This window comes from Sphingobacterium alkalisoli, assembly GCF_005049105.1.
Lineage (GTDB): Bacteria > Bacteroidota > Bacteroidia > Sphingobacteriales > Sphingobacteriaceae > Sphingobacterium > Sphingobacterium alkalisoli.
On record NZ_SUKA01000011.1, the window covers coordinates 1 to 115343 of the forward strand.

At 39.6% G+C, this 115343-nt stretch carries 92 protein-coding genes and 1 pseudogene (1 of these 93 running past the window's edge); 28 read left to right on the forward strand and 65 right to left on the reverse strand.

The annotated features are described in order from the left end of the window. Window positions 1-386: 386 nt before the first annotated feature. The 27 genes and pseudogenes from FAZ19_RS22405 to porD all read right to left on the reverse strand — a co-directional run bounded on the left by FAZ19_RS22405 (window position 387) and on the right by porD (window position 35439). Window positions 387-872: a hypothetical protein gene (locus FAZ19_RS22405; protein ID WP_136823012.1), complete on the reverse strand. Its 486-nt coding sequence runs from the start codon at window positions 870-872 to the stop codon at window positions 387-389. Next, window positions 865-1605, reverse strand: coding sequence for a hypothetical protein (locus FAZ19_RS22410; protein WP_136823013.1), 741 nt, complete (start codon window positions 1603-1605; stop codon window positions 865-867). Before FAZ19_RS22410 ends, FAZ19_RS22405 begins: the two co-directional genes overlap by 8 nt. A gap of 229 nt (window positions 1606-1834) precedes the next feature. Then, a complete protein-coding gene (locus tag FAZ19_RS22415) occupies window positions 1835-2440 on the reverse strand; it encodes a DUF416 family protein (protein WP_136823014.1) in 606 nt (201 codons plus the stop codon). Window positions 2441-2630: 190 nt separating this feature from the next. Next, window positions 2631-2915, reverse strand: coding sequence for a hypothetical protein (locus FAZ19_RS22420; RefSeq protein ID WP_136823015.1), 285 nt, complete (start codon window positions 2913-2915; stop codon window positions 2631-2633). Window positions 2916-3219: 304 nt separating this feature from the next. Then, window positions 3220-3471 (reverse strand): hypothetical protein, encoded by a 252-nt coding sequence (locus FAZ19_RS22425; RefSeq protein WP_136823016.1) that lies wholly within the window; start codon window positions 3469-3471, stop codon window positions 3220-3222. Between the two features lie 1388 nt (window positions 3472-4859). Beyond that, window positions 4860-5003, reverse strand: a pseudogene (locus FAZ19_RS24550) (RHS repeat-associated core domain-containing protein); the annotation flags it as partial. 16 nt (window positions 5004-5019) lie between these two features. Continuing rightward, a complete protein-coding gene (locus tag FAZ19_RS22435; RefSeq protein ID WP_136823017.1) occupies window positions 5020-5616 on the reverse strand; it encodes a hypothetical protein in 597 nt (198 codons plus the stop codon). Window positions 5617-5620: 4 nt separating this feature from the next. Beyond that, entirely contained in the window at window positions 5621-9070 is a 3450-nt protein-coding gene (locus FAZ19_RS22440) for a DUF6443 domain-containing protein (protein WP_136823018.1), read from the reverse strand. 3 nt (window positions 9071-9073) lie between these two features. Continuing rightward, the gene (locus FAZ19_RS22445) at window positions 9074-12154 is read right to left on the reverse strand and encodes a hypothetical protein (protein ID WP_136823019.1); all 3081 of its coding nucleotides are present in this window, start codon (window positions 12152-12154) and stop codon (window positions 9074-9076) included. 163 nt (window positions 12155-12317) lie between these two features. After that, window positions 12318-12728 (reverse strand): hypothetical protein, encoded by a 411-nt coding sequence (locus FAZ19_RS22450; protein ID WP_136823020.1) that lies wholly within the window; start codon window positions 12726-12728, stop codon window positions 12318-12320. Next, complete coding sequence (locus FAZ19_RS24160) at window positions 12721-13458, reverse strand: hypothetical protein (RefSeq protein WP_188876188.1); 738 nt, start codon at window positions 13456-13458, stop codon at window positions 12721-12723. The genes FAZ19_RS22450 and FAZ19_RS24160 overlap by 8 nt, the downstream gene beginning before the upstream one ends. Before the next feature lie 203 nt (window positions 13459-13661). Continuing rightward, a complete protein-coding gene (locus tag FAZ19_RS22460) occupies window positions 13662-14468 on the reverse strand; it encodes a hypothetical protein (RefSeq protein WP_136823021.1) in 807 nt (268 codons plus the stop codon). A gap of 4 nt (window positions 14469-14472) precedes the next feature. Next, on the reverse strand, window positions 14473-15546 hold the full coding sequence (locus FAZ19_RS22465; RefSeq protein ID WP_229707678.1) for a hypothetical protein: 1074 nt from the start codon (window positions 15544-15546) through the stop codon (window positions 14473-14475). A 1204-nt stretch (window positions 15547-16750) separates the two neighbouring features. After that, on the reverse strand, window positions 16751-17491 hold the full coding sequence (locus FAZ19_RS22470) for a hypothetical protein (protein ID WP_136823022.1): 741 nt from the start codon (window positions 17489-17491) through the stop codon (window positions 16751-16753). Between the two features lie 260 nt (window positions 17492-17751). Next, on the reverse strand, window positions 17752-18258 hold the full coding sequence (locus tag FAZ19_RS22475) for a hypothetical protein (protein WP_136823023.1): 507 nt from the start codon (window positions 18256-18258) through the stop codon (window positions 17752-17754). Window positions 18259-18396: 138 nt separating this feature from the next. Continuing rightward, on the reverse strand, window positions 18397-18783 hold the full coding sequence (locus tag FAZ19_RS22480) for a hypothetical protein (RefSeq protein WP_136823024.1): 387 nt from the start codon (window positions 18781-18783) through the stop codon (window positions 18397-18399). A gap of 1 nt (window position 18784) precedes the next feature. Next, entirely contained in the window at window positions 18785-20893 is a 2109-nt protein-coding gene (locus tag FAZ19_RS22485; protein WP_136823025.1) for an RHS repeat domain-containing protein, read from the reverse strand. A gap of 253 nt (window positions 20894-21146) precedes the next feature. Next, a complete protein-coding gene (locus FAZ19_RS22490; RefSeq protein ID WP_136823026.1) occupies window positions 21147-21371 on the reverse strand; it encodes a hypothetical protein in 225 nt (74 codons plus the stop codon). A gap of 128 nt (window positions 21372-21499) precedes the next feature. After that, the gene (locus FAZ19_RS22495) at window positions 21500-22006 is read right to left on the reverse strand and encodes a hypothetical protein (protein ID WP_136823027.1); all 507 of its coding nucleotides are present in this window, start codon (window positions 22004-22006) and stop codon (window positions 21500-21502) included. Further along, complete coding sequence (locus FAZ19_RS24295; RefSeq protein ID WP_136823028.1) at window positions 22003-25374, reverse strand: DUF6443 domain-containing protein; 3372 nt, start codon at window positions 25372-25374, stop codon at window positions 22003-22005. The genes FAZ19_RS22495 and FAZ19_RS24295 overlap by 4 nt, the downstream gene beginning before the upstream one ends. A gap of 3 nt (window positions 25375-25377) precedes the next feature. After that, window positions 25378-28623 (reverse strand): hypothetical protein, encoded by a 3246-nt coding sequence (locus FAZ19_RS22505; RefSeq protein ID WP_136823029.1) that lies wholly within the window; start codon window positions 28621-28623, stop codon window positions 25378-25380. A gap of 313 nt (window positions 28624-28936) precedes the next feature. Next, a complete protein-coding gene (locus tag FAZ19_RS22510; protein ID WP_136823030.1) occupies window positions 28937-29815 on the reverse strand; it encodes a hypothetical protein in 879 nt (292 codons plus the stop codon). 116 nt (window positions 29816-29931) lie between these two features. Beyond that, entirely contained in the window at window positions 29932-30873 is a 942-nt protein-coding gene (locus FAZ19_RS24170; protein ID WP_188876190.1) for a hypothetical protein, read from the reverse strand. Window positions 30874-30916: 43 nt separating this feature from the next. Continuing rightward, the gene (locus FAZ19_RS22520) at window positions 30917-31780 is read right to left on the reverse strand and encodes a hypothetical protein (RefSeq protein ID WP_136823031.1); all 864 of its coding nucleotides are present in this window, start codon (window positions 31778-31780) and stop codon (window positions 30917-30919) included. Between the two features lie 14 nt (window positions 31781-31794). Further along, complete coding sequence (locus FAZ19_RS22525) at window positions 31795-32508, reverse strand: hypothetical protein (protein ID WP_136823032.1); 714 nt, start codon at window positions 32506-32508, stop codon at window positions 31795-31797. 372 nt (window positions 32509-32880) lie between these two features. Further along, window positions 32881-34539 carry a DNA repair protein RecN gene (gene recN / locus FAZ19_RS22530; protein ID WP_136823033.1) on the reverse strand — a complete coding sequence of 553 codons (1659 nt, stop codon included), beginning with the start codon at window positions 34537-34539 and terminating at the stop codon, window positions 32881-32883. Between the two features lie 6 nt (window positions 34540-34545). Then, complete coding sequence (gene porD / locus FAZ19_RS22535) at window positions 34546-35439, reverse strand: type IX secretion system protein PorD (protein WP_136823034.1); 894 nt, start codon at window positions 35437-35439, stop codon at window positions 34546-34548. A 79-nt stretch (window positions 35440-35518) separates the two neighbouring features. Between porD and FAZ19_RS22540 the strand changes: the two genes are divergently transcribed. Genes FAZ19_RS22540 through FAZ19_RS22550 form a run of 3 tightly spaced genes read left to right on the forward strand, consistent with a single transcriptional unit; the run spans window position 35519 to window position 38297 of the window. Beyond that, window positions 35519-36139, forward strand: a complete 621-nt coding sequence (locus FAZ19_RS22540; protein WP_136823035.1) for a SprT-like domain-containing protein — start codon at window positions 35519-35521, stop codon at window positions 36137-36139. A gap of 24 nt (window positions 36140-36163) precedes the next feature. After that, the gene (locus tag FAZ19_RS22545; RefSeq protein ID WP_136823036.1) at window positions 36164-37828 is read left to right on the forward strand and encodes a M28 family metallopeptidase; all 1665 of its coding nucleotides are present in this window, start codon (window positions 36164-36166) and stop codon (window positions 37826-37828) included. 52 nt (window positions 37829-37880) lie between these two features. After that, on the forward strand, window positions 37881-38297 hold the full coding sequence (locus FAZ19_RS22550) for a hypothetical protein (RefSeq protein WP_136823037.1): 417 nt from the start codon (window positions 37881-37883) through the stop codon (window positions 38295-38297). Between the two features lie 51 nt (window positions 38298-38348). On the opposite strand, the gene FAZ19_RS22555 is transcribed toward FAZ19_RS22550, so the two are convergent. After that, the gene (locus tag FAZ19_RS22555; protein ID WP_136823038.1) at window positions 38349-39740 is read right to left on the reverse strand and encodes a pectate lyase family protein; all 1392 of its coding nucleotides are present in this window, start codon (window positions 39738-39740) and stop codon (window positions 38349-38351) included. Between the two features lie 252 nt (window positions 39741-39992). On the opposite strand from FAZ19_RS22555, the gene FAZ19_RS22560 reads away from it, so the two are divergent. From FAZ19_RS22560 to FAZ19_RS22595, 8 genes are all read left to right on the forward strand, one after another. After that, window positions 39993-40841: a transketolase gene (locus tag FAZ19_RS22560; RefSeq protein ID WP_136823039.1), complete on the forward strand. Its 849-nt coding sequence runs from the start codon at window positions 39993-39995 to the stop codon at window positions 40839-40841. A 74-nt stretch (window positions 40842-40915) separates the two neighbouring features. Beyond that, on the forward strand, window positions 40916-41869 hold the full coding sequence (locus tag FAZ19_RS22565) for a transketolase family protein (RefSeq protein ID WP_136823040.1): 954 nt from the start codon (window positions 40916-40918) through the stop codon (window positions 41867-41869). A 5-nt stretch (window positions 41870-41874) separates the two neighbouring features. Then, window positions 41875-42420: an RNA polymerase sigma factor gene (locus FAZ19_RS22570; RefSeq protein ID WP_136823041.1), complete on the forward strand. Its 546-nt coding sequence runs from the start codon at window positions 41875-41877 to the stop codon at window positions 42418-42420. A gap of 34 nt (window positions 42421-42454) precedes the next feature. After that, window positions 42455-43327 carry a hypothetical protein gene (locus FAZ19_RS22575; RefSeq protein WP_136823042.1) on the forward strand — a complete coding sequence of 291 codons (873 nt, stop codon included), beginning with the start codon at window positions 42455-42457 and terminating at the stop codon, window positions 43325-43327. Beyond that, on the forward strand, window positions 43327-43752 hold the full coding sequence (locus FAZ19_RS22580) for a hypothetical protein (protein WP_229707679.1): 426 nt from the start codon (window positions 43327-43329) through the stop codon (window positions 43750-43752). Before FAZ19_RS22575 ends, FAZ19_RS22580 begins: the two co-directional genes overlap by 1 nt. A gap of 55 nt (window positions 43753-43807) precedes the next feature. After that, window positions 43808-44995: an aspartate aminotransferase family protein gene (locus FAZ19_RS22585; protein WP_136823044.1), complete on the forward strand. Its 1188-nt coding sequence runs from the start codon at window positions 43808-43810 to the stop codon at window positions 44993-44995. Window positions 44996-45031: 36 nt separating this feature from the next. Continuing rightward, window positions 45032-45787, forward strand: a complete 756-nt coding sequence (locus FAZ19_RS22590) for an SGNH/GDSL hydrolase family protein (RefSeq protein ID WP_136823045.1) — start codon at window positions 45032-45034, stop codon at window positions 45785-45787. Window positions 45788-45861: 74 nt separating this feature from the next. After that, the gene (locus tag FAZ19_RS22595; protein WP_136823046.1) at window positions 45862-48123 is read left to right on the forward strand and encodes an inorganic phosphate transporter; all 2262 of its coding nucleotides are present in this window, start codon (window positions 45862-45864) and stop codon (window positions 48121-48123) included. A gap of 171 nt (window positions 48124-48294) precedes the next feature. Here the strand turns inward: FAZ19_RS22595 and mtaB are convergent, their stop codons facing one another. Continuing rightward, window positions 48295-49614 carry a tRNA (N(6)-L-threonylcarbamoyladenosine(37)-C(2))-methylthiotransferase MtaB gene (gene mtaB, locus FAZ19_RS22600; RefSeq protein WP_136823047.1) on the reverse strand — a complete coding sequence of 440 codons (1320 nt, stop codon included), beginning with the start codon at window positions 49612-49614 and terminating at the stop codon, window positions 48295-48297. 193 nt (window positions 49615-49807) lie between these two features. Between mtaB and FAZ19_RS22605 the strand changes: the two genes are divergently transcribed. Both FAZ19_RS22605 and FAZ19_RS22610 read left to right on the forward strand, forming a co-directional pair. Continuing rightward, window positions 49808-50629, forward strand: a complete 822-nt coding sequence (locus FAZ19_RS22605) for a thymidylate synthase (protein WP_136823048.1) — start codon at window positions 49808-49810, stop codon at window positions 50627-50629. Between the two features lie 39 nt (window positions 50630-50668). Then, window positions 50669-51166, forward strand: coding sequence for a dihydrofolate reductase (locus tag FAZ19_RS22610; protein ID WP_136823049.1), 498 nt, complete (start codon window positions 50669-50671; stop codon window positions 51164-51166). A gap of 12 nt (window positions 51167-51178) precedes the next feature. On the opposite strand, the gene FAZ19_RS22615 is transcribed toward FAZ19_RS22610, so the two are convergent. Beyond that, entirely contained in the window at window positions 51179-52180 is a 1002-nt protein-coding gene (locus FAZ19_RS22615; RefSeq protein WP_136823050.1) for a D-alanine--D-alanine ligase, read from the reverse strand. Between the two features lie 237 nt (window positions 52181-52417). Between FAZ19_RS22615 and FAZ19_RS22620 the strand changes: the two genes are divergently transcribed. From FAZ19_RS22620 to rpsA, 5 genes are all read left to right on the forward strand, one after another. Further along, the gene (locus FAZ19_RS22620) at window positions 52418-53170 is read left to right on the forward strand and encodes a PASTA domain-containing protein (protein ID WP_136823051.1); all 753 of its coding nucleotides are present in this window, start codon (window positions 52418-52420) and stop codon (window positions 53168-53170) included. Window positions 53171-53176: 6 nt separating this feature from the next. Then, a complete protein-coding gene (gene mltG, locus FAZ19_RS22625) occupies window positions 53177-54217 on the forward strand; it encodes an endolytic transglycosylase MltG (protein WP_136823052.1) in 1041 nt (346 codons plus the stop codon). 88 nt (window positions 54218-54305) lie between these two features. After that, window positions 54306-54713, forward strand: coding sequence for an acyl-CoA thioesterase (locus tag FAZ19_RS22630; protein WP_136823053.1), 408 nt, complete (start codon window positions 54306-54308; stop codon window positions 54711-54713). Continuing rightward, entirely contained in the window at window positions 54714-55682 is a 969-nt protein-coding gene (locus tag FAZ19_RS22635) for a YihY/virulence factor BrkB family protein (protein ID WP_136823054.1), read from the forward strand. 112 nt (window positions 55683-55794) lie between these two features. After that, window positions 55795-57729 carry a 30S ribosomal protein S1 gene (rpsA, locus tag FAZ19_RS22640; RefSeq protein ID WP_136823055.1) on the forward strand — a complete coding sequence of 645 codons (1935 nt, stop codon included), beginning with the start codon at window positions 55795-55797 and terminating at the stop codon, window positions 57727-57729. Window positions 57730-57993: 264 nt separating this feature from the next. On the opposite strand, the gene hutG is transcribed toward rpsA, so the two are convergent. The 4 genes from hutG to hutH are packed head-to-tail and all read right to left on the reverse strand — an operon-like array spanning window position 57994 to window position 63811. Next, window positions 57994-58971, reverse strand: coding sequence for a formimidoylglutamase (gene hutG, locus FAZ19_RS22645; protein WP_136823056.1), 978 nt, complete (start codon window positions 58969-58971; stop codon window positions 57994-57996). Continuing rightward, window positions 58971-60983, reverse strand: coding sequence for a urocanate hydratase (locus FAZ19_RS22650; protein ID WP_136823057.1), 2013 nt, complete (start codon window positions 60981-60983; stop codon window positions 58971-58973). Before FAZ19_RS22650 ends, hutG begins: the two co-directional genes overlap by 1 nt. A gap of 6 nt (window positions 60984-60989) precedes the next feature. Beyond that, window positions 60990-62240: an imidazolonepropionase gene (hutI, locus tag FAZ19_RS22655; RefSeq protein WP_136823058.1), complete on the reverse strand. Its 1251-nt coding sequence runs from the start codon at window positions 62238-62240 to the stop codon at window positions 60990-60992. Window positions 62241-62242: 2 nt separating this feature from the next. After that, entirely contained in the window at window positions 62243-63811 is a 1569-nt protein-coding gene (gene hutH / locus FAZ19_RS22660; protein WP_136823059.1) for a histidine ammonia-lyase, read from the reverse strand. 77 nt (window positions 63812-63888) lie between these two features. Between hutH and FAZ19_RS22665 the strand changes: the two genes are divergently transcribed. Further along, window positions 63889-64770, forward strand: coding sequence for a LysR family transcriptional regulator (locus FAZ19_RS22665; protein WP_136823060.1), 882 nt, complete (start codon window positions 63889-63891; stop codon window positions 64768-64770). Between the two features lie 124 nt (window positions 64771-64894). On the opposite strand, the gene FAZ19_RS22670 is transcribed toward FAZ19_RS22665, so the two are convergent. The 6 genes from FAZ19_RS22670 to gyrB all read right to left on the reverse strand — a co-directional run bounded on the left by FAZ19_RS22670 (window position 64895) and on the right by gyrB (window position 76157). Beyond that, a complete protein-coding gene (locus FAZ19_RS22670) occupies window positions 64895-67123 on the reverse strand; it encodes a sodium-translocating pyrophosphatase (protein ID WP_136823061.1) in 2229 nt (742 codons plus the stop codon). Window positions 67124-67216: 93 nt separating this feature from the next. Beyond that, a complete protein-coding gene (locus tag FAZ19_RS22675) occupies window positions 67217-69115 on the reverse strand; it encodes a RecQ family ATP-dependent DNA helicase (RefSeq protein WP_136823062.1) in 1899 nt (632 codons plus the stop codon). Between the two features lie 3 nt (window positions 69116-69118). Then, entirely contained in the window at window positions 69119-71218 is a 2100-nt protein-coding gene (locus tag FAZ19_RS22680) for a ComEC/Rec2 family competence protein (RefSeq protein WP_136823063.1), read from the reverse strand. Then, entirely contained in the window at window positions 71206-73251 is a 2046-nt protein-coding gene (locus FAZ19_RS22685; RefSeq protein WP_136823064.1) for a helix-hairpin-helix domain-containing protein, read from the reverse strand. Before FAZ19_RS22685 ends, FAZ19_RS22680 begins: the two co-directional genes overlap by 13 nt. After that, entirely contained in the window at window positions 73241-74041 is an 801-nt protein-coding gene (locus FAZ19_RS22690; protein WP_136823065.1) for a PorV/PorQ family protein, read from the reverse strand. Before FAZ19_RS22690 ends, FAZ19_RS22685 begins: the two co-directional genes overlap by 11 nt. A 157-nt stretch (window positions 74042-74198) precedes the next feature. Continuing rightward, window positions 74199-76157, reverse strand: coding sequence for a DNA topoisomerase (ATP-hydrolyzing) subunit B (gene gyrB / locus FAZ19_RS22695; protein ID WP_136823066.1), 1959 nt, complete (start codon window positions 76155-76157; stop codon window positions 74199-74201). Between the two features lie 184 nt (window positions 76158-76341). Here gyrB and FAZ19_RS22700 point away from each other — a divergent pair, with 184 nt between their 5' ends. Continuing rightward, window positions 76342-76959 (forward strand): OmpH family outer membrane protein, encoded by a 618-nt coding sequence (locus tag FAZ19_RS22700; protein WP_136823067.1) that lies wholly within the window; start codon window positions 76342-76344, stop codon window positions 76957-76959. Window positions 76960-77067: 108 nt separating this feature from the next. Beyond that, complete coding sequence (locus FAZ19_RS22705) at window positions 77068-77973, forward strand: CorA family divalent cation transporter (RefSeq protein ID WP_136823068.1); 906 nt, start codon at window positions 77068-77070, stop codon at window positions 77971-77973. On the opposite strand, the gene tsaB is transcribed toward FAZ19_RS22705, so the two are convergent. The 5 genes from tsaB to mscL all read right to left on the reverse strand — a co-directional run bounded on the left by tsaB (window position 77970) and on the right by mscL (window position 80070). Further along, the gene (gene tsaB / locus FAZ19_RS22710; protein WP_136823069.1) at window positions 77970-78662 is read right to left on the reverse strand and encodes a tRNA (adenosine(37)-N6)-threonylcarbamoyltransferase complex dimerization subunit type 1 TsaB; all 693 of its coding nucleotides are present in this window, start codon (window positions 78660-78662) and stop codon (window positions 77970-77972) included. The genes FAZ19_RS22705 and tsaB overlap by 4 nt on opposite strands. 5 nt (window positions 78663-78667) lie before the next feature. Continuing rightward, the gene (gene yidD / locus FAZ19_RS22715) at window positions 78668-78919 is read right to left on the reverse strand and encodes a membrane protein insertion efficiency factor YidD (protein WP_136823070.1); all 252 of its coding nucleotides are present in this window, start codon (window positions 78917-78919) and stop codon (window positions 78668-78670) included. Continuing rightward, window positions 78903-79292 carry a ribonuclease P protein component gene (locus tag FAZ19_RS22720; protein ID WP_136823071.1) on the reverse strand — a complete coding sequence of 130 codons (390 nt, stop codon included), beginning with the start codon at window positions 79290-79292 and terminating at the stop codon, window positions 78903-78905. Before FAZ19_RS22720 ends, yidD begins: the two co-directional genes overlap by 17 nt. Before the next feature lie 65 nt (window positions 79293-79357). After that, window positions 79358-79516, reverse strand: coding sequence for a 50S ribosomal protein L34 (gene rpmH / locus FAZ19_RS22725; RefSeq protein ID WP_136823072.1), 159 nt, complete (start codon window positions 79514-79516; stop codon window positions 79358-79360). Window positions 79517-79662: 146 nt separating this feature from the next. Then, on the reverse strand, window positions 79663-80070 hold the full coding sequence (gene mscL / locus FAZ19_RS22730) for a large-conductance mechanosensitive channel protein MscL (protein WP_136823073.1): 408 nt from the start codon (window positions 80068-80070) through the stop codon (window positions 79663-79665). Between the two features lie 133 nt (window positions 80071-80203). Here mscL and FAZ19_RS22735 point away from each other — a divergent pair, with 133 nt between their 5' ends. After that, window positions 80204-80848, forward strand: coding sequence for a response regulator (locus FAZ19_RS22735; protein ID WP_136823074.1), 645 nt, complete (start codon window positions 80204-80206; stop codon window positions 80846-80848). 169 nt (window positions 80849-81017) lie between these two features. On the opposite strand, the gene ftsZ is transcribed toward FAZ19_RS22735, so the two are convergent. From ftsZ to mraZ, 13 genes are all read right to left on the reverse strand, one after another. After that, entirely contained in the window at window positions 81018-82718 is a 1701-nt protein-coding gene (gene ftsZ / locus FAZ19_RS22740; protein WP_136823075.1) for a cell division protein FtsZ, read from the reverse strand. A gap of 136 nt (window positions 82719-82854) precedes the next feature. Continuing rightward, complete coding sequence (gene ftsA / locus FAZ19_RS22745; RefSeq protein ID WP_136823076.1) at window positions 82855-84219, reverse strand: cell division protein FtsA; 1365 nt, start codon at window positions 84217-84219, stop codon at window positions 82855-82857. A gap of 23 nt (window positions 84220-84242) precedes the next feature. After that, window positions 84243-85070 carry a cell division protein FtsQ gene (locus FAZ19_RS22750; RefSeq protein WP_136823077.1) on the reverse strand — a complete coding sequence of 276 codons (828 nt, stop codon included), beginning with the start codon at window positions 85068-85070 and terminating at the stop codon, window positions 84243-84245. Continuing rightward, window positions 85063-86418: a UDP-N-acetylmuramate--L-alanine ligase gene (gene murC / locus FAZ19_RS22755; protein WP_136823078.1), complete on the reverse strand. Its 1356-nt coding sequence runs from the start codon at window positions 86416-86418 to the stop codon at window positions 85063-85065. Before murC ends, FAZ19_RS22750 begins: the two co-directional genes overlap by 8 nt. A gap of 3 nt (window positions 86419-86421) precedes the next feature. Continuing rightward, window positions 86422-87519: an undecaprenyldiphospho-muramoylpentapeptide beta-N-acetylglucosaminyltransferase gene (gene murG, locus FAZ19_RS22760; protein ID WP_136823079.1), complete on the reverse strand. Its 1098-nt coding sequence runs from the start codon at window positions 87517-87519 to the stop codon at window positions 86422-86424. Window positions 87520-87525: 6 nt separating this feature from the next. Beyond that, window positions 87526-88716 (reverse strand): FtsW/RodA/SpoVE family cell cycle protein, encoded by a 1191-nt coding sequence (locus FAZ19_RS22765; protein ID WP_136823080.1) that lies wholly within the window; start codon window positions 88714-88716, stop codon window positions 87526-87528. 10 nt (window positions 88717-88726) lie between these two features. After that, window positions 88727-90100 carry a UDP-N-acetylmuramoyl-L-alanine--D-glutamate ligase gene (murD, locus tag FAZ19_RS22770; RefSeq protein ID WP_136823081.1) on the reverse strand — a complete coding sequence of 458 codons (1374 nt, stop codon included), beginning with the start codon at window positions 90098-90100 and terminating at the stop codon, window positions 88727-88729. A 1-nt stretch (window position 90101) separates the two neighbouring features. Further along, complete coding sequence (gene mraY / locus FAZ19_RS22775) at window positions 90102-91346, reverse strand: phospho-N-acetylmuramoyl-pentapeptide-transferase (protein ID WP_136823082.1); 1245 nt, start codon at window positions 91344-91346, stop codon at window positions 90102-90104. Between the two features lie 4 nt (window positions 91347-91350). Next, the gene (locus tag FAZ19_RS22780) at window positions 91351-92808 is read right to left on the reverse strand and encodes a UDP-N-acetylmuramoyl-L-alanyl-D-glutamate--2,6-diaminopimelate ligase (RefSeq protein WP_136823083.1); all 1458 of its coding nucleotides are present in this window, start codon (window positions 92806-92808) and stop codon (window positions 91351-91353) included. Window position 92809: 1 nt separating this feature from the next. Then, on the reverse strand, window positions 92810-94936 hold the full coding sequence (locus tag FAZ19_RS22785) for a penicillin-binding protein (protein ID WP_136823084.1): 2127 nt from the start codon (window positions 94934-94936) through the stop codon (window positions 92810-92812). Window positions 94937-94960: 24 nt separating this feature from the next. Continuing rightward, window positions 94961-95371, reverse strand: a complete 411-nt coding sequence (locus tag FAZ19_RS22790; protein WP_136823085.1) for an FtsL-like putative cell division protein — start codon at window positions 95369-95371, stop codon at window positions 94961-94963. 8 nt (window positions 95372-95379) lie between these two features. Then, a complete protein-coding gene (gene rsmH, locus FAZ19_RS22795) occupies window positions 95380-96300 on the reverse strand; it encodes a 16S rRNA (cytosine(1402)-N(4))-methyltransferase RsmH (protein ID WP_136823086.1) in 921 nt (306 codons plus the stop codon). After that, entirely contained in the window at window positions 96293-96766 is a 474-nt protein-coding gene (gene mraZ / locus FAZ19_RS22800; RefSeq protein WP_136823087.1) for a division/cell wall cluster transcriptional repressor MraZ, read from the reverse strand. Before mraZ ends, rsmH begins: the two co-directional genes overlap by 8 nt. Window positions 96767-97210: 444 nt before the next feature. Between mraZ and aspS the strand changes: the two genes are divergently transcribed. Then, the gene (gene aspS, locus FAZ19_RS22805; protein ID WP_136823088.1) at window positions 97211-98965 is read left to right on the forward strand and encodes an aspartate--tRNA ligase; all 1755 of its coding nucleotides are present in this window, start codon (window positions 97211-97213) and stop codon (window positions 98963-98965) included. A 96-nt stretch (window positions 98966-99061) separates the two neighbouring features. After that, on the forward strand, window positions 99062-100453 hold the full coding sequence (locus FAZ19_RS22810) for a LutB/LldF family L-lactate oxidation iron-sulfur protein (RefSeq protein WP_136823089.1): 1392 nt from the start codon (window positions 99062-99064) through the stop codon (window positions 100451-100453). Here FAZ19_RS22810 and FAZ19_RS24020 read toward each other — a convergent pair. Continuing rightward, window positions 100442-100600, reverse strand: coding sequence for a hypothetical protein (locus tag FAZ19_RS24020; protein ID WP_169305753.1), 159 nt, complete (start codon window positions 100598-100600; stop codon window positions 100442-100444). The genes FAZ19_RS22810 and FAZ19_RS24020 overlap by 12 nt on opposite strands. Window positions 100601-100716: 116 nt before the next feature. Then, window positions 100717-102630, reverse strand: coding sequence for a vWA domain-containing protein (locus FAZ19_RS22815; protein ID WP_136823090.1), 1914 nt, complete (start codon window positions 102628-102630; stop codon window positions 100717-100719). Between the two features lie 80 nt (window positions 102631-102710). On the opposite strand from FAZ19_RS22815, the gene FAZ19_RS22820 reads away from it, so the two are divergent. Continuing rightward, window positions 102711-103289 (forward strand): RNA polymerase sigma factor, encoded by a 579-nt coding sequence (locus FAZ19_RS22820; RefSeq protein ID WP_136823091.1) that lies wholly within the window; start codon window positions 102711-102713, stop codon window positions 103287-103289. Beyond that, window positions 103276-104634, forward strand: coding sequence for a carboxypeptidase-like regulatory domain-containing protein (locus tag FAZ19_RS22825; protein WP_136823092.1), 1359 nt, complete (start codon window positions 103276-103278; stop codon window positions 104632-104634). Before FAZ19_RS22820 ends, FAZ19_RS22825 begins: the two co-directional genes overlap by 14 nt. A 64-nt stretch (window positions 104635-104698) precedes the next feature. On the opposite strand, the gene FAZ19_RS22830 is transcribed toward FAZ19_RS22825, so the two are convergent. Together FAZ19_RS22830 and tsaD are read right to left on the reverse strand one after the other, a co-directional pair. Next, on the reverse strand, window positions 104699-105586 hold the full coding sequence (locus FAZ19_RS22830) for an energy transducer TonB (protein WP_136823093.1): 888 nt from the start codon (window positions 105584-105586) through the stop codon (window positions 104699-104701). A 117-nt stretch (window positions 105587-105703) separates the two neighbouring features. Beyond that, window positions 105704-106705, reverse strand: coding sequence for a tRNA (adenosine(37)-N6)-threonylcarbamoyltransferase complex transferase subunit TsaD (gene tsaD, locus FAZ19_RS22835; RefSeq protein ID WP_136823094.1), 1002 nt, complete (start codon window positions 106703-106705; stop codon window positions 105704-105706). Window positions 106706-106737: 32 nt separating this feature from the next. On the opposite strand from tsaD, the gene FAZ19_RS22840 reads away from it, so the two are divergent. After that, window positions 106738-111111, forward strand: coding sequence for a translocation/assembly module TamB domain-containing protein (locus FAZ19_RS22840; protein ID WP_444544626.1), 4374 nt, complete (start codon window positions 106738-106740; stop codon window positions 111109-111111). A 31-nt stretch (window positions 111112-111142) separates the two neighbouring features. On the opposite strand, the gene FAZ19_RS22845 is transcribed toward FAZ19_RS22840, so the two are convergent. The 3 genes from FAZ19_RS22845 to FAZ19_RS24405 all read right to left on the reverse strand — a co-directional run bounded on the left by FAZ19_RS22845 (window position 111143) and on the right by FAZ19_RS24405 (window position 114310). Further along, window positions 111143-111430, reverse strand: coding sequence for a hypothetical protein (locus FAZ19_RS22845; RefSeq protein ID WP_136823096.1), 288 nt, complete (start codon window positions 111428-111430; stop codon window positions 111143-111145). Between the two features lie 47 nt (window positions 111431-111477). Continuing rightward, window positions 111478-113709: a Tex family protein gene (locus FAZ19_RS22850; protein WP_136823097.1), complete on the reverse strand. Its 2232-nt coding sequence runs from the start codon at window positions 113707-113709 to the stop codon at window positions 111478-111480. Between the two features lie 88 nt (window positions 113710-113797). Next, window positions 113798-114310, reverse strand: coding sequence for a Sec-independent protein translocase subunit TatA/TatB (locus tag FAZ19_RS24405; RefSeq protein WP_136823098.1), 513 nt, complete (start codon window positions 114308-114310; stop codon window positions 113798-113800). A gap of 151 nt (window positions 114311-114461) precedes the next feature. On the opposite strand from FAZ19_RS24405, the gene FAZ19_RS22860 reads away from it, so the two are divergent. Next, window positions 114462-115343: the 5' portion of an MATE family efflux transporter gene (locus FAZ19_RS22860; protein WP_136823099.1), read on the forward strand. Its footprint extends 474 nt past the window's final position; only the first 882 of its 1356 coding nucleotides appear in the window; the start codon lies at window positions 114462-114464; its stop codon lies off the right edge, out of view.

Genomic DNA, 115343 nt, shown 5'->3' on the forward strand with positions numbered 1-115343 from the left:
AGGTGAATCGATGAGAAAGGGAATATTGAAACAGGAATAACGATAACTTTTTTATATAATTGTATGATCTTTTAAGTGGCACGGTTTGACCGAAATCAATGGCACCATTACTCCGAAATACCCAATCTTCTGGTGTTATAAAAAAATTCAGTTGTTTTGATTTCATAATTATTGCTCTCGCTTTACTAAAATTTCAAGGATCCAATCTTCTTCTTTTTAATTTCTGTAGACGAATGTTCGAATACAGCATTAAAGACCATTTTTTCAAGTTGATCTTCGTCAAGTAAAGATGCAAAAATCATAGATTATTTCTTCACATGGATCTTCAAGAGGACAGCTAATAGCTTTATTACAACGCAAAAAACTGATTATCAAAACAATTGACTCTACTTATTTGTCATTGCTGCTATATAATTCTCGATTTCTCGTAAATCACAATTTATATCCTTTAGCGAAATTTTGATCGTCTTTTCTATGGGATCTGTATTTTCCACGTAACCTTCTTTCGAGTCACCTTTTATTCTTATATATAAATAATGCCATTTTCTTTCTTTCTCCACTTCCGCTGAAAACACATGACCCCAAGGCACTAATAACCTTCCCCAAATATATCGCTGATCCAGTATTCCTCTTTCATTAAAAACCAACACATACCTTCTACGAATAAGAAAAAATATATAGATGGTGAACAAGACAAACGGAACAAAAGTTAACAAAGTTTTAAAAAATGTCCAAGACTGAAAATACCCCGAACCATATAATACGGATTCTTTATAAATACCGGGTACCCCAGAAGCTACAAAAATGATAGAAAAAACAAAGAATAGGATTAACGAAAACCTATTTCTACGGGCATAAGCAATCTCATTCATATTTCAGCGTTTTTTTAACAAGCGAAGCAAATTCATTTTCAGTCATCTCTTCAATATTACTGTTCATTTTATGAATCAGAAATAAATACATAAAATCATGTTGCTTTTTTAATACAATTAACATGTTAGTAGATAATTTATCACCAGCTGGTTTCTCAAAAATACTCGAAGGTTTTACTTCAGCAGAAATGTCAGAATGCTGATTTCTATTAAATTTTATTTTGAATCCGTAACTATTTTCTATAAAATATGCATAAGTACTGTCATTTTCTATTAAAGCTTTAGAAAGACTTGATTTAGGAAGATGAATTCCTATTGACTCGATTTTAAGTGAGGAATAACTTGGCCTATAATAAAATTTTATCAATTGGTTATCTATACCAGAATAGACAACCCCTCCATCTATACCTAGATCTGTCAAATCGTTATAACGATCGACAGCCTTATATAAAGGTTTTGACGGCGACAGATTAAGCTTAATCGCAGTTATATTGACCTTACTCTGATATTCAAATGATGAAATTATAGATTCTTCATTTATAAATATTGTTTCGGAATGTCCTATATAACTGGAATCAAGATCTAATACAGTGAGGTATTCTTTCGGTATTTCTGACTTTAAGTAAGATACTTTTTCGTCCAAATATTCTTCGATCCACCCCGCCCCTTTGAAGAGTACTATGAAAACCATAATTACCGATAATATTAGAGCTAATATTTTAAATATTTTCATAACATATTTTTAAATATTTTAAAATGCATATTTCAAAGCAACCTAACGGGACAGGACTGGTCATCTTGCGGATCACTTCACTTCTTCTATGCATGGTAGATACTATCCAGTTTTGTTGTAACTCTCTAAACGATCCATCGCTGCTCGTTATAACAGGAGCTGGTTTTGGTGTGTAAAAATAATATATCCGCGTAATTGTCCTATTGTTCTTTTTAACAATCTGCAGATATTATTTCTCAAATATTTCCAATTCTATGATAGGTGTCTTATCTCGCAACGAGTTGATAAAGTCATCTGTAATAATTTCCATTTCAATGTTTCTAAGTCGATCCAATAATTTCTTCTGGCGTTCTTTCTCTTTAATCATTAGAGGATCGTTAGCTATCTTGGCTTCCATTAAACTATCAGATGGAATAATATCATACTTTTCTTGAATAAACATATCAACAGTATCTCTTGCAAAAATTGCAACGTCGACAATATGCTCCGTATTCTTCTCAAGTAGATAACTCAAAATACTAGAGATCGATGTACAAGCATCCAATGCAAAGGAAGTTGTTATATCGGGGAACTCTTCCGTATCTGGAGTTACGATTTCCAAATTCGCTATCGCGAATTCAATTTCCGAAGAATTAAATAAATCGTCCTTTATCAAGGATTGATAGATTATCGAAAGACCTTCTCCGAGAGATTCCAATTTGCCCCACCTATTTATTCTTTGGAAAAACATGTAGTTGGGATACAATCTTTCTGCTGTCAATGCAGCAAAAAGAATCTTTCCTCTATCGGGAATACCTAAAATAAGTTGTTCAATTTCTTCTCTATACTTATCCATCTCTAATTTATTCCTTAAATATCAAAGGCCCATAAGGTTTTACAGGTGTTTTTGGCACCACGCCGAACTGTTGCAATACTGATTGTATTTCAGCATCATAGAACCTAGCCCCGTAGTCAAGCTGGTCAAGGCCCATCTCAGTCTGCTTCTCCTTTCCGTTGTACTCGATAAAGAAAAGTTATTAAACATATCAGCTAAGTCTAATGTTGGGTATATCAAAAAATACACGCTGCACTTCGAGAATAAATAACTTTTCATCTTTAATTATCTTGTCAGCTCTTGAATCAAAAGCTACGTCTTCTCCTACTTCCGAAACACCTACGTTATCTATATCAAATTGGAATACATAAAATTTATTTTTATACCATATATCTAAAACAATCGCCCCAGAATCAAACTTTGTAAAGTCATATCTTATCTGACTATTATCTAAAAACTGAACAGTACGATCAAATAAATCAAAAAAATTTCCCATAGTTATTTCTTAAAAAAAATCTCCAGTGCCTCTCGAAAAATACTAAATCCTCCATCGGATTGAATCTCTATTCGATGACCTTTCGTCAACGCTGTAACTTTTTCTTTATCAATTTATCAAGTTGCTGCATAATTTTTTTCTTTTGGCTATCCCATTCCCCCTGGCTCAAGGAAGCCGAAACTGTTTAGAACCAAAGTTTCCTATCTCAAGTTATTAGCATTGGCTCGCAGTGCCTTATATTCCGCTATACTAAAATCCCTAAAAACAGTCGTTGTTCCCCCTTAGCGACAACTTCTAATTAGTATTATAAATAATTTTTGAAAATATTTTCACCTCCTTTATTAATCACATATCGCGTGTTTAATGAATCCCAAATTTGTACATAAATTGTTCCATCCTCATTTTTACCAATATTGATAGAAATATTATCTTCAACTTCATTTGTCTCGATTTCGATTTCGTCACTATTAGCAATAAAAACTTCTACAGCTTCCGGTTCCTTTGTAATGGACATTGTATCCTCGCTACAGTTTTTTACTTTTATTTTTACTTTCATATTGCTATTTGAATCTCCGCATCGTAAAACCTCGCGCCGTAATCGTACTGTCTACCACGATTTTCCGTAGTCCGCCCGATTTTGTAGCAGTCCCAAACAGGTTTTCTTAAAGAACGTTAATTACTTCAAAGATAGTAGTTTGTCCGTATTGTGCAAACGGCGTTTTAGGGTTGGATTGATCGTCTGTTACAGCAAATGTATCCTCCGAAGAATTCGTCCTGTAAAGGGCTTGATGAAGAGAACTGAGCGCATGTGTTCGCTACCATCGATGCATTTATCAAGGCTGCAAAGCTGAAGAACATTGGCCATGTAGATATAAAAGCCCGACCTTGAACGGATCGGGCCTTTATCTTAGTTTCTTAGAAACTATTTCCTGAATTTTATTCCGTATACTCTTCTCAAAGACTTAGTAACCAGTACAACAAGAAGTTGAAGATAAAATAAAACTGGCATGACACCAAGCAACCACTTTAGGGCATTATATTTTAGTTTTACGCGTACCAATTCCTGAACTGGGTATACAAAATTCATATTCAATGGTACACTTGAAAACCGTCCATTATAGATTTCATCATATAATCCATACAAACAAATTATAAATAGACCAAACCAACTTATTTTGTTGTTTGATAAGAGAAACAATATAATTATCAACAATAATAAAATACCACCATTTCTAAAGGGTATGTCATAAAATACACATATGAGTGAATTAACAACAAGCAATACAAATAGTACAATTGAAACGGTCTTGCGATATTGAACAAACATTACTTATAATTGAAATATTTAACTTTTTTATCATACTCCTTTTTAAGATCACCAACACTTATCACTTTAGGGGTATAAAAATATCCATTCTTGCTCCACGTATACTCTGTCCCATTCTTGGACGTACCTAAATATACCGCTCCATGTTTTGTATCCGAAACCATTCCAAAATCAAACAAACTAAACTTTTCACCACCAAAAGACAAAACAGTTTTCCCAAATTTATATTTTTCAGAACTGCCTGTCACATTTTCCATCACCTTTGTTGTTTTATCAAATTTGTCTGTGCTCATACCTGAAGAAAAATCAGGAGTTACACCTTGAGATACCGAAACAGCACACTCAAAACAGTTATAATTTTCTGCAGTAGTTAATTTTGCAAAAAAAACATCACTATAATTATCAGGATTATTCTTAACATCTTGAAGGGACGCATTTATATCCTTAACACCAGCAATATTATCTGACAACTTCAATAGTCCATATTTACTGGTATTTGAATATTCAGCATTTGCGGTTTTTTGATCTACCCCTAGGAATTTAGCCAAGGTTTGAGCATTATCTCCTGCCTCCTTCTCTAACACCAAAGTATTATTATAAACACGTGGTTTCCATTCAGGAGCCATCCCATCGGGATCAATAAACCTTATCGGATTATTAAAAGCATAGTTGTAAGGACTGTGTCTGCGCATCTGCTCCGCCAGCGGATCAATCACGTTCCATCTTCCGATTTCAGCATCGTAAAAACGCGTTCCGTAGTCAGTCCGCTAGTATATTTTAATGGTCTGCTTTATTGCCTTTTGAAACTAACCACCCCCTATAATATAACATATTCTCATCATCAGAGATTTTAGAAGGAATCGTATCTAAATTAAATAATCTTGCCTCTTTGAATACTTCTCGCCTCTTATCCAAGGGATATCTTTCATATACACCCATCACCTTTTTTAATTGAAAAGCCAAGGTGTCATCCTTAATAAAATCTCTTCCGTTAATAGAGAAGTAATTATCGCCATTTAGAACAACAATTCTTTTTACCGTGTCACGATCGATAAATTTTAATTGATAATAAACATTAAAAAAGTTACTGTTCTTGTTACTGTTCTTATCTCTAAAGCTGCAAAGTCTATTGATAATATTTTCAAACGTAAGCGAATCAATTATCTTTAAACCTTCATTGACCGACTGCCCTGCATATTCCCTCCAAAAATCAGGCTCAAACAATTTTTCATCATTATGATTAGCGTAAAAATCTGTGTAAAAATATTCTATGCGCCTTCCATCAGCAATATCACTTTTTGGAAGTATCTTTTTATTGTTTCCGACACAAGAAGAAATCAAATAAATAATTGTTAATAAAAAAAATCTAGACATATTTTTATCTATTAGTTTCCCATGGAAATTGCGGTTTACGATTCTGTATAGGGCTATTTACAGGAATAAATGCACCTCCTTTATGATTTGTCCTATATTCTCCTTCTTTTAAATCTCCCAATGCCTGACCCGTTCGTTTTTCCGAGCCTGTTATAACCCTTCTTTCCTCTTTATTATCATATTGCCCATCTTTAGCAGAACCATTGGATTTATATTCTTCCCTATTTTCACTTCCAAATTTCGCATGGTCTGCTTCATGTTCTAACAATGTTGCTGGCGACAACACCGCATTTCCTTTATTTGTTTCAACTTCTTTGGCTAGATTTGGATTCCAATCGATTACAGGGTCGCCTGTTTTGATATTTACACCACCCTTATTTTGTTCAAAATCGGTAATTCTCAAATGAGCAGTAACACTTTTATCGTTTGCCAAAGAACCTATGTTCGTATTTCCAACGTTATCCTCCAGATATTTAATAGTAGAGACAACCGCTCTGACCTGAGGGTTATCATGTTTACCTTTTATATCATCATAATTATTGCCTGAAAATCTAAATTGTCCCATTGGTTTATTTTCACCTCTGTTATAGTAAATGATGATATCCCTTCCATCAGGATCAATAAATCTAATTGGATTATTAATGGCATAATTATATGGAGACCATCTTCGGTGTTTCTCCGCCAGCGGATCAATCACGTTCCATCTTCCGATTTCAGCATCGTAGAATCTTGCCCCGTAGTCAAGCTGATCAAGGCCCATCTCTGTCTGCTTCTCCTTGCAGTTGTACTTGTACTGGTTAACAGCCGAGTTCAGACCTGCGCCCGTGTTCATTTCCATGCCAAAGGCATAGTAGTCCTGAATCTGTTTAACCGCGCCCGTATGGTCTATGATGGCACGCGTGTTGCCCAGATGGTCCTTGAGGAAGTACTCATAAATAAAAGAACTGCCATTGGGAAGGATACGGCCCTCCTCCGTCTGGATAAACTCGATCGCTCCGTTCCTGTACTGGATCCCGTCCGCATACTGGGTCGTACCTGTACTGTGCTGCTTGCTCAGTTTCCTGCCCGTGGCGTCATAGCTGTACGTCAGGGTCTCCGCCCCCTTCGTAAACTTTCTAGGTAAATTTAACGAATTATATTCGATATCCGTAATACCCAGCCGGCTATTTGTGACCGCATTGCCATTGGCATCATAGGTAAATGTATTACTCCTTGCTGCAGTCCCGGCATCGGCCACGCCGTTCAGCCTGTTGCCGGTGTAGCTGTACTTGAAATGGTTGTACCAGCCGGCACTGCCGCTGCTGCGCCGCAGTGTGTCGATATTGCCCATATTGTCATAGGCAAGCTCTTCGTTGAAGAAATTGTTCTTGCCCGTGGCGCTGTAGGCAGCTTTCTTTAGCCTGTTGAGCGGATCGTACGTATAGATATAGCTCTGCAGCGGGGTCTGCGTCTGCCCCGTTGTTACCTTGGTATTCCACACGATGGAACCGATGTTACCGTTGTAAGCCTGTGGATTGTTCGCATAGTTGAACTGCATCGCAAAGCGGCGTTTGTCCGTAAGCACATTCGGATCGTTGATCCCCGTGGTCCAGCCCCGCTCATTGTAGGTATAATATATTTCCTGCTGGTTGGTGGTCCCGTTTACATGCAGGTTCTTCTGCTTCAGCTGTCCGATCTCGTTGTACACCAGCTGGCTCTGCACGATCTCCGTCTGCGTGTTCACCTTCTTTCTGGTCTCCTTCAATCTGCCTACGTGGTCGTAGCTATTGGTCGTGACGATGGTCGTCGCAGTTCCAGATGCCGAGGGTCTGTGTACGCGTGTGCTGGTCAGCAGTTCTCCGGGAAAACTGTAGGTATTGGTGACGTAATCCGTACCTCCGGTAAACTGGTTCTCGCCGGCCGACTGGATAAGCCGCCCACGCTTGTCGTAGTAGTTTACGCTCAGCAGCGGAAGGGTACCGTTATCCCTGTAGACCAGGCTCCCCGTCTGAAGCCCTTTTACAAGATTGGTCGAATCCAGCCCGGCAGTGGCGGCAAGTACGCCGGATGTCTTGAACCCATAGTCGTCGTAATAGTTTACCTGAAGGACCGTCTTTGCCAGCGGGTCACGCGGGTAGCTCCTGTTGTCATAGGACGTAGCATTGTATGCCCGGCTGTCCCAGAATGCCGTCGTGCTGCTCACCTGTTCGGCGTTCAGGATATCCTGAAGGGCACTCCGTAGCAGGTTGCTGCGGAAGATACCGCTCTCCGTAACCCTGCCGAAGGCATCGTATTTTGTATACAGCCATTCCTTGGTGGTCTTTCCACGCTGCAGGGCATCCTGTGTCAGTACAGGCTGATCGTTCCTGTTGTATACGATATGCTCCCAGCCCTTGCCTGGGATCTTCTTTTCGATCAGCCTTCTTCTGCCATCATACCTGTACGCGTAGACCTTCTCGTTGAAATCGGTGTTGTTATCGGTTACCGTAGTGGTCGTATAGCCGGGCGGGATCACATAGCGCAGGTCGCCGAAGTCATCGTACACATAGTAGGTGTTAAGCGCCTCGGTATTGCTCTTCCATACCCGTTTCAGTACCACACGGTCTTCAAAGTCCTTATATTCCTCTACTGTGCCGCCCTTTCCGTTGGCCGTTATCCAGTTCTCGTCCTTTGTAACGGTCCTGTACAGTTTACCCGCTGCGTAATAGGGTGTGCCGCTGGCTCCCAGGTTATTGGAATTGACGGTCCACAGGCGGACATCGCTCGCTACGTTCGTACCGTAATCCATGGCAACCGTATGACCCGTAGCCGATGCCGCAGTGACGGCGCCTCGGTCTGCCGAAGGCTGCCAGATCTGCCCCGGAGCGCCCTGTTCCAGTACGCGGTTCAGCGGACTGTTCTCGAATACCGTCTCCGCATAGGGTTTCGGGGTGCGTACGATACCGGATATATCATCTCCGGTGGTCCTGGTGTAGAAGGTGGTTACGTTACCGCTCCCTCCGGTCTTGTAAGCGCCGTTACCGTCTGCGTGAACATACGGCAGGTATTTCCTGCTCTCACGACCAAATCCGTCGTATTCGATATGCTGGACGATATCCTTATGCCCCGGACTGGCCATAAGATCGACCGTCTGAAGGGGACGGCCAAGGCCATCGAAATACTGGACGGTCTGGTTCTCGTCGGCGATCGAACGCGGATCGTCCATGTTGGCCGCGGTCACACCCGGCTGCCTGAACGTACGGCTCAGGATATAGTTCTGGTTACTGCTCGGCGTACTGGTCAGTAAAGGTGCACTCAGCAGGTAAAGCCGTACATTGCTCCCCGAAGGGATATGGAAACCGTTGGTCAGCGTAATACTCTTCAGCGCAGTGATCTCTGCCTCACCGCCATAGCTGGAAAGGCTGATGGCCTGCTGCCCACGTACTCCAAGGGACAGGAACAGCGCCGATACCGTATACATGATTGTCTTTCTCATTGCTTATGGTCTGTAGTGGTAGCGGTAATTTTTCAATACGTTGTCCTCGAAATCAAGCACATCCTTCAATCGCTGGAAGCCGTCGTACTCATAATACTCAGTGATACCACGCGGATCTGTCATGCTCGTCATGCCCACAAGCGGCCTGTACGTATAGCTGCTTATCTGCGCTTTTTGCATGTTCACATTGTTGCGTAGCGAGTCCAGTATAGTTTTTATCGTTGCGTCGGATACGGTTGGTGAATTAAGGGCATTAATTTTATTGTTGGCAATGGTGCCGCCTCCGAGTGCAAGCAGCACCTCAGCATACGTCGCATTCTCGATCTTCGCTACAGGATATTGACCGCCATAACCCCATAGGTAAATTGTTGTAGCGCCCGCATTGACTTTTACTTCTCTTGGGTTTAGAAAGTCATCATATGATAAATAATTTTTGAAGAGTCTATAACGGCTATCTATACCATACTGCTGGTTTTGAGCCGAGGGTGGGGTAAGGCCCTGGGTTAGATTTCCAAATTTAAAGCTCGTCAAATTTGTAGGACTTTCTTGGCTCAAATGAAATACATTTTTTAGTATCCCTTTCCCATTTCGGTAATACTCTAAGTATTTACCTGAGGTCACAAGTTCTCTGTTATTGCTTTTATTAACAGTTACTGTCTCAATAGGCAAACTCAAATTATTGCTGTTAATAAGATCAGCAACCCATCCTTCATTAAGCAATTTATAATCAGCCGGATAGGTAAAATAATTAATCACTTCATCTGATTTACTGTTTGTAGATCGAATTTTTCTAATTTGATTGTCATCACTATTACCATAGAGGAACTCTTTAGTAGAAATTAACGGCTCACTGTTATTATTAAAGTATTCAGATGTGGTTGTCTTTGTCAAAACAACGAATCTACTTTGATAAGCAGATTTCTGTAAAATCAAAAAATCAACTTCAATGTTGGCTGGCAAAAGGTCTTGAGGGTCAGAATACAATGAAGTCAAATTTTTATAGAACAAGCTTTTAAGATCTAAAAAGACAACAGTTTCTGACCAATCTGGAAGCTCCGAATAATCATTATTTACAGATCTTATTTTACGTCCCAAAGCATCAAAATACTCAACTTTCCTCACTTTTCCTCTTGATTGGGCATTGGAAATATTAGCTAAGAGCTTTTCGTCTATATCGTCCAACGGACTAGCGGTTTGGTCCGAGGCTTCTGAAAAATTAGAGTAATGATAAACTATCTTCGAGTTATCGTCCATAATCTCTTCTACCCTTGAATAACCTACAGGAAGCGCATCCTGTCGTTCATTCAAACGGGCGGAACTCATGACAAACCCGCTCGCGCCTACTCCTCCCGTAAACCCTGCATAATAGATTGGTTTGCTATCAAGTTGACCACTGGATTTATTAGTGCCCTGTAACCTATAAAAATACTGCTTTGTCGAAATCTGCCCATCATAATCCCATTTAATTCTTTTTATTCGTAGCCCAGGGCCTATCATACGATCTTTTTTTATTCTTTTTGTAAATGAAATCTTACCACTTGCTGTTTGAATGTCAGAATTGCCTGGATTAAATAATTGATTTGTTTGAAAAATTTGTTGCAACGTATAGTCACCTGCTGACAAGAATAAATTCGAGGTCTGGCTGACAGCCCCCGATAACCAACTCCTATTGGGACCGATTGGTATAATTTCTTTTCTGATTTCGACATTTGTACCAACATCCAGATTAAAACTAATTGTTGATGGATCTGTATCAAATACTCCTTCCTCATAAAAAAAACTATATTCATTATAAACACTCTCATATCCCTCTTCTATATCTCCAGGATCATAGTCGTTGGACTCATGCTCAAAACTGACTGTTCCGCCAGTCCCATATTCAATCTTTTCCAATATACAAGCTTTGACTTTACTCGGTATAATGGATCTGTCTGCACCATATAAATAACGATTATTAAAAAAACTAAAAACTGTTGGAATCCGTGTAATACCATTATTGATACCGTTATAATATCCCCAGTCATCAATGGAATTGGATGCATATGGATTCCCATTAAACATACCATAACTGGTAAACCTTTCAGAGTTATACGAAAAGCGAAACATCAACTGTTCCGTTTGATCCTGAACACTTTGCTGATAGATATCAGAGAGCATCAAGCGCGATTCACTGGGGCGATACTGAAATCGTACTTTTTTTAGGATATTTTCGTTCAAATCATACAACTGAATTTCGTCAAGTTTTTGTTCCTTAGCCCCTAAATTTGAATAACGTGGGGGATGATAAACGATATCATCCCTATCCGAAAAGATAAACCTGATTTCATGAAGTTTGGTCGTAATCCTATTGAGGTATATCACTTGATCTCTACTGTAAATTCCATCTGTTTTAAATAGATCAAAATCATTTACATTTCCCCCCCGTCTAAAATGAACTTGTCTAGTAACAGCTGTCTCCTTAAAGCGATAACGATTAGTCTCAGCCGTATAATGATAGTTGATCTCCTCATTATTTAAATCTATAATTTTGGTAAGATACCATGATGATATATAAGACTCTTCAGGAATGCTTTTCCCAAAATATGATTTCTCTACTGTCGAAAACACGTACTTTATTCCGTTATCATTTGTAAGCGTAAAAGAGGTAATTTGATAATTTCTTGAATATTCCAACTTAATCTTTTCCCCATTTAAAAAGCAGATATTTCCTTGGTAATCAAAAACGAATTTCGCAGATAGGCCCGGCGCACTAACGTAAAATAGATCAGGATGGCAATCAACTTCGCTTTTAGTCACTTGCTTCACTATCGCATCAGAAGGGTACACTTTATTATACTCAGTAAGCATTTCTTGGCCGATATTCAAAATACCTAAGCCCGAATCATCGGGAATCCCTTTAATTATTCTCGAAATTACTCCTCCTACTTTTAGATTAAAACTAAGCCCTACCCACCCCGGTATTTCATTTACTTTAACGCCTCCAAAATTATATTTTATAGAAATCGTTTCCGATAAGTTTCCTTGTTTCACCTCCATCAATTTTTCTTCAAAATCAACGAGACCATTGTAAAGTTGTGTACTCATTTCATTAGATTTCATAAAAGAGTATGCTGTAGGTGATGGAAGGAAAAAATCATCGTCTCTTCCAGATTGGGCATATAAATAGTTACTAATGCAAACCAATAAAAATTTTAAAAAAAATTGCTTCATATGAGATTATCTAGTCAAATAAAAATATACGTCTGTACTAATGTGGAAGCGAATTGATATTAGCAGCATCATACGTCTCAACGAAAGCCCGAATAGTATACATATTGGTATGGTTGGTTTTTACTTTCACGATATTATCCTCTATTACCAATATGGGATGATTCGAAACTTGTCCTGCGGAAGAAACCATGCGTAAGGTCCAGACGCTGTTTAAGCTATTGTACCAAGTTAGATACTCTGCTCCGGTTCGTGTGCCGGTGGATAACACAGATAATTTAATGCGGTAAAGGGCTTCTTTTTTCAACGCCTGACCTGAGGCATCGGTCAACTCAACAAGCGTCGTGTTGTTAGCTTGGATATTTTTAATAAATGTTGTCGTTTGTGCAGTACCATATTGGCAGATTAACAATCCAATTAACGACATGCTAAATCTGATAAACCTAATCATTTTTTTCAATCCAGTTTTTTACTTGTTTAATACTATCTTTCATTTCAGTGATTTCTTTTCCCTGATATTCTATTTCCCGGTTCTTCTCTATCAGGAGCAGTGTCAGCTCTTCGATTTTTTTCAGCAGCAGTTTGTTCATTTCCCCAAGTGATATCCCCTCTTTTTCTACTTCTGATGCACTTGGTATTTCAGGAAGATGGCCATTCTGCTTTATAAACTGCTCGATCTCCGGTAAAGACATTGCTTCATATTCATCCTGAAATACGTAATCCGGCCAGTTGGCGGTTTCTACTTTGATTTCCTTAGCACGGATATTGCCGTTGACGGACAGCTTTGTAGTAGGGCTAGTAGTACCTATTCCTACATTTCCATTTCCTGCTATATAAAATCTTGTCTGAAATTCCCCATTTACCTTTCCGGTCTGGAAAAATAGATGTCTATCTGTCGCATTATCGCCCGTTGGGGCAACCCTGATAAATAAATTCTTATGATTCGTACCGGGGTCATCCGAGGTAATAAAACTTCCGTTTGAAGCACCAGATATTAAGACATAGTTATTTCCACCACTTAGCCTCTCAAACATGACATCTCCTTTGACCTGAAGACGGGCTAGAGGATTTGTGGTACCGATTCCGACATTCCCTGAAGTAGGGAATACATTGCTTTGTCCATTTGCAGTTAAAGCCAATAGCATACATAAGCAAGATAAAATTCGATTTATTTCTTTCATTAATTATTTTTTTTAATCTATTGCAGATAGTTTCTTTAACGGGAGTCTGTTCATCTCTCCCAAAGACACACCGTCTTTCTCTGCTTCCTCTACCTTAGGTATATCAGGTAAATGCTAATTATATATCTTTACTATTTCTATGCACTATTTATATTTTTTTTATTGAGATCTGCTTTCAACTATTCAAAAAATTATTAACGCTATTATTTTTTTTCCAGTTCCTTGATACGTTTATCTTGTTGCAGGATATAAAGTGTTAATTCCTCATTCTTTTTAAGCAGCATATTAACCATTTCTCCAACCTGCACGCCATTCAGTTCGACCTCCTTCGCCGTCGGTATGTCTGGTAGATGTCCGTTTTTGTTTATAAAACTTCCCAAACTATCCAGAGACATCAACTTGTGGTCTTTCTCGAAAACATAATCTGGCCAGTTGGCCGTTTCTACTTTGATTTCCTTAGCACGGATATTGCCGTTGACGGCTAGTTTGTCGGTAGGATTAGTAGTACCAATTCCTACATTTCCATTATAAGCAACCATAAGTTTATCTTCAATATTGATCCTTCCCATCTGTGCTTGCGCACGTACGGTACCGCCACCGTCAGGTAAGGCGCCAGAATATAACTTCGCCACGTTCCAGCCGTAGTTATCTGAAATCAATTGTAAGCTTGTTATAGAAGTCGTGAAATTGACTTCTATAAATGTAGTATCGCTGCTATACGTCACTCGCGCTGCAGACCAGTAACCTCCTTTTGCATTGCTGCTAAGTGAAATGCCACCTACAACCGACCAGTCCTTGAACCACTCGATATCGGCTTGGTAGGGTGTATTATTGCCCCCACTTGTGTATAATGATATCTTCCCGAAACCCCGCCCCGATGTGCCATTGCAGTATGCAACTCGCTTCCATCCAACACCGTTTACGGAAGCTGTCGAATTCGTCTGACTATAGGCATTGACAGACAGCATGACGCTCCATAAAAGCAAGGATATTAATGTAGTTTTTCTCATGATATTACTTATTACCGTTTTCCTTAATAGCGGAAAGCTCCTTTTCAACTCGTTCTAATCTTTTGTCTTTTTCGATCAGGTGCAGTGTCAGTTCTTCGATTTTCTTTAACAGGATTTTATTCATTTCGCCCAACGATATACCGTCTCGTTCTGCATCCTTCGCTTTCGGTAGCTCTGGTAGATGTCCATTGCTTTTGATAAACTGTTCTATTTCAGCAAGGGTTTTTAGATCATACGCTTCCTCGAATACATAATCCGGCCAGTTAGCCGTTTCAACTTTGATCTCCTTACTCCTGATCGGACCATTCACCGCCAGATCGTACTCACGCGGAGTCTGGGTCTTTATGCCTACTTTACCCGGGAAATATGCCAGGCTACTTTGTGTACTGCTGACGCCTAACAGTGATTCAACAGAGGGTTCGTTGCCATTGACCATTTCAAGCCTTGGAGCGTAGAAAAACTGCTGGTCATTGATATTTGGATCATAATATAGATACGCTCTGTGAACCGTGGAAGTGGCTGAAGCAGTAAATTTAAAGTCTGTCATCGATAAAACCTTCTGTCCTGTTGAGCCATCGTATATACCGCCGAGATGAACGGTCGAGGCATCTGTATGGGCATGTATGTATCCTACCAGCAGGTACCATTGATCCAGCTTGGGAAGTACACCGTTCCAGAAGTAGGGGTTTCCGTTTGCAACACCATCTAAATTTGAAACAGACCTGCACCCAAAATAGGTTCTACCGCTGGTCGAGTTCGACTTTTTTATCCAAACGGTCATACGGTACATTTTGGAAGGATCGATCGTGATATCCGTTGTATTCCAGCCGCCATCAGCCTGTGCATCTCCCCCCGGAATCGATTTCCAAATGATACCGCGATGTCCATGTGGAGTTTCTCCCCATTCCCGGATATTTTCAGAGGGAAGCCCACTGAGGGAAAACATACCCGCACTTCCGGATCCGATGTTCCATGCATTGACATCTAAAAGGTTCTGGGCATGACTTACGGTACACCAAAAACCGATCAGCATAGTAAAGACAATTCTTGCTCTCAAGAGAGGTTTGTTCAATTTCATAGGGTAACTTCTAAGGTTTTTATTTTATTTTCGATAGGTATCTGCTGGACGGTTGACTACATTTTTTTTCTATTGATATTCGCTTCGATATGGTCAGCCTAAAAAATAGATCGTGATTGTGTTATTAATAAATACAGTTTGGTACAACAACCAACAGGACATCATATCCCAGTGTGTTACTTTCCTGTAAAAGTGAAAATTATTATTTAAATGTATGTTCCGTCAATATTATTATGCTGTTAAAATATTTCTGTTAATTACTGGTCTCTTATATTATATGCTTCTCAACAATTGATTTCCAATAAAATTATAAAAGGTTTATGAGAAAAACAAGAAAACACAATATATTTTGAAATTTTATTTTCTTAAGGTTAGGAAAAACAGTATACAAGCATAGAGCCGTACAGGATTCTGTACGGCTCTATGCTTGTGTGCAACGCCTAGTAAAAAGTCTCTACTTTTTGGCTGGGATTCCAGCGCTATCATACTTATCTGATCTTTTGTATTTTATTGCTTCCTTTTCTAAAAACTTAGTACTTGGATTTCAAACGGTAATGATGAGTCTTTACACTTAGTTGTAAATGCCCTTTTTCATGTGAAATAGCATTACAAGTATTCATCCCATCCGCATCGATCAAGAGCCTAAGATTTTGTTGTTAGCAGACATAGAAAGAATATCTTTTTTATTTGCTCCACCAGCTGGCCTATAATATTCTGCCCCTATCTCCTCGTTGTTGAACCTTGCCCAGTAGTAGTATCTATAATCAACTAAAAAGGTCTTACGAAATAATTGATAGGTTCTTAATCAAAACAGACATCTGAAATATAGAAATAAGTATATATATGATATAATCTCCAAAAAAAGTTACTCCTTTTATAAGAAACCTATTAGAGGGGTGCTCTCCCCGTCTTATTATCATAAATACAAGCACACGTACTATACCACGAAATATAAAAATTCCAAAACTGAATAAAAATAAAATAGCAACTAATTTAGTAGACAAAAAATACTGATCAAATAGATACTGAAAAGTTAGTATTCCCGCAACCACTAGAACTGAAATACAACCAATAACTAGCCACTGCATTTCGTTTTCCTTCTTTACAAAAAAAGTGTGAATAGAAAAGTTTAACAGCAAAAAACAAAGCATTAAAATCAAAATAATCATAGTTATTTTTTCTATGTAATCGTTCGCAGATTCGCTTAAAACTCGTTGGACTTTACACCAATTTGGCGCTCCAGCTCCTCAATTTTTTTAGTTTGGGAACGTAGGGCTTTATTCGCTTCGATCATATAAAGGGTCAATTCTTCGTTCTTCTTGAGTAATTTGGTGATCATTTCCCCAAGTTGTACGCCATTCGATTCGGCATCTTTTGCTGTCGGTATTTCCGGTAAATGCCCATGTTCGCCAATAAAACGCTCCACACTGTCCAGTGACATAAGTTTGTAATCCGGATGAAAGACATAATCTGGCCAATTACTGGTTGTCACTTCCACTTCAAAAGCAGAAAACTTTCCGTTTACCGACATTTTACTACCTGGCTTTAACCCAGATCCAACAGCTAATGTTTTAGTAACTCGAAGATCCCCCGCTTTAGTTAGGGTCATGGAATAACTTGAAAGCCCTCCCCAATGCATCGTTCCGTTACTGTGGAAACCAAACATCAACTGAGTTTCCTGTCCTGGATTATATAATATTGCTGCATGGCTCGGATTAACAAATTGCAGTAAATTTCTATAATTATTAATACCCCCCACAGCATTGTAACCATTAATTGATACGCCTCCCATTACCTGCAATCTACTCTCCGGTGTTATTGTTCCAATTCCCACATTTCCTGAAACTGGAAAGGTATTGGTTTGCGCATGTGCCAAGTAAAAAGAACCAAGGCAAGCGAAAAGAATTGTTATCTCCTTCATTTTAACTGTTATTTCTTTATTCATTTTTAATCGCTTTTATTCAATATCGCTGAATATTTTTCCAAACGTTGTAAACGCTTTTCGAACTCCTTTATCTTTTTGTCTTTTTCTATCAGGTGCAGCGTAAGCTCCTCTATCTTCTTCAAGTGTAAAACCCCTTTTCCAAAGGACACTTATGTTCTTGAGTGGATATAGGGTCTCCTACCCTAATAGTACGTAATCTTACACTAATGTGTACAAAAAAGATAAAATTCACCCCCATTACCTTGACAATCTGCGTATTGCTAATCGGACATACTTTTCGTAACATCTATAATTCTATCTGTCCACATTCCACTAAATTCAACTGAGTCAGCAACTAATTTTATATATCTATCTCCTGTATCGATGGAGACAAATCCATAAGGTTTCCAATTTTCTTTCGTCATTCCTTTTGGAAAAGGTCTCGAAACAATTAGAGTACGCTGTCTAGACTCAACCAACGTATCAGCAAATATTTTTCGGATTTTTAGTTGATTATGATAATAATCAAGAAATTCAATCTTTACGATTTCTCCTGGGTATTTATAATAGTTCCAGAATCCAGAAGTACTGAACGCTCTATCCCCAATTTTACTTACAATGATTTCATCATTAATCTTAATCTCTATTTTCTCTCCAAATTGAAGTTCTGGGAATTGAACAGAAAAATTCGCGCTGTCTTTAGTGCTAACTTGAAAGTCAATGTGATCGCCACTACCCTCACAACCAAAAAAAACAATTATTATCCAAAGAAAACATATCTTTTTCATCGTGCTTTTCTCCTTCCTGGTATATTATTATAGTTCAAATTACCGTTGTACAAGTTATTAATAATAGTCTGTATTTGTCCCCTCGTCGCTTTGCCCACGGTATTCATAAAAAAACGTTTAGCGTCCTTTCAATTGTTCTTAATCTCCCGCATTATACAGCAAAAGCATTGTATTCCATAAAGCATTCATTGTCTCTAAGTTCATTACCCAAACATAATCATGTTCATTAACTTTAATGAACTCATATTTTTCGGATTTGCCAAATGTCAAAGCAACTTGATTTAGAATTGTTAAAAAATCACCAATAACAATTTCACCTTTAGTCATAGAAGGTGTCAAATAATAGATTTTTTCGGTGCCTATAATAGTATAAATACCATCATCTTGTTGGATTCCAACTAACGCTTTTACATTATTCTTATTTAAATACTGAATTATATCACTGCCTTCATCCCTGTAGTATTTGCCAGATAGCTTGTCCAACAAATTACGTTTAATTCTAGCCTTAATATTAACACTTTTCATATTATAGTTCTTTACTTAACATAAACATATTGTTTGGATTCCCCGTTTGGGTCACCTTAAACCCCATAAATTCTACCCCCTTCTTCACAGCATTCAATAATCTCGGTGTAATTCCATGATTAACAATCGGGCCCGTATTAATTGTCACAGATGTAGCTCCATTAGTTTTCAATGCATTAAAAATCAATGTTATATCACTAAATTTGACTGAAGTCATATATGTTATAGGAATTTCAGCAATACCATTTTGAATTACTACCTCTTCTGGAAAGAAACCAAGTCTATGAGCAGCAGCCGTAGCTATTTTGTCAAATATTACTTTTCCAGAATTGCCGTTTACCGTATTAGTAACAATAGGTATGCTCCTGCTTGTCAAAGCAAACTGAGCGGGCTTAGCCCATAGCGTTCCCATCCCTAAGGATGCAGCTTCGGCAAAGCTGTTCAACATAGCAGCGGAAGCTCCAACAATATCTCCATTATTTGCAGCCTGTCCAAATCTCCGCGATTGTCCCCATATTGGCGTACCGTCCTGAAAATACTCCCATTGCTGATGCCAATTTACGTTCTGTAAATAAGCCCAACTTCGGTCTGTGAAACTACTTGCGGTGACCACAACCTCTTCAATATTAGCTCCGAAATAGGTCTCCTTCCCTCCGAACCAGCTGGAGATATTGTTCCATAGATTGCCCCATTCAGGCCATCTTCCATCCGGATCAATAAACATAATAGGACTATTGAACGCATATGCATATGGCGAAAAAGACCCATCGCGCTCAGAGAGCGGATCCACCACGTTCCACCTACCTATTTCCGCATCATATAGCCTAGCACCGTAGTTGTACTGCCCCTCCAGCGTGTAAGAACTTCCAAAGGTGTGACTGCCGCCTGCAAGCTCGTCCAGCCTTTCCTTTCCATTGTAAAGATAATTATTAATTCCCGATGTAAGGATACCTTTGCGCTTTCCGAACGGATAATAGTCATCCTTCTGGATGACCGTAGCGCTGGCCACACCATTTGGCTGCAGGGTTGCCCGGACATTCCCCAGATGATCTGTCACGTTGTAACGGTAGGAATAGATATTGTCGGTTGGATTGCGCTGCAGATACCCCTCTTCCGTATGAACCATCTCGAGGCTGCTCGCTGCGCTCCCGAGCTTACTGTACTCGATGCCCGCTACATAGTCCCGCTGTGTCGTACTGCCACCAATAGTAGCTATCCTCCGCAGTTTCGACCCTGCCGCATCATACAGGTAAGATACACTTGCCCCTGTCTTCGTTGCCGTCTTCGGCAGGTTAAGGTGGTTGTAGGTAAACGCCATGCCTGTACGGTCTGTCTTGGCGTTGCCGTTCGCATCATAGGTATAGCTTCCCGTCATACCTCCGGATAAACCTGTAAGCCGATTACCCGTGTAGGCATAACTGGTTGTCGTCGCATTATCCCGCTTGAGGGTAAGGATATTGCCCATATTATCATAGCTCAGTACTTCGCTCATCGCCGTACCTGTGCTGCTACCACTGGTCAGTCTATAAAGAGTATCGTCGCCGTACCTGAACACATTGGGTGTAGCTGTCGTGCCATGGCCCCAGTGCTGCTCGGAGATATTACCGTTATACTGAGGAGTAGCTGTCGCCATGGGATCGTTGTACTTCAGTACTTCCGTAAAGTGCGGCGACACTATCCCGCTCGACCAGCCCCGTTCATTGTAGCTATAGTCTACCTGGGTGATGAAGTTTGTCCCGTTATCCCCGCTGTGAAGCTTCTTTTGCTTTACCTGGCCGATTTCGTTATAAACTAGGCGGCTCTGGACAACCTCGGACTGACCGTTGATCGCTTTCCTGGTATCCACAAGCCGTCCGACATGGTCATAGGTGTAGCTGGTGAGTACACTGGTTACCGCTCCACTTGGTGAAGCTTTATGATCATGCTTGCTTGTCAGTACTTCCCCAATGAAACTGTAGGTATTGGTCACATAATCCGTACCGCCAAGATGGTTCTGCGAGGCTACTTGTATCATCCTGCCCCTGTCGTCGTAATAGCTTACCGTAAGCAGTGGTGCTGTACCGTCATCCTTATAAACCACATTTCCCGTTGGAAGTGTCTGGGTCAGCACACTGCGCGTTATGCCCTGTACCGGTAGGTTTGAGGCCCCTGCAAAGTTATAGTCATCGTAATAACTGACCGATAGCAGTTTGATCGTGATACCTGTCCCCGCGATCGGGAATGTGGTATTGGCATAGTTGGCCGCCCCCTTACGGTCTTCCCACAGCGGACCTGAAAAATACGTTCATTACAACGCAAAAAAAAACAGCAGATCGGATATCCCGATCTGCTGTTTAACTAATATCTGTAAAATAAAGAATTACTTATTTTTTGCTGTTATCCAAATCTTTACGCACCTTCTTAGCAAACTCAAGAGATACCTCAGCAATTCTCGCAATGGTATCATCGGTCAGGCTAAGTTCGGTAATCAAGTTTTCTACTGCGTCTTGCTTTCCTTTTTCCACTCCCTTTTCAATTCCTTGCAATACCCCTTGACTCTTTGCCTTTTCTAGTAAAAATATTCCCTGACCGTCCGGATCGACAAACATGACTGGACTATTAATCGATTATGAATAAGGACTAACTGGAATATACTTTTCCGCCAGCGGATCTATTACGTTGCATCGTCCGATTTCAGCATCGTAGAATCGCAACCAAGCTGAACGCCCAACTCCTCCTACTTGGCTAAGTTCAAAAATTCCATCTCAAAGATTTCGTTTTTATCTTCATCAAAAATTTTGACGCTTACATCTGTCCCTAATTTATAGATATTCCGAAAAGACTCACTACTTCTAGCTTTTATTAATCGCTTATTGTCATACTTAATGAAAAGCCATTCTTTTCCCAAAAAATTCACATTCAAACAGACAGAATTCTCATAGTCTATGCGATGCCTTAACAAGTTAAATATTCCATAGCTTTTATAATAATACGACTCACACAGGTAAATCTCAAACTGATCTCTAACTTTTGCATAGCCTACTGTATCAACCACGTTGATTTTTTGGGGTCTAATTTCCCTAAGGAAATTTTTGTTATATATCGAATTTTCGATTGATAATTGCGCGGGGAAATGATAATGCACAAATTGCCCATTTCTGGTAATCATAATGGATAATAGGAAATATAGCATCAGTATTGAAACTATTATTATTAAGCTTATTTTAATTTTTCCACTTTTCATTTTTTCTTCGGTTTTAACAAACTACTGATATCCGTCCCTCCTTTATTTTCCTTTTTGATATCTTGAAACTTTTCAGAAGGATCTAAGCCATTTCCAGATCCTGTTTTAAATCCTCCGATTTTCAGAGTAGCTTCCACATTATCAACACAATTGTTCAAAAATGTTTCATAATCGGTGGCAGTCGTTTTATCAGCAGTCTTCTTCATTACAGCATCTTCCGTCGTTGAAGTTTTCAAAAAAAAAGCTTTCTCATACCGCTGTTTAAGATTCCCCTTATCATCCCTTTCCGAATTTGCAAAAGGTTCTTGCCCATAATATACATCATCATAATCACTCTTGAAGGTATTGTGCTCACTGCTTGCAAAATCATCAATAGATTTAAACTGAGCAATTGTAAATGTATTATTTTCCTCAACTTCCCCTTTCTTATTGGTATAGGACCCATCACTATCACCATCTTTTGAGTAATAAGTCCAACCATCTTTTTGATTTCCTATTAAAATCGCTATATGGCCATATTTATGTCCTGGTTGCTTATCTCCATAAGACAGTATGATAATGTCTTTTCCGTCCGGATCAATTATATCAATCGGATTATTAAGAACATAATTGTAAGGTGAGTGGTTAAAATACTTCTCCCCGAGCGGATCCACGACATTCCATCTGCCGATATCCGCATCATAGAACCTTGCACCGTAATCATACTGTCCACCAAGCTCGCCCTGGAGTTCCTTGCCATTGTAAAGATACTTATTATTCCCCGCTGCCACAACACGCTGCTTTCCAAATGGATAGTAATCATCTTTCTGCAGTACCTCTACCGCATTATTGTTTGCGGGGTTACGGTACACCGTAGACCTCACATTGCCCAGATGGTCCGTCAGGTTGTATCGGTAGGTGTAGGTATTGTTGGATGTATTGCGGTACGCAACGCCCTCGCCCATATGGATCAGTTCGATGTTGTTCCCATTGTATTCTATACCTCCCACGTAATCCCTGTTCCCGCCCTGATTGGAATATTTGCGCAGCTTGGCGCCCATTGCATCGTAAAGGTAACCGACACGAACAGAAGCATTGTAAACCGAATCCGGAAGGCTAAGATGGTTGTAACGGATCGTCATACCTGTACGGTCCCTCGTCGTATTGCCGTTCGCATCGTAGAGATAGGTGTTCGTATTGCCCGAAAGACTCGCCAGCCTGTTACTCTTGTTGCTGTTATTGTACGTAAAGGTCGTCGATGTGGTAGCTGTCGTATTCCCGGTGTTGCGCGAAAGGGTCTTGATATTGCCCATATCATCATAGGTCAGCGCCTCGATCATTACCGTCGTTCCCGTACTCGTACCATTGGTCAGCCGGTTGAGCCTGTCGTAGCTGTAGCTGAATGTGCTGTTCGTGGCAGCTCCATGGCCCCAGAGCTGCTGGGCGATATTGCCGTTATACTGTGCACCGGCAAGTACTGTCCCTGTGCTGTTGACATTGTAGTTCAGCTGGTAGGTGAATTGCGGGGAGCTTGCTCCTGTCGCCCACCCCCGCTCATTATAGGCATAATCCACGGCCGTATGGTAGTTGTTCCTGTCCTTATCCCCGCCGACCGATTTCTTCTTCAGCTGCCCGATCTCGTTGTATTCATGCTCGGCCAGCGTTACTTCGTTCTGCGGGTCATTGATATAATGTTTGCTCGCCGTTAATCTGCCCACATGATCGTAACTGTTCGTGGTGACCATCGTAGTGGTAACACCTTTTGCAATGTGCACACGCGTACTTTTGGTCAGTTCGCCCACAAAGGTATACTCATTCGTTATGCGGTCGGTACCATTTAAATGGTTCTGCGAGACAGACTGTATTAATCTACCGCGGTCATCATAATAGTTCACCGTAAGCAGCGGTGCCGTTCCGTCGTCCTTGCTCACTTTCATTCCCGTCAGAAGGGTCTTTATTTTCAGGCTCTTCGATATCCCCTGCTCGGGAAGTGTGGCTGCGTTTGCAAAGGTGTAATCATCATAATAGCTGACCGTAAGTTCCTGCAGACGTGCAAGGGTGTCCGGGAAGCTTTTCAACGTATAGTTCGCCGTGCCGATACGGTCTTCCCACTGCGGCACCTTTAAATCGGCCCATGCCTGTACCTGTTTGCGCGTAGCCGCGTTCACGTTGTTATAGATCCCCGTGGAGGCTACACGACCGAAGGCATCGTACTTCGTATAGCTCCATTTCTTGGCCGCGCGCTGCACCGAATCCTGTGTCAGGATGGGCTGGTCGTTCCTGTTGTAGACAATATATTCCCAATATTTCCCGGGCACCTTCTTCTCGACGAGCCTCCGCCTGCCGTCGTACCTGTAGGCATACACCAGCTCGTTGAAATCGGTGTTGTTATCGGTTACCGTAGCGGTCGTATACCCGGGAGGGATCACATAGCGCAGGTCGCCGAAGTCATCATACACATAGTAGGTGTTAAGCGCCTCGGTATTGCTCTTCCATACCCGCTTCAGTACCACACGGTCTTCAAAGTCCCTATATTCCTCTACTGTGCCGCCCTTTCCATTGGACGTTATCCAGTTCTCGTCCTTTGTAACGGTCCTGTACAGTTTACCTGCTGCGTAATAGGGTGTGCCGCTGGCCCCCAGGTTATTGGAATTGACGGCCCACAGGCGGACATCGCCCGCTACATTCGTACCGTAATCCATGGCAACCGTATGACCCGTAGACGATGCCGTGGTGACGGCGCCTCGGTCTGCCGAAGGCTGCCATGCCTGCCCCGGTGCTCCCTGTTCCAGTACGCGGTTCAACGGGCTGTTCTCGAACACCGTCTCGGCATAGGGTTTCGGGGTCCGTACGATACCGGATATATCATCTCCGGTGGTCCTCGTGTAGAAGGTGTTTACGTTACCGCTCCCTCCGGTCTTGTAAGCGCCGTTACCGTCTGCGTGAACATAGGGCAGGTATTTCCTGCTCTCACGACCGAATCCGTCGTATTCGATATGCTGGACGATATCCTTATGCCCCGGACTGGCCATAAGATCCACCGTCTGAAGGGGACGGCCAAGGCCATCGAAATACTGGACGGTCTGGTTCTCCTCGGCGATCGAGCGCGGATCGTCCATGTTGGCCGCGGTCACACCCGGCCGCCTGAACGTACGGCTCAGGATATAGTTCTGGTTACTGCTGGGCGTACTGGTCAGTAAAGGTGCACTCAGCAGGTAAAGCCGTACATTGCTCCCCGAAGGGATATGGAAACCGTTGGTCAGCGTAATGCTCTTCAGCGCAGTGATCTCACCCTGACCGCCATAGCTGGAAAGGCTGATGGCCTGCTGCCCACGTACTCCAAGGGACAGGAACAGCGCCGATACCGTATACATGATTGTCTTTCTCATTGCTTATGGTCTGTAGTGGTAACGGTAATTTTTCAATACGTTGTCCTCGAAATCAAGCACATCCTTCAATCGCTGGAAGCCGTCGTACTCATAGTACTCCGTGATACCACGCGGATCTGTCATGCTCGTCATGCCCACGAGCGGCCTGTACGTATAGCTGCTTATCTGCGCTTTTTGCATGCCTGTATTGTTACGTAGCAAATCAATTGTGTTTTTGATCGTCTCATCGGATACATCCGTTGAATTAAGTGCGTTAATTTTATTGGTAGCAACACTTCCCCCTCCGAGGGCCAATAAAACCTCGGCATACGTCGCATTCTCGATCTTCGCTACGGGATACTGATCAGAATAGCCCCAAAGTACAACTGTGTTAACTCCATTAATTATATAGCTTTGTGGTTGCTTTCGTTTGTTATAGGATGAATAGTCAATTAAAGTAACCCATCTATTATTAGATATATCTAATTCCTCTACCCTTTCCGGAGCGTATAAGTTCATCGTATAATTTGTATAATTTGTCTTCGTACGATTTATTAGTTCACCTCCTAAAAATGATTGCGTTTCAAAAATAGAATTCAACATGTTTTTTCCGAACATTTCTTGGACAATCACATTGCTCGGGTCCTGTTGTAATTTATCGACAGTAAAATTAATCTCAGTGATCTTCTCCTTCCCATCACTTTGCATCTGAACTATTCGATTCGTTTGAAAATTTGAATTGTAATAATACTCTGAAGTTTTTGTCAAAATCGGGTTAACACCGGCAGCATCATAAATAAACTCATCTTGTTTACTCAATAATCTTATTCCATTGTAAATAGGATAGTCAAAAAAGTAAAAATCACTCAGTGGCAACGGGTTAAAATAACATCCTGAGCGTATATACCTGTATCCTAATTTTAATCCTCTCCCATTTATCCCTTCAACATCTACATATTCACTATTGATTCGCCTATTTAAGTAATAAGTTCCATTACTTTCCTTAAAATAAGATTCAGATATCAGTTTACTATTCTTCCATTTAACCGGTAGTTGAAAAATTGTGGACAAATAACCATCTACTACGGGCAAACTGGCATCTTGTTCGACTTTGTACGTTTTTATCATTTTACCATTACTCAACGCAGATGTGGTTCCAGCGAAATGATATTCAGCAATTTCTTGGTAAAGTAGAGGGCTTCCTTGATAATAAGTCAATGGGTATAATGAACTATCGTAAAAAAGCCTGACTGTCTTGGATACTGTTCGACAACCCGGGGTATTTCCCGGAGTAGATAAAATTACGCCATGCATAAACTTCTGTACTCTCTCAAATGGAAAACTTTGAAATAAATCAGAAATAACTATACCAATCCCATTTTCAGAAACGCCATATTTAAAGGCTTTAAAATCAAGAAAATTATCTGTACAATCATAATTCAATATCTTTTCTACCCTCAAGCCATATCCATTATTTAGTACATCAACAACCTGCTCTTGATAAAAATTTATATTTGCTCCAGCATATGCCAAAGTAGCAGGATTTGTGGTAGGTATTACTGCATACATTTCATACACATGTCCCTCTTCAAAGTAGATAGCTGTCTCATAATCAACATCTACATTCGCCTCTGCCCTCACAGTGAATAAAACAGTATTTGTGGTCAAATTCTTTATAATTACATGTGGTCTATCGGTTAAACCAGTTAGATCACCGATCTTCCGTAAAGAAAAATGTACCCTTGTATTACTATAGTTCTCAGCGACAAATGTATAAGTATGTGTAGTATTTATACCGCTTGCAAAACATGAAAACCCACTTTGTACCAGCTCAGTAGATGATCTATATAATCTATTTGGCGCATATTCAAATAAACTATATCCTTTGGTGGGATAGGTTATCTTCTTTAATATGCCTGCTTCTAAAAAATCAGATTTAACAGATCTATCCGCGTTGCCAACAGTGATAATCCCACTGCCGTACGTAATCATTTGCTTTTGTCTAAGCAAGGTCGGGTTAGTGATAGCTCCATTATAAAACCCATAGTCGTCCTGGGCGAAACTTCCTTTTGGGGGAAGCATCACACTACTATACTCAAATTGATAGCTGTTGTCAAAGTCACCATCTCCTTTAAAAAAACGGATTGAATCTAATTTTAACCTATATTTGTTCTGCTCTGAATTTGTTAACGGCGGATTTTGAATAGTAGAATAAAAATAGCTTGTTTCAAAATCTATTTTTCTTAATAATGTGTAATCGGAAATCTGGTTAGTTTTTTTTAGAACCTCTATCGATGTTAATCGCTTTCCTCCGCCGTCAAGCCTATCTTGTAACGAGTTAAAACGTATTTTAGTATTTTTATATTCCACAGATTCAAGATACAATGGGACGTAGCTCGTTAAATGCTGAGTCATATCAATACTACTAAGCTGTTCATAGCTTGATTCAAAATCTGGTCCGTATGTCTGGAAAAAGCTATAATTAACATCAATGATTGTGCTGCTATCGTCGCTATAATTAAAGTATATAGTATCAACCTTGTCACAAGAGATAATTTTTGTCAGGTACCAAGTTATGTCCGCATGTTTCGTATCTCCTACAGGACTACTGCCTTCGCTGTTGACTGTTTTACTAACAAATTCTACATCACTAAAAATATAATGATCTCCATTATCATCAATTATCTCAAAATCGTGAAAACTATCCCTATAAATAATTTTAAGTGGAGAACTCTCCAAATGAAGCGGCAACCCTTGATTTTCAAAAATAAATTGGCCACTTTTGTTTGGAAGAATATAACTAAAAATATCTGGTTCTGAATCACGTTCATGATGCAGCGCGTCTTGTGGAAAACTTTGAAAGCCACTATTTGGATTATATATTTCTTCCACGGTCGGAACCTTCATATTTTTAAAGCCCGAAGGTGTAAAATCATCCTCGCCAACTACATTTCGAATTACCGCACCTCCAACACTCAGTCTCCATCCCAAACCAACCCAAGTTGCACTTTCATCGGTTTTCACACCATTTCCAGACACGTAATCTAAGGTAATAGGGATATTTATATCGCCGACGGAAACATCATAAATTGAAATACTCTTCTCTAAGGCACCGGTATTTTTTGTGAATTTCCAGTTAGCATATTTACCTAAAGTCGCCGCTTCTACAGATGGGGGGATAAATCGTTCTATCTCCTGCGAAAAAGAGATAAATGCGGACAAATGTACAATAAGCACTATTAAAGATAACTTTACAACTAAAACATTCATAATTTTACGTTTAGCTAAAAAATATTACAAGAATTCTGTGAGTACCGATTTTTATACCTGAGCAACTGAAATTAAATACTAAATAGGCTATTTTATTCTATTTTCTAAAACCTCTAAGCAGTATACAGAAATGTTTATCCGTTAGTAATTGTTTCGATATTATAATACTTTCTAACAATTGATTTATTCTAAAAATAGAAAAGCTTTTTGATAAAAACAAGACAATTGTTTTAAAAAAATAATTGTCTTGTTGAAATAATAAATATTAACCATTAAATTCATTTCCAGCAAAATACCATTACATCTTTTTCTATCATTCTAAGTTTTTAACCCGCAGTTCTAGCCTACGAAATCTTTCTTCATGCTCCTTGATATCCTTCTCCTTTTGGATAAGATGTAAAGTCAACTCTTCAACTTTCTTCAACAAGATTTTATTCATTTCCCCAAGTGATATCCCCTCTTTTTCTACTTCTGGTGCGCTTGGTATTTCAGGAAGATGGCCATTCTGCTTTATGTACATCTCGATTTCTGGTAAAGACATTGCTTCATATTCAGCTTCAAATACGTAATCTGGCCAATTCGCGGTTTCAACCTTGATTTCCTTCGCACGTATATTACCGTTAACGGAAAGCTTTTCTGTGGGGCTAGTAGTACCGATTCCTACATTTCCGTTTTCCACGAAGTGGTTTCCACTACCAGATACCTGCAATTTTCCTGATGATTTGACATCGCTATGGGAATCCAATACCGTACGCCAATTGTTAAAATTTCCTACTTCATTCTCACTCGCTCCACCTGACCAAGCACTCGTTCGGAAATACATTCTCCTATCATTTGCACCAAAATAAACATCAGTCTGCCAGTGTGAAGATCGGCCATATATGGCCAACAATGTACCATAACTGTTACTGCCTGGACTGACTCCTCCGGGACGACTAGTGTGATAATCGTCAAACAATCGAATACTCATAGGACTTAATTGAGTTCTCGGTGCCAAGGCAAAGTTGTAATACAAATGTGGAAACTTTATTTGATCGACTTTAACGGTGCCTATTACATCTAACTTCTGTGAAGGAGACGTCGTCCCTATACCAACATTGCCACTTGCAGGGAAAACATTTGCTTGCCCTAAAGATTTCACTGTTGAAAAAGAGAGTAAACCTACAACGTAAAAAATTACAACTATTTTCATAAGAGATTTATTTTTATTGTTATTTATCTTATCCTAAATTTTGAATTAATTAAGCGCAGAATCTCTTCATAAAGGATTTGGTCTCTGCTCCTAAATAGAATCATTACTTCTCATCATTATAATTCAATATTATTGTTTTTTAATAGGATAAATATATCGTCGATCTTCTTCTGTTGTTCGTTGATTTGCTTTTCCTTTTCAATTAAATGCAAGGTTAGCTCTTCAATTTTCTTCAACAGCAACTTATTCATCTCCCCCAGAGATAGACCATCCTTCTCAACTTGAGTTGCTTTTGGTATCTCTGGAAGATGACCATTGCCTCTAATATATTGTTCTATTGCAGAGAGTGGCATCAATTCATATTCTTCGGAAAAGACATAATCTGGCCAATTAGCGGTTTCGACTTTAATTTCCTTAGCGCGGATATTTCCGTTGACGGCAAGTTTATCACTAGTAGCATTGGCGCCAATGCCAACATTCCCCTGCGCATTATATTGGACCATCAATCCGTCATAGGACTTCACAGCCTCGGGATGTAAAAAGAAAACTTCAGAAAGTCCTAATCGATTTTGCGCATCATTCGTTTTATAAACCGTAAGGCGAATTTTCCCCACCATTGCATCAGGAGTCTTAGCGATGAAATGACTAGCGGTATAATTGTTTACATCGACCATTGTAACCCATTCGTTGGCTCCTAGATAGGTGTTATAAACTTCAATTTTAAATTTGACCGGGCTATAATACCGTGATGTCCAACCGATCCATCCTCCTCGCTGTACATGCTCATTAGGTAGGTTTTCTATTAATAGCACATAGGGATTTTGTTCATCTATCCCGGTTGAAGAGTATGATGGATAAAAATTAGCATCAAATAATGGAGGCGTACTCAAACTAATACTTCCGGACTGGGTTACCGAAAAACGATTATTCGCATAAAAAAGCATATTTTTCTCTAAGGAAACGGCTGATCTATTTGAAGGAGCGATTACCGTCTCTGTTTGTGCAAAACTGGAGACAAAAGCAATCATTAAAACAACAAACACAAATTCTTTTTTCATATTCACATCCATTTAGTTAATATAGTGCATTTTCCGAACTCAACTACTTGACACCATTAATTGTCGACTTTTCAAGCGTTGCTTTCATTTTCTTGTTTTCCTTGTCTATTTCAATGACATACAGAGTCAATTCCTCAATTTTTTTCATAAGCAGCTTGTTCATTTCTCCTAGAGAGATTCCTTCTTCTTCGATTACAGAGGCCTGAGGTATTTCTGGCAGGTGCCCTTTGGTCTGGATAAACTTTTCCACATCGGCAAGCGGCATTAAGTTATACTTCCTGGTAAAAACATAATCAGGCCAATTGTCAGTTTCGACCTTGATTTCCCTAGCACGGATATTACCATTGACGGACAGCTTCTCGGATGGAGAATTCGTTCCGATACCGAGTTTCCCCGTTAAAAGTATATTTTCGCCGAACAGGTCTCCTGCCATTCGATTCCGGTAAGATAGCTTTACCGTATTTGTCCCACTCATAGCTTCATCCACAGCAGTCCATCCCTGAAACCAAACAGCCTGTTCACTCATGCCTCTTGCAAATGCTTTTACACGAAAACGTTGAAAGTATGATTTACTGGCAACAAAAACGACTACTTTACCTGCCTCGTTGGTTAAATAGACATCGGGCGTATGCCCGCCAAACGAGGATACGGAATGACTTATAAAATTACCGTTATAGATATAATAGTTCAATAAAAGGCCTATCGTAGAAGAAGTACCATAGCTATACCCTTCAATATTCAATGTAACCATTTGGGACGAGCTGGTATACGGTAAATTGGTTTTTATTTTAACTCCATGAACCGCTGTTCCATTGAGGTTGTAATCCAGCACATGATATTCCTGCCCAAGGGACCTGAAAACGCATAGATTAACACAAATTAAAAAGCTTAAGATTACAATTTTCATTTTATACTTATTTATTAATAATTACCTGTTTCCCCATGATTCTCTAGGCGTAACATTCTCTCCTCAAGGTCTGTGACCCTCTTATCCTTTTCAATCAAGTGCAATGTCAATTCTTCAATTTTTTGAAGTAGTATCTTGTTCATCTCTCCTAGGGAGATTCCATTTGCATCTACTTCATCAGCTTTGGGAACGTGTGGCAGATGACCGTATTTCTTGATGTAATTTTCAACCTCCTTTAGCGACTGTAACTCATAATCGCTTGTAAAAACATAATCGGGCCAATTCGCTGCTTCAACCTTGATTTCCTTGGCGCGGATATTACCATTAACGGAAAGTTTTTCCTGTGGAACATCTATACCGATACCGACATTTCCTGAAATACTTTCTACCAAAACACGTCTCCAAACCGACCAACCATTAGTCGCAGTACCAGAACGATAATACAAACCTCGACTCTGTGAAAAAGCTAGCTCGTGAGCAGGACCGCCGGAATCGTCCGACCAGCCTCTGAGACTTAATAGTGTTGAATAATTACCGTCGGCAGGCAAGCCCAGGCTGATATTCCGCTTAAACGAGGCTTTTAACATCCTCGGAAAGCTAGTAGGAAGTGTACTAACATCTCTACTGTCCTCAACAGCTAGGTGAGCGGATTGGGCAAACGGTGTCGAGGAAAAAGCTAATAAGAGGAACAATATTATTCCAGAGGTTAGAAAAGATTTAAATCGCATAAGTAGTAGTTATAAAGTAGATGGTGATAAATTCTATTCGTCGTAATTATATACGGCATCCATGGCGCTCTTCATATAAGAGTTTAGAAAGAAGTAATTATGACCTCAATCCAGACGCTTAATAGCTATTCGCATCATGATTTTAAAACTCGTTATCGCAACGATTTAAACCCGGGTAATTCACAATTTGGAAGTACAAAAATTCCTATTAATAAACTACAAGAGCTAAATCAATCATAAACTTATACTAAGGAGATCAAGGTCGACAGGCATATTTTATTTTCGTTAACTACTGGTCTTTTTATAGTATATACTTCTTAACAATTGATTTCCAATAAAATTATAAAAGGTTTACGAGAAAAACAAAAAAAACTACCCCAACAACTCCTTCGCATGTTGAAGGGCGGCGTCTCCAGGATTTGAACCACTTAGCATCTGTGCAACCTCCAAAATACGTTCATCAGGATCTAACAGTCGGATATTGGACTTCGTGCGGTCGTCTAAGTCTTGCTTGTATACCTTAAAGTGGGCCGTGCCCTTGGAAGCAATCTGCGGTAGGTGCGTAATAGCCAACACCTGCATTTGCTGCGCTAGGTTCTCCATCACTTCGCCTACTCTTAACGCCACCTCGCCCGAGATACCAGTATCGATCTCATCAAATATAATGGTCGGTAACGCGGAACGTTGGCTCACGAGAGATTTTATAGCGAGCATTACACGGGAGAGCTCCCCTCCGGATGCCACCTTATGGATAGGCTGCAATGCCTGCCCCTTATTGGCCGAAAATAGAAACTGCACTTTGTCCAATCCTTTGGGAGAGAGCTTATCTACTGCTTGCTGCTCCAAATCGATCTGCAGATTTGCATTGGGCATACCAACGGCAACCAGCATGTTATTGACATTCTCCTGAATGATCGGCAAGCTCTGCTGACGGGATCCGCTGATCTGATGGGCCAACTGCAATACGGCATCAAGTTGCGCCTTTACTTCATTCTCCAGCACAACTAACGCCTCATCCTGACTGGATGCGAGTTGAAGTTTCCGCTCGAGTTGCTCCTGCAGGGCAAGGAGTTCTGCATCGGTATCAAGCCGATGCTTTTTCAACAGGGTATAAATCTCACTTAAACGGGCGTTGACATGATCTAGTCGGTCCGCATCAAGATTTATCCCCTCATTTGCCAGTTCTACCTCATTGCTGATATCTTTGATCTCAATATAGGCGCTTTGTAACCGTGCGGCAAGTTCTTCTGCGGGCTTAAAAAATTTGGATATGTTCTGCAGCTGTAGAACCGCATCCTTTAATAAGGTTTGGATATTGCTCTCACCCTCGATCAACGCATATTGCGCGGCCGAAAGTCCTTTTTTGATGTCTTCGGCATTTTCGAGCTGTTGCTGCTCCGCTTCCAATTGCGCCACTTCACCCTCAATAAGGTTTACTTTTTCAAGCTCATCAAATAAAAACTGGTTATAATCCAGTTCGGCATTGGCGGCATGAATATCCTGCTTTAAGGCCTGCAAGCGTTGTTCATAATTTTTTAAGCGCTTGTATTCGGATCTGTAGCTTTGCAATAGCTTATCGTTAGCAGCTACGCTATCTACTACAAACAATTGAAATTCTTCGGTATTGAGTTGCAATGTAGCGTGCTGGGAATGAATATCAATCAGTCGTTCTCCCAGGGCTTTAAGCACATTCAACGTGACGGGCGAATCATTGACAAATGCACGGGATTTTCCGTCAACGGCTATTTCTCGCCGAATAATGGTTTGGTTCTCGTAATCTAAATCCATCTCCTCGAAAAAATCATGCAGTGCGTAGGAAGAAACACCAAAATACCCCTCAATGATGCACTTTTGACTTTCGTCGAAAAACTGCTTTCCTTCTACGCGATTGCCTAAGATCAGACCCAAGGCCCCCATAATAATGGACTTACCGGCACCGGTTTCTCCTGTGATGATATTCAATCCGTTATCAAACGAAATATCAAGATTATCTATTAATGCGTAATTCTTTATAAATAGGCGCGTCAGCATGTCATATTATTTTAGTGTCTCGTACTTTGAAATATTGGCTGGATCCAGTTCGGCCAACAGATTGTAGATTTTTACGCTTTCATTTCCAGGCATCTTAGAGAAGAGGCCGACAAATTCATTGGATTTTGCAGTGAACAATGCATTAGTCAATACATTGCCGGTATGGGTACGATCCACTTCTTTTAATCTGCCTAAGAGTTCGCCCATAATACCTTTGGCTTTGGCTTCATTGTCGACCATCGTATCCAGTCCCTCCCGGTGGAAGGCATACGAGAACTCGCGGTAAGGCAGATAGGTTCGATCGACCAGATTCGTGATCAACCAGTACCTATTATCCATGGCTTCCATGCCGCGCCAGCCTTCGACTTGCGAACTCTGCGAATAATTCATAATCGTACGCGCCTTGGAGAACAGGGGCGTGCCTCCTGATTTCCGGAATGAATCCATATCCATCCCAATAATAATGTTTGCGTAGAAGCCTAATAATGAAGAAAGGGGGCCCAGGTTTTGGTTATCATTAAAATCCAGCTGCTCGCCTTCTACATAGGAAAAATTAAAATACTTGTCCCGGAAACTTAAAATCGGACTGTTATAATTCGTTCCGTATACGGGGCGGGCTGAATTTATCTGTGCGGTAGCTTTATATTGCTTGGAACCGTCGTACTCGGAAATAATGATATTAAAACTACAGTCGATACGCTCTTCGGGGCGGATCGCTTTATCGGTCCAAGACCGACTGTTTAAAAAGTCGGAAATAACGCGCTGTAGTAATTCTAGTGTCCGGGCATTGGTATTTTGCAGTTGCGGGGCTGAAAGTTCTACCCGCGCATTTAATTCCTGCGCGAAGCTGTTGGAAAAGGCAACAGAAAACAAAAGTATACTTGCGTAAATTCTTAGCATATGATTTGAATATGATTCAAACTTAGACAAAAGTTTTTTGAACTTCTATAAATCAGGAGAAAATAATATGTTTGTATGAATGACGGACTTTAGTACACAATTGAGCAAATACATACCTACCGAAGCGGCGCCGATTATCTCCCGATGGATAAACGACACCAATTGCCGATTTAAAATAACGCGAAGCAGATCTTCCAAGTTAGGCGATTATAGGGCTCCGTATCGAGGCAATACGCATCAGATCACGGTAAACCATGACCTGAATCGGTTTTCCTTTTTGATCACTACGATCCACGAATTTGCCCACCTCCGGACCTGGCAAGAGCATAAGCATCGCGTAAAACCACATGGAACGGAATGGAAAGAGAATTTTAAAGTGATGATGCAACCCTTTTTAAAGCTGAACATCTTCCCCAATGATGTGGTACTGGCAGTCTCGAACTATATGTCTAATCCCGCCGCATCTTCCTGCACGGATCTGCAGCTGTACCGCGTCCTTAAAAATTACGATCTGCTGGATTCACCAGTACATACCGTAGAGGAGCTTCCTGAAAACAGCATCTTTCAACTCAAAAATGGCCGTACGTTTCAGAAAAAGGAAAAATTAAGAAAACGATACAAATGTATTGAAATAGATACCAACAAGATCTACCTATTTCACCCTATTGCCGAAGTTACACCATTGAATGCCAACATATAACTATTCACTTTATACCTCTATATAATGAACAAAACAACAGTATACGCCCTCTTCATTTTACCATTGGCATTCTTTGCATGCCAGAACGGGCAACAGGATACCCATGACCCAACCACATTGGATACGGTAGCGCTCGAAGCAATACAGGAAGATACATATAAGGAAGCGGTATCCAAACTGTCGTCTGATGAATTTTTAGGGCGAAAACCCTTTACCAAAGGTGATACGCTGACGGTAAATTATATCCAAGAACAATTTAAAAATCTAGGACTACAACCGGGCAACGGAGATTCTTATTTTCAAGAGGTACCACTGGTAGAGATCACCTCTAAGCCCGTATCGCCCACCATGACGTTGAAGGGGGAAAAAGGAGATTTGACGATCAACTACCTGGATGATTTTGTAATTGGAACAAAACGATTACAGGATAAGATTAACATTGCTTCGACAGAGCTGGTCTTTGCAGGATTTGGAATCGTGGCGCCGGAATATGGCTGGAACGATTATGATGGACTGGACGTAAAAGGTAAGACGGTAGTCGTTCTGGCATCCGACCCAGGAAGATACGACAAAAATCTTTTCAAAGCAGATACCATGACGTACTACGGCAGGTGGACCTATAAATATGAGGAAGCGGGACGCCAAGGTGCTACAGGGGTATTGATTATCCACGAAACTGAAGCGGCGAGCTATGGGTGGAATGTGGTCAGAACGGGCTGGAGTGGCCCTCAACTGGATATGGTTACCGCAGACAACGGCGCTTCGAATGCGGCATTTGAGGGCTGGATATCAAACGAAACGGCTAAAAGTCTCTTTCGGATTGCGGGAATGGATCTAAAAGTAATGGACGACGCCAAGAAACCGGGTTTCAAACCGGTACCGCTACACGTCACGACCGCGGTAAGCTTGGCAAACAGCTTCCGTCGGTCTAAATCAAATAATGTAATTGCCAAAATAGAGGGATCAAAACGAGCGGACGAAACAATTATCTACACGGCACATTGGGATCACTTGGGTGTAGGCGAGGCCGTAGACGGAGATTCGATCTATAATGGAGCCGTCGACAATGCGGCAGGCGTAGCTGCATTATTTGAAATTGCGAAAGCATTCCGTACTGCTAAAGTAACACCGGAGCGCACCATTGTATTCATGGCGCTTACGGCGGAAGAGGAGGGCTTATTGGGATCGGCTTACTACGCGAACAATCCTATTTATCCCCTTAACAAAACAGTCGCTAACTTAAACATGGACGCCTTTAGCCCCTTAGGAGCTACTAAAGATGTATCTATTGTAGGGCTGGGGCAAACGGAATTGGAAGATTATGTAGAAAAATCGGCTGCTAAATTTGGAAGGGTAGTTAAGGGAGAGGGCAATCCTTCTTCAGGTGGATTTTACCGATCTGACCACTTTAACTTTGTTAAAAAAGGAGTTCCGGGCTTATTCATGGGGAGTGGCGACCAATTGATTTCATTAGACAGCACCTCGAATGCACAGCGAAAAGAAGTGCTATCGGGACGTTACCACAATGTTACCGATGAAATGAACGAGTACTGGGATTTTGACGGTATATTAGCAGACATCCACTTGTTTTTTGACATTGGGTATACCTTGAGCTTGGAAAAAACGTTTCCACTGTTCAAGGCTAATTCGGAATTTAAAGAATTAGGTGAGAGACGTCTCGCAAAATAGTATCTTTGTCCAGAAGATTAAGATATAATATATACAAACTATGTTAACAGGAATGAAACATTTACACTCGACGCTAGCTGTAGTACTCTTATTAGCTTTGGTCATTTCCATTATTATTACAGCCGTTAATTATTTTAAAAGTAACCCCTACAACCGTAAAATAGCATTGATTGGGTTCATCAGCGCGCACTTACAACTTGTGATCGGATTGGTTCTCTATTTCACTTCTCCGTTGGGTCTAAAAAGTTTTTCGGGCGAGAATATGGGCAACAGCTTATCGCGTCTCTATTTTTTAGAACATCCCTTGTTGATGCTTATCGCTATCGTGTTAATGACGATTGGCTATTCAAAAGCGAAAAAAGCGAAGGAAGACTATAAAGCAAATAAAACCGTATTCTTCACCTATACGATCGCATTAATATTGATTTTAACGAGAATCCCTTGGAGCACATGGTCGTTATTAAATTAACACATCATAAAGGCGCTAGAGATGGCGCCTTTATGATGAAAAAGCGTTAACCTAGTTCGCGATAGAATTCAGGTAAACTTCAATGTTTAAATATCCCTTCCAGTCGGAATCTGAACTAAATTTTAGCGCATCACTACGGTCATTTTTGTTTAGATTTAGCTTTTCTTCCCACTCATCAGGAATCCCGTCGTTATCTGTATCTTTTTCAACATGGATTTCTTTACCATCTACCTGCGTAAGGTCCATATTAAAAAAATCAGTCTCATTGTGGACATTTCGTCCGTTAAGCCCTTTACTTTTTAGCTCTTCGATCATCGAATTATCTATGGCATCCCGCATTGGAAAAACAGCTCCCACGTTGTCAACGATATAGTCAAATGCAGATAAGGCAGACATAGTTGATTTTACACTTGGATAAGTGGCGAAATCCTGCGCATTTTTAAAATTATGATTTGGGATGCCGGGATACCAAAAGTCGTTCGATTCGATCATGGTCCCATCAAGTTTACCATTTTGATTATTATCATAATAATTTCCTTTCTGGAAGAGATTAAAATTTTGGTTTCCCCTAGAAAATGGCGTGATTTTCGTTTGGGGCGTTGAAGGGCCTCCAATAAAGTAATTATTTAAAATTAACACATTTGAAATCACAGCTGACTCACCTCCCAGAATATAGGCATCTGCCGAAATAGAATGTTTGGGGTTAATGGTATTTTTATTCCCAAAATTATAAACAATATTATTAACAAACTCATTTATTCCTTTTACCTTAGGATTACGCGTCTTGTTACTGTGATAAAGAGATTTGAGTATGCTAATTTTTCCTCCGGATTGAATTAATCCTCCTGCGGAATGATTATAGGTATGCAGACCTTGACCGATTATACTATTTTGCAAGGTTATATCCGAAGGTTCCTCGCCTTTCTTATCCCAACTGATAGAAAATACTTCATCGAGTCCCCAGGTAATCGACATGTGATCTAGAATAATATTTCTACCATTGGAAATCCCCGAAGCATCCTCATTTTTGCTGGCTCCTCCGTTAGTTCCGAGTCTAACACGCAAATAACGGGCTATTGTATTATTGGATCCTGTAAATGACAGCGTCCTCCCATAGATAGTCACACCATCTCCTGGAGCAGTCTGCCCGGCAATAGTCGTAAAGGGAGCAACTTTTAACTTACTCTTAAGTTTGATGACACCGCTAACTTTAAAGATTACAAAACGTCCAGGTTGACTTACAGCATCGCGTAATGACCCTTTTCCTTCGTCTGATAAATTTGTGACAAAATAGACCTGTGGCTGATCCACTCCCCTGGCTCCTTGGGCGAAGCGGCCAAAACCTTCGGCTCCCGGAAAGGCTATGCTCTCTTGCGAATACACAAACTGGAACATAATTAGCGATAAAACAATCGGTATAAAAAAATATTTTGTTGATGTCATAGGATTTAAAATTTAATGGTTAGAAACTAAGACCCAAACATCTAATATTTAATTTAATAAATTGACCTGTACCATCCTGCTCGAAATATGTTTGAAAATACGAAAAAGAAAAATTCTAAAATTGAGTTTTTAGTTTGTTCTAAATTTATAAAAATATTTATGTTTATTTGTAGCTTTTAGGTTATATCGTAAGGCATCTATATTTAAATCATTAACTTTACAACCTAAATTTCAATGAAAATCAATTAAAAAATGAGTGCAGATATCAACAAATTAGAACAGATTGCATCACAAGTAAGACGAGACATTGTACGCATGGTACATGCTTGTCAATCTGGACACCCTGGGGGATCATTAGGATGTACAGACTATTTCGTAGCATTGTATTTCCATGCGATGAAACATGACCCTTCTTTTAATATGAGCGGCGACGGAGAAGATTTATTTTTCTTATCAAACGGCCATATTTCGCCGGTATTTTACAGTACATTGGCTAGAGCGGGATATTTCCCTGCAGAAGAATTGGCTACGTTTCGTAAGATCAACTCCCGTCTACAAGGCCACCCTACTACACACGAACATCTTCCGGGCATTCGTATTGCCTCGGGATCGTTGGGTCAAGGCTTATCTGTTGCAATTGGTGCTGCACAAGCAAAGAAATTGAATAAAGACAACCAATTGGTATTTGTACTAATGGGTGATGGTGAATTACAGGAAGGTCAGGTATGGGAGGCTGCAATGTACGCACCCCACAACAAAGTAGACAATCTTATTGCCGCTGTTGACTATAATGGTGCCCAAATCGACGGACCTACAAATCAAGTGCTATCCCTGGGTAACTTAAGAGCGAAATGGGAAGCTTTTGGATGGGATGTGCTAGAAGTAGAAAAGGGCAACGACATGGCATCTGTAATAGCCGGCATCGAGGAAGCAAAAGCACATAGCGGGAAAGGCAAGCCTGTGATGATTTTATTACATACTGAAATGGGCTTTGGTGTGGATTACATGATGGGATCGCATAAATGGCATGGTGTAGCGCCTAACGACGAACAATTACAACTTGCGCTAGATCAGATTCCACGAACAGTCGGAGATTATTAATATTAGATAGGAGATGTTAGATAGGAGATGTTAGACTCCTAATATCTAAACATTATAAAAGAAATTTAAACGGAATGAAAAAATTCACGTATACTGAATCAAAAGATACACGTTCAGGTTTTGGCGCTGGTTTATTGGAAGCGGGTAAAACGAACGAAAATGTCGTAGCACTTTGTGCCGACTTAATCGGCTCATTAAAGATGAATGATTTCATCAAAGAATTTCCAGAGCGTTTTTTCCAAATTGGGATTGCGGAAGCAAATATGATGGGAATCGCTGCGGGATTAACGATTGGCGGAAAAATCCCTTTTACAGGAACCTTTGCAAACTTTTCCACTGGCCGGGTGTACGACCAAATTCGTCAATCTATTGCTTACTCTGATAAAAATGTTAAAATATGCGCTTCGCACGCCGGTCTCACCTTAGGTGAAGATGGTGCAACCCACCAGATCCTGGAAGACATTGGCTTGATGAAAATGCTTCCCGGGATGACGGTTATCAATCCATGCGACTTTAACCAGACAAAAGCAGCAACGATAGCGTTAGCTAGTCATGTTGGTCCGGCTTATTTACGTTTTGGTCGTCCGGTGGTTCCCAACTTTACACCAGCTGATCAAAAATTTGAAATCGGTAAGGCCGTGATGCTGAATGAGGGGAAAGATGTAACGATTATAGCTACTGGTCACTTGGTATGGGAAGCTATTAAAGCGGGTGAAGAACTAGAAACATTAGGTATCGATGCTGAAATCATCAACATTCACACCATCAAACCGTTAGACACAGAGGCTATTTTAAAATCAGTTGCCAAGACTGGATGCGTTGTAACGGCCGAAGAGCACAACCGATTGGGTGGTTTGGGTGATAGCGTAGCGCAGGTGTTGGCTCAAAAATTGCCTACTCCTCAAGAGTATGTAGCGGTAGACGACAGTTTCGGCGAATCTGGTACGCCTGCACAATTGATGGAGAAGTATGGACTTACTGCATCAACTATTGTGGCCGCAGCAAGAAAAGCTATTAGCAGAAAATAAGACAAATGGAAGACGCCTTAATCATATCAAAGTTTGCTGATGAGCGCACACGCGAAGAGGCGTTCGGCTATTTGCTAAAAAAATATCAACAAAAAATCTACTGGCATGTCAGACGCATGGTCATCGATCATGACGATGCGGATGACGTGACGCAGGATATTTTTATAAAGGTGTGGCGCAACTTAGAAAAATTCAGGGAAGATTCTCAGTTGTACACCTGGCTGTACCGCATCGCTACGAATGAATGCATTACTTTTTTAAATAAGAAAAAGCAAAAACAAAATGTTTCGTTAGATGATGATAGCGCGGGTTATTTGTCGGATACATTGGCTGATGGCAGCTACTTCAACGGAGATAAAGCACAGCTTAAACTTCAGCAGGCGTTGCTTACACTTCCCGACAAACAACGGCTTGTATTTAACATGAAATATTTTGAAGACCTTAAATACGACGAGATATCAGCTATACTTGGCACAAGTGTAGGAGCACTTAAGGCTTCTTATCATTTGGCTGTAAAGAAAATAGAACATTTTTTTAACGCGAATGATTAAACCTTTTAGTGACAAAAGTATCTATACCCATACGATGAAAGAAATAAACACATATGATGGTGAATTAGGAGGGAATAAGCTTCCTGAGGCATTGCGTGTAAACCCTTTTACCGTGCCGCCAGACTATTTTAACGTACAGGAATCAAGCATTCTTTCCCTTGTACGGTTAGACAAACTAGCGATTCAAAAAGATAACCAAGCCACACCTGAAGGATACTTCGAAAAACTTCAAAACGATATTTTAGCCAAAGTAGCCGAACAAAAATTAAAAGATGAGGTTGCTACTACGGGATTTACAATTCCTGCAGGCTACCTTGAAGGAGCTGAAGAAGCTATTCTCCATCGAATTGCGGAGGCGCAATTGAAGAATGCCGTAGATCAAGATGGCTATGAGGTTCCGACAGCTTACTTTGAGACGCTAGAGCAGGATATTTTATTAAATGTCGCAATAGAAAAATTAAAAACTGAAGTCTCGGAAACGGGGTATCAAGTACCTGCTGGATATTTCGACCGCTTGTCTGAAAAAACATCCATGATACCAGCGAGCACTAACACTCATGAAAGTGCTATGAAGGGTCGTTATGGCCAGCTAGAGACAGTGGAGAAGGAAATAAGGACACTACCCTCTCGAAAAAGATGGGCAAGCTACGCTGCTGCTGCCGCGGTCGCTGCTTTAATAGGTATAGGATCATATTTTTCATTCAGTCAGCAAGACGAAGCTATCTATTCTGAGGATATATCTTTTTCGGAGATACCTGATGAGGCTATCGTGAGCTATCTGGCCCAAACTTCTGATGGTAATGATATGATCTTTTTTTCGGAGTACTTAGAAATTCCCGAAACTGTGGAAATAGGTAGCCAGGTTAAAGACAAAGATATCGAGGAGTATTTAAATTACATGCTATAATGCTACGTTTTAAACAAATATTAATTACACTTTGCTTTTTATTTTTATTTCAATTTGCTTCATTTTCGCAACAACGAAACTTTGAAGTTATTGAGAATAAAAAGATCGCTTACATCACGAAGGAACTACAATTGACCCCTGCTGAATCGCAAAAGTTCTTTCCGATTTACAACCAATATAATCGGGAGATATGGGATCTTAAAAGGGCAAAAAGAGGCATTGAGGTACCGAAAAATGCAAATTCCTTCAATGGCGGAAAGAGGGATGTAATTGCTTTTGATGCGAAAGAAGTGGACGTAAAAAAAATATACCGAAGTAAATTTGCGCTGGTAATTGGGCAATCGAGAGCGTCGCAATTCTTCCAGGTAGAAGAGGATTTTATTAACATGCTGGCTAAAGAATATAAAAGCAGACCGAAAAGATAATAGAAGCATAATGCTTCTATTTGTTTTTTAACGCGAATCTTCCTTAACTTCGCATATGATTAGTAACAGAGAGCTGTTTTTAAAAAATACCGCGCAAACTTCTGACAGCCCAAGACTCATTGAAATAGAACGGGCGGAAGGCTCTTTCCTCTACGGACCCCATGGCGAAAAATATTTAGATCTAGTTTCGGGATTTAATGTAAGTAATATTGGACATCGCCATCCTAAGGTACTCCAAGCTATAAAAGAACAACTTGACAAATACCTACACGTAACGGTATACGGCGAATTTGTACAAGCACCACAAGTACAATTTGCAACAATGCTACTGAAACAACTTCCTGTACATTTTGAATCGGTGTACTTTACCAATTCAGGAACAGAGGCTGTTGAAGGGGCTATGAAAGTCGCAAAAAAATATACTGGCCGAAGACAAATTATAGCCGCTAAAAAAGCTTATCACGGAAGCACCCAAGGTGCTCTCAGTCTTATCGGCAATCCGGCATATCAACAGGCTTACGCCCCCCTATTACCTGATATTGAATTTATCGAATACAACAGCATCGCTGATCTTGCTCTTATAACCCGCAATACGGCTGCAGTTATTATTGAAGCCATACAGGGCGAGGCTGGCGTGCGAGTACCTACTGTAAGTTACATGCAGGCGCTACGTAATAAATGTGATGAAACAGGCACCCTTTTACTATTCGACGAGATACAAACCGGCTTTGGCCGCACCGGAAAATTATTTGCTTTTGATCACTTTGGCATTGTTCCGGATATCTTAATGTTAGCCAAGGGAATCGGAGGGGGTATGCCATTGGGTGCCTTTGTGGCATCCAAAAAGATCATGGATGTAATAAAAGATAACCCCATGTTAGGTCATATTACCACGTTTGGTGGACACCCTGTATCCTGTGCTGCAGCCTTGGCTTCACTCCAAGTGATCATCGACGAGCGACTTGTAGAACAGGTAGAATTTAAAGAGAATTTATTTAGAAAGGAACTGAATCACCCAAAGATCAAGGAAATCAGAGGCATGGGATTGATGATGTGTTTACAATTGGAAACTTTTGATCAAGTATACGCTGTAAGTAAATACTGTGCCGAAAAAGGAATCATGATAGACTGGTATCTACATTGTGAAACTGCTCTACGGGTAGCTCCTCCATTAACCATTTCTGAACAAGAAATAAAAGTGGCCTGCGAAATAATAAAAGAAGGCATTGATAAATTCTGTTAATATACTTATTTTTAAAAAAGACATAAACCTATAAAAATGGATAATAGAAGAAAATTTCTACAAAAAAGCTTGCTTACCCTAGGAGGAGCGCTGGCTGGAACTTCATTGTTAAGTGCAAAAGAAACGAGCAATATCGGCGGCAGTAAGAAAATAACCATCAATCATAACGACGTTATTTTATTCCAAGGTGATTCGATAACCGACAACGGTCGTAAAAGGGATAACTTAGAACCGAATAATACGGATGCTTTCGGAAAAGGCTATGCAATGATTGCAGCAAGCAACTTGTTAAACAAATATGCCGACAAAAACATACAAGTTTACAATAGAGGCATCAGCGGAAATAAGGTCCCTCAGCTTGCCGAACGATGGGATACCGATTGTATCGCACTTAAACCAACTATTCTAAGCATTATGATTGGCATCAATGATTATTGGCATAAAAGGAATGGGAACTATGAAGGATCTGCAAACGCATACAAAGATCAATATCGAAAACTTCTTGATCAAACCTTGACAGCATTACCTCAAGTAAAATTAATTATTGGTGAACCTTTCGGTGTGAAGAACGTGAAACATGTTGATGACAGTTGGTTTCCAGAATTGACACAATATCAACAGGTAGCTAATGAAATAGCAAAAGAATACCATGCTGTATTCCTCCCCTACCAGTCGATTTTTGATAAAGCTGAAAAAAGGGCAAACGGAAAATACTGGACTACAGACGGTGTACATACTACCCTAGCGGGGGCTAATCTGATGGCTCAACACTGGATAGAAACTGTAAAATAGCTAAAAAGTATTAGATATAGGATTTAAATTCATCGCGCTATAATCATCAACATCAGAAAAAACAAAAATTAATTATGGAAAATTACCTCTTCCTTATTATACTAACGTTAGTAATTCTGGCAATAATCGATCTCATGGTCGGAGTTAGTAATGATGCCGTAAACTTTCTTAACTCGGCCATCGGATCTAAAGCCATTCCTTTCAAAACCATCATGATCGTAACGAGTATAGGGATCATATGTGGGGCTGTTTTTTCAGGTGGCATGATGGAAATTGCCCGAAGCGGAATTTATATACCCAGTCAGTTTAGCTTTAATGACGTCATGATCATCTTTCTTGCGGTCATGATTACTGATGTTATTTTATTGGACGTTTTTAATTATTTTGGACTACCCACGTCTACCACCGTGTCTATCGTTTTCGAACTATTGGGAGCCGCAGTATGCTTGGCCATGTACAAAATCATTAGTGAAGATGCGGCTTGGAATACCATATCTAATTATATCAATACCGAGAAAGCCACCGCTATTGTGGGCAGTATCTTGCTATCTGTATTCCTGTCGTTCACTGTGGGTATGATCGTGCAGTATTTTTCAAGGCTTATCTTCACCTTCCAATTCGAAAGGAAAATAAAAACTGTCGGTGTGCTGTTTGGTGGTATAACATTAGCAGCGATTAGTTATTTCATTCTAATCAAGGGCCTCAAAGGAGCTACTTTTATTTCTGGGAATACCCAAAGTTGGATTAAGAGCCATGAAATCCACTTACTCCTAGGAAGCTTTCTCGTATTTACATTAATAAGCTTTATCCTAACCCGACTTAATATTAATATCTTAAAGCTTATTATCGGTGTGGGCACGTTTGCTCTCGCGCTATCCTTCGCCAGTAATGACTTAGTAAATTTTATAGGGGTTCCGGTAGCGGCATTACAATCTATCGATATTTTCCGAACGACAGGTGCTGACCCAAACACCTATATGATGACGGCCTTGGCTTCGAAAGATATTGTTGCACCTATGTGGATTTTAGCGGTAGCGGGACTAATAATGGTTATAACTTTGTGGACTTCTAAAAAAGCTAAAACGGTGATCGAGACGGAGATGAGCTTGAGTAACCAGGATTCGGGAGTCGACAAGTTCAAGTCGAATGCCTTGGCTCGACAGATTGTGCGGTCTTTTATTAGCTTTGGTAATATCATAAGCTATTTGATGCCTAGAACATTGCAAGCTCGGTTGGATAAACAATTTGAAAATCCATTACTGGAAAAAGGGGCAAATAAGAAATCGGGTGAAGAACCTATGTTTGACATGGTAAGGGCATCGGTAAATTTAATGGTCGCCAGTAGCTTAATCGCACTCGGAACCTCAATGAAATTACCTTTGTCGACCACCTATGTCACATTTATGGTGGCTATGGGTACTGCTTTTGCAGATAGAGCTTGGGGTAGAGAAAGTGCTGTTTATCGGGTATCGGGCGTCTTTCACGTAGTTGGGGGATGGTTTATCACCGCTGGTTGTGCCTTTGCGGGGGCCTTTATATTGGCTTACCTGCTGAAAATTGGTGGAATCGTCACCTTTGTACTTGCAATCATCGTACTAACCGTGTTCCTGTATAGAAATTCAAAAAGCCACGATCGGAAAGTGAAAGAGCAATCGGCGAGAAAACTTCAGCTGGAAAAAGAGGATATACAAACGCTACAGCAAGTGACAGAGGCCAGTGCAAATCAGATCAGCGAGATCATCACCAAAACGAACATGCTCTACAAAGATGTAATCGAAGGGTTGATTAACCAAGATTTATTGGTATTGAATGCGGACAAGAAGCTAATTAAGAAGTTACAAAAGGACCTTAATTCCACCAATTCGTCGCTGTACGACTTTATTCGAAATCTCGACGATTCCTCTGTAAAAGGTAGTCGGTATTATATTCAGTCTTTAGGATACCTTCAGGATATCGTCGAAAATGTGGGCGTCATTTCATCCAACATCTACGATCACGTAGACAACAATCACAAACCGCTTAAAATTAATCAGGCGAAAGATCTAAAGTATATTGTTGAAAAATTGGGGCAATGGTATTCCAAGATAAATGATGTGTACAAACGACAGGATTTTTCTAAAATTGATGATATTATTGAAGAAAGGCTGGAACTACAGGATATAAATAACCAATTTTTGGATCGGCAAATCGAGCGTATTCGAACGTCCGAAAATAGTCCGAAAAATTCAAAGTTATATTTTTCTATTCTACTCGAAACAAATGAGCTGATTAGTTCAACATTCAAACTTATTCGATTGCACCAAGAGTTTGAACGTTTCAGAAGTTCAACTTCATAAAAAAGGGGCTGTCTAAAAAAGCACAACATCGTCGTCATTGCGAACCGGAGGAACGATGGTGAAGCAATCTGACGATGTTAAAAACGCAGATTGCTTCGTCATTCTTCCTCGCAATGACGCGTTTTCTTGTAGGTGACGACCTTTTTAGACACCTTCTTTTTTAAAGTTTTTTTAATGCGCTAAAATTTGGGGAAGTTCTTCAATCTCTACTTCTCCACTCTCTGTGAGGGTGACGAATTTTACCGGAACAATCTCATTTACTAGAAGTGGATCATAGGGTGTGCGTACCTTGACGTAATTTTTAGAAAAACCATGCATATAACCATCTTTTACATCGGATTCAAATAACACCTCTCCTACTTCTTCTAATTGAGATTCGTAAAAGGCTCGTCGTTTTTTTTCGGACAAAATATGTAACATTTTACTCCTATCACTTCGTTGTGCTCCTGGAACAGCGCCTTCCATTTGAGCTGCGATTGTATTTTCGCGTTCTGAATAGGTAAAAACATGTAAATAAGAAATATCCATCTCATTGATAAAGTTATAGGTATCTATAAAATCTTCGCGAGTTTCCCCAGGAAAGCCTACTATGACATCTACACCAATACAACAGTTGGGCATCAAAGATCTTATTTTAGCAACTCGTTCTGCATATAACTCCCGTTTATAACGACGACGCATCTGCGCCAGCACCTTATTATTCCCGGCCTGTAACGGCATATGAAAATGTGGCACAAATCGTTTGGACTGCGCTACGAATTCAATAATCTCATTGGCTAAAAGATTTGGCTCAATAGAAGAGATACGGATACGATCGATACCTTCGACATGATCCAGTGCTTTTACCAAGTCTAAAAATTTATCCTGACGTTTACCGTCGCGAACGCCGAAATCACCGATATTAACTCCTGTTAACACGATTTCTTTAACACCGGAAGCCGCAATCTCCTCTGCCTGACGGACGATGTCGGCTATATGGCCCGAACGACTGGCACCGCGGGCCAAGGGAATCGTGCAAAATGTACACGAATAATCACATCCGTCTTGCACTTTTAAGAACGTACGTGTACGATCTCCGATAGAGAATGCAGATACAAACTGATTGGTTTCATCAATAGGTGCATTATGAATAATAGTTTTTTCCTGCTTCGTTAAATCATTGATATGCTCAATGATATTAAATTTCTCGGCGGCTCCTAATACCATATCCACACCTGGAATTTCAGCAATTTCCTTCGGTTTCAATTGGGCATAGCACCCAACAATGGTTATATATGCATTTGGAGAATGTTTTAAGGCTTCCCTTACTACCTTTCTGCACTTCTTATCGGCGTGATCGGTAACCGAACATGTATTAATAACATATACATCCGCTTGACTATTAAACGCCGTGGTCTCGTAACCCGCATCTTTAAAGATACGGCCGATAGATGATGTTTCTGAAAAATTCAGCTTACATCCCAAGGTGTAGAAAGCAACTTTTTTGTTCATTTATATGTACTTATAATAGCAACCTGCTGATGCAGGAATTATCCATGTACTGGGTATCTTAAAACATGAATAGTTGATGCTATTTGCAAAAATACATAAAAAGATAGAAAATGTAACTTGTTGAAAAATTGTGATATTCTAATGATGCAAAAACCCTTATCTTCGTAACATTCAAGATCAAAAAAAATCAAACATGAAACAGTATTTAGATTTGCTAAAGCATGTATATACGACGGGCGTAGAGAAAACTGATCGTACAGGAACGGGTACTAAAAGTGTTTTTGGCTATCAAATGCGTTTTAATTTAAAGGAGGGATTCCCACTGGTTACGACCAAGAAGCTCCATCTCCGCTCGATCATACATGAATTGATTTGGTTTTTAAAAGGGGAAACGAATATTAGCTACCTGAAAGAAAATGGCGTAAGTATTTGGGATGAATGGGCAGATGAAAACGGAAATTTGGGACCAGTATATGGTTCGCAATGGCGTTCTTGGCCTACTCCAGACGGACGACACATTGATCAGATCGCCCAGGTGATCAATCAGCTAAAAACGAACCCTGACTCACGTCGTATAATCGTATCAGCCTGGAATGTTGCCGAAATTGAAAACATGGCATTGCCGCCATGTCATGCCTTTTTTCAGTTTTATGTAGCGCCGGCGCAACCCGAAAATGGAATTTTGAAACCACAGCTATCCTGTCAACTGTATCAACGTAGTGCCGATATTTTTTTAGGGGTCCCCTTCAATATCGCATCCTATGCTTTATTGACGATGATGGTAGCGCAGGTTTGTGATATGGAAGCTGCTGATTTTGTACACACACTCGGAGATGCGCATATTTATAGCAATCACTTTGAACAAACAGAATTGCAACTATCAAGGGACCCAAAGTCACTTCCCAGACTGAATATAAATCCGAATGTCAAAGATATTTTTGATTTTAAATTCGGAGATTTTGAACTGGCGAATTATGAATATCATCCACACATCAAGGCTCCTGTAGCTATATAACACGGAACAAAGATTAAAGGGCAAAGAAAATCCGAAGAAATGAGTAATCTCAAATTAACACTAATAGTCGCTGCTGCTGAGAATAATGCTATAGGAAAAGACAATAAAATGCCTTGGCATCTACCTAATGATTTCAAGTACTTCAAGAAAACTACACTTAACCATTCTATTGTCATGGGGCGTAAGACTTTTGAATCTATTGGAAGAGCCTTGCCCGAGCGTAGGAATATTGTGATTACGCGTGACCTTAACTATAAAGCAGAAGATATTGACGTCGCAAATGGGGTCGATGACGTACTTTCCTATTGCAGGGATGAACGTGAAATCTTTATTATTGGTGGTGCTGAAATCTACAAACAAACGCTTCCTTTTGCGGAGAAAGTTCTCTTGACGCGGGTACATACCACAGTTGAAGGCGATGCCTTCTTTCCGGAATTAGCCCCGAACGCATGGAAGCTTACGAGTTCAGAAACTTATCTCAAGGATGAAAGGCATGCTTTCGATTACTCTTTCGAGACTTACGAGAGAATAAAATAAGATGTATAGTCATTAACTTAAAGCTGCTTCTATCAACTCACTATAAAACATCGTCTCACTCATACCAAAGGCCCTCACCTGCTGGGGAATAAAACTCTGTGGGGTCTGGCCAGGAATGGTATTAATTTCTATAAAATAGAATTTATCGGTTCCATGTTCTAAAAAGAAATCTACACGGACCATTCCTTTACAATTTAAACGGATATAGATTTCTTTAATAAGCTGTTTCGCTCTCTCTTGCTGTTCTTCGTTTAAATCCGCTGGTGTAATTTCTTCTGTAAGTCCGGCTGTATATTTCGCTTCAAAATCAAAGAATTCACGTGTTGTTTTCACCTCAGTTGCGGGTAGGACAATTAGTTCGCCGCTCGAATTGCGGAATATCCCTTGTGAAAACTCACGACCGTTTACAAATTCTTCGACGAGTACTTGCTTGCCCGTATTTTCGGCATCAAAAGCCCTATCCAATGCTTCCCTTAAATCCGTCGCTTCTTTTACTTTTGTCATCCCAATACTACTACCACCAGCATTAGGTTTTACAAAATAAGGCAGCGTGAGTTTTTCTTCGACCAATTTCACACCGTCTTTTCTATGACTTTCAAAAAGTAACACCGATTTAGCTAAATGAAGCTCAGAAATGTCAGAAAGTATCGCTTTGGTATACCCTTTATTCATCGTTAACGAAGAGGTCAACGCGCTGCAGGAGGTATACGGCAATCCAATCATATCAAAATAGCCCTGCAAACGTCCATCTTCGCCCGGCGAACCGTGCAGAATAATAAAGGCAACATCAAACCGAACCAAAGTACCGTTCAAATTGAGCGAAAAGTCTTCTTTATCGATAGGATGCTTTACCTTTTCCTGATCTTGATAAAACCAGCCTTCGACCGTGATGTCAATCAGATAGACTTGATATTTATTTTTATCCAGTTGACTATAGACAAATTCGGAGCTTTTGTAAGATACTTCTGCCTCGCCTGTATATCCTCCAGTAATTAATGCTACTTTTGTTTTCATTCGTTCATTAATAATTCTTGTTTAAAGGTATTTAGGAAATCGCAAAACGCAACAAAAAAGCTATTTACGAATAAGCATTGTCTTTAAATACCTCTACTGACAGTGTTATCATTCCTTTATGTTCACAAATATAATTTGCGATACACGGAAAAACGAATATTTTTGCTAATATTAATACAATGTAACAACACCCTCACTCGTTATTAATGAGTAGGGTATAAAACTTGAAAAAATTTCATGTCTAAATTATTACTTTATTTACGAACAGACACCTTCAGAAAAAATCTGATAGGAGCTATCATAGCCATATTTGTATTATTCCTTTTTATATACTTTGGATTAAAAATATACACCAAACATGGAGATGCCCAGGAAGTACCTGTGCTCAAAGGCCTTAATATAGAAGAGGCCAAACGCACACTAGATCGAGTAGGCCTCGAATATGTGGTGGATTCGGTCTATCAGATGGATGCCAAACCGGGCTTAGTAATAGAACAGGACCCTGAAGCCAGTGCGTTGGTAAAAAACGGGCGCACTATTTATTTGACCATTATTACTCGAACCGCACCGGAAATAGCGTTTCCGGACGTCATTGATAAAACATTTATCGAAGCTTCTGCCATCATTAAAAATCATTCGTTGAAAATTGGGGACACGGTATACGTGTCTGATATTGCGCGAGATGTGGTGCTGGACGCTAAATTTGCTGGACAGCCCATTAAGAGCGGAAGAATGGTCTCCAAAGGATCGAAAATCACGTTGGTACTTGGAAACGGTCGCGGTGCTAATGAGGTAGAAGTGCCTATGGTATTAAATCTTACATTGGCAGAAGCAAAATTTGCCATTCAGGGGGTAGGTCTAAATATTGGTAATATTACTGGCAATATCAGTGACACATCGACCGCAAGAATAATAGCGCAATTCCCGGATACCTCGTCACGCATCATCAGTATCGGTACACCTATCGATTTAACTTTGTCAAACGATTAATTTTTTATGGAAAAAAAAAGATCTTTCCCGAAATTTCTAGGCATTGCCTTAATTATCCTAGTGATAATCGGCGCTTTTGTTGGCTGGAAGGCTTACCAAACTTTCATTGGACCGTCTGTTACGGATAAAGAAGAGTTTTTCTATGTACATACCAATGACACATATGATCTGGTATTCGCGAGATTGAAATCGCAAGGCATTGTAAGACATCCGGATTTATTTGACTTCGCTGCAAAAAAAATGAATTACCCTAGCGGTATAAAAGCTGGCCGATATAAATTGACCCCTGGAATGAACAACCGCAGACTGATTGGAAATCTCCGCGGAGGATATCAAGAAGCAGTGAAATTCCGATTTGCAAACGTACGTCTTAAAGAAAATTTTGCCGGATTGTTGGGTAAAAGCTTTGAGGCAGATTCGACAATGTTCAATGATATTTTGAATAACGAAGCAGTAGCAGAGCAATACGGATTTACGAAAGACAATTTTTTTTCGATGTTTATCCCTAACACATACGATATCTATTGGAACACTTCTCCTGATAAAATAGTCGCCCGCTTTAATGACGAGTATAAAAAATTCTGGACGGATGAACGCCAACAAAAAGCACAAGCCATTAATCTTACTCCGGTCGAAGTAGCCACGCTTGCATCTATTGTGAAGGGCGAGGCTCTTCATATAGACGAAATGCCCAAAATTGCTGGATTGTATTTGAATAGACTTCGCAAAGGGATGTTGTTGCAGGCCGACCCAACTGTTATTTTTGCGAATAATGATTTTACTATCCGTCGGGTATTAAATAGGCATTTGACGATAGACAACCCTTATAACACCTATCGGTATAAGGGTCTGCCTCCTGGACCGATCATGATGCCAAGTATTGCTTCAATCGATGCTGTTTTGAATCCTGCAGATCACGATTACATTTATATGTGTGCCAAAGCAGATTTTTCTGGATACCATGCCTTTGCCGTAACAGTTTCCGAACATCTGGTGAATGCGCGTCAATTCCAAAAAGCGTTGGACGCAAGAAATATTAAAAAGTAATTCTCGTTATCCTCGGCATTGAAGTTGTCGTCGGTTTTAAACGACTTATGATTTTTAACTTTTTTCTCTTGACTTTTAACCGAACGCTATGTACGTTTTTGAACACCAATTAAGGGTAAGATATGCTGAAACAGATCAGATGGGATATGTTTACTATGGTAACTATGCAGCATATTATGAAGTAGCGCGTACTGAAATGCTGCGCAATACGGGTATATCTTATAAAGAGTTGGAAGAAATGGGGGTTATGTTGCCTGTCATAGAATTGCACTCCAAATTTATACGAGCAGCAACCTATGATGATCTCATTACCATAAAAACAACGATATTGGAAAAGCCAGCCATCCGAATTAAATTTGAATATGAAATATTTGACGAAACCGCAAAACTACTTAATACAGGTATGACACAATTAGTTTTTGTAGATATGCAAAAAAATAAGCCTTGTCGTGCTCCACAGATTTTCCAAGAGAAGATGAGACCTTACTTTGGATAGATGAAGAAGGTACACAACAGTTTATTGAATTTCAAACCCTACGACAACGTCATAGAATGGTCCAAAACGGCTATTCTTCCTGGTTTTGGCAAACTTCCACTTTACACTGTTGCTACATTTTTCTTCCAAGAGATCGCGCGTGAGTCTATCCTTAATAAGGCATCGTCCTTAGCTTATAACTTCATGTTGGCTATTTTCCCAGGTATTATTTTCTTATTTACCTTGATTCCGTATATTCCTGTCGATAATTTTCAAGAAGGTCTAATGGATTTTCTAGCCATTGTAATTCCCTTTGACGCCTTCACCATCATTCAATCTACATTAGAAGATATTATAAAGAAACAAAATGGCGGATTGTTGTCCTTCGGCTTTGTTCTAGCTACATTTTTTTCAACCAATGGTATGACAACCTTGATGATGGCGTTTAATAAGTCGTCTTTGGCAAATGAAAATAGAAGCTGGGGTAAAAGACGTTTAATCGCGCTAGGTCTGTCCTTTTCTATTATTGTTGCTTTGACATTAGGAATTGCTTTCTTTACAGGAGCTGGTATCGTAATTTCCTATTTACAGGATCATATCTCTTATGATCTATCTTGGTTTTGGACATTTGTTATTAAAGCCTCTCGTTGGATAATATTATTCGCTATTTACTTTCTCACCGTGAGTATGCTCTATAAATTTGGTCCATCGGCCGTCAAGAGATGGAAACTTTTTAGCCCGGGTGCAACCCTTGCGACCATACTTGCGATTTTAACATTCTCCGGTTTTGCGTACTACATTAATAATTTCAACGCCTATAACAAACTTTATGGTTCTATCGGGACTATCATTGTTATCATGATCTGGATGTATCTGAATTCATTGATTCTACTGATCGGTTTTGAGTTAAATGCTAGTATTACATTATCTAAACAGAGCATCAAAATTGTGAAACCAAAAATCTACAATTCGTTCAAACAATCCGAATAAGTTTTTGTAAGCCAACTATCTTCTGAAAAAAAATTAACATAAAATCTTGTAAATAAAAGTTTTTCGTATCTTTGCAGTCCTTACATAGTAAGGAAAAGGAGAAAATTAATTAATGGCAAAAAAACAAGAAGCAGAAAAAGAGTTAGCGGCGAAAAACGCAGAGCTACATGGTGCTGACACTACAGTAGTGAAAGACACTGAAAAGATTGAGTCTGAAGCTGATTCAAACTTAATTGACCAAATCAAATCTAACACTTGGAGCACACCAGAGGGTGACTTCGATTGGGAAATTGATGAAAAAGCTTTCGGTAATTACAGCGAAGCGGAGCGTACTCAATTAGAAGAACAGTATGCTGGTACATTCAACCAAATCAACCAAGGTGAAATTATTGAGGGTATAGTGGTATCTGTCAATAACAAGGATGTGGTTTTGAACGTTGGTTTCAAATCAGACGGTCTTGTAGCATTATCTGAGTTCCGTGACTTACCTGACTTAAAAGTTGGTGACACTGTTGACGTATTTGTAGAATCTCAAGAAGATGCTAATGGTCAATTGGTATTATCACGCAAACGTGCTAAAACACAAAAATCATGGGAAGCAATCAATGATGCATTGGAAAATGATACTATCATTGACGGTTTCGTGAAGTCTCGTACTAAAGGTGGTTTGATCGTTGACATTAAAGGTGTAGAAGCTTTCTTACCTGGATCCCAAATTGACATCAAACCTATCCGTGACTACGATATATACGTAGGTAAAACTATGGAATTCAAAGTGGTAAAAATTAACCATGAGTTTAAAAACGTAGTTGTATCTCACAAAGTACTAATTGAAGACGATCTAGAAAATCAAAAATCAGAAATCGTTGCGAAATTAGAAAAAGGCCAAGTATTAGAGGGTACTGTTAAAAATATTACAGATTTCGGTGTTTTCATCGATTTAGGTGGTGTTGACGGTTTACTTCACATAACAGATATCTCTTGGGGACGTATTGAGCATCCAAAAGAGGTTCTAGCTTTAGATCAAACGATCAACGTGGTTGTTTTGGATTTTGATGACGAGAAAAAACGTATCGCTTTAGGTTTAAAACAATTATCAGAACATCCTTGGGAATCTTTAGATACCGAATTAGTAATTGGTTCTAAAGTAAAAGGTAAAATCGTAACTGTTGCAGACTATGGTGCTTTCTTAGAAATCATACCAGGTGTCGAAGGTTTAATTCACGTATCTGAAATGTCTTGGTCACAGAACTTACGTTCTCCTCAGGAGTTCTTAAAAGTAAGTGATGAAATCGAAGCTCAGATTCTAACATTAGATCGCGATGACCGCAAAATGAGCTTAGGTATAAAACAATTGACTCCAGATCCTTGGAAGAATATCATGGAGCGCTATCCTATAGGTTCTAAACAAAAGGCTGTTGTTAAAAATATGACTAACTTCGGTGTATTTGTTGAATTGGAAGATGGTATCGATGGATTAATCCATATCTCAGATTTATCTTGGTCTAAAAAAATCAATCATCCTAACGAATTCACTAAAGTAGGTGAAGAATTGGAAGTTGTTGTTTTAGAACTTGATGAAGACAACCGTAAATTATCTTTAGGTCATAAACAACTAGAAGAGAATCCTTGGGATACTTTCGAAACAATTTTCACAATTGATTCTATCCACGAAGGTACTGTAATCAAAGTTGGTGATAAAGGTGACATCGTAACTTTACAATATGGTGTTGAAGGTTTCTGCCCTTCTAAGCACTCTATAAAAGAGGACGGCGCTGCATTAAAAGTAGATGATGTTACTGATTTCAAAATCATTGAATTCAATAAAGAAAACAAACGTCTTGTAATTTCTCACTCTCGTATCTGGGAAGATGCGAAAGAAGAAAGTCGTAAAGAAGAGTCTAATGCACGCAAAAAAGATGCAAAAGCAGCTTCTACGGCAGTGAAGAAAGTAAAAGAGTCTGTTGAGAAATCTACTCTAGGTGACCTTGATGTATTAGCTCAGTTAAAAGAGCAAATGGAAGGTGACGAAAAAAAATCTAAATAATTTTAGGTTTCACTAAATAGTAAAGCCCCAATCATACGATTGGGGCTTTTTTATGACCTTATTTTTTCTGAAAGTGTCCATTTCTTAAAGGCCCTCAAGAACTTTCATGCCTGTTGGTGATTCAATGGATCATGAAAGTTTTGTTATTGATGATCGTTTATTTTGAGAGGTTCCAATGAGCTCGTTTTAACTGGGTTCAATGGCTATCAAGAACCTCAATGGCTATTTGATGTCGGCTAATGGTGTTGTTACGGAATTCCAGTATTAAAATTTTTGGATAACTCTGAAAATTAAATCAGCTCCTAAACGAGCTGTTCGATTATCAATATCATGGGTGGGATTTAGTTCAGCTAGATCCATACTTACCAAATTGGGGAGGGCTATTATCGTGGCGTAAATTTTATGGAAAACATGATCTGGAACTATGCCATTAAAAGCTAACGCACTCACTCCCGGCGCATATGGTGCAGCGAAAGCATCGATATCTATCGTTAAATAAATCACATCTACCTTTTTTCCAAATTGCTTTACTGCTCTTGTTATTTGCTCTACATTCGCTTCATAAATTTCCTGAGCTTCTATGATCTGTACGCCTTTTTTCTCCGCATAATCGAAAAGTGCTTTTGTATTACTAATCTGTTGTACACCTATTGCAAGGTAATGAAATTCTATATTCTCCTCTGCAAGGTCGTGGGCTATTTGATAAAAACCTGTTCCCGAGCTTCCTTGCCCTTCCAACGGTTGACGGATATCGAGATGTGCATCAATATTGATAATGCCCACGGATTGGTTTGTACTCTTTTTGATACCGCAAAAATGTCCATACATGACTTCATGCCCACCACCTAAGACAATTGGGAAACCTCCACTATCTATAATAGTCGATACAGCCTTACTCAAGGCCGCTTGTGCGTTTTCCAAATCGCCATGCTCGCAGATGATATCGCCAGCATCTATTAGACGGAGATTTTCAGGAGAAAAATGAACTGGAAGGCCTGCTAGGATTTTACGTAAAGAGCTTGATCCTTCTACCGCTCCGACACGACCCATGTTTCGGCGTACGCCTTCGTCACAGCAGAAACCTATAAAAACCACCGCCCTAGAGAAATCAAGTTTATTTCGAAGATCAATATTTTCTATAACTTGATGCCAGCGTAAAAAATCTGGATGCTCGCCGTCTTCACGGCCGATCCAGAAACTCACATTCGGTATTCTATAGAGTGGGCTTTCAAAGGTATTCATTACACTTCGTTAAAAAGGTTGTCAATTAGCATATCGTCAACTTCAATTGCTCGCGTTACATTTAATTGTGGACTGCGGGCTAATTCCGTTTCAAGAGCTCGTTGAGCTTCCGGATTTCTCGCCCAAGCTCGTCTAGCAATGCCATTATTTACATCAAAGAACAACATCTGTTGCAATTTGACATCTGATTCTTTAGTACCATCCAAAACCATTCCAAAACCTCCATTAACCACCTCACCCCAACCTACTCCACCTCCATTGTGTATGGATACCCAGGTAGCTCCTCTGAAACTGTCACCAAGTACATTATGTATTGCCATATCGGCCGTAAAACGACTACCATCGTATATATTACTGGTTTCTCGAAAAGGCGAGTCGGTTCCGCTCACGTCATGGTGATCACGTCCCAATACGATGGGGTCAGATAATATACCTTCTCGAACCGCCTTATTAAATTCCTGAGCGATACGTATTCTCCCCAATGCGTCGGCATACAATATGCGCGCTTGCGAACCAACTACTAAATGATTTTGATGGGCTTCTTTTATCCACTTTATATTATCTTCCAACTGTTGAAAAACATTATCTGAAGCCCCTTCTTGGAGATCTAATAGGACATCCAATGCAATTTGATCTGTTTTACGTAAATCTTCAGGATCGCCCGAAGTGCACACCCACCTAAATGGTCCAAACCCATAGTCAAAACACAATGGGCCGAGGATATCTTGTACGTATGAGGGGTATTTAAAATGAATACCATCGGGGGCAATCACATCCGCACCCACCCTACTACATGCTAATAAAAATGCATTTCCATAATCAAAAAAATACGTTCCGCGGGCAGTATGCTTATTGATCGCATCCGCCTGTCGAATTAAGGAGCGTTTTACATACTCCTTAAATTTTTCTGGTTGGTTTGCCATCTGATGATTTGATTCTTCGAAAGACAAACCGACTGGATAATATCCTCCCGACCAGGGATTGTGCAAGGAAGTCTGATCAGAACCAATAGAAACTGAAATACCTTGCTTATAAAACTCTTCCCATACATCGACAACGTTTCCAATGTAAGCAATCGAGCGTATTTCCTCCTTTATTATAGCTAATCTTACCCGTTCTACTAATGCTTGCATATCTTCTATTAGCTCGTCGACCCAACCTTGTTCATAACGTTTATGGGCTGCTACTGGATTGATCTCTGCACACACGGTAATACAACCGGCGATATTTCCAGCTTTAGGTTGTGCTCCACTCATTCCCCCTAATCCCGACGTCACAAATACCTTTCCCCGGGCACTACCATTCTTACCCAATAATTTCCGGAAAGCATTCATCACTGTTATTGTCGTACCATGAACAATGCCTTGGGGGCCAATATACATGTACGATCCCGCAGTCATCTGACCATATTGCGTGACACCTAATGCATTAAATCGCTCCCAATCGTCTGGCTGCGAATAATTAGGAACCATCATCCCATTGGTCACCACTACTCTTGGTGCATCTATAGATGATGGAAACAAACCCATTGGATGCCCACTATACATATGAAGCGTTTGTTCTTCGGTCATATTTGCCAGGTATTGCATTGTTAACAGGTATTGCGCCCAGTTTTGGAATACAGCACCATTCCCTCCATACGTAATCAACTCATGCGGATGCTGGGCGACTGCTGGATCTAAGTTATTCTGGATCATCAGCATAATGGCCGCTGCTTGTTTACACCGGGCAGGATACGCTTGAATAGGCCGTGCGTACATATCATATGTTGGCCGAAAGCGATACATATAAATGCGACCGTACTGCGTTAACTCACTCAGAAATTCGGCAGCCAATTCAAGATGCCATTCCTTTGGAAAATAGCGCAAAGCATTACAAACTGCCAGCTTTTCTTCTTCTTTTGTCAAAATAGCTTTTCGTTTTGGGGCATGACTAACGTCCATAGCATATTTTGCTGCAGGAGGGAACTCCTGTGGAATCCCATTAATTATCGCTTTTTGAAATAGTGTCATCTGCTATTAATTTCTATTGAATACCTCTTCTCCATTTTTCCACACGGCTGTCGGCTGCAATGCCCCCTGTCGATAGGTTATATGTTGATAATTATCTGCTTCATAGATTACGAAGTCAGCCAATAATCCTGGTACTAGGCGCCCTCTATCGCTTAAATTCAGGGCTTTTGCTGCCCGAAATGTTACCGCGGCAAGCACCTCAGCATTTGTTAACTTTTGCATTGTAGCCAAAAAGCTTGCAGACGCGATCAGCTGTCCCATAGGCGCTGACCCAGGGTTCCAATCTGTTGCAATTGCCAAACTGGCTCCTGCGTCCAACAATTTTCGAGCAGGAGCAAATGCGCAACCAAGACCCAACGAAGCCGCGGGTAATGCTACGGCAACTACATTTGACTTGGCCAAAAGCGCTATTTCACGATCTGTAGACGCTTCTAGATGATCTGCCGAAACAGCATTAAAGTCTACAGCGATTTGTGACCCTGATGGGCTGAACTGATCGGCATGTACCGTGATATCGAAACCCATATTTTGTGCTTCCGTAAAATAGGGTCGTATCTGCTGTGCTGTAAACGCACTTCGTTCAACAAATGCATCGATTCGATTTGTCAAGCCTTCCGCTATCAACAGCGGGAATAACCGTTCAACGATGTCCACCAGGTAATCTTCGGCCTTACCGATATAGTCTTTGGGAAGCATATGGGCTGCTAAACAAGTTGCAATTAAATCAGCCTTGCTTTGCTTATTGGCCAATGCTATCGCGCGCAAAGTTTTTAGCTCTTCCTCGACACTGAGACCATAGCCGCTCTTTACTTCCACCGTTGTCACACCTTGCTTAATTAATTCACTGGATCTCGCCATCGTTGCATCCACTAAATGCTGCAAATGACAGTTTCTGGTATGCATTACTGTATTCCAAATCCCCCCCCCTGATTCCGCAATTTCTAAATAAGAGCTACCTCCATTACGCATCGCAAAATCGTTAGCACGATCACCTCCAAAAGCAATATGCGTATGGCAATCTATATAAGAAGGCAGGGCTAAACAGTCTTTTTTCAACTTATGAACTTGTATATTTTTTGGAATGACTAACGTTAAATCGTCAAATTTTGCAATCTCCTTAATCTTATTACCCCTTATCCAAATTCCAGCATGTTCAACGATCTCCAATTGGCTGTCCAACAGCGCTCCTTTATCTGGTAGATTACGCATGGTCAACAATTGCTTAAAGGGCCCTATTAATATCTCCTTTTGTTTCATTCTTAAAAATGTTCAAAATATTCAACTCCATTGCCAAATACACCCACATTGTGCGAGGTAGCAGCATCCTTAGCTATATCGATAAGCGTTCCAGACTTTATCATCTGTAAAGCCACATCTAAAAGTTCTTGCATGGATTGATCCTCTTCTATATGTGGTATATGCTTACGAATGTGTTGATGAATAGCCTCGATTATCGGAGTAGACTGAAGGGGGTAATGATAGTCTTTTGCCTGCGATGCGCATAGCAATTCAATACTCAATATCTTTTCTACGTTATCGATCACCTGTAACAACTTTCGTCCCGAAATGGATCCCATACTCACATGATCTTCTTGCCCCATCGATGTCGGAATACTATCGGCACTAGCAGGGAAACATAGACCCTTGTTTTCACTTGCTAGTGCTGCCGTAGTATATTGCAAGATCATAAAACCTGAATTAAGTCCCGTTGCCTTCATTAATAAGCGTGGGACACCGTTTGTTTGGCCTTCGAGCGACAAATAGACCCGTCGATCCGAAACATTGCCCAACTCTGAAACCGCCAATGTAGCATAATCTAAAGGTAGTGCTAGAGGCTGTCCATGAAAATTCCCGCCACTTATTGTCAATTGGCTATTAACAATAACGGGATTGTCGGTGACGGAATTGATTTCAGTTTCTACAATCTCCTTGAAATGTAGCCAGGCATTTCTAGAAGCACCATGTATCTGAGGTATACATCGCAGTGAGTAAGGGTCTTGAACCCGTGTACAATTTTTGTGGGACTCTAATATGTCAGATCCTTTCAACAGGTTATAAATCGTAGAAGCGACATACGTGTTTCCTTTATAAGGCCGCAATTGGTGCAGTTCGGGATAGAATGGTTTTATTGAGCCGTTCAGCCCCTCGAGCATGAGTGTAGCAATTAAATCTGCATTATTCATCAATCTATTCATATCTACGACAGCCCTTACGCCATGGGCTGCCATAAACTGTGTTCCATTGATGAGCGCCAGACCTTCCTTAGCACCTAGTGTTATAGGTGCTATGCCAAATGATTCTAGTACGGAGGATACGTCGACCACTTCGCCTTCAAAAAACACTTTTCCTAAACCAATTAATGGCAAAAAGAGATGTGATAACGGAGCCAAATCACCTGATGCCCCCACAGAGCCCTGTTTGGGTACTACGGGAATTACGTCGTGTTCAATGTGCCAAATAATGCGTTCGAGCGTACTCAATTGTACACCAGAAAACCCTTTTGCCAAAGCATGCACCTTCAGGATCAACATCAATTTAGAAAGTTCTTTATCGATAGGCTCTCCAACTCCCACTGCATGGCTCTTTAAAATATTTTCTTGCAGTTTTCGCGTATCATATGTATCGATAAGTGTTGTACATAGCGGTCCGAATCCGGTATTGATTCCATATACAACTTTACCTGCATCAACAATTTCTTGGACATACGCTGTACTTTGATTTATTTCTTGTCTCGTTGCATCTATCAATATACCTTTAACTTTACCATGTCCAATAGCTAATGCCAACGAACTGGTCATTGTATCCTTACCGTATTTAAATGTGTTCATCGTTTGTACTGTTTAATTCAAATTTACCTGCTATATTTGATAATTAGTAATACCATTTTTATCAACAATTGATAACCATGAATTATCAGATAGAATTAAGACACCTTATATATTTCCAGACACTAGCAGAAGAATTACATTTTCGTAAGGCAGCGGAAAGATTGTTTATTTCACAGCCGGGACTTACACGTCAAATAAAACAGCTGGAAGACATTTATCAAGTCAAGTTATTTGATAGAGGGAAGCGCTTTGTTCGGCTAACCGAAGCCGGACAATATATGAAGGCGGAAGTAAGTGCAATTCTACAACAGGTGCGGCAGATGGAGGAGCAGCTTATAAAAATAGGCGAGGGCAAGCAAGCTTCACTACGAATAGGCTTTATCGGTTCGGCAGTACAAGGAGTTTTGCCTGATATATTACTGAAAATAAAACAACTATTTCCTTTAATGGATATTACCTTGCAAGAACTCTCCAACGAAATACAATTGGATCTATTGTCTAAAAATGAACTCGAATTTGGTTTCATCAGAATAAATAGTAATCCCACAAACCTGCAACTAAAACCATTGCTAACCGAACACTTTAGCTTGGTAGTTCCCAACAACTATCCTATCCAAAGCGATAATTTCACCTCACTGGAAGCATTCAAAAATGAATCGTTTATTCTTTTTTCTAAAGAATACAGCTCAACGTATTATGATCTGGTGATGAGTATATTTAAAGACCATAGCTTCGCACCCAATGTCGCTTTAAGATCGGTGAATGCGTTGAGTATATTTAGCCTGGTGGCCCAAGGTTTAGGTGTGGCTATTGTACCGACCTCGCTGAAAAAAGGATATGAAATAGCCGTCAAATTTATTGAACTCGATACCATTCCACAACGGACCACACTATCATTAGCTTGGAATGAAACAAATAGAAACGTTGGGATACCACTCTTTTTAGAAGCATTGGAATAATTTTGCGCCTCTATGAAGGCCCACTATTTTTAGCAATTGACATATAATTTCGAGATTTGTATTACACTGTTAAGAAACACGACACGCATGGAATACTTGCGCGTCGTGTTTCTCTATATTTAATTTACTTAATATCATTAACTTTTTCTACCCGAACTATTTTATGCGTCGCTTTCTTTTGCTTCGTGAGTTGTACCGTATGATTACCTAGAAGCGGCGCTATAACTAAGCCTACTAAACAAGTTAATTTAATTAAAATATTCATAGAAGGGCCTGATGTATCTTTAAACGGGTCACCCACGGTGTCTCCTGTCACCGCAGCTTTGTGTGCTTCGGAGCCTTTATAAGTCATTTCTCCGTTTATTTCTACCCCCGCTTCAAAAGATTTCTTTGCATTGTCCCAAGCACCTCCGGCGTTATTCTGGAAAATAGCCCACAGCACACCTGAGACGGCTACCCCTGCCATATACGCTCCTAACGCCTCGGCCCCCATCACAAAGCCAACAATTATTGGCGTGATGATCGTCATGGCGCCTGGCAACATCATCTCCCGTAACGCAGCTTTGGTTGATATCTCTACACATTTACCATATTCGGGCTGTCCTGTCCCTTCCAATATTCCCGGAATCTCCCTGAATTGACGGCGTACTTCATTCACCATATCCATTGCAGCCTTACCCACGGACTGCATCGCCAATGCCGAAAAAACAACAGGAATCATTCCACCTATAAATAATGCCGCCAACACATCCGCTTTAAAAATGTTAATTCCGTCAATGCCAGTAAATGTTACGTAAGCCGCGAATAATGCAAGTGCCGTCAACGCTGCTGACGCTATCGCAAATCCCTTTCCTACGGCAGCTGTTGTATTTCCTACAGAATCTAATACATCAGTACGCTGGCGAACCTCTTTCGGTAGCTCACTCATTTCGGCGATTCCCCCTGCATTATCGGCAATAGGGCCAAATGCATCTATCGCCAACTGCATGGCTGTAGTGGCCATCATCGCGGATGCAGCGATAGCTACACCATAGAAACCAGCTAAGGAATAGGATCCCCAAATTGCAAAGGCGAATAATAAAACGGAAGAAAATGTTGACATCATTCCTGTAGCCAATCCAGCGATGATATTGGTTCCTGCACCGGTAGAAGAATTTCGAACAATATTCAAAACAGGCTTTTTTCCTAATCCTGTATAATACTCGGTGAATGCGGAGATCAATCCGCCTACTGCCAGTCCCACAAGGGTAGCGTAAAATATATTCATCCGTGGCACATCTTTGTATCCCTCGCCAAAAAATTTCATCTGAATCGTTTCTGGCAACATATAAGTAATAAGGCAAAAGCAAGCCACAATCGTTAAAAAAATCGCTACCCAATTGCCTGTATTTAATGCTTTCTGTACCTGAGCCTCTTTCGCATCATTATTTGCTATTTTCACGAAAAATGTTCCGATGATAGATGCTAAGATTCCCACCCCCGCTATCACAATTGGTAGAAGGATGGGGCCCATACCTTGAAAAGCGTCGGTATATGCTATGCCCGTTGCTTCACTCATATCTTTTATAATATAATTGCCCAATACCATAGAAGCTAATACGGTAGCGACATAAGAACCAAATAAATCTGCACCCATTCCAGCTACATCGCCCACGTTATCTCCGACATTATCAGCAATGGTTGCAGGATTACGTGGATCATCTTCTGGTATACCCGCTTCAACCTTACCTACCAAATCTGCTCCGACATCGGCGGCTTTGGTATATATACCACCTCCAACGCGTGCGAACAACGCGATAGACTCTGCTCCCAACGAAAACCCGGCAAGAGCTTCTAAAACGACCGTCATCTCACCATAAAAATTTCCACCTTCGGTGAGAAACATTTTTAAGAAAAGTAAAAAGAAAATACTTAATCCGAGCACCGCTAGTCCCGCCACGCCTAATCCCATTACAGTCCCTCCAGAAAAAGACACTTTCAATGCTTGAGGCAGGCTGGTTCTCGCAGCTTGGGTCGTGCGGACATTACTTTTGGTTGCAATGCGCATACCTATATTTCCGGCTAGCGCCGAAAAAAAAGCACCAAATATAAACGCTACAACAATAATCCAGTGCGTGGTATCTACCAACGTAGACACTATGAAGAGCGCTATGGAGGCAATAGCAACAAAAATCAAAAGAATACGGTACTCTGCTTTTAAAAAAGCGAGTGCGCCCTCTTGAATACTTTTAGCTATAGTCTGCATACGAGCGTCTCCGGCATCTTGTCTGCTGACCCACGTCGCTTTCGTCATCATATAAATAAGTCCCAAAACAGCTAAAACTGCGGGTAAATAAATAATATAGTTTTCCATACAAAGTTTATTTGGTTATTAGTTAAAGCTATTAAAAAATCTGGGAGAAATAAAATGCTTTAACAAATTCTTTTTGAATATATTCTAAAGTCGTTATCTTCCTATCCAATAATACATTTCCTCTTCTACTCTTACTTCGTCTTCTTCGATGAGTTCTCTGAGGATTTTGATCTTGTCATTTTCTCTTCCGATAGAGATGTTGTCGATTAATTCGTGTAGAAGCAGTGCTTTTTCTATAAGTAGTACTCGAATTTCTTGACGGATTTTTCCCGTTTGTCCTTCTTTGTGCTTTCGTACCAAGCACAAATCGCATTCTCCACACGGTTCGGCATTTTCTTCTCCAAAGTAGTGTAACAAAGCTATACTTCGGCATTCTTTTGTATCCAAGTAATAATAAATTGCTTTCAGTTGTTCTTCTTTGATTTGCTTCCGTTCCTGAATAAAATCAATATCAATGTAGAGGTTCTTATAATCTACCCGACTTTGTAAAAATTGGAGCTGAGGTTTATCCGTACTTTTAATATACGAACTTATCTGTTGCTTTTCTAATCCAATAAGCAATTCTACTACAACATCGAAAGGAATACCTAGCTTTTTAGCAAATTCAAACTCATTAATAGGAACATATAAATCGAAGACCCCTCCATATGTTCGTAAAATAACTTTTATCAGTGAATCGTACTTAGCAGATTGAACTTGAAACTTATATAACTCTTGGTAATCTACTTCAAATTTAAAGCGAGAAGGTATATATACTGCTTCAGAAACCGCCAACCACCCGTCTCTTTCCAAAAATTTTAGTGCACTGATTGTCTGCAAAAGGTCTGTTTCATATTTTTTGCAGAAATCGACAATATCGAAATCGAAGGTCGCACCACTCCCAGCTCCATAAGCAATCTGATAATAATTACCTAAACAATGATATACCTTTTGAATAAAAGAAATTGCGGGGAAACTAGATGTTAACGTAGTCCACAATCGATCACGATCATCTTGTCGATAGAGCATGACTGGAAACGCTTTTTTATCGTCTCGACCGGCTCTTCCGGCTTCTTGATAATACGCCTCCAAGGAATCTGGAATATCCAAATGAATTACAAAACGTACGTCGGATTTATCGATTCCCATCCCAAAAGCATTGGTTGCTACAATTACACGAGTTTTGTTTGACATCCATGCATTTTGCTTTTGTGCTCTATCCTTAAGAGCCAAACCTGCGTGGTAATAGTCTGCAGGCACACCATGATTAACCAATACTCGCGCTACTTCCTGTGTTTCGCGCCTATTTCGCACATACACGACCCCACTGCCCCCCATCTTCTTGATAATTCGAAGCATACGCCCCATTTTATCCTCTTCTTCAAACGCCATATAGCCCAGATTAGGCCTTGCAAAGCTTTTGCTTAATACATTGGGGACTTTAAAATGAAGTTGTGCTTGTATATCCTTTATTACACGGGATGTTGCTGTCGCGGTAAGTGCCAAAATGGGGACAGTGGGATGTAAGTCACGTAATTGATTTAATTGTAAATAAGATGGTCTAAAATCATATCCCCATTGCGAAATACAATGGGCTTCATCTATTGCAAATAGGTTGACTTTCATATACCTAATTCGCTCCCTTACCAACTCAGAGTATAGGCGTTCTGGTGCTAAATAGAGAAATTTAATGTTTCCAAAAACACAGTTATCCAATGCAATATCAACCTCTCGATAAGACATTCCTGAAAAAATCGCAAGGGCTTCGATTCCTCTTCCGCGTAAATGTTCAACCTGATCTTTCATCAACGCAATTAGCGGACTGATGACGATACAAATACCTTCTTTCATCATCGCAGGAACTTGGAAGCAGATCGACTTGCCGCCACCGGTCGGCATCAGGGCGAGCGTATCTCTTCCTTGTAAAACAGACTGAACAATATCCTCCTGTAAAGGTCTGAATTTATCAAACCCCCAGTATTGCTTTAGTACCGAAAGAATATTCTGTTCCATACGCTATTGCTCCTCCCAAACATAAGCAAAATTATTTTTTAAGAAATAACTTGAATTGATATTTTCAACTAGTTCTAACTTAATTTTAGACAGTGTTTTATCCGAATTACTTCCATCAAAAAGAAAAAGCGAAGGATATGTTTGCGATTTCACTTCCGATATTACATTATAGTTGTTTTTTCGCCATAAAACAACGTCAATTCCTTTTAAATCAATTTCGTTTAACTTTTTTTCTAAAACTAGAATTTTCTTACTTCCAAGAGATAACATATAATTATTTCGCTGAGTGGGAGGAATGGTGTAGAATTTTATTTCTTCTTCCCTGGCGTATTGCCGAAGGTGAGGCAACACACTGTATCTAAGTGTGGGATGATTTAAAGAGTCTAAACTGGAGAATAAGGCAACATTACCATTATGTATTGTAGCTACTCCTAAAGCCGAACGCAGATTGTATACTGCAATCCCTTTGTAAGTCATTTTTTCCATTGCCTGAAAAGAAGTCAAAATGGACAACATAAATAACATCATGCAGAGCACCTTGAATGCTTGTTTATTTCTATAATTAAGCGCATAAATCAGAAAGATTAGCATCAAAAAAGCGAGTAATACTTCTAAGGGTGCCCAGCTTATGCCTTTTACAGCTGCTACAGGTAATGAGTCGAACCATTTTAAACCGTATAGTGAGAAACGAATAACATACGCTAAAATCTCGCCTAAACAGCTATTTATCTCGTGAAAAGGAATCAAAGACAATCCTAAACCTAAATACATAATGATTGTACTGGGTAAGGCAATAAAAAGGTTGGCGAATAAAAAATAAGTAGGGAATTGTCCAAAATAATACAATACAGCTGGCAGGGTGAATAGTTGAGCAGCAAGGGAAACATAGCTGTATTCGACTACCCAACTTAGGTATTTAGACCGCGGTTTATATAGCCTCTTCAATATAGGGTGAAAAATTAGAATACCTGTGATTGCCAAGTAAGAAAGCTGGAAACCGACATCAAATAAATATTTAGGTTGAAAGAGAAGGATAAAAAACGCAGAAGCAGCAAGCGTATTCAATCCGTTTTGTCTTCGTCCCGAGCCGACAGAAAACAAGAAGAACGTAATCATGATCCCGGCTCGCAAAATTGGTGGTGCCATACCGGTAAGAATTACATAAGCCCACACGCATAACAAAATTATAAAACAACGTATAAATCGCCCGTAAGGAAATCGGTCAATCCAACCCAAACAGACAGTCAAGAAACCAAACACCAACCCTACATGAAGCCCCGAAACACTCAAAACATGGATAGTACCAGTATTCGTAAACGCATCTAACGTTGCAGCATCTAGTTGTGATCTAGAACCAAAGATCAGTGCTATAGCCACATGATAAGCTTCTTCATGTTTAATAAACACCCTAAACTTCGAGACTAACTTTTCCCTTAGGGCTAATGCAAAAGAGAGGATTTTATTCCCAGATCGCTCACCCAACATCACATAATCCCCACCTTCTAATAATGATTGATGCCAAATATTCCTATTTTGTAAATATGCCTTATAATTGAACTCTTCCGGGTTATAAGGTGGCGCGAGGGAATCAAAAGTATTTGAAATAGCAACGTGATCGCCATAATTAAATGATTGGTCAAGAGACGAATCCCGCAACACTGTTACCATTATCTTACCTTCGGACGCTACATACTTACCCTCCTCTATCAGGTTCGTGACGGACAACGGAAAGCGAATCGTTTTCTGCTTAACGACTGGCTCATCAATGATAATACCTTCCAGTTGTGAACTTGTGTACCGACTGAAGTGTGTTTCTTTCAAATTCGGAAGTTCCCGGACAATTTGCCAGACGCCTATTAGAAATGAAAAACTATAGAACATAAAAAAATACACGCCTCTAAAAATTCTTTGTTTCCGGAAGAAAAAGGCCATTATGAAACAAGCTATAACGGAAATTAATATAGAATACAAAAAGGTATATCGTATAGCATTCCAAAAAAACATTTGGCTGCAAGCGATTCCAATACAATAAGGTATCACGAGCCTTAAAAATGGTATTTTCTGGATCGAAAAATCTACAATCTGCCGTTTTACCATTGCCATCTAAGCTGAACTTTAAAATCAGATTTACGGTTACCTTCTATACGATCTAATGCTGACCCCACAATCTCTCGATCCCGATATTTAGTTAGGGAATATCTCCCCCATACATCTACATCCTTCCTAATCCGCCATCTAATATTTAGATAAGTACGAATACCTTTACCATAATACATTGGAAAGCTAGAGGCATATAAAACATCATTTTCATAAGAATAAATCCGGGAATTATAGGATTCGGTGTGAAAGTAGGCAAATCGGATATTGGCATTTAATTTATTGCTCCGGCCTTTCCAAAATACATCTTGATAGGCTATCCAACCTGAACTTTTTTCGTCTCTTTCTTTTTCGTATAAAACCACTTCTCCCCTCGTCCTCACGGTCCATATCCGATTTAATTTATATTGAAACTCAGTGCGTATTTGATTACGAATCACATCCGCGAGTAGGTTCTCATTACGGCCAACTAAATCCAAATTTTCTTGTTTGAATCTGTGTCGATATCGCATAGAAACTTTACCTATTTTATACCAGTTGTAAGTGAACTGACTTAGAAAATCAGTGCCACTGCTCGGCGCGTCTGCACGGAAACGCAACCATGGGAACCGAAAAAAATCAACATAGTTGACCCACTCTATTACACGAGATGGATGATAAATAACCCCTGCATATATCCCTTCTTCGTTACTAACTCGGGACGTCTCACCCAAGGATTGAGCGAAAAATTGATGGTAGTTCCGTTGATAATATCTATAATTCACAATCGCCGACACCTTAGGGTGAAGACTAGAGATAATTCCGTTATTCGCTGCAAACCCGCCTCTGAAACTATACGCCGTTTCACCATACATATATGTATTTTGATACGTATAATGATAGTGTATGCCTACCTGATCTAAGCTCCTTCCTTCAAAGTCAAACTGTTCTCGCATACCGTCACCTTTCGTAATGCGGCCATTAAAGGAAGTGTGCATATAAGTGACTCCTGCTTTGAAGCGTTTAAAATGGTAGGTAACATTCATACCTGAAACAAACTGCCTTATCGTATTACGGTAATCAAGCTCAGTTGGAGTGCGATGTAAGCCACTGTAATTTATTGTAGTAATGTGTTTTCCTGTAACATCTTCGATTAAATTACCCGAAAGAGAATTGTAGGCCACGAAAGGTGTAATTTCAAAATCCTTAACCGCCAACTTGGCGGAGATACCCCGCTGAAAATTACTTTCGTTCATCGAAGAATAAGGTTTGAGTCCGACACCTTGACGCGCCGCACTCCCTATCCAAGCGCCTTTTCCAAAACTCAAGCCATTCCATGTAACCAATCCTTGTCCAAACTGCAACCCATAATCTCCTACTACAATTTGCTTGACATTTCTGCTAATATCGTTCAACGTGATATGTCCCGAATAGAAGTCAAATCCATACTTCTGCTTTTTATTGAAAAATGGTTCTCCAGCATCCTTTTCCATATTCAAAGCGAGCCTTATTTTATTTTCGAAATTCATCCTGTAGCGGACTGCATAACGATCAGGATTCCCAAAATACCTCGAACGAGAAGAATCTTGAATAAAATATCCAGCCTGCTTCTCGATAACTCGTCCATAGCGCATCATAAGCATGTGCTCACTAACGTTAATTAATCGTCTAAACGTAAACTCTTCCAATGCAGTTTGCTCTAGGACGGTCACAAAAGGTTGAATACGTTGGATAGTCTGTAAATCGAATCCGGGAATCCCTTGTAGCTCACGAATAGAAACAAATTTTCCAGATATACTACGGTGGACAAGCAGATTTTCTATTTGTTGCGGAGACAGAAAAATCAAATTATTCAGATCATTTCGATCTGCTTTATTAAGATCTAACGGATGTCGCGTATAGTAAGCCAGTTTCTCCGTTAATTCACTCAAATCGTCGTTTTCCCCCAAGTCATCACTCAGCTGCTCCATGAGTAACTCCTCTACCTCTTCTTGTTGAGCCAAGGCCTGAAACGAAAAATTTGAGAATACGAGAAAATATGCAAATGTTCTAAAAATCATAAGCGATGCTAATTTGAGGAGATGTACCAAGTTTAGGATGAAAAGAAGAAGCCATATCAATTTGAATTTTATTTAAAACCAATCCTAATCCGGCGAAATATTGCATCGGATTGGATGCTGCTCCAGTTCTAATTTTGAATCTATAATCGAAGGAATACGAAAGTCCCGCCCTGTAGTTAATTTTACTCTGAGAATCATAATAGATATCTGAAGCCAGACTCAATTGATCCGATATGCTATAGTTCATTCCTAAACCAACCTCACACGGTATTCGCTGTTCTACATCTTCCTGATATTGGGAAGAGGTTATATTCCGAAAGAGTGCACCCAAAAATAGATCTGGCGTTATGCCCACTTGAAACCCCAAATCGACAGAAAATGTAAAATCATTTCCATAGTTCTTAACATAATACTGGTGATAATTTAGTCCTACAGCAGAAAAAAACAGGTTTCCGAATCGCCGCGCGTAAACTCCCCGAACTGTTGATAAAGTAGATACTCCCGCTATACCATAGCTATTAACACCTAATCCTATTCCACCTAAAAATCCGATAGGGATATTCAGATAGGCTGCTTGAGATTGGATTTCGGACGAAAGAAAATGCTGCTGATAGGCGATTGCGATGCTAGCACTAGCTAATGGTGCGATACCCGCCGGATTAAGACCTACACTATATAGAGATTGGCTCGCCAATCCAGTATTTCCCATGCCTAAAAAAGGAGCAGCGTTAAAGGACTGTGCGTGTAGATGACCTGATATTAGCAATAGTAAGATTACCCTTGTAAACATATAATTTAAGTAATTGGTAAACCTAAATTTAGCAAAAATATTTTAATATTTCAAAACGGGTTGAAAATATTATACATTTATCTGCAAAACAGTCTAATAGGGCAAAAAAAAAGAGCCAGATTAAAAATCTAGCTCTTCTCACTATAAATTGTAAATATTATATATCTATTTTAGCGTATCGTGCATTTTTCTCAATAAACTCACGTCTTGGCGCCACTTCGTCGCCCATCAACATAGAGAATACACGATCGCATTCAGCGGCATTGTCAATAGTGACTTGTCGCAGTGTTCTATGTTCTGGATTCATCGTAGTATCCCACAATTGCTCTGCATTCATCTCCCCTAAACCCTTGTAGCGTTGTACATGTACGCTATCTTCTTTTCCATTACCTTTTATACGATGTATAGCAGCAAGACGTTGATCTTCGGTCCAAGCATATTCTGAATCCTTTCCTTTCTTGACCAAATAAAGAGGAGGAGTTGCAATATATACATATCCGCGTTCGATAAGTTCGCGCATATACCTGAAATAAAACGTCAAGATCAGGGTGGCAATATGACTACCGTCGACATCGGCATCCGTCATGATAATAATTCTATGGTACCGAAGTTTTGCAATATTCAATGCTTTAGGATCCTCCTCCGTACCGACAGATACACCTAATGCTGTAAACATATTTTTAATCTCTTCATTCTCATAGATCTTATGCTCCATTGCCTTCTCCACATTGAGAATCTTACCCCTTAATGGCATAATAGCTTGATAATGACGATCACGACCTTGTTTTGCTGTACCTCCTGCAGAATCACCCTCTACGAAGAAAATCTCGCATTTTACGGGATCATTGCTCGAACAGTCGGCAAGTTTACCAGGTAAACCTGAACCACCCATCACCGTCTTACGCTGAACCATCTCGCGTGCCTTACGAGCTGCAGCTCGAGCTTGAGCAGCTACGACTACCTTTTGAACAATAATTCTTGCCTCACGCGGGTTTTCTTCCAAATAAGCACTTAAAATCTCACCTACAGTGACATCTACCGCACCCATTACCTCGGAATTACCTAATTTAGTTTTTGTTTGACCTTCAAATTGCGGCTCCGCTACTTTCACAGAAATAACTGCTGTAAGTCCTTCTCTAAAGTCATCTCCAGTTATCTCAATTTTAAGATTCTTTAAAAGTCCTGAATCATCTGCATACTTCTTTAACGTACGAGTCAATCCGCGACGGAAACCTGCTACGTGTGAACCTCCTTCAATCGTGTTGATATTGTTTACATACGAATGGACATTCTCTGTATAGGTATCATTATATTGAAGAGAGAGTTCAACAGGAATGCCCTGTTTTATCCCTTCAACATAAATTGGTGTGGGGATAAGCGAAGTACGATTACCGTCTAAAAACTTAACAAATTCCTGCAGACCACCCTCCGAATGAAAGACCTCCTTTTTTTCGGTGCCATCCTCATTTGGCTCGCGTTCATCTACAAGGGACAACGTTATTCCTTTATTTAAGAAAGATAATTCACGCAAACGATTAGCAAGAGTATCATAATTATATACCGTGGTTTGGGTAAATATTTCCGCGTCTGGTTTAAACGTTATAATCGTTCCTCTTTTTTCGGAGGAGCCAACCTCTTTAACATCATACATCGGTTTACCCCGCTCGTATTCTTGATTATAAACCTTGCCCTCTCGGTGTACTTCGGCCTTCAAATGAACAGACAATGCATTAACACAAGATACACCAACCCCGTGCAGACCACCGGATACTTTATAGGTATCTTTATCAAATTTACCACCGGCATGCAATATCGTCATTACCAACTCAAGTGCAGACTTATTTTCTTTTTTATTTATTCCAGTAGGAATACCCCGGCCATTATCTTTTACAGAAACGGAGTTGTCCTTATGGATGGTAACCAAGATATCATCACAATAACCCGCAACAGCCTCATCTATAGAATTATCAACCACTTCATAAACCAAATGGTGCAAACCTTTTACGCCGGTATCACCAATATACATGGATGGACGCTTACGCACTGCCTCTAAACCTTCTAATACCTGGATATTATCAGCAGAATACGAAGATGCATTCTTATTTTCTTCACTCATGGAATTATTTTAAAATCAGAATTTCTTAACTCCCAAAAATACAAAAAATTAAGGAATTAATCAAGCTTTTGAAGTCTTAAAATACGTTAATAAAACCATAATTTTTCGACTTTTAAACACCGAAAAATGATTTTTTGATTTTTTTATAGTAGGTTTGCTATTCAAACTGAAAATCAATAATAGAATGAATAAATTACTATCAAATTTCGCAAAAGTAGCGCTAGGATTAATTATTGTAGCTTCCGCTTCATCTTGCAATCAAGGAACAAAACCGACTTCAACAAAGGCAAATGATTCAACTTCAGTTGGCTCCCAACAAACCGAGGAAAAAATCGTATATATAAACTCGGATTCACTATCAGAAAAATATGAATATTTCAAGGATATCCGCGCAAAACTTGAATCTAAAGTAAAAAAGGCTCAATCCGATTTACAATCAAAAGGACAAGCCTTCCAGAGAGAAGTGGCGGATTATCAGCAAAAAGCCGCGACCATGAGTGCTTCAGACCGTCAGGCCACAGAGGAAAAATTAGCACGTAAACAAGATGAATTAGGTCGACTAGACCAAAACGCTTCTAGCGCTATCGCACAGGATGAAGCGACAGAGTTCAATAATGTTTATAATTCGATTACTGAATATTTAAAGAAACATGCTGCAGACAACGGCTACACCTTAGTCCTTACTTATTCTAAATCAAACCCCACCGTACTGTTTGCTGACTCTAAATTAGAAATAACAAATGAGGTTATTGACGCGCTGAACAAAGAGTACAAAACGAAAAAACCCACTGAGAAAAAATAAGAATAATGATGTTAAAAAGGTGGTTCTCTTTATAAAGAACCACCTTTTTTTATGTCCATTTGTTAATATGACGCTTTGTGCTTAAATTGAATAACAAATGAACTGCATATGGTTGCAATAATATTATCAGTACCTGAACATCAATTCGAATGGGTAGATATTACCAATCCGAAACGGGAAGATTTTATAGCGTTAAAAGAAAAGTATGGTCTGAAAGATGTGTCGATAAAAGACTGTCTTGAAGTAGGCCATCTTCCCAAAATAGAAGAATTCGACAATTATCATTTTTTAATTCTTCGCTCCATTCCATCTATTTATAAACAAGAATCTGATAAGCTAACCGAAATTACCGAGCGAGTTTCTATCTTTTATAGCGAAAATTTCATCATCACGGTACACCGAAATGATATTGAATATTTAGAAAAAACTAAATCAAAAGACAAAAGTGATAAAAAACTGGCGTCTAGCAAAAGCCTGGTGAATTCGTTAGTGTCAGAAGCATTGATGACTTTTGAAAAACTTGTTCTGGACCAATTGGCTGCTAAATTAGACTACTATGAAGAGATTGTATTCCTACATCGACGCCGTAAATTATTTCTGAAAAAGCTGTACTTTATTAAGCGGCAAATAGATGTGATTCGAATTATACTAACGTTGTATAAAGATATAGTAGATTATTTTCACATGCCACAGTATCAGAACATCTATACACAAGATTTAAGAGATTTATTTACACGTACAAATACTTTATATAGAAATACAGGCGAAAATATTGCGCAGCTATTATCAGTTTACTTTAATATAGAATCAAATCATACCAACGAGATTATGCGTACACTCACCATCATTTCGGTGTTCTTTATGCCACTCACATTTATAGTTGGTGTCTATGGGATGAATTTTAGAAATATGCCGGAATTAGAATGGTACTACGGCTATCCTGCAGTGCTGCTCGCTATGCTGGGATTATCCATATTGATATATGTGTGGTTCAAAAGAAAAGATTGGCTTTAGCGTTTGGGTACAGACGCCACGAATTCCTTTAGATAATACGGCTCAAAATAAATTAAATTCTCGAACTCCTGCGTTGTGAATCGTTGCCAGGCTAATGTACTCATATGGCCGGAAGAATGCTGAAATGTTGAAATAATATTCACTTGCGGATTAACATCAAATAGTTCCTTAAATTTACCGGCACCCGAACCGAACAAAAAAACTTTTTTTTCCTGAAATTCCGTAAAAGAGAATTCGTCTATTATCTTAGCCTGCGTAGGAAGAACCTGTTTACCCTCTGCATTAAATACCATGGTGTACACCTCCATACGCCTGGCGTCTATCATAGGCAAATACAACGAATCTGCGTTTAATTTTACTTCTCTGCTAAGTCCATTATACATACTCTCTAATGTATTGATCCCGATCAATGGAATATCTAACGCATAACAGAGACCTTTTGCTGTAGATACACCTATACGTAATCCTGTATACGATCCAGGTCCCATACTTACTGCTATGGCAGCGATATCAGAAAATTGAAGACTGTTACGCGACAATAGTTGTTCTACATAGACAGTCAGTCGAGATGCATGCATGTTCGGTTCATCACTTTGAATATGATCTAACATTATACCTTCTCTATTAATCGAAACCGAACAAACTTCGGTAGCGGTATCTATTTGAATAATATATTGCTTCAACTTCATAAATTTCAAGGAATTGGATCATGGCCGTGACCTCCCCAAGGATGACAACGTGCGATGCGCTTAATAGCTAGCCACCCTCCTTTAAAGGGGCCATATTTCAAAATAGCTTCTTTTCCGTATTGCGAACATGTAGGTGTATAACGACAACTTGCGCCTAAAAATGGAGAAATAGCCAATTGATAAAAACGGATTACTACGAGAAAAAACCATTGTATAACCTTGCTAATTAGCTTCAACGTATCATCGAGAAATTTCATCTACTATCTTAGCTAAAGCAACCTGCATTTTTGAAAACATAACCTGAGATGCCAATTCCTCCTTTGCAACATATTGTATTGCTAACAATAAATTTATGGGATTTTTAGATATTGTGGGAAGTAAGGCGGTACTTTTTTGCAAACGATAACATTCACGCATTTTACGCTTTATTCTATTTCTCGAAACCGCGTGCTTAAATCGACGTTTAGGCACCGATAATATGATTTGCACAGGGAAAGCTGGCGTCAGCTCCGTTTTTAAAAAAACAACACGAAAAGGATATACAACAAAAGAAGAACCATTATGAAAAAGACTATCAATAGATCTTTTACTACATAATCGCTCTTCTTTTTTAAAAGTATTTTTTATCATTTTGATGACTATTTTTGACCGATAGGCACCGTTAAAGTCACCGGCATATTGATAAAGATATTTTATTATCTTTTGTGACGAGATTCGTCAGAAACACTAAGACGTTTTCTGCCTTTAGCTCTACGAGAAGCCAATACTCTTCTTCCGTTAGCTGAGCTCATACGCTCCCTAAATCCGTGTTTATTTCTTCTTTTTCTTTGCGAAGGCTGAAATGTTCTTTTCATGACGCTTAATATGTTTTTTTAATAATTATTACCAATGTTATCCCCTAACAGGAATGCAAAAGTAGTGTTTATTTTAGAAACTAACAAATAATAAAACAAAAAGCGAGCAATAAATTAACTGAACTTTCTCTACATTATTCTGGACTCTATTTATCCCTTAATAAATCCCGTATCTCTGTCAACAACACTTCCTCTTTAGATGGAGTTGGTGCAACTGGAGGAGCTTCAATCTCTTTCCGTTTTAGAGAATTTATCCCCTTAATGACCAAGAATATACAAAACGCAACAATTAAAAACTGTATAATAACATTAACGAAATTACCGTAGCCAACAGCCACTTCTTCCGTACCTGCAGCTTCATTAGCATCTTTCAATACATATTTCAAACTAGCAAAATCCACACCTCCAGTCAAATAACCAATAGGAGGCATTATGATATCATTTACTAAGGAGGTAACTATCTTACCGAATGCACCACCAATCACCACACCGACAGCCAAATCAACGACGCTGCCGCGCATAGCAAATTCTTTAAATTCTTTCAAGAAGCTCATAATAAATTAACATTAAATTTTTTACCTTTACAAAAATAGTCATTCAATATTAGATTATATAAGCTAATTGTATTTTTGATACGAGATTACATTTATGGCTCGGTAGATCAATATTTAAAATTATAACTTTTGCATGAAAAAAATACTCATTGCTGATGACCACAGTATTGTCAGATTAGGTGCTTCAATTATTATTAGAGAAGTGCTAAAAGATGTATCTATTACGCAAGCAAAAACTTACCCTGAGGTATATGAACAATTAAAGGCTGAACATTTCGACTTAATTCTTCTAGACATTAACATGCCTGGTGGTAATAATATTAAAGTAATTAAAGAAATATTAGAAATTCAAAATGATCTTAAGATTTTGGTATTCTCATCTTACGATGAAAACTTATATGCGTTAAGGTATATTGAGGCAGGGGCGGCAGGATATCTAAACAAAACCACTGCTATGGGCGAATTAAACCACGCGATACAACACATCCAAGAGCGAGGAAAATACATGTCTGAAGCCGTGAAAGATTTATACGTAAAGAAGCTTACTCTACGTAAATCAAGTATAGATGCTGATAATCCGTTGAATAAATTATCAAACCGTGAGATGGACGTTGCCAAGCATCTGATCGATGGACACGGCATTTTAGAAGTTTCTAATACATTAAACCTGAGCTCTTCTACCGTTAGCACGTATAAAAGTCGAATCTTTGAAAAATTAGGCGTACATAATATTCCAGAACTCATAGAATTATTTAAATTGCATTCGGAAGAAAAGTAACAAGAGAAGTTGTTTTTCTTCCGAATGCAATTGCAGATTAGCACCTCCATAACCTACCGTTGCACCCAAAATTCTAGAGATTATTACCAATACGCTTACGAGATAACGCGTGCATAAACAAAAAAAATACGGCTAAATTATTAGCCGTATCCAATACTAGTGATAAATATTAATCCACATTATCATGTAAGAAAGAGTTATTAGATCTAATTTCCGTTTCTCCTTCGTCAAAAGACAATGTAAAACGTGAAACCTGAGATTCAGACGAATGAGGTAAATTATCCAACGGCTTCTGTTTTCTTTTATATGCGGGTTCGTTTTCCAATTCTTGAAGACCATTTGAGGATTTAAGCTTCATACTTAACTCTTTGAGACGCAGTATCCGCTCCTTAGTTTTCATCAGTTGATCCTCAAAATTTGATTCTTCTTTTTCTTCAATCTCGACAAAGTTATTTTGAACCGGAGATTCTACATTATGCTGAACATCGTCTGTTGTTTCTTCATTGGTATTTTCATACGTATCAAATACAGTAGGTAATTTGAACTCAAACATCGAAGGAGAGGTTTTTAATTCATATCCACCAAGATCTTGGTCTTTTTCTTCTTCAGCCGTATTTTGCACCTCCAACGTATGCCGGATCACCTGTGTTTCCGATTGGATTACAGAATTAGAAAGGGCATCTACTGGCTTAGCAGGAGATGAAAACAAATCTCCTTGAGGCATAGCCGCTTTCGTCTCATTGGTCAGTGCCTGGCCTTGAACTGGCTTTACCAGATTATCGAGAGGTGCATGTACTTCTTTGACAGCAAATTGATTTTGCCCAACAGGTTTTACAAACGCATTAGACGTATCGGGGGTTAAAGGTAAAGCAATTTTTTCCTTCTTCTTCTCCTTAATGCGCTCTTCGGCGGTCTGGAAACCAGTAGCTATAATAGTTACTGACAACTCATCTTCATAAGATTCGTCGATACAATTACCCCAAATTAAGTCTGCCGTCAATCCGGCCTTTTCTTGGATATAATCCGTAATAATCGCCACTTCATCCATTGTGACTTCTCTATTACCTGAAGTGATATTCAACAAAATATAGCGAGCACCTTCAATTTCATTATCTTTCAGAAGAGGAGAGGCTAAGGCCCCCGTAACAGCTTCAATAGCTCTATTATCTCCTTTTGAAACATGATTACCCATGATAGAAACACCACTATCATTCATAACCGTACGAACATCCTTAAAATCAACATTTACATAACCAGGAATGGTTATAATTTCCGCGATACCTTTAGCTGCCGTAGTTAATATATCATCCGCCTTCGAAAATGCCGCAGTCATCGTTAAATTACCAAATATTTCACGAAGACGATCATTTGAAATAACGAGGTATGAATCTACATATTTCCGTAGCTCATTTAAACCTTCTTCTGCTTGAGAGCGGCGCTTTTTTCCTTCAAAAGTAAAAGGAGTAGTAATAATAGCCACAGTCAGAATTCCCATTTCTTTAGCTGCTTTAGCTAAAACTGGACTCGCTCCTGTGCCTGTACCGCCTCCCATACCAGCTGTTATAAACAACATCTTGGTATTGGTACCAAGCATTCTTTTGATATCCTCTATACTTTCGATTGCAGAATTTTCGCCTACATCCGGATCTGCACCAGCACCCATTCCTTCTGTTAAACTAGTTCCCAATTGTACTTTGTTAGGGATTGGGCTTAATTCTAGTGCTTGCGCATCCGTATTACACACAATAAAGTCCACCCCACTAATTCCCTGCTTGTACATGTGATTAACGGCATTTCCCCCGCCACCACCTACGCCTATAACTTTAATTATAGACGACTGTTCCTTTAACATTTCAAATTGTATCGACATAAAATATCCTCTTTTTATGAATTGCTAAGTTCACAGTTACCCTAGAACTCATCAATTCGAATGTAATAATACCAAAATATCAACAACAGTTTTCCACAATTGTTAAAATGTGGAAAAAACCACTTAATGTTGAAAATTATTTTTTCCCAATAAACGAATCATCGTCAATTCCGGAATCATCTTTAATGAAATCAGAGATTATTTTAGTAAACCAACTTTCCTTTTTGTTGGCCGTTTGCGTAATCTCCTTCACTTTCGATCTATCTGGGCTTTTATACACCACTTCTTGTTGCGTGGCCTCATCTTCTTCTACCGTTTGGATACCCTTAATCAATAAACCAATACTTGTAGCATACATTGGACTTTTCATCTCATCAAAAGATTGCTTGTTCAACATATCCGTTTTTGCCAAGTATTCGTTTGGATATCCGATACGACAATCGATTCCTGTAATATATTCCACTAACTGAACCAGATGTTTCAATTGTGCCCCTCCCCCAGTAATAACAATACCAGCAATTAATTTATCTTCATACCCTGAGGATTTAATTTCATAATAAACATGCTCTATGATTTCTTCCATTCTGGCTTGAATAATGAATGCAAGATTCTTAACAGAGATCTCTTTAGAATCACGTCCGCGGATGCCAGGTACACAAATTACCTCGTTATCTTTGTTTTCGTCCGCCAATGCTGAGCCGTAACGCACCTTTAATTGTTCCGCTTGATTACGTAAGACAGCACATCCTTGACGTATATCTTCGGTAACAATATTTCCTCCCAAGGGAATAACAGCAGTATGACGAATAATCCCTTCATGAAAAATAGCTACATCTGTGGTGCCTCCTCCGATATCGACAAGCACTACTCCAGCCATTTTCTCCTCCTCATCCAATACAGCTTCAGATGATGCTAGAGGCTCCAACACCAAAGAAGAAACTTCTAGGTCAGAATTATCCACACACTTTTTAATGTTTTTGATGTCAGTAACCCGACCCGAAATGATATGGAAATTAGCTTCCATACGACGTCCGGCCATACCTATTGGTTCCTTAATCCCCGGTTCATTATCAATTGTAAATTCTTGCGGTAAGACGTGTATAATTTCCTCTCCCGGAGGAAGAACGAGTTTATACATATCCGAAATCAAACGTTCAACATCTAAGCGGCCAATTTCGTCGTCATCATTTTTTGTCAAAATCCCACGATGCTGGATGCTTTTGATGTGCTGACCGGCTATACCTACATTGACCACTTTTATATCCACATTAGATTGCCCTTCAGCTATCGCGACAGCTTCACGGATACTTCCAACGGTTTTTTGAATATTAGCTACAACCCCACGGTTTACCCCCGCAGATTCGGCTTTACCTACGCCCAAAAGCTCAATTTTGTTTGTCCCGCTACGACGACCTACCGTCACGCAGATTTTCGTAGTACCGATATCCAACCCAACAATAATTGGATTTTCTTTTTCATTTGCTGTAATTCTTGGTTTCATATGCTGTATATTATGCTGTATTGTTAATTTTTCATATTTATTTTCATCTGTAAACTGTCCATAAACCAATTCCCTTTTCGTTCACAAATTATTTGATCTCCATACTTTACATTTACCCTCGCATAGGCATTGTTGCCTACTTTTGGCAGAATGTCACGGTAATAGACCTTTAACCGATCTAATTTATACGCAAGCGAATCTGCAGTTCCGATTATCAACTCCTCATTGCCTACACGTGGTACTATTTCAATATCATTTTCAGCGTTTACATATAATTGCACAATTTGATTTTCCCAAAGTTCGTCTCCTCTAATATGATCTACGATTTTCACTAGATCATTTACAAGCTTACTCTGTACATCATCTAAAGGCTCTCCATAGTTTTCTGATATATTTCCATTTGCGACAAGTACATGAGGCACGTATTTTAAGGTAACTGGAATTTTCTTTCCCTCTCTATCGATATAAAATTCCCGACCATTTTTATTTATAACTCTCAAGACAACTTCTCGCTGCTGTACTGCAACTTGTATAACGCCATCCATATCTGCATGAATTTCTGCATTAGATACATACGGGAGATCCTTTAACGACTCTTCGATCTGGTTGACCGGAACGTCTTTGATGGCCTGCCCCACTACCCTTCCGTATTTCTCATTGATCAATTTCGAAATATCATGCTGATCTATAAAGGTTTCTTTCCCTTCAATCATTACACGCAGAGCAATACATACCTGATCGCCACTCTTTCTTGCGATCAGACTCATAAGCAGGGTCAACCCGACCAGAACCGCGGTTCCGAGTATTCCATAGCCTATAAAGCTCCAGCGTATACTTTTTGATCTATTCATTCTCTAAAATAGTTTTCAATGGTCTTACCAAACGGTCAATATCTCCTGCTCCTACGGTCACGATTAATTCCGGTTTTTCTGCCATTACCCTATCCAATACATCTTGAGGCATAACCACTCTTTTATTCTCTATTCCTATTTTATTCAAAAGCCAAGAGGAATTCACGCCGTCAATCGGCAGCTCTCTTGCCGGATAGATCTCCATCAACAAAAGTTCATCTGCCATTCCCAGTACTTCTGCAAAGCCATCTACAAAATCACGTGTGCGTGTAAAAAGATGGGGCTGAAAAACAACAGTCAACTTTTTGGTGGGATATAATTTACGCATGGAATTTAGAAAAGCCCGCAATTCCTCCGGGTGATGGGCATAGTCATCTACGTACACATGTTCGGGTGTTCGAACGATGTATTCAAAACGACGCTTCGCTCCCTTGAAATTGGCTAACGCTGTTACGATTTTCTCCATATCAATCTCCAATAATATTGCTACTGTAATAGCTGCAACAGCATTCTCAACGTTATGAAGTCCAGGTATTCCAAGACGGATATTTTCAACCCGCATATCTCCATAGATATAATCAAAATGAAATTCTCCATCATCTACATGAATATTCTCGGCATAAGCATCGGCTCTCGTTTCAGATGAATAGCTGATATTTCCCTCAAAAGGCAACCCCACCTTTACTATACTTTTACCATCTTCTACTACCCTATCCAGAAATAATTTGAAGGAATCAATCAAATGCGACTCATCACCGTAAATATCCAAATGATCTGCATCAGCAGAGGTTACCACGGCAATATTAGGATGTAATGTAAGAAAGGAACGATCGTATTCGTCGGCTTCTACAACCACTACGTTATTGTCTCCAAATAAAACATTGGTGTTGTAATTTGAACTAATCCCCCCTAAAAATGCAGAGCAATCGTACCCTGAATCTTTTAATATATGAGCGATCATGGTCGAAGTCGTCGTCTTACCATGTGTACCCGCAACACCAATTGTGAAGCGACTGGCACTGATAAATCCTAATACCTGCGATCGCTTATATAGTTCAAACCCTCTATCAATAAAATAATTCTTAATTTTTAAATCCTTGGGGACTGCAGGTGTAAAAATCACCAATGAGTCCACAGATGGATTTAGAAAACGTTCTGGAACTAACTGAATATTGTCTTGGTAAAACACAGTAATTCCTTCGCTAACCAAAGCTAAAGTCAAATCGGTTTCGGTTTTATCGTATCCTATAACGGTACAGCCCAATTGATAAAAGTAACGTGCTAAACCGCTCATTCCAATCCCACCAATTCCGATTAAAAAAACCTGTTTTATCTGATCAATATTCATTTTCTAGTTTATTAATTTTAAAACTTCGTTCGCTATTACCTCATCTGCATCGAGCAACGCCAGTTTTTTAATATTCTCACCGAGTTCTACACATATCGCTTCATCGTGAATCAACTTAAGCGCTTCATCTATCAGATGAATGCGTGCACTCATATCGGTTACCATTAAAGCCGCTTTCTTGTCTACCAACGAAACCGCATTTTTTGTTTGATGATCTTCCGCGACATTTGGCGAAGGAACCAGTATAGCAGGTTTACCAATTACACATAATTCCGAAATGGTTCCTGCTCCCGCTCTTGCTATAATCACATCTGCTGCTGCATACGCATAATCCATGCGCTGCAAAAACGGCACTAACTTAATATTGACAGGCAGCTTATCGTTTAGTTCCCTTTCCAGCTTTTCAAAATAATAGCTGCCGCATTGCCAGATCACTTGTATATCTGCTTGGAGCAATTTATCTAATGCTCCTTTCATACATTCGTTCAACGTATTGGCGCCCAAACTTCCACCTGTAACCAGAATTGTCTTCTTGCCCTCCTGTAATCCGAATGAAGTAATCGCTTCGCTATACTTACCGGAAATATTTACCGAAGCTCTTCGGATCGGATTCCCTGTCAACATGATCTTGCTTTCAGGAAAGAATTGATCCATTCCCTCATAGGCTACACATATTTTTTGCGCCTTCTTGCCCAAACTTTTATTGGTCTTACCTGCAAACGAATTCTGTTCCTGAATAAGCGTAGGAATGCCAATATGATTTGCCATCATTAACAACGGACCAGAAGCATACCCACCAACTCCGACGGCTACTTCCGCACCAAACTCTTTAATGATCTGTCGGGACTTCCATAAACTTTTTACCATTTTAAATGGTAAAGCTAAGTTCTTCAATAACGACTGTCTGTTAATCCCCTGAATGTCTAATCCTATTATCCTATATCCGGCAGCAGGAACCTTTTCCATTTCCATTTTACCAGCAGCACCAACAAATAGAATTTCAATCTCAGGCTGTGCACGGCGCAATGCATTCGCAATCGCAATTGCCGGGAAGATATGTCCTCCCGTACCGCCACCACTTATGATTACTTTATGCGCCATATTAAACTATACTGTACCTACGATTACTTTTTTTTGCTTCGGGGTTTCATCCAACTCCTGCTTATGTTTTAACTCCTCTATATTCCTACTTACAGAGAGGATAATCCCCAATGCAACACTCGTAAAAAGGATTGACGTACCTCCCATGCTAACCAACGGCAACGGAACACCTGTAACTGGCCCCAATCCGACTGCCACTGCCATATTCGCCAATGCTTGTATCGTTAGGCTAAACCCTAACCCTGCAGCTAAAAAAGCGCCAAAGGCTCTTGGGCTGAGTGTTACGATACGGATACAGCGATACATTAAAGCCAAATAAAGAAACAATAGTATTACGCCCCCGACTGTTCCATATTCTTCGATAATGATAGCAAAAATAAAATCGGAATAGGGATGCGGAAGCACATTTCGCTGCACACTGTTGCCAGGCCCCTTTCCGAATAATCCTCCCGTAGCAATCGCGATTTTTGCATTATTTGCTTGATAATTCTTATCTTCTTGAAAAGGAACATTGGAAGCTATCTCTTCTGTTGAAAAAAAGCCTTTTATACGACTAAAATACGTGGCCCGACGTGGTCCGATCGAAATAACCAATACCCCGAGCAACCCTACGCCTAATGACACCAAAGCGATTTGTTTAAAGCTGATACGACCTATCAAAAGCAATAGCACACTGACCCCAAACAACATAACAGCTGTAGATAAGTTGGCCCAGGCAATCAACACAAATACTACACAAACTGCACCCATTATCGGAACAAAAGATTTTTTAACATCTTTAATCTCTTCCTGTTTACGGGAAAGCATTCTAGCTAAAAAGGTAATCAAGGCCAGTTTTGCTAAATCAGACGTCTGAAAAGTCTGATTGATAACCGGAATGGTAACCCAACGGGAAGCATCATTAACTTTGTTCCCAAACACCAATGTATAAAGTAATAAGGGAATAGTAATTGCCATCAAAAGTTTTGAAATACCTGCATAATACCTGTAATCTAATTTGTGAGACAGAAACATCAATATCAAACCTATAGCGATAATCGAAAAATGTTTAAATAAATACATTTCTGTACCCTTACCTTCTTTATATGCAAGCGTACCTACTGAACTATAAACGGCAAGTAAAGACCACCCCGATAGAATGATCACGATGATCCAAATCCACTTATCTCCTTTTAATCTTGACAATACTTGTTCCATCACAGTTCATTTACAAGGTCATCACCGCTTCTTTAAATTTATCACCTCTTTCTTCGTAATTCTTAAACCAATCAAAACTTGCACAAGCTGGTGAAAGCAATACAGTATCACCCTTTTTTGCAAGGTGAGAAGCAATCTCAACTGCATCTTCCATCGATGCACTATTTACAATTACACCTGCCTCATCTTCGAAAGCATCGTGTATACGCGAAGTATCTTTTCCGATGCAAATAATAGCCTTTACTTTTTGCCTTACCAAGTCTCGTAGCATCTCATAGTCATTTCCTTTATCGACCCCCCCCATAATCAATACGATATCGGTAGAAAAACTCTCTAACGCATACCATACCGAGTTCACATTGGTGGCCTTTGAATCGTTGATGTAATTTACACCACCGATATAGGCAACATGCTCTAATCGATGTGGAATATTGACATACGAGCCCATACTCTCTTTCATCGTCTGATTCCGTAGCTCCTGTACTTTCGCAATCAATCCAGACGCCATATTATTGTAGACGTTGTGCTTTCCTTGTAATGATAACTCTTCAATATTCATCGTAAATATTTCTCTATTAGGTATGTGAATTATTATGGTATTCTCTTGATCTAAATACGCTCCTTGATCTATCTCTTTCTCTTGTGTTATGGGTAACGGAATGGCTTTGCTTTCAAAAGTGGACAAAGCCTTCATTGTTTCTTGATCATCAGCGCAATAGACAAAATAATCTCGCTCAGTTTGATTTCGAATCATGCGAAACTTGGAATTTACATAGTTTTCTAATTTATAATCATACCTGTCTAGATGGTCAGGCGTTATATTCAAAATTACGGCTATGTCAGCTCGGAAGTGATACATGTCATCGAGCATAAAACTGGAAATTTCTAATACGTAGACATCAAAATCCTCTCGTGCCACTTGAAAAGCAAAGCTCTTCCCGATATTTCCTGCCAAACCTACGTTTATCCCACCTTTATGCAATATATAATGCGTTAACATCGAAGTGGTAGACTTGCCATTAGAACCGGTAATACAAATCAACTTCGCATTCGTATACTGTGCAGCAAATTCAATTTCCGAGATTACGGAAGTCCCTTGTTCTCTCAATCGTTGAATAATTGGTGCTTTTCCTGAAATGCCTGGACTCTTGACTACAATATCTGCATTTAATATTTGCTGATCTGTATGCTGGCCACTTTCAAATGCAATATTCTCCTTTTGTAAAATATCTTTGTATCCATGGCCGATTTCCCCCATATCAGAAACAAACACTTCAAAGCCTTTATCCTTGCCTAGTATAGCAGCACCTACTCCACTCTCTCCAGCGCCTAGAATCACTAAGCGACCAGTTTGTGGATAATATGTATGTGCGATATTTGTCATGCTATCTTACTTTCAATGTCACTATTGTTAAAATTGCTAAAAAAACACTCACGATCACAAATCGTGTCACGATCTTCGCTTCATGGTATCCTTTTTTTTGGTAATGATGATGAAGAGGCGACATTAAGAAAATCCTCCGTCCCTCACCATATTTTTTCTTTGTATGCTTGAAGTAAGATACCTGAAGAATCACCGACAACATTTCGATCAAAAAGATACCACACAAAATTGGTATTAATAGTTCTTTACGAATAAGTATAGCAAAAGCAGCGATAATCCCACCTATTGTTAACGACCCAGTATCGCCCATAAAAACCTGTGCTGGATACGCATTGTACCACAAGAAACCAGTACATGCACCTACAAATGCCCCTGCGAAAATTACAAGCTCACCCGAATTAGGGATATACATAATATTGAGGTATTCAGAAAAAATGATATTCCCCGAAAGGTAAGCCAAGATGGCCAGTGTGATGCCTACGATAGCTGAAGTACCTGTGGCTAATCCATCTATACCATCCGTAATATTTGCTCCGTTGGACACAGCAGTCACAATGAATACTACAAAAATCAAAAACACAAAAAATGTCATTAAGCTGCTTTTCAATCCGAAACTATCTAAAACTTTAGCATAATCGAACTCATTGTTTTTGTAGAAAGGGATATTAGTTTTTGTCGACTTCACATTTTCTGCATATGTGCTTATACCGGTTTGTGGATTAATCACCACCTCAACAGGCTTTGAGGACGTTGGATTTGTTACCTGTTCGCGAACGACAATATCAGGATGAAAATACATTGTGATAGCGATGATCGTACCCAAACCCACCTGGCCGATTACTTTAAACCGACCAGCCAACCCCTCTTTATTCTTACGAAATACTTTAATATAATCATCCAAGAAACCAATTGCCCCCATCCAAATCGTCGTAACAATCATAATAACAACATAAATATTGTCCAGTTTAGCGAACAATAAGGTGGGTATAAGAATACCCGCTATGATAATCAGCCCCCCCATCGTAGGAGTACCTTGTTTCTTTTTCTCTCCCTCTAATCCCAGGTCGCGAATGGTTTCTCCAACCTGCTTTCGCTGCAGCAAACGGATTAATCGACTACCAAAAACCGTTGTTATTATCAAAGAAACAATAACTGCCATTGCCGTCCGGAACGAGATGTATTGAAACAACCCCGATCCTGGAATATGTAAATGATTTTGTAACCAAGTAAATAAATAATATAACATCGACTTATTGTTGTTCGTTAAATGTTTTATTCAATTCTTCTCTATCATCAAAATGATGTCGTACACCATTAACTTCTTGATATCTCTCGTGTCCTTTTCCTGCTATCAAAACGATGTCTCCAGAAGCCGCTATGTGACAAGCCGCACGAATAGCTTCTCTTCTGTCTGAAATTGTAAACACATTCTTTTTCTTGTCACTCGGTATCCCCGCCTCCATATCTTTGATAATAGCCAAAGGATCTTCCGTACGCGGGTTATCAGAAGTGATGATAACTTTATCACTATACTTCAGCGCTACCCTCGACATTTCGGGACGTTTAGATTTATCACGATCTCCGCCACACCCCAAGACAGTAATAATATGCTGACCAGCCACCTTCAAATCTTTTATTGTTTTCAAAACATTTTCAACTGCATCTGGTGTGTGAGCATAATCTACTATCCCGACAATACCTTTGGTAGAACGAACCGTTTCAAATCTTCCTTGGGCTCCGGTAATCTCACTAATAGCAGTCAAGATTTTCATCGTTTCCTGCTCCAATAAAATAGCGGCACCATATACTGCCAAAAGATTATACGCATTAAAACCTCCTACTAACTTTACCCATACTTCATGCGAATCAATCTGTAATAACATTCCATCAAAATGGCTCTCTATTACTCTTGCTTTGAAATCGGAAATATGATGCAAACCATAAGTTTTTTTGTGTGCAAAAGTATTCTGAAGCATTACTTGCCCATTTTTATCATCTATATTTGTAAGTGCGAACGCGTACCGATCCAAATCATCAAAAAACTTCTTTTTTGCTTTAATATAATTATCAAAATTGCCATGGAAATCGAGATGATCATGCGTAATATTTGTAAAAATTCCGCCAGCGAATCGTAATCCTGCAATGCGCTGTTGTACAATAGCATGTGAACTCACCTCCATAAAGCAGTAATCACAGCCTTCATCTACCATATCAGACAGCAATTTGTTTAAAGCTACCGGATCCGGTGTTGTATGCGTGGCTGGAATAATCCGCTCCCCGATTTTATTCTCTACAGTCGACAAAAGGCCAACATGATATCCCAGATGTCGGAAAAGATTAAATAACAATGTCGCCACAGTAGTTTTACCATTTGTACCTGTAATTCCTACTAGTTTTAACGCCTTAGATGGATTGCCGTAAAAATTAGACGCGGCAATTCCTAATGCGTAGGACGTGTCACCGACGACTAAATAAGTTGTGCTTTGATCTAATTGCGCTGGAAGCTGCTCAACGAGTACAGTGGAAGCATACTTAGCAATGGCTTTGTCCACATAGTGATGTCCATCTGTTTGAACTCCTTTTATCGCGACGAATAATGAATTTTTTTCAACTTTTCGTGAATCAAAACATACCGATGCCACTTCCACATCTAGTGACCCAACAACCTGAACAACAGGAATAGCATGTAATAATTCTTTCAGTATCATATTAATTCAATTGAATTGCCACGTTTGTACCAAATTTTAATTTTTCCCCTGGCACCAAAGATTGGTTTACCACCTTTCCTTTGCCATGTATCTGTGCTTTAAAGCCGGCGTTTTCCATTGTATACAATGCATCAGCCAGCCCCATCCCTACAACGTTGGGCACTACACCTTCTTGAATAAGTACTTCTGAAAATGGAACACCTCTTGACGATGTATCTACTGCATTTTGTGCGATAATATCCCAATTAAGTGACTTTATACCCAAAGCCTCGTAAACCTTAACAGAAGCCACTTTCGAACCTTTGAGCGTCAATGGTGTTTTTGCACCTGCTACATTTACTTCACGAGTAGCAAACGTACCGTGAAGGGACAAATCATTAGCAAAAACCATGTCGGCCAGTTCCTTAAATACGGGACCTGCTACAGTACCTCCATAATAACCATTACGAGGGTTACGGATTACCACAATCATAGAATACTTAGGCTTATCAGCCGGAAAATAGCCCGCAAACGAAGATTGATAACGTCGAGCACCATATCCCTTTGCGCCATCTGCCATCTGGGCCGTCCCCGTTTTCCCTGCAGAGGTATACAACGGACTTGTTAGCTTCTTACCGGTGCCTTCTATCATTACACCTTCCAACATCTCCTGTATTTTTCGGATTGCTTCTTCGTTGGCGATTTGCTTATTAATAACACGAGCATTAAATTTCTGTACCGTATTTCCTAAATGACGAATCTCTTTGACGAATAAAGGTGCAAGCATTTTCCCGTCATTTGCTACCGCATTGTATAAAACCAAGGTTTGTAACGGAGTCAACTTTAACTCGTAGCCATATGCCATCTGTACCAAGGATAGCTTACTCCAGCTTCTATTTTCAGGAGTCTTTACAATAGGAATCCCCTCTCCCGGAATTTGCAATCCCAAAGGTTGATTCAACCCCCACTTATGCAACTTGGCGGTAAATTTTGCGGGGTTACTTCCATAATGTAAATTTATCAACTTCGTGATGCCTACATTTGACGACTCTTCAAAGGCCTCTTTCGCAGTCATCTTAGATTTCTTAGGCGCATGTGAATCTCGGATCGTATGAGAAGGCACCTTATATGTTCCATTCCCAACATCAACAATTGTATTTGTATCTATTAACCCATCATCCAAAGCGGCAAGATAGGATGCTAATTTGAATGTAGATCCAGGATCTGCCCCATGTGCAATAGCATAGTTGAATTTTTCCCTATACTCCCCGTCCGTGTCTCTGGTAAAATTAGCTATAGCACGTATTTCACCAGTTGCCACTTCCATCAACACCACACATCCATTGTCAGCATTACTAATTTTAAGTTGCTTTTCCAACGCTCGCTGCGCCATATCTTGCATATTGACATCGATAGTTGCAATGATATCCGAGCCATCAACCGGAGCTACTTCAATTTCACGATTCAAAGGAACCCACACTCCCCCCGCAATACGCTGCATCATCTGAGCACCACTTTTCCCATCTATATAATTACCATATGCTCCTTCCAATCCTACAAGAACGGTATCTATCCCCTTTGCATTTTTATAACCAATCGTACGGGCGGCTAAATTGGTGAACGGTAAAATCCGTTTATTCTGACGGACAGCAACCAAACCACTTGAGAATCGCGACTTCCCCTCCCTAAAGGTTTTCAATAATGGAAATTTCTTTAACTGCTTAAGCTCCTGATGAGAAACATTCCGCTTTATTAATACATATCTTTGCTTTTTCGCACGAGCGTTTTTTAATATACCCAAATATTGCCTTACTGATTTATCTTTAAAGAAACCAGCAAGTTTACTCGCTAATGAATCAACTTTAGAATTAAAAACATCGTTGCGTTCAACTGAAATCGCCATTGCATCGAACCGTATCTCATACTCAGGAACGGAAGTCGCCAATAAACTGCCATCGTTAGAATAAATATTCCCCCTAGCAGCTTCTACAACACGCTCTTGTATCGTCAGACTATCCGCGATAGCGCGCCACTCACCTCCATCTACATACTGCAGATGAACGAGTTTAGCAAAAACTGCCAAGGCACCAAAGACCATCAGCCCGAACGCCAGGTATACCCTCACTAATATGGATTTCCTAATATTCATTATTTGCTTTTAATCTTAATAATATCACTTATGCTCCTTTACTACTTCAAGTTTAATAGGCGGCTGTGTCCTTTCCTTTAACCCCAGTGTATCCGCTCTTTTAGCTATTTCTGACTGCGTTGTTAATTTCATCAACTCCGCCGACAAGGATTTATAATCCCAACTCAACTCTTTCACTTCTCTGCTAAAGCGATCTATTTGCCGCACTGTACGCTCAGCTAAATGACGATTAGAAATATAAAGCAGTCCTAAAAAAGCTAAAAACGCAACAAAAGGAAGATTTTTCGTCACCAAATACATTGAAAGTTGTTTTGGCGCAAAAATGGAGCGAAGAAAATTTTGAGTTTCCTCTACCTTTTCTTCGACTGCATCGGATAATTCCTCTTGGATATCCTCACTTAACTCCTTATCTCTTATTGTGTTCTTTCTAGACATATATTGATCTAGGATTGTTCTATTTTCTCTGCTATTCTCAATTTCGCACTTCGTGACCGATTATTCAATTCCAACTCTTCCGTTCTCGCTGTCATCGCTTTACGACTAACAACCCGAAAGGGCTTTATTTCGTTCCCAAAGAAATCCTTTTCCACATCTCCTCTAAATTTACCTTTGGCCATAAAATTTTTAACCAGCCTATCTTCTAAAGAATGATAAGACATCACAACCAGTCGTCCTCCCGGCTTAAGCAACGGAACAGTCTGCGTTAAAAACTCCTGCAAAGCATCTAATTCCTTATTCACCTCTATCCGTAGCGCCTGAAAAACCTGCGCATGATATTTATGTTCTTTTCCTTTAGGAACCAATTTTTTAATCACCTCTTTCAGACCCGTCACAGTTTCGATCGTTTTTGTGAGACGAGCAGTAACTATTGTTTTAGCCAACGATCGTGCATTTTGCACTTCACCATACATTCCAAAAATCCGATGCAAGTCTTCCTCCGAATAGGAGTTCAGAACTTTTCTCGCATCCAAATCCGAAACTTGGTCCATACGCATATCTAAATCTGCGTCAAACCGAGTGGAGAAACCTCGCTCCGCATCATCAAATTGATGAGAGGAAACCCCTAAGTCAGCCAATATACCATCCACCTGTCTCACACCTTGAAGACGTAAATTATTTTTGATAAACTTGAAATTTTGATGAATCAACAAAAAACGATCATCTTCAATCAAATTATTCAACGCGTCAGGATCCTGATCAAAAGCAACCAACCTACCGTGCGCACCTAAGCGCTTCATAATTTCGCGAGAATGACCACCACCACCAAATGTAACATCCACGTATACCCCATCTGGTTTGACATCTAAAGCGTCAACACATTCCTGCAACATCACAGGCACATGATATATCTCTTCTTTAGCCATCTAACGATCCTCCAAAATCAAAACCACCCATTACTTCCTCTGCTAATGAAGCAAAGTCATCATTTACACCACCGTTCATCATTTCATCATAAATTCCTTTCGACCACACCTCTATCTTATCAAATTGACATGCCAGCACCACATCTCCGTCTATTTTCGCATAGTCAAGTAAGACTTTTGGCAACAGTACTCGCCCCGCAGAATCTAAATTAAGAACAGTAGCTCCACGCATAAATTGACGCACAAACTCCCTATTCTTGGCATTAAACGTATTCAACTTTGAAATTTTAGTTGCCTGTTTATCCCATTCTTCACGCGTGTAAATCACCAAATTATTCTCAAATCCTCTATTCACAATAAGCCCGTCACGCTCTACATTAGGCAATTGCCTTTTGAGCGTGGCTGGAACTACCAACCTTCCCTTGGCGTCCAACTTACATTCGAATTCTCCGATAAGTTGAATCATGGATACACGTCGTAATTAAATTATAATGTAAAAGTATACACTTTCCCCCACTTTCCCCCACAATCTCCCACAAAAAAGTTTTCCACACAAAAACGATACTATATTTCATCTCTAAAAACCCACTTAATTAAACGATAAATAAATTTATTATTGAAATTCAACAAGGGCACATTTGTCACAAAAGAAAGATTTCAAATCGAATTTCATTGCGAATTTGGCATAATATGGCGGTTAAATTTTATGGCATTCACCAATAATACTACAAAGTGGGTGAAAGTGGAAGACGATAAATTCTTTTCCGGTATTCCACTATATCATTCGTTATTCTCCTCAAAATCCGATAATTTTGCGTGGAATTTTAATTGTAGATATCCTCTCAGTCGATTAGACCGTCAGAGTAGCAACTTACATTTCATTTTTTTACTTTTTAATTTTTGCTGGCTAATGCACAGAACACATACTTGTGGCGACTTAAGAATTGCCGATTTAGGAAAAACCGTAACACTAAGTGGTTGGGTTCAAAAATCTCGTGATTTGGGAGGGATGACCTTTATAGATGTACGTGATCGATATGGAATCACTCAATTGACTTTCAATAGTGATGATGATGATATTCTACGGGCAAAAGCAAGAGAATTGGGTCGCGAATTTGTTATAAAAGTAACCGGAGCTGTAATTGAGCGTTCGAGTAAAAACTCAAAAATCCCCACGGGAGAAATTGAAATAAAAGTTTCTTCTCTAGACATATTAAATAAAGCTAAATTGCCTCCTTTTACCATAGAAGACGATACAGATGGGGGTGATGACATACGGATGAAATTCCGCTATTTGGATTTGAGACGCAATCCAGTGCGAGAAAATTTGGTCTTACGGCACAAAATGGCCCAAGAAATCCGTCGTTATCTCGACGAACAGGATTTTCTCGAGGTTGAGACTCCTGTTCTAATCAAATCCACACCTGAAGGAGCGCGAGACTTCGTAGTGCCTTCTCGTATGAATCCAGGTGAATTTTATGCACTTCCTCAATCACCACAGACATTCAAGCAATTACTGATGGTGTCCGGATTTGACCGCTACTTTCAAATTGTAAAATGTTTCCGCGATGAGGATTTACGTGCCGATCGTCAACCAGAATTCACACAAATTGACTGCGAAATGTCTTTTGTAGAGCAAGAAGATATTTTAAACATGTTTGAAGGTTTGACTAAACATCTATTTCTTAAAGTAAAAAACATTGATTTAGGTCAAGTACCACGGATGACCTATGCTGATGCCATGCGACTGTATGGTTCAGATAAACCTGACACGCGATTTGACATGCAATTCGTAGAACTTAACAATATCGTAAAAGATAAGGGTTTTCCAGTTTTTGACCAGGCCGAGTTAGTAGTGGGAATTAATGCCACTGGCGCCGCACACTATACCCGCAAACAAATAGACGAATTGACGGCTTTTGTAAAACGTCCACAAATAGGTGCTACAGGCTTAATATACGCACGCCACAACGAAGATGGCACCATAAAATCTTCGGTTGACAAATTTTTTAATGCTGAAGAATTAGAAAAATGGAACCAAGCTTTTGAGGGAAAGTCGGGCGACTTATTCTTAATCATGGCGGGCTCTACCGATAAAGTACGAAAGCAGTTAAATGAATTGCGCCTTGAAATAGGCAATCAGCTAGGACTGCGCGATAAAAACAAATTTTCTCCCTTATGGGTTATGGATTTTCCTCTATTGGAGTGGGACGAAGACACAGCCCGATACCATGCGATGCATCACCCCTTTACGTCGCCAAAGCCGGAGGATATTACCTTATTAGACACTCATCCCGGAGAAGTAAGAGCAAATGCGTATGATTTGGTCATCAATGGTGTGGAAATAGGTGGTGGTTCTATTCGTATCCACGACAAAGAATTACAGTCTCTAATGTTCAAACATTTGGGGTTCACCCCCGAAGAAGCACAAAAACAGTTTGGGTTTCTATTGGAAGCCTTTACCTATGGGGCTCCCCCACATGGCGGGTTGGCTTTCGGTTTTGACCGTTTAGTTTCCATTTTTGCAGGACATGATACCATTCGAGATGTTATTGCTTTTCCGAAAAACAATTCGGGACGTGATATTATGATTGACGCCCCCTCAACTGTTGCACAAGAACAACTGAACGAATTGAGTCTAGCACTCGCTATCAAAACCAAATAAGTATATATAACAGGTTTAAATATTTTACGTTATATTTAAAAGTTGGTTATCCTATAACCAGCTTTTATTTTTGAATCAGATTAGTAAAGGAGTTTCATGCCGCAAACTATTGCAGATAAATTTTTAACGGATAGCGCTATCAAATCTTTTGATCAACGCCATCGTGATATTATTACGACGAGTATTGACAAGTACAATATAGCCTTCGAAAGAGGAAAGAGTAAATTTTACGACTTAGAAAATTCGAAAAAAAAAGCTAATCTCGTAAAATGGAAAGTGATGGAAAACCTCGACCGCTACCTGGTGGAGTTTGAAACTAATTTCACTAAACAAGGCGGCAAAGTCATCTGGGCAAATGATGCCGAAGAGGCGCGTCAGGAAATAGGGAAAATTATGGATCTACATCATGCGAACTCAGTGATAAAATCTAAATCCATGGCGACCGAAGAAATCGAGTTAAATCATTTTTTAGAAGAAAAAGGAATAGAGACGACTGAAAGTGACCTCGGCGAATATATCATACAACTTTTGGATCACAAACCCTATCATTTTGTTACTCCAGCTATGCACTTAAGCTTGGAGGATATTGCTCAACTATTTCATGAGAAATTCGAAACTCCCTTAGAAGCTACTGCAGAGCAACTTACCCTAAAAGCAAGGGAGTTACTTCGCCAAAAATACACTTCTGCAGATATTGGAATTTCGGGTGCCAACTTTCTCGTTGCGGACACAGGTAGTATCGCAATCACCGAAAATGAAGGCAATGCCCGTCTTACGACTACTTTTCCCGATGTGCATATAGCAGTAGTGGGAATTGAGAAAGTAATACCTAGTATAATGGATCTGGATATATTTTGGCCTCTTTTAGCTTCACATGGAACGGGGCAAAATTTAACGGCGTACAACACGATTTTAAATGGGCCGAAGAAAGAAACAGATACGGACGGCCCCCGTGAGATGTATGTAATATTACTCGATAACGGCCGCACAAAACTCCTAGAACAAAAGGATCAACGTCAAGGCCTGTATTGTATACGCTGTGGATCATGCCTTAATGTCTGCCCTATCTATCAAAATATTGGTGGGCATACATACGACACCACTTATCAAGGACCAATTGGTTCTTTAATCTCGCCCCATCTAAGTGGCATGAAAGAATTTAAACATTTATCTTATGCATCGAGCCTTTGCGGCAAATGTACTGAGGTATGCCCTGTAGGTATCGATATCCAAAAAATGCTATTGGTCAATAGAAGAGATTCTGTCCAAGAAAACTTGGTAACACCAATGGAAAAAAGGATGTGGAAGGGATTTACTTACGCCATTCAAAGAAGGAAATTGGTTGATTTGTTTGGGGGAAAATTGAAAAATTTCTTTGTTCGCAACTTTTTTAAAAAATCATGGGGAAAAAACAGAGAATTACCCAAATTTCCGAACAAATCGTTCTCGAAACAATGGAAAGACCAACAAAAAGAATTAGGCAAATAATATGGATAAGCAATCGCAGTTGGCAATAAGCAGTGCCGTATTTTTCTTTATCATAGCATCGCCTCTATTATTCGGTTTATCACGACTGGTAAATGATCCGCTCAGCATCACCTCTTCGGCTCTTAGCGCATCTGTCGGTGCAGTCATTTATTTTTTTATGATAAAAAGAAAACTTAAGAAAAAGGGAGAGCGGTAGCAAGAATTTATAAATTTGTTTTACTTAAATAATTGAGGAGTCGATAAAATTATCGACTCCTCAACCTTTAATTATTAACTATAGCTGTGGATTTTATCAAAGCTTTGGCATCTTCAGCCATACGGATGAATTCTGCTCTGTATCCTTCAGCATCCTTTCCTTTGGCTAGTTTGGCCCTCTCAATTAAGCTATCAAAATCAGCATTTTGTTTAAAATCCGAATTTCGAAGAAGCATCCCGAACTCAGCTACAGAAGCCGCAAACTGAAAATCTTCGCTCATAGCCGATATATTTCTTGCAATCTTAGGCACAACCTCCTGCTTCAGTTTACTTCTTTCTCCATCAGGTTCCTTGTAACGAAATTTTACGGTAGCTAATTCGGCAGAATTATTTTCGACAGCTTTCCTCTCTTTTTTCTGGTATTTCAAATCGTCTACCAAACTAATGATTTCGCTCTTTATTCCGACGGGCACTACCTCGTAGATAGCCGTAACTGCATGACCAACTCCCATATCTCCCCCTAATTTATTATCATTATTAAAATCTTCAGCGGCCAGTAGTCGATTTTCGTATCCAATCAAACGATATGCTTGTACAACCGCAGGATTGAACTCGACTTGAATCTTTACATCCTTTGCTACTGTGAATAATGTGCCTCCAAATTCAGTGATAATAGCTTTTCGTGCTTCAGAAATATTATCGATGTAAGCATAATTTCCGTGTCCTTTATTGGCCAACAACTCCAGCTTACTATCTTTATAGTTGCCCATTCCATAGCCCAAAATAGAAATATGCACACCACTCTCACGTTCCTTAGCGATTAGCTTTTCCATATCATCATCCGAAGAAGCTCCCACATTGAAATCACCGTCTGTAGCCATCACTATCCTATTATTTCCATTTTTCACAAAATTTTGGCGAGCAATTTTATACGCCATTTTTAGACCATCTCCCCCTGCGGTACTTCCTCCTGCCTTAAGATCTTCAATAACATCCTTTATCTTCATTTTCTGATTACCAGAGACGCTTTCTAATGCAACATTGGCATTACCAGCGTAAGTTACAATAGCTACCTTATCAACCTCTCGTAACTGGTCAACTAATAATTTAAGAGACGATTTTACTAAAGGCAACTTGTTAGCGTTCATCATGGATCCCGAAATATCCACTAGAAAAACAAAATTGGAAGTGGGTAACTTTTCAGTAGGCACATTTTTCGCTTTTAGCGAAATGCGCAACAATTGATGTCTGGTGTTCCAAGGTGCTTGAGCGAGCTCCGTCTTTATATTAACAGGATCTCCATTTTCCGGTGCGTCCAAACTGTATTGAAAATAATTGATCATCTCTTCTATGCGGACCGCATCTAACGGAGGCAACTGTCCAGACTTGATAAAACGACGAACATTGCCATAAGATGCAGCGTCAACATCAGCGGCAAAAGTTGAAAGCGGTTGATTCAATGGATTAATAAATTTATTTTCCTCTATTCCGTTATAACTTTCGCTTTGCTGCGCCCCCCTTATTGGTGATACACCGCGGATACGGATATGCTTCTGTTGGGAGTAAGCTGCACCAATGTTTAAACCAGCTACATTTCCTTGAAATAGGTTAACGGCAGCAACTGTAGATCCGGTCGTTACCGTCCTTGTCACCGTACCATACCCCGCGACGACGACTTCATCCAATTGATTAACTCGAGCTAATAGAATAACATCAATCCTATTTGATTTCCCTACTTTGATAGATTGTGAGACATAGCCTATATAATTAAATGTTAATTCATCCCCCTCCACTGCATCAATGCTGTAAGCACCACTTTGATTCGATATTACGTTTATCTTCTTAGTAACATTACGTACTTCAACTCCGGCAATCGGCACCTTAGCTTCATCAATAATTTTACCTGTTATGGTCTTTGCGTGAACGTGATTTCCTACCACTATGGTAAAAATCAAAAGAATAGATGATATTAAAGCTTTCATGATTTATAAATTTTGACAAGGGATGCGGCGAAACATAAATTTCCATAAATGAGAAAAAAAAATTATTTTGACCCCTGATTATGAAGTTGTTCAATTCATCAAAGGTATCAGTTACAAACGACGATTCTCTATTAGAGAATTATCGCGCTACCGGTGACTTAAAATTTTTGGGAGAATTATACCAGAGGCATACCGAAATGGTGTATTATGTGTGTTTGCGTTACTTTAAAGAAAGTGAACGAAGTAAAGATGCTGTCATGCATATTTTTGAAGAACTTATAGCCAAAGTAAATAAACAGGAAATTAAAGTATTTGCCAAATGGCTATATGTTGTAAGCAAAAATCACTGTTTGATGACATTGCGAAGCACGAAGAATAATTATGAAATTCCAGTAGATAATTTTGTGGAATTCGCCGCTTTCCTGCATCAGGAAGAAAATTATATAGACAAGGAAGAACGATTATCTCAATTAGAACGTTGTATAGATAAGTTACCAGAGAAGCAACGGATTAGTGTAGATCTATTTTTCATCAACGAAAAATCCTATAATGAAGTGGTAGATATAACTGGTTATAGCATAAATGACGTAAAAAGCTATATCCAAAATGGTAAGCGGAATTTAAAAATTTGTATGGAAAAGAACCATGAGCAAGATTAATCCAGATATCAATTACATGCGACGCTATGTAAATGGTGAGCTCAGTCCCCGAGAGATGTTTGAGCTTGAACGCGCTGTCCAAAAGGATGAGATGCTAATGGATATACTGTTGGGAATGGAACATGAACACCGTCATAATTACCCCTCTGATTTAAACGATTTAAAACAACGTATCCGCGTACGGAGTCATTTATCCGATACCAAACATCTATTCCCATGGAGACCCCTTTCTCTAGCAGCTTCATTATTATTAGTTTTAGGCCTGGGGGGATATTGGATCTGGAATAATAGCCACTCAACAAAAGAAACCTTAATTGCGCATTCACCCGAAGAGTTAAATAAAACCACTCCATCGACAAATACAGGTCCCGCTGGCGATGGAAAAACGGAAGAAAAACCACAGGTTACCAGTCAGAATTCTATCTCAAATTCACCCGACTTAAAAAACAATGATTTAGTTAATAGGGAAAAACAAGCGAATAAAGTCGCCTCGAGAGCTTATACACCAACTAAAAAAGAAACCATTCCTAATATTCCTTTTCCACGTCAAACTGCCCTTCGGGATAGCCCTGCTTATAGTGTCGCAACATTAAAATCTTCAAAAGCTGGAAATCTTATAGTAATACAAAATAGCCCTAGTAAAGAAGAAATCGTAATTGGTGGGAGCACATTAGATAATAATAAAGAACACGTTATCGCTGCAAATATCCCACAACAGATACAAGGACGCGCCGAAGGGGTGCATGGTGTCGATGTAAGCAAAAATTCTTTCGGTAATAGAGCTGCACTATCGAGGCTTAATGTGGATGCACAATCCAACTATATTCTAGGACAAGTGCTTGACAAACAATCTGGAAATCCAATCAACAACGTTCAAATAAAAGACATTGAGAGCAACAATATTATTAACACAGATTCCGCTGGCAATTTCGTGTATGCGGCTAACAGAAAAAATGCACCCTTGGAAATTAATGCTGTCGGATACGAAAAAGAAAAAATCCTTGCCGACAACTCATCTCAGACTATCTTGTTGAATCGTCACGATTCCACTTTAGATGAAGTGGTTATAACCTCAGCCAGGAATCCTGTGAAAAGTGAGCCCGTGTCAGGATGGAAAGAATTTAGAGCTTATGTAAATGCAGAGACTAAGAAGATTAAGTTAGGAAAAGGTATTGTAACGCTGACTTTTTCCATAAATGCCGATGGAAAACCGGAAAACATCCTCGTCAGGAAATCTGCTAATTCAAATCTAGATAAAAAAGCAATCGAAATTATTCAGCAAGGACCTAGTTGGATATTAGAAAAAAATGGAAAACCTGTTTTTTTAACCATAGAATTCAAATAGATTAGGTTCTCAAAATTGACTTTTGAGAACCTAAGTATAAAATATTTACTGTAAATAATCGAGACTAGTTATTTACAGTACTAAGACGTATAGGCAACGTGTATGCTACACGCACTGGCAGACCATTCTGAATGCCAGGGCTCCATTTTTTAGCTTTTCTTAACAGTTTTATCGCCGCATCTCCTGTACCAAACCCCATATCCCTTTTTACGTCAAACGAAGACAAACTTCCATCTTTTTCCACAACAAACGACACTTGAATAATTCCTTTTGCACCGTTGTCTATCGCAGATTGCGGAAAGTCGTAGTATTGAGCAACCCAATTTACAAATGCCGTCATCCCACCAGGAGGCTCGGGCATAACCTCGACAGAAATAAATGGCTTACCTTCTCCGTCATTGCCGCCATTTAGACTACCCATGGCTCTACCGCTCTCTGCACCGTCGCGTTTTGTGTTCCCAAAAGTTCCCCGTGGCACCAACTCTCCTCCTTTTACACCGTCCATTGTAATATTAGCCGGCAGTTTCTTCTTATCCATCACATCCTCAGTGCTCGTCATGTCTTCAGTTACCCGGGAAACATCAGTGGCATTGATTTCTGTAAACTTGATTAGATCCTGAGAAGATACATCCTGAGCAACCTGCTTCGGAGCATCCACCTCTATCGGATCTGGTAACAAAGGAGGTTCCATTTCTAGGGGCAATTCCGTGTCGTCAATTATCGCAGTTACAAAATTATCTTCGGGAGGACTATTGGGAATTGTACTGCTTTTAGAAAACGAATAGGCGACACTGCATAATCCAACGACAACGAATATAACGGCTCCAAGAGCTAAATTGGTTGCTTTGGGAGCCAAGGTACGAAGTTCATATGCTCCATATTCTTTATTGCGCCCTGCAAAAATGACATCCATCCACTCTTTTGTATAAATATCTGATTTGGAAAATAACATAATGGAAAGTTTTAAAGGTTATTACTCTATTTTCTATTATGATGAAATAGGGTATAACTTTCCATAAAAAAATCATCAAAACTTAGATAATTTACTTTTGTCTACATGCGCAATCACCTAAATATGCATACGAGCTAGCGGCGTAATATCCTGCCCTACAAAATCCTGCCTAAGATATTTCTGATAGCCTGCAATAGCAATCATAGCAGCATTATCCGTACAGTATTCAAACTTCGGAATAAAGACACGCCATTTATATTCCTCCCCCATTTCAACAAGCGCATTTCGTAATCCCGAATTGGCCGATACCCCTCCAGCAATTGCAACTTCTTTCACACCGGTTTGTTTAGCAGCCTTCTTCAACTTATTTAAAAGAATGGAAACAATGCGACTCTGTACAGACGCGCATATATCGTTTAAATGCCTCTCCAAAAACTGAGGATCCTCTTTAATTTTAGCCTGTACAAGATACAATATCGCCGTCTTTAAGCCCGAAAAGCTAAAATTTAGATCGGCAATTTGAGGTTCAGGCAAAGAAAAGGCATTAGGATCACCCAATTGAGCATACTTATCAATCAACGGCCCTCCGGGATAAGGTAGTGTCAAGATCTTAGCTGTTTTATCAAAAGCTTCGCCAGCAGCATCATCCAAAGTTTGTCCTAATAATTCCATCTCAAAATAGCCATTGACCAACACAATTTGAGTATGCCCTCCAGAGACTGTAAGGCATAAAAAAGGAAAATTTGGTTTCGGATCGTCAATAAAATGCGCCAAAATATGAGCTTGCATGTGGTTTACCTCTATCAAAGGAATCTCACGAGCTAACGCAAATGATTTTGCGAAAGATGTACCTACTAAAAGCGATCCCAACAAACCCGGCCCTCGGGTAAACGCTACCGCATCTATATCATTTTTTGTAATTTTGGCCTGTTGGATAGCTTGGTCGACCGTTGGAATAATATTTTGTTGATGTGCACGAGAAGCCAATTCAGGCACAACACCACCATATTTTGAGTGAATTGCTTGACCAGCAATAATATTTGACTTAATTTCACCGTCTATACATATAGAGGCTGAAGTTTCGTCGCATGAAGATTCTATTCCGAGAATGATAGCCATTTGAGGACAAAAAAAAATTAGATTACAAAAATATCAAAAAAATACTTAAAATAACGCTGATTACACTTACTAGTATATTTCTACTGGTAATTTTGGCGTTATTTTCACTTCAGTTTTCTGCTGTACAAACCTACGTTTCTAAAAAAGTAGCGGCTTATTTGTCGGAGCAGCTGGATAGCAAAATTCGTTTACAACGTGTTTATTTCAAACCTTTCAGCGCGATACAATTACAGGAATTCGAGTTACTAGACAATAAAGGCAATCAAATTATTTATGTCGAAAGCTTAGATGCGTACTTGGTTCTTCGCGAATTCTTTAACAAGAAGATTAGAATTGAAGAGATAAAGCTAAAAAATGCCTACGTCGATTTTCAAATTTATGAAGACAGTACCAACTTCAGTAAAGTCATCACCTATTTTTCTCCAAAAAATAAACAATTAAAGACTTCTTCAAAAAAGAAACTCGCATTGTCTCTAGACAAAGTCGTACTCGAAAATAATCATATCAGATTGGTTAATCATCGTTTTAAGCACCACAATCGAGGTGTAGATTTTTCAGATTTGGATATTACGCACCTTTCAGGCGTATTCGATAATATCAAATTCGACTCTTTACGTATAGCTTCCACTATTTCCAATCTAACGTTTAAAGAAAAATCTGGATTACACCTCCAAGAGCTAAGCACTGATGCCAGTTATTCGGACAAAAAAATGGAATTTAAGGAATTTTATCTGGTAACCAACAATTCTGAACTACGGGACTATTTACTTTTTGAATACGAAAGCATAAACGATTTTCAAGATTTCATCAATAAAGTTCATGTGACTAGCCGATTAACGAACTCCAATGTAGATTCTCGCGATATCGAATTTTTTGCACCGTCCATGAAGAATATAATCTTTCAAACGGATATCACAAAGGCTACCCTATCGGGAACCGTCGCACATATTCGAGCAGAAGAAGTACAATTAAAGACATCGAAAAACACAGAGCTGATTGGTAACTTTACGGTCAACGGGCTGCCCTATATCGAGCATACACTATTTGATTTTGATTTAGATAAATTACATACACATCCCAACGATATTGAGTATTTGGTTCCTCTTCTAGCAAACAGCAAGACATTCAAACTGCCCGAACAAGTACACCGTTTTAATACCGTAGTTTTTCAAGGCAAATTTCATGGACGTTATAATGATTTTTTGGTTAATGGAATGTTCCAAACTGCTTTAGGAGAGCTGAAGACCACGAGTAAGATCAGCATAAAAAATAGACTCAGTTATAGCGGCCATATCCAATCCAAAAACTTTCAAATAGGAAAATTGATTAATACAGAGATCATCGAGAACACCGGACTAGATCTCAGTTACGAGGGATCAGGATTACTACTAAATGATTTGGTATTAGCGATTGACGGAAATATCCAGAACACCACTATTAAAAACTACAATTATGATTTAATAGTCCTCCGCGGTAATATCAAGGATAAAATTTTGCAAGTAGAAGGGAATATAGAAGATGAAAACCTACAGTTAGTTTATGCAAGTGATATTGACCTAAATTCCCAAAATCCTACTTACCAGTTAGATGGAAAAATTAATTTCGCTGCATTAAACAAATTAAATTGGGTCACTAAAGATAGCATCATTATACATCATGCTAATCTGAAAACAAATTTATCAGGAAATGCGTTAAATAATCTTATTGGTGGTCTAAATGCGGATAGTATTCAAATGACGACGACCCGAGGATATTTCAACATCAATGAATTACATTTCAGTGCAGAAGGCGATCAACAGGATCGGTTGCTGACCTTAAATTCGGACGTCGTAGACGCTAAAATGCAAGGCAACATTGATCTCAATACAATTGGAGCCTATTTCAGATCATTAGCCATGCGATATGCTCCAGCTATAGGTATCGAAGTTAAACCCTTCAATCCACAAAATTTCGATTTAGACTTGAATATTAAATCTTTTGAACCCGTAGCCGCCTTGTTAGACCCTTCGCTCACCTTAGATGATGGAGCCCATTTGAATGCATCATTCTCTACCACGAATTATACGGCCAAATTCACCGGCTTTAGCCCTTCTTTAACTTATAAGGGCATAAAAGTAACGAATTTAGCAATTGCCGAAAATGCGGATGAGAGTGCTTTTTCATTAAACGTGACCGCCGACAAATTGAATTTTTCAGATAGTGCTTACATCAACCACATCGCAATCAAAAATGTATTAACCAATGACAGCTTACATTTTAACATCGAGATGTCGGAAAAGAAAGCGACAAACTACCTCAACCTAAATGGCAATATACATTTCGCTCACAACAAACCTGCGTATATCAAATTTAGCCCCTCCACTATTCTAATTAATAGAGAGAACTGGCTTTTAAATAATGATGCACAACTTCACGTTTCAAAAGGAAAAATCTATATTAACAATCTATTATTAAGTCAAGCAAGACAACGCGTGCGGTTGGACGGCATTGTCTCAGATGAAAATGACAAGCTGAATATGTTGTTCGATAATTTCAGTTTAACATCTTTGAACGGCTTAACTAATCCCTTAGGTGTACAATTACGGGGTTTTATGAATGGGAAAATGGAATTAAATTCTATTTTAAAACAACCTTTTGTCGCCGCGAATATACAGACGACACCTATTATCTATAATGATATTCCTATTGGACAACTGAATTTGATTGCCGACTTTGACCCCGAAAGTGGTTTAGCAAACGTCGATCTGAAATTATTGGATTCTCAAAATCGAGGCGTAAGTGTAGAGGGCGACTATAATCTATCGAATGATGATGAGCCTTTAAACCTTAAGGGAAATTTAAATGAGACAGATTTGATTATTTTTCAGCCCTTTTTAAAGAATCTTGTATCAAATTTAGAAGGTAAAGCAAACGCGGATGTAAGTATCGTCGGTACGTTCAGAAATCCTAAAATAAGCGGCATCGGACGTTTCAAAAATGCAGAAGTTACTGTAAATTACCTTAAGACGCATTACCGGATAGAAAATCAACCTGTATTGATACAAAATAATGCGGTTATGCTTCAAAATCTAAAACTCTTTGATGATAGAGGAAGTACAGCAACAGCTAATGGAATTATAGACTTGGCCAAACTGATTAACCCTTATATTGATGTGGATGTGACCGGGAATAATTTTATGATTTTGAATACGAACTATAAAGACAACAACTTGTATTATGGAACAGCCTATGCCAGCGGAAAATTTCGATTTAAAGGTTTTACTTCATCAATAGATATCGATATCGATGCCAAATCTGAAGCTAATACAGTACTTACTATTCCTTTTAATAGTGCGATGACTATTGCGGAAAGTGACTTTATATATTTCGTCGGCCCCGATACCACTGAAAATAATAAAAAAGGAAACAAAAATTTATTTACAGGTCTGACGATGAATATGGACTTGGAACTTACTCCCGAAGCAGAACTTAACCTACAAACAGAACCTGGTTCATTAAAAGGGAGTGGCGCAGGCGAAGTGACCTTACGGATTTCTAGTCTGGGAGATTTTGAGATGTTTGGGGATTATGTAATCAATTCGGGAAAATTTCATTTTACGGCCCAAGATTTCATTAATAAATACTTTGATATTAAAGAAGGTGGAACTGTTCGCTGGACGGGAACCCCTCGAGAGGCTGTCATTAATTTAAACGCGATATACCAACAACGTACCGCTGTTGGTCCTTTGTATAATGCCGCGGGGCGTTCGGGTGAAGATGAGCGCGTGCTTGCACAAGCAGACATGATTATCAAAGGGACATTACAGCAACCTGATATCACTTTTGATTTGAATTTCCCCCAAAATCCGTACATTAAGGATCAATTGCAAAGTTATTTGAGTGATGTGAATAACATCAATCAGCAGGCCCTGAGTTTGATAGTGCGCCGGAGCTTTACACCGAGCTCGACCAATGATGTTGGCCGGGAAGTAAATAACACGTTATTATCAGCAGGAACTGAGATTGCTTTCAATCAACTTAATAACATTATTTCCCAGTCTTTAAACGTTAATTTTTTCGATCTTAACATTCGCTCATTAAACGACGCTTCTGCTTCAGTGCGTCTACTAAATGATCGACTTGTTTTGACTGGAGGGATTACGGACCGCCGCAACTATCAAGCCACAGACCTTACTTTTTTCAGTGAAGGGTTTGCTACAGATGCTGAGCTTACATACCGTTTGCGTAAAGACGGAAACCTTATGCTTAGAGCATACAACCGCCCGTATACCCGCAATTTCTTGATCCGGGCAAATGATGCCGAATACATCAGTGCATTAGGCTTGGTGTACAGACAAGAATTTAATTCCATTCAAGAATTTTGGCGTAAACTTTGGTATTGGGGCGACAAAAAAGATAATCCATAACCTCTATTTTTGATCAGCTTTGCTAGACCATCTAATCCCTTAAAAGATAAAACAAGTACTCCCATTCTTCTGCAAGTGTTCCTTTAAACTCAGGTTGACCCGCTTTTTTATACCAATAGCGTGCATTCCATAAGTCTCCTTCTACGCGGTGTAAATAAGCGTGCACATGTGCTGAAGTCGGATCCTCTAAATGGTCAATTAGATCATGAGCTAATCTCCAATCTCCTTTGGCATCATACCAAAGCGCTTTAATATGCACGGAACTATTTTCAGGTGGGGACGAATATATAAGTGTTTCCTTGAGTTCTTTTAAAGTCATAAAATAAAGATAGCAAAAAAGGCCGATTTTTAAACCGACCTTTTTTGCTATTTAAACTTACTAGCAAGGGCTGCTAGCTTTGCTCCCATATCTGTACCTTGGGTTTTATCTGAAATTGGAGAAAGGTTTTGATTCCTTTTTTGAGGCAAAACCTTTTCAGCTGTCTTCATGGAAAGACCTATACGACTACGTTTCGCATCCACTTCGGTAACGGTGACCATAACATGCTGTTGTACCTTGACTATTTCATGCGGATCAGAGACGAAGCGATTGGACAATTGGCTTAGATGTACCAAACCATCTTGATGAACACCGATATCGACAAAAGCGCCAAAATTGGTAATATTAGTAACAATACCGGGCAGCTTCATACCTGTACGTAAGTCGGCAATACTGTTCACACCGTCTGTAAAAGAAAATGCTTCAAATTGCTCTCGGGGATCTAATCCTGGCTTGGCCAGCTCCATTAATATATCATTTAACGTGGGCAGTCCTACTTCATCTGTTATGTAAGGTTTCAGATTAATCTGCTTTCTCATTTTCTCATTTCTAATCAAATCGCTTACTTCAACATCTAAGTCTTTCGCCATCTGCTCTACTAGTGCATATCGTTCTGGATGAACCGCAGACCCGTCGAGCGGATGGCTGGCATTCCGTATCCGTAAAAATCCAGCAGCCTGTTCGAAAGCTTTATCACCTAATCGAGGAACCTTCTTCAGATCCCTTCGTGAACTAAATGGGCCATTTTCCTTACGATAGTTAACAATTTGTTGTGCCAAAGAAGGACCTAGTCCAGAAACATAAGACAATATTTCTTTTGAAGCCGTATTTAATTCCACGCCGACAGCATTCACGCAAGACATGACCGTGTCATCCAAGGCAGTTTGCAATTTATTCTGATCGACGTCATGCTGATACTGTCCTACTCCAATAGATTTGGGGTCTATTTTCACCAATTCGGCCAACGGATCCATCAACCTACGGCCTATGGAAACGGCCCCACGAACTGTAATGTCATAATCCGGGAATTCTTCACGTGCGGTCTCCGAGGCAGAATAGATTGAAGCTCCCGATTCATTGACCATCACTAGCATTACATTTTGCAATCCCAGTTTGCGAATAAAATCTTCCGTTTCACGTCCTGCAGTTCCATTACCAACAGCTATAGCTTCTATATCATATTTAGAAATTAGGTGTTTAACTGTCTTCTCTGCTTCCATCAACCCTCCTGAACCTGTATGCGGAAATATGGTCGTATTTTCTAATAGGTTTCCTTGCGCATCCAATACAACAGTCTTACATCCTGTACGAAATCCAGGATCGATAGCCAACAACCGTCTTTGTCCTAGAGGGGCTGCCAATAGTAGTTGTCTTACATTATCTGTAAAAACCTTTATCGCTTCCTGATCTGCTTTTTGACGGGTCAACACGCGAACTTCTGTTTCAATAGAAGGCCTTAACAAACGCTTATACCCATCTAATATCGCTAAACGTACCTGCTTCGCCGCTTCATTATTCCCCTTGATGTAGAAATCATCAATTATTGGTAATGTTAATTCTTCCGAGACTTCAATATCGAAATATAAATATTCTTCCTTCTCACCCCGACGCATTGCCAATACACGATGTGAAGGTGCATCTTTGAGTAATTCTGACCACTCATAATAATCTTTGTACTTCAACGCAGATTCTTCTTTACCTGGTACTACACGCGAGACAAAAGTACCTTTCTCTAAAAATATCTTCCGCATACGTGCGCGTATATCCGCATCCTCAGCAATAATTTCAGCAATAATATCCCTTGCGCCTGCTAATGCTTCTTCGGCTGAAGAAACACCTTTTTCTGCATCGACAAAGCTTATAGCATGATCTTCTAATTCATTTGATTTTTGTTCTAAAAGAACATCGGCCAAAGGTTGTAATCCCTTCTCACGTGCTACTGAAGCTCGGGTCTTACGCTTGGGTTTATACGGCAGATAAATATCTTCTAATTCAGACATCGTTTCTGCAGCTTCGATTTGTTTTTCGAGTTCGGACGTAAGTTTGCCTTGGTCCATTATAGATCTCAAAACCGCATCTTTACGCTTATCCAATTCTCTTAACTGCTGAACGCGGTCACGAACCGACATGATCTGGACTTCGTCTAAACTTCCAGTAAGTTCTTTTCGATAGCGAGAAATAAATGGTACTGTAGCTCCCTCATCTAATAACCCAATTGTGATACTTACCTGCTTGGTAGTAAGTGCCAATTCTTTCGAAATGGTAATCTCGTGTAACATAAAAATTTTAGTAAATCCCTATTGAAAAATAAAGCCGTTGATGGTAATACATCAACAGCTTTAATATATAATTTAATTCGTTATTTTTTTAGGTGTTCTTTATCGAGTCATCTTTCGGCTTCACATTATCGACAGCATCTGTTGTGCCCTCGCTATTTTCTGCTGTATTTTGATTGGCAAAATTATCGTTATAGCCATATTTGTAATATTCCGATTCGTCTACAGGATGCGCTCCCGGATCGTGTTGATAGGTGTTCTCTGGCTGAGTGAATTCGGGAAATTTCTTTTCGGAAACAGCCGCTTCTTGTTCATCTATTACGTCCGAATTTCCCGCTTCTTCAGAAGAAGTCGAGGTATCTTCTGTTTTCTGCGGGGCAACCTTCTTATCCTCTACCGTCACATCTAAATCCTTTTCAAAGTTATTGATCTGATCTGAAATCTCTCTTTTAATTCCTTCAGAAGCGTCTTTAAATTCCCGGATTCCTTTCCCTAAGCCCCGTGCCAATTCGGGTAATTTCTTCCCCCCAAATAATAGTAAAATAACAATTACTATTAACATCATCTCCTGCGTACCAATATTTAAAAATGCTAACGTCGTCATACTTTTAATTACAATTTAACAAGGCTAAGGTAAGCGTATTATTTATTTTACCCAATAGTTTACTGTAAATATTTAGACACAAAAACTTATTAATGGCTCTCCTAGTTTGTAAGTATATCTTTTGTAACTTTGCAGGCTAATTTTAAGGATCATGTTATCAAGTTTGAAGGTAAATAAAAATTATTATCTAAGTACTATCGCGTTAGCAGGTCCTGTGGTCATATCGCAACTGGGGCACACATTGGTTCAAACTGCGGACACCATGATTGTAGGACACTTTGCAGGACGTATTCCTTTAGCAGCTGTTTCTCTGTCCCATTCCTTTTTCATGGTTGTACTGGTAATAGGCATAGGTATTGCCTATGGCCTTACGCCTCTAATAGCACAGGAAAATGGCAAAACAAATAAAGAAGAATGCGCTAAATTACTTTCCAACAGCTTTTGGATAAACTTTTTCACAGGTATAATTCTATTCTGTTGCGTGTACTTTGGTTCTATGGTCGCCATGGATTATGCCGAACAAGATCCAAGGGTCGTAAAAGAGGCCAAGCCCTACTTGTTTTTATTGAGTTTATCCATTTGGCCTTTAATGGTATTCAATACATTCAAACAATTTGCGGAGGGACTAGGGTTCACGAAACAAGCAATGAATATTACCATTTGGGGAAATGTGTTAAATGTGTTAGTTGCCATTATATTAGTAAAAGGGATGTTTGGTTTTGACCCGATGGGAATTCGGGGCGTAGGGTTGGCAACATTAATTGACCGCGTGTTGATGATGATAGTCATGATGACATATGTATTGCGTGCCAAATCTTTCAAATCATATTTGATAAAATTTGACCTGTTCTTTGTACAATGGCAAAGAATTAAAAACATATTACGTATTGGTGCACCCGTAGCTATGCAATACGTATTCGAAATCGGTGCCTTCGCGGGAGCATCGGTAATTGCAGGCCAGATTGGTGCCTTAGAACAAGCATCCCATCAGGTCGCGATCACATTAGCCGCAATGACTTATATGATGGCCAGC

Bases quoted from the DNA above. Each gene is read 5' to 3' on its own strand.
- FAZ19_RS22405 (WP_136823012.1), bottom strand. From the start codon at position 872: ATGAATGAGATTGCTTATGCCCGTAGAAATAGGTTTTCGTTAATCCTA.
- FAZ19_RS22410 (WP_136823013.1), bottom strand. From the start codon at position 1,605: ATGAAAATATTTAAAATATTAGCTCTAATATTATCGGTAATTATGGTT.
- FAZ19_RS22415 (WP_136823014.1), bottom strand. From the start codon at position 2,440: ATGGATAAGTATAGAGAAGAAATTGAACAACTTATTTTAGGTATTCCC.
- FAZ19_RS22420 (WP_136823015.1), bottom strand. From the start codon at position 2,915: ATGGGAAATTTTTTTGATTTATTTGATCGTACTGTTCAGTTTTTAGAT.
- FAZ19_RS22425 (WP_136823016.1), bottom strand. From the start codon at position 3,471: ATGAAAGTAAAAATAAAAGTAAAAAACTGTAGCGAGGATACAATGTCC.
- FAZ19_RS22435 (WP_136823017.1), bottom strand. From the start codon at position 5,616: ATGTCTAGATTTTTTTTATTAACAATTATTTATTTGATTTCTTCTTGT.
- FAZ19_RS22440 (WP_136823018.1), bottom strand. From the start codon at position 9,070: ATGAGAAAGACAATCATGTATACGGTATCGGCGCTGTTCCTGTCCCTT.
- FAZ19_RS22445 (WP_136823019.1), bottom strand. From the start codon at position 12,154: ATGAGTACACAACTTTACAATGGTCTCGTTGATTTTGAAGAAAAATTG.
- FAZ19_RS22450 (WP_136823020.1), bottom strand. From the start codon at position 12,728: ATGATTAGGTTTATCAGATTTAGCATGTCGTTAATTGGATTGTTAATC.
- FAZ19_RS24160 (WP_188876188.1), bottom strand. From the start codon at position 13,458: ATGAAAGAAATAAATCGAATTTTATCTTGCTTATGTATGCTATTGGCT.
- FAZ19_RS22460 (WP_136823021.1), bottom strand. From the start codon at position 14,468: ATGAGAAAAACTACATTAATATCCTTGCTTTTATGGAGCGTCATGCTG.
- FAZ19_RS22465 (WP_229707678.1), bottom strand. From the start codon at position 15,546: ATGAAATTGAACAAACCTCTCTTGAGAGCAAGAATTGTCTTTACTATG.
- FAZ19_RS22470 (WP_136823022.1), bottom strand. From the start codon at position 17,491: ATGAATAAAGAAATAACAGTTAAAATGAAGGAGATAACAATTCTTTTC.
- FAZ19_RS22475 (WP_136823023.1), bottom strand. From the start codon at position 18,258: ATGAAAAAGATATGTTTTCTTTGGATAATAATTGTTTTTTTTGGTTGT.
- FAZ19_RS22480 (WP_136823024.1), bottom strand. From the start codon at position 18,783: ATGAAAAGTGTTAATATTAAGGCTAGAATTAAACGTAATTTGTTGGAC.
- FAZ19_RS22490 (WP_136823026.1), bottom strand. From the start codon at position 21,371: ATGTTTGTCGATCCGGACGGTCAGGGAATATTTTTACTAGAAAAGGCA.
- FAZ19_RS22495 (WP_136823027.1), bottom strand. From the start codon at position 22,006: ATGAAAAGTGGAAAAATTAAAATAAGCTTAATAATAATAGTTTCAATA.
- FAZ19_RS24295 (WP_136823028.1), bottom strand. From the start codon at position 25,374: ATGAGAAAGACAATCATGTATACGGTATCGGCGCTGTTCCTGTCCCTT.
- FAZ19_RS22505 (WP_136823029.1), bottom strand. From the start codon at position 28,623: ATGAATGTTTTAGTTGTAAAGTTATCTTTAATAGTGCTTATTGTACAT.
- FAZ19_RS22510 (WP_136823030.1), bottom strand. From the start codon at position 29,815: ATGAAAATAGTTGTAATTTTTTACGTTGTAGGTTTACTCTCTTTTTCA.
- FAZ19_RS24170 (WP_188876190.1), bottom strand. From the start codon at position 30,873: ATGAAAAAAGAATTTGTGTTTGTTGTTTTAATGATTGCTTTTGTCTCC.
- FAZ19_RS22520 (WP_136823031.1), bottom strand. From the start codon at position 31,780: ATGAAAATTGTAATCTTAAGCTTTTTAATTTGTGTTAATCTATGCGTT.
- FAZ19_RS22525 (WP_136823032.1), bottom strand. From the start codon at position 32,508: ATGCGATTTAAATCTTTTCTAACCTCTGGAATAATATTGTTCCTCTTA.
- recN (WP_136823033.1), bottom strand. From the start codon at position 34,539: ATGCTGACGCGCCTATTTATAAAGAATTACGCATTAATAGATAATCTT.
- porD (WP_136823034.1), bottom strand. From the start codon at position 35,439: ATGCTAAGAATTTACGCAAGTATACTTTTGTTTTCTGTTGCCTTTTCC.
- FAZ19_RS22540 (WP_136823035.1), top strand. From the start codon at position 35,519: ATGACGGACTTTAGTACACAATTGAGCAAATACATACCTACCGAAGCG.
- FAZ19_RS22545 (WP_136823036.1), top strand. From the start codon at position 36,164: ATGAACAAAACAACAGTATACGCCCTCTTCATTTTACCATTGGCATTC.
- FAZ19_RS22550 (WP_136823037.1), top strand. From the start codon at position 37,881: ATGAAACATTTACACTCGACGCTAGCTGTAGTACTCTTATTAGCTTTG.
- FAZ19_RS22555 (WP_136823038.1), bottom strand. From the start codon at position 39,740: ATGACATCAACAAAATATTTTTTTATACCGATTGTTTTATCGCTAATT.
- FAZ19_RS22560 (WP_136823039.1), top strand. From the start codon at position 39,993: ATGAGTGCAGATATCAACAAATTAGAACAGATTGCATCACAAGTAAGA.
- FAZ19_RS22565 (WP_136823040.1), top strand. From the start codon at position 40,916: ATGAAAAAATTCACGTATACTGAATCAAAAGATACACGTTCAGGTTTT.
- FAZ19_RS22570 (WP_136823041.1), top strand. From the start codon at position 41,875: ATGGAAGACGCCTTAATCATATCAAAGTTTGCTGATGAGCGCACACGC.
- FAZ19_RS22575 (WP_136823042.1), top strand. From the start codon at position 42,455: ATGAAAGAAATAAACACATATGATGGTGAATTAGGAGGGAATAAGCTT.
- FAZ19_RS22580 (WP_229707679.1), top strand. From the start codon at position 43,327: ATGCTACGTTTTAAACAAATATTAATTACACTTTGCTTTTTATTTTTA.
- FAZ19_RS22585 (WP_136823044.1), top strand. From the start codon at position 43,808: ATGATTAGTAACAGAGAGCTGTTTTTAAAAAATACCGCGCAAACTTCT.
- FAZ19_RS22590 (WP_136823045.1), top strand. From the start codon at position 45,032: ATGGATAATAGAAGAAAATTTCTACAAAAAAGCTTGCTTACCCTAGGA.
- FAZ19_RS22595 (WP_136823046.1), top strand. From the start codon at position 45,862: ATGGAAAATTACCTCTTCCTTATTATACTAACGTTAGTAATTCTGGCA.
- mtaB (WP_136823047.1), bottom strand. From the start codon at position 49,614: ATGAACAAAAAAGTTGCTTTCTACACCTTGGGATGTAAGCTGAATTTT.
- FAZ19_RS22605 (WP_136823048.1), top strand. From the start codon at position 49,808: ATGAAACAGTATTTAGATTTGCTAAAGCATGTATATACGACGGGCGTA.
- FAZ19_RS22610 (WP_136823049.1), top strand. From the start codon at position 50,669: ATGAGTAATCTCAAATTAACACTAATAGTCGCTGCTGCTGAGAATAAT.
- FAZ19_RS22615 (WP_136823050.1), bottom strand. From the start codon at position 52,180: ATGAAAACAAAAGTAGCATTAATTACTGGAGGATATACAGGCGAGGCA.
- FAZ19_RS22620 (WP_136823051.1), top strand. From the start codon at position 52,418: ATGTCTAAATTATTACTTTATTTACGAACAGACACCTTCAGAAAAAAT.
- mltG (WP_136823052.1), top strand. From the start codon at position 53,177: ATGGAAAAAAAAAGATCTTTCCCGAAATTTCTAGGCATTGCCTTAATT.
- FAZ19_RS22630 (WP_136823053.1), top strand. From the start codon at position 54,306: ATGTACGTTTTTGAACACCAATTAAGGGTAAGATATGCTGAAACAGAT.
- FAZ19_RS22635 (WP_136823054.1), top strand. From the start codon at position 54,714: ATGAAGAAGGTACACAACAGTTTATTGAATTTCAAACCCTACGACAAC.
- rpsA (WP_136823055.1), top strand. From the start codon at position 55,795: ATGGCAAAAAAACAAGAAGCAGAAAAAGAGTTAGCGGCGAAAAACGCA.
- hutG (WP_136823056.1), bottom strand. From the start codon at position 58,971: ATGAATACCTTTGAAAGCCCACTCTATAGAATACCGAATGTGAGTTTC.
- FAZ19_RS22650 (WP_136823057.1), bottom strand. From the start codon at position 60,983: ATGACACTATTTCAAAAAGCGATAATTAATGGGATTCCACAGGAGTTC.
- hutI (WP_136823058.1), bottom strand. From the start codon at position 62,240: ATGAAACAAAAGGAGATATTAATAGGGCCCTTTAAGCAATTGTTGACC.
- hutH (WP_136823059.1), bottom strand. From the start codon at position 63,811: ATGAACACATTTAAATACGGTAAGGATACAATGACCAGTTCGTTGGCA.
- FAZ19_RS22665 (WP_136823060.1), top strand. From the start codon at position 63,889: ATGAATTATCAGATAGAATTAAGACACCTTATATATTTCCAGACACTA.
- FAZ19_RS22670 (WP_136823061.1), bottom strand. From the start codon at position 67,123: ATGGAAAACTATATTATTTATTTACCCGCAGTTTTAGCTGTTTTGGGA.
- FAZ19_RS22675 (WP_136823062.1), bottom strand. From the start codon at position 69,115: ATGGAACAGAATATTCTTTCGGTACTAAAGCAATACTGGGGGTTTGAT.
- FAZ19_RS22680 (WP_136823063.1), bottom strand. From the start codon at position 71,218: ATGGCAATGGTAAAACGGCAGATTGTAGATTTTTCGATCCAGAAAATA.
- FAZ19_RS22685 (WP_136823064.1), bottom strand. From the start codon at position 73,251: ATGATTTTTAGAACATTTGCATATTTTCTCGTATTCTCAAATTTTTCG.
- FAZ19_RS22690 (WP_136823065.1), bottom strand. From the start codon at position 74,041: ATGTTTACAAGGGTAATCTTACTATTGCTAATATCAGGTCATCTACAC.
- gyrB (WP_136823066.1), bottom strand. From the start codon at position 76,157: ATGAGTGAAGAAAATAAGAATGCATCTTCGTATTCTGCTGATAATATC.
- FAZ19_RS22700 (WP_136823067.1), top strand. From the start codon at position 76,342: ATGAATAAATTACTATCAAATTTCGCAAAAGTAGCGCTAGGATTAATT.
- FAZ19_RS22705 (WP_136823068.1), top strand. From the start codon at position 77,068: ATGGTTGCAATAATATTATCAGTACCTGAACATCAATTCGAATGGGTA.
- tsaB (WP_136823069.1), bottom strand. From the start codon at position 78,662: ATGAAGTTGAAGCAATATATTATTCAAATAGATACCGCTACCGAAGTT.
- yidD (WP_136823070.1), bottom strand. From the start codon at position 78,919: ATGAAATTTCTCGATGATACGTTGAAGCTAATTAGCAAGGTTATACAA.
- FAZ19_RS22720 (WP_136823071.1), bottom strand. From the start codon at position 79,292: ATGATAAAAAATACTTTTAAAAAAGAAGAGCGATTATGTAGTAAAAGA.
- rpmH (WP_136823072.1), bottom strand. From the start codon at position 79,516: ATGAAAAGAACATTTCAGCCTTCGCAAAGAAAAAGAAGAAATAAACAC.
- mscL (WP_136823073.1), bottom strand. From the start codon at position 80,070: ATGAGCTTCTTGAAAGAATTTAAAGAATTTGCTATGCGCGGCAGCGTC.
- FAZ19_RS22735 (WP_136823074.1), top strand. From the start codon at position 80,204: ATGAAAAAAATACTCATTGCTGATGACCACAGTATTGTCAGATTAGGT.
- ftsZ (WP_136823075.1), bottom strand. From the start codon at position 82,718: ATGTCGATACAATTTGAAATGTTAAAGGAACAGTCGTCTATAATTAAA.
- ftsA (WP_136823076.1), bottom strand. From the start codon at position 84,219: ATGAAACCAAGAATTACAGCAAATGAAAAAGAAAATCCAATTATTGTT.
- FAZ19_RS22750 (WP_136823077.1), bottom strand. From the start codon at position 85,070: ATGAATAGATCAAAAAGTATACGCTGGAGCTTTATAGGCTATGGAATA.
- murC (WP_136823078.1), bottom strand. From the start codon at position 86,418: ATGAATATTGATCAGATAAAACAGGTTTTTTTAATCGGAATTGGTGGG.
- murG (WP_136823079.1), bottom strand. From the start codon at position 87,519: ATGGCGCATAAAGTAATCATAAGTGGTGGCGGTACGGGAGGACATATC.
- FAZ19_RS22765 (WP_136823080.1), bottom strand. From the start codon at position 88,716: ATGGAACAAGTATTGTCAAGATTAAAAGGAGATAAGTGGATTTGGATC.
- murD (WP_136823081.1), bottom strand. From the start codon at position 90,100: ATGACAAATATCGCACATACATATTATCCACAAACTGGTCGCTTAGTG.
- mraY (WP_136823082.1), bottom strand. From the start codon at position 91,346: ATGTTATATTATTTATTTACTTGGTTACAAAATCATTTACATATTCCA.
- FAZ19_RS22780 (WP_136823083.1), bottom strand. From the start codon at position 92,808: ATGATACTGAAAGAATTATTACATGCTATTCCTGTTGTTCAGGTTGTT.
- FAZ19_RS22785 (WP_136823084.1), bottom strand. From the start codon at position 94,936: ATGAATATTAGGAAATCCATATTAGTGAGGGTATACCTGGCGTTCGGG.
- FAZ19_RS22790 (WP_136823085.1), bottom strand. From the start codon at position 95,371: ATGTCTAGAAAGAACACAATAAGAGATAAGGAGTTAAGTGAGGATATC.
- rsmH (WP_136823086.1), bottom strand. From the start codon at position 96,300: ATGGCTAAAGAAGAGATATATCATGTGCCTGTGATGTTGCAGGAATGT.
- mraZ (WP_136823087.1), bottom strand. From the start codon at position 96,766: ATGATTCAACTTATCGGAGAATTCGAATGTAAGTTGGACGCCAAGGGA.
- aspS (WP_136823088.1), top strand. From the start codon at position 97,211: ATGCACAGAACACATACTTGTGGCGACTTAAGAATTGCCGATTTAGGA.
- FAZ19_RS22810 (WP_136823089.1), top strand. From the start codon at position 99,062: ATGCCGCAAACTATTGCAGATAAATTTTTAACGGATAGCGCTATCAAA.
- FAZ19_RS24020 (WP_169305753.1), bottom strand. From the start codon at position 100,600: ATGACTGCACCGACAGATGCGCTAAGAGCCGAAGAGGTGATGCTGAGC.
- FAZ19_RS22815 (WP_136823090.1), bottom strand. From the start codon at position 102,630: ATGAAAGCTTTAATATCATCTATTCTTTTGATTTTTACCATAGTGGTA.
- FAZ19_RS22820 (WP_136823091.1), top strand. From the start codon at position 102,711: ATGAAGTTGTTCAATTCATCAAAGGTATCAGTTACAAACGACGATTCT.
- FAZ19_RS22825 (WP_136823092.1), top strand. From the start codon at position 103,276: ATGAGCAAGATTAATCCAGATATCAATTACATGCGACGCTATGTAAAT.
- FAZ19_RS22830 (WP_136823093.1), bottom strand. From the start codon at position 105,586: ATGTTATTTTCCAAATCAGATATTTATACAAAAGAGTGGATGGATGTC.
- tsaD (WP_136823094.1), bottom strand. From the start codon at position 106,705: ATGGCTATCATTCTCGGAATAGAATCTTCATGCGACGAAACTTCAGCC.
- FAZ19_RS22845 (WP_136823096.1), bottom strand. From the start codon at position 111,430: ATGACTTTAAAAGAACTCAAGGAAACACTTATATATTCGTCCCCACCT.
- FAZ19_RS22850 (WP_136823097.1), bottom strand. From the start codon at position 113,709: ATGTTACACGAGATTACCATTTCGAAAGAATTGGCACTTACTACCAAG.
- FAZ19_RS24405 (WP_136823098.1), bottom strand. From the start codon at position 114,310: ATGACGACGTTAGCATTTTTAAATATTGGTACGCAGGAGATGATGTTA.